This is a genomic window from Rhizobium sp. 2MFCol3.1 (assembly GCF_000377565.1).
In the GTDB taxonomy this organism is placed as follows: domain Bacteria; phylum Pseudomonadota; class Alphaproteobacteria; order Rhizobiales; family Rhizobiaceae; genus Rhizobium.
Genome location: NZ_KB898370.1, coordinates 1 through 112,855, shown reverse-complemented (window position 1 = coordinate 112,855; position 112,855 = coordinate 1). Strand labels below are relative to the sequence as shown.

The following is a 112,855-nucleotide window of genomic DNA, read 5'->3' as shown; positions in this document are numbered from 1 at the left end:
CGGATCGTGCATGTCATCGGGCGTGTCGGCATGGGCGACAGCAACGTCGTCGAAATACCAGACGATCTGGTCCTGATCCCAGAGCACCCCATAAGTGTGGAAGCCCTCGGTGCTTGCGACGCTGACGGCCGTGTGGTCCTTCGTATGGCTGCCGCTCGCCGCCGAATGCGCCGTCACGTGAACGGTGTTGGGATCCTGCCCGCGCATTTCCACCACGTCGAGTTCCGGCGGCCAGGAGCCGTCCTCAGGCAACAACCAGAAGGCCGGCCAGACGCCCTGGTCCGTCGGCATGTCGGCGCGGATCTCGAAGTACCCGTAGGTCTGGGCGAAGGTCGAGTGTGTGTTGAGCATCCCCGACGTATAGTCGAAGCCTTCGAGCTGGCCTGCCAGCGCCGCCGGCGTTTGCGCCGCCGTGATCGTCAGCACCCCGTCATGCACGGAGAACGGATTGACCGACGCCGTACCGGCATAAGACGGGTTGATGTACCACTGCTCCTCGGCATTGTCGGGCAGCGTGCTCCCCTTCTCGGCCGCCCACCAGAACTTGGCATCCCATGTTCCCTGGCCACCGCTATGGAGCGACAGGCTGTCGAACTCGTCGGCGAAGGTCATCGTCAGCGCCGAGCGATCGAGCGTCAGCTGGAACTGGTCGGCGTGCAGCGCCGAGGCCGTGGTGTTGGCGAGCACGAGGCTTTCGCCACCGCCGAGATCGATCCTGAGATTGGCGCCCTCCTGTGTCGAATGGCTGACGACCTGATCGAAACTCGTCAGCGAGTAGCCGTTGAAGCGGATCGTGTCGTCGCTGCTGAAATCGACGATGAGGTCGCTGCCGTTGCCGCGCGTGATGAGGAAGGTATCGGCCCCACCGCCGCCGATCAGCACATCGTTGCCCGCGCCGCCATCGATCGTCTGGCTGCCCGCGGCACCGGAGATGATGTTGTCGGCGCTGTTGCCGAAGGCATAACGCCCGGCGCCCGTCACCGTCAGGTTCTCGAAGTTTTCAGGCAGCGTATAGCTCATCCAGGTGTTGATCGTATCGATCCCGCCACCCGGCTCTTCGACCGCGCGGTTGATGGCGGAGTAGAGATAATAGATATCGTCACCCGTACCGCCATGCATGGTCACGTTGACCGAGCTGTCACCCCATATGCTGTCATTGCCGGCGGTGCCGTTGAGCACCGGTCCGGATCCTGTCGCCGACAGCCAGGCGGTTGAAGCGCCGCTGTAGAACAGGCTTGTGCCGACTGCGTTCTGAATCGACTGTGGCATGGTTCATCTCCTAGGGTTTTCGTGATTGAAACATTGCCAAGGGCATCCACACGATGCCCTGATGGCCGAACGCTCCTCCCTTGCCCGACGCGCCTCCTCCCAGGCGCCATCAGGCACAGGCCCCTTATTCCTCCCTGAAGGCCCTTATTCCTCCCTAAAAGCACGGGCCGCCTGATCGGTGAACGGCTTGGCGAGATAGGCCAGCGCCGTTCGTTCCGCCGTTTCGATGAAAGCCTCCACCGGCATGCCGGCCACCGGCGTCAGCTTTCCAAGCCTGTGCCATTCGCCGTCCTCGATATGAACGCGCACGCCGTAGTAGCTCTGGCCGGTTTTCTGATCGGTGGTGAGATCGGCCGCGATGCGCTCCACCCGGCCATTGAGCTCCATGGTGGTGCGCTGGTTGAAGGCGGACAGCCGCAACACCACCGCCTGCCCCACCGCGACCTGATCGATATCCTGCGGCGACAGCCGGAGATCGGGCGTCAGCGCATCGCCATCCGGCACGATCTCCATGATCGCCGCTCCCACCTGCACCACGGCACCGGATGCATGCACCGACAACTGATGAACGATGCCCGCCTGCGGCGCGCGGATGTCGATATGCTTGAGATCGTCCTCGACCGCGACCAGCCGCTCGGCATACTCGCCGGTATCGCTTTGAGCCTGCCGCAACTGATCGGAGACTTCGCTTCGCCTGTCGTCGCCAAGCTGGATGATCTGCAATTCGGTCTCCGCGATCTTGCCCTTCACCTCGGCTGCCGATGCCACGAGATTGCCGAGCTCGCCGGTCAGATCGGCCGCGTCGCGCTGAAGCGCATAGACCCGCGTTGCCGGAATGATGCCCTGTTTCAACAGCGGCTCGAGGCTCGCCAGCTCCTGGCCGATGATCTCGATCGCCTGCCGCTTCCCGTCCTGTTGTGCCACCAGCCCACTCGCCTGCTGGCCGAGCTGGCGGATGCGCTCGCGCAGCTGCGCCACCTGTCCGCTGAGCGAAGCCCGCCGGTCCTCGAACAGCCGCTGCTCGCCCTTCATCAGCGTCTCCCGCTCCTCCGGTGGGGCCTGTTTCACCAAATCCGGAAACGTAAACGCCTCCCGCCCATCCCGCTCAGCCGAAAGCCGTGCCGTTCGTGCCGCAAGCTGCCGCAAGCGCCGCGAGACGATCGAAACCGTCGCTTGCGCCTGCGTATCGTCGAGCCGCAGCAGCACCTGCCCCGCCTCCACCTTGTCGCCATTGCGAACGAGAATCTCGCCGACCGTCCCGCCCTTCAGATGCTGGATCGGTTTCACATAGCTGTCGACGACGAGCGTGCCCGAGGCGATCACCGCGCCGTTGAGATGGATGGTCGCCGCGAGACTGCCGAGCACGCCGACAAGAACGAGAACAGCCGCCAGCGCCACAAGCGCCAGCCGCCGGATGGCCCGTTCGGCGATCGGTGCGCCCGCACCATTTGCAAGAGGCTTCATCGCGCCGCCCTCCCCTCGCTCACCCGCCCGAAGCGCACCGGCGAGAATGCAGCCGACACGGCCGCCACCGGTCTCCCGAGCACCTCTTCCTTCGGCCCGAAGCCACGCACCTGGCCGTCCGCCAGCACCAGCACCTTGTCGATACCGGCAAGCGCGCTCGGCCGGTGCGCGATGACGATCGCGATCCCGCCGCGCTCACGCACGCCCTCGATCGCGCGGGTCAGCGCCGCATCGCCCTCGGCATCGAGATTGGCATTCGGCTCGTCGAGCACGACCAGGAAGGGATCGCCGTAAAGCGCGCGCGCCAATGCCAGCCGCTGCCGCTGGCCGGCGGAAAGCACTGCCCCCTCATCGCCGATCTCGGTATCGAAGCCATCGGGCATCCGCACGATCATCTCATAGATGCCGGCCGCCCTCGCCGCCGCGATCACCGCATCCGACGACGCCGTCGGATCGAAGCGGGCGATGTTGTCGGCAATCGTTCCATCGAAGAGCCCGATCTCCTGCGGCAGGTAGCCGATATGTCGCCCCAGCGCTTCCGGCTCCCATTGCGACAACGACGCATCGTCGAGCCGCACGGCCCCCATGCGCGCCGCCCATATCCCGACCAGCCCGCGCGCCAGCGACGACTTGCCGGATGCACTCGGCCCGACGATCCCGATCGCCTCACCCGCCTTGGCTTCGAACGAGATGCCGCGCAGCAGCGGCACGGCCGAACCGGGTGCCGAAAGATGCAGGTTCTCCACCTTCAGACCCTTGACCGGCGCAGGCAGCCGCACATCCGGATCGCTCACCTCATCCGCCTCGCTCAACCGAAGCAACCGCGCCCAGCTCTGGCGCGCTGCGGCAAAGCCCCGCCACTGCCCGATCGCCAGCTCGACCGGCGCCAGCGCCCGGCTGATCAGGATCGAGCTCGCGATCATGATCCCGCCCGTCGCCTCCTGGCGAATGACGAGAACGGCCCCGACAGCCAGCACACCCGACTGCAGCACCAGCCGCACGACGCGCGACAGTGTCGACAGCGACACGGTGATACCGGTCGCCTTGAACTGCGTGTCGCGATAGCGCAGATTGATCGCCGACCAGCGCTCCTCCAGCCGCCGCGCGAAACCCATCGACGCCACCGTCTCGGCATTGCGGCGGGTGGCTTCGGCAAGCGCCGTCCGCTCCAGCCCGATCCTGGCCGCGGCCTGCGTCGGCGCCCGCGTGCGGATTTCGGCAATGATGGTCAGGCCAACGAGAACAAGCGCGCCCGCCAGCGCCACCGCCCCGATCCAGACATGAAACAGGAAGCAGAGGCCGAGATAGAACGGCATCCACGGAAGATCGAACAGCGCCGTCGGCCCCGGCCCGGAGAGAAAGCCGCGCACCATGTCGATATCGCGCATCGGCTGCAGCCCGTTTTCCTCGACGCTGCGCCGCGACGGCGCGGTGGCGAAGGAGCGGAAGACGATCGGCCCGAAACGCTCGTCCACCGACTGCCCCAGCCGCGCCAGCACCAGCGAGCGCAAAAGTTCGAGCAGCCCCAGGAAGGCGAAGAGCGTCAGCGTGATGATGCCGAGCCCGACCAGCGTCGGAAGGCTGCGGGCGGGAATGACGCGGTCATAGACCTGCAGCATGAAGAACGAGCCTGTCAGCGCCAGGATATTGATGAAGCAGCTCGTCATTCCGATCCCGATCAGCGTGCCCCGCACGGACGAGACGGCGGAAATCAGGAACGGCGCGGATGTTTTCGCCTCGAATTGGGACACATGGCCTCGCGATCGCATGAAACTGGGGCAGTGATGTCCCGAACATGGATCACAACAGCGACGAGAGCTTGCTCTTTCTATGGTTGTGCAAAACTAATAAATCTCACTGTTAACGCGAGTTTTGCATCGCAACATGACCCTGTGCCGCCATGACGCAACACCGTGCCCCTATGAGACAGCTGCCCAAAATTTGCGTTTGCCTGACATCGCTCGTGTCCATGACACCGAACGGACCGGCGCGGGATTGAACAGGTGGGTCATGGCGAAGAGGAGAATGTCGTCAAAAGCTTATTGATCGACACGGGCAGTCAAGCTATGCAGGGGACGTTGTCCACGTAGCTCAGCAGGATAGAGCACAGGATTCCTAATCCTGGGGTCGGAGGTTCGAATCCTCTCGTGGACACCATTTTCCTGCACATTCGATCGTTTGCCACGGCCCTGGCCGGGTTCCATCGCGTCACGCGCGATGCGGGAGAAGACCCGGGTAGCCCGGGTCTCCGATATCAGCCGATCACTCGCCCAGCCGTTGCTCGGCGAGCCGCACCCAGTAGGAGATGCCGTGGCTGATGACGTCGTCGTTGAAGTCGTAGGCCGGATTGTGCAGGCCGGCGGTATCGCCATTGCCGATGAAGATGAAGGCGCCGGGCCGCGCGTTCAGCATGTAGGAGAAATCCTCGCCGCCCATCATGGGATCGATATCGGGGTTGACGTTGCCGGCACCCGCGATATCGGTCGCCACCGCCGTCGCATGCTCCGTCTCACTCGCATGATTGGATGTGACGGGATAGTTGCGGTTGAACTGGATCTCCGCCTCCGCGTCATGCGCCTCGGCTACGCCGGCAACGATCTGCCGGAAACGCTTCTCCGCGAGATCGCGCACCGCCTCGTCGAGCGTGCGCACGGTTCCGGCAAACGTCGCCTCGTTGGGGATGACGTTATGCGCGAAACCGGCATTGAACTTGGTGACCGACACCACGACCGAGCGCAGCGGGTCGACATTGCGGGATGCGATCATCTGCAAGTTGGTGATGATCTGGGTGCCGATCGCGATCGGATCGATCGTGCGGTTCGGCTGCGCCGCGTGCCCGCCGCGCCCCTTGACCGTGACGGTGAACTCGTCGGTCGCGGCCATGATCGGCCCCTTGCGGATGGCGAAATGGCCGACGGGAAGGCCGGGCATGTTGTGCATGCCATAGACCTCCTGGATGCCGAAGCGCTCCATCATGCCGTCCTTGACCATCAGGTCGCCCCCGGCGCCACCTTCTTCCGCAGGCTGGAAGATGACCGCGACATTGCCGTTGAAATTGCGGGTTTCGGCAAGATACTTCGCGGCACCCAGCAGCATCGCCGTGTGCCCGTCATGGCCGCAGGCGTGCATCTTGCCCTCTATCTTCGATGCCCATGGCTTGCCCGAGATTTCGGTGAGCGGCAGTGCGTCCATGTCGGCGCGCAGGCCGATCGTGCGCGATCCCGCGCCATTGCCCTTGATCAGGCCGACCACGCCGGTACGGCCGATGCCGGTAACGATCTCGTCGACGCCGAATTCCTTGAGCTTCTCGGCCACGAAGGCGGCCGTCTCTTCCACCGCATAGAGCAGGCCCGGCCGCTCATGGATGTGCCGGCGCCACTCGGTCACTTCGTCCTGAAGTTCGGCGGCTCTGTTCAAAATCGGCATGCTTGCTTCCCTGCTGAAAATCGAAAACGGCGGCAATAACGGGATTGATACCACGGCTCGCAAATAAGTTAGACAATGACCTTTGCCATGTCATGGCCATATACGTTAAATAGGGGAAACTTTCGAGACATCAGGACATCTTTAAGGACAAACCGTGTCGACGCGCCAGAAACGCCTGCTTGCCGCCTTGCGGCCGATCACCATCGCCGCTTCCGCAGCCGCCATCGCCTTCTCCGCGACGTCGCAGGCCTATGCCAATCCGCATATCCTGGTCGATGTGCAGAGCGGCCGCGTGCTCGAGCATGAGGATGCCTTCCGCAAGTGGTATCCGGCCTCGCTCACCAAGCTGATGACCATCTACACCACCTTCGACGCGATCCGCTCCGGCCAGATCAGCGTCGATACGCCGATCGTCATGAGCAAGACCGCCGCCGCCCAGCCGCCGGCCAAGATGTATTTCAAGCCGGGCCAGAAGCTGACGCTCGACAGCGCGCTGAAGATCCTGATCGTCAAATCCGCCAATGATATCGCGGTCGCCGTCGCCGAAGCAGTCGGCGGCACGCAGGATGCCTTCGTTCTCAGGATGAACGCCGAAGCCGCCAAGCTCGGCATGAACGACACGCACTTCGTCAATCCGAACGGCCTGCCCGGCAAGGGCCAGTACACGACGGCGCGCGATCTCGCGATCCTGTCGGTCGCGCTGCGCCGCGATTTCCCGCAATATGCCAGCTACTTCTCGCTGGAGGGGATCACCACGGGCAAGCAGAACATTCCCGCCATCAACATGCTGATCGGCCGCTTCGCCGGCGCCGATGGCATGAAGACCGGCTTCATCTGCGCATCGGGCTTCAACCAGATCAGCTCGGCGACGCGCAACGGCCGCACGCTGGTTTCCGTCGTGCTAGGCACCGATAGCCTCGCCGCCCGCGCGGACGCCTCGGCCGACATGCTGCAGCGCGGTTTCACCACGCAGCCGACAGGCACCGACACGCTGGGCTCGCTGAAGCCCTATGGCGAAACGCAGGAAGTCGCCGACCTCACCGCCGAAATCTGCAGCGCCAAGGGCGCCAAGATCCGCAGCGAAACGCGCGACGAGGTGGGCCGCATGAAGATCCATTCTCCCTATATCCAGGAAATGGATCACGAGCCGAACTTCGTCTATGCCGGCCTGATCCCCGGCCAGAACGACCCGCAGCCCGACAAGCTGGCGACGGCTGATGGCGTCGGCGATATCGCCAACGTGCCGATCCCGACCCCGCGACCCACTTCCGGCTTCTAAGGCTTACAGACCTCTACGGCATAAATACATCCAAGGCATACAGGCATGAGCGCAGTTGTGGATCGCATTCCGGTCACCATCCTCACCGGCTTTCTCGGCGCAGGCAAATCGACCCTTCTGAACCGCATCCTCAAGGATCCGGCCATGAAGGACGCCGCCGTGATCATCAACGAGTTCGGCGATGTCGGCATCGACCATTTGCTCGTCGAAAGCTCCGGCGACGCGATCATCGAGCTGTCGGATGGCTGCCTGTGCTGCACCGTACGCGGTGAACTGGTGGATACGCTCGCCAACCTGATGGACGCCATCCAGACCGGCCGCGTCAAGCCGGTGAAGCGCGTCGTCGTCGAGACCACGGGCCTTGCCGATCCGGCGCCGGTCATGCAGGCGATCATGGGCAATCCGATCATTGCCGAAAGCTTTTCGCTCGATGGCGTCGTCACCGTCGTCGATGCCGCCAACGGGCTGCAGACGCTCGACAACCACGTGGAAGCCGTCAAGCAGGCCGCCGTTGCCGATCGCCTGATCATATCGAAGAAGACGCTTGCTTCCCCCGCCATACTGGAAAAGCTTGAAGCCCGCCTGCGCGCGCTCAACCCGCGCGCCGCCCTGATGGACGCCGACGACGCCGCCACCGGCACCGCCGCCACCCTCGTGAACGGCATTTACGATCCCGCCACCAAGAGCGCCGATGTCGGCCGCTGGCTGCGTGACGAAGACGCCCACGATCATGATCATGACCACCATGGGCACAATCACGAGCATCATCATCACGGCCATGACGGTCACGGCCACCACGATCATGAGCATCATAACCATGATCATGATGACCATCACCACGACCACCAGCACGCGCACGACGTGAACCGTCACGACGCCTCGATCCGTTCCTTCTCGATCGTCGAGGAGAAGCCGATCGACCCGATGGCGCTCGACATGTTCGTCGATCTCCTGCGCTCGGCGCACGGCGAAAAGCTGCTGCGGATGAAGGCCATCGTCGCGATGTCCGATCGTCCCGACCGGCCGCTGGTGCTGCATGGTGTGCAGAGCATCTTCCACCCGCCGATCCGCCTGCCGGCATGGCCGGATCCTCAGGACCGGCGCACCCGCATGATGCTGATCACCAAGGATCTGCCGGAAGCCTTCGTCAAGGACCTGTTCGACGCCTTCCTCGGCAAGCCGCGCATTGACACTGCCGACCGCACGGCCCTCAACGACAACCCGCTAGCGATACCGGGAATGCGCTTTTAGGGATAAGCCGACGCTCGCTATCGCTTGCGGATCAGAAAGCGGTGACCGCTCTCGGTCTTCTCGGTCTCGATCAGCTCGTGACCATCCTCATGGCAGAAATGCGGAATATCGATCCCCGCCAGGGGATCGGTCGTCTCGACACGGATCGTCGCGCCTGATGGCAGCGACGACATCTTCTTGCGTGTCTTGATGACGGGCAGCGGGCATTTCAGCCCGCGCAGATCATAGGAGATAGCGCTCACGCGCGATTAATCCCGGCCCCAGAACTTCCAGAACGGCTTCTTGGAGGCCACCTCGACAGATTCAGGCTGCTCGACAGGCGCGAAAGCCGTCGCGGTGGTCGGAGCCGATTCCATCGGGTTCGGCGTCGGCACCGGCACGGATGCCGGGTTGACGATCGCCGCATCGGCCGTCTTCACGCCAGCGGTGGCGTCGGCAGGTGTCGAGCCGGTCACCGTGTTGGCCGCAACCGTGGTCGCGGTCTTGGCGGCCGCCATGCCTTCGAGATCGGCGACCTTCATCATCTTGCCGGCTTCGAGCGACGTGCCGGTCGGCGCATAGGCGAGCTCGCGGCCCTTGCGCTGCTTGGCAACGACGGCCTTGCGCTCGGCTTCCGAAGGATCGTACCACGCCATGCCGTCGAATTCCTTCGACGCCTTGGTGTAGGCCAGCTCATAGGTCTTGTCGTAGGAGGCGAGCGCTGCGGTCAGCGCCGGCGGCGTCGACATCTCGGGGCACTTGCCGCCGGGATTGAACGCGCCCGAAGACTGTTGGTTGAAGACGTATCTCTTCTCGCAGAAGTTCACTTCCGGCGGACGCTTGGTGACTTCGAAATTGTCGTAGCCGACCTTCAGCATCTTCCAGAAATCGAAGTTCTCGTTCATCCGGTGCTTGAACATGTTCTCGGCCGTCATCCGGAACGGAAAGGCCTGCAGCTGCACACCGGTCTGGCCGCCCTTGAAGGCGTCGCGCGCGAAAGCATAAATCTCGAGCACCTGCTCGTCCGTCATCGAATAGCAGCCCGACGACGAGCAAGCGCCGTGGATCATCAGATCCGTGCCGGTGCGGCCGTTGACGGCATCGTAGCGGTTCGGAAAGCCGGTATTGATGGCGAGATAATATTTCGAGTTCGGGTTCAGGTTCGCCTTGGTCAGGTTGTAGAAACCTTCCGGCGCCTGCCGATCACCCTGTTTCACCTTGGGACCGAGACGGCCCGACCACGCGCAGATCTTGTAGCTGGCGATCTTGTCGTAGCGGTTGTCCGTCTTCGCCTTCCAGATCTCGAGCTGGCCTTCTTCCTTGAAGATGCGGATCAGGATCGGCGAATTGCGATCCATGCTCTTCGCGGCCATTTCGTTGAGGATGCGCGGCGGAAGCGGCTGTTCGACCTTGTTCTTGACCTTGGACAGGTCGATCTGCGTGGTTTCCAACGCGTCGTTGCAGCCGGCCAAGGCCAGCGCCATCAGGGAAACATAGGCAAAATGACGAAAGCGCATTCAATCTAGCCCAATTACGAGATGCGACCCAATCCGTTGAACGGGTTCGAAGTGAAGCGAATCATTGGCCCAATCTGGTTTATAAAACCTTAATGACCATGCCGCGCACCCACGACCCCCGCAAGCACAAAAGCTATTGATAACACTAATGTGGCCAAGGTTTGGCCGCAATCCGCGGCCTCCCCCAAGCCTGCTTCGCAACCCCCTTAGAGGTTGCGGCCCATGTTCAGGAACTTCTGGCGGCGATCGTTGCGGATCTGCTCGCCGGTGCGGCTCGCCATTTCGCCGAGCGCATTGGCGATGACATCGCCGGTCGACGCGATCACGCTATCAGGATCGCGATGCGCGCCGCCGAGCGGTTCACCAATGATGCCGTCGATGATGCCGAGCGCCTTCAGGTCGTCCGAGGTGATCTTCATGTTGGTGGCCGCTTCCTTGGCGCGCGCGGAATCGCGCCACAGGATGGAGGCCGCACCTTCAGGTGAGATCACGCTGTAGATCGCATGCTCGAGCATGTAGACCCGGTTGCCGGTGGCGATCGCGATCGCGCCGCCCGAACCGCCTTCGCCAATGACGACGGAGATGATCGGAACCTTGAGGCCGAGGCACATTTCCGTCGAACGGGCGATGGCTTCCGCCTGCCCGCGCTCTTCGGCGCCGACGCCGGGATAGGCACCAGCCGTATCGACCAGCGTGATCACGGGCAGACCGAAGCGGTCGGCCATCTCAAGCACACGGATCGCCTTGCGGTAGCCCTCGGGGCGCGCGCTGCCGAAATTGTGCTTCAGGCGGCTCTTCGTGTCGTTGCCCTTTTCCTGGCCGATGACGGCAACAGGCTGGCCGCGGAAGCGCGCCAGACCCGCCTGGATGGCGGCATCCTCGGAAAACTTGCGGTCGCCGGCGAGCGGCGTGAATTCCTGGAACAGCGTCTTGGCGTAGTCGACGAAGTGCGGCCGCTGCGGATGACGCGCGACCTGGGTCTTCTGCCAGGCGTTGAGCTTCGAATAGATTTCGACCGTCGCTTCGCGAACACGAACTTCGAGCCTGCCGATTTCATCGGATGTGTCGATGCTCTCGTCTTCCGAGGCAATCTTCTTCAGTTCGATGATCTTGCCTTCGAGGTCGGAGATCGGCTTTTCGAAGTCGAGATAATTGTGCATGAGGTGCGTTTCCGTTCCTTGTGCCCGGGGCATTTGTCTTTTGGCTGCCCTTGTCGCCGGTCCTAATCCTGCTTTTTCGCCTGTTTGGCAAGGGGGTGATGCGTTTGGACCAGTTGCTGGAGCCTTTCTTCCAGCACATGCGTGTAGATTTGCGTGGTGGAAATGTCCGAATGGCCAAGCAGTTCCTGCACCACGCGCAGATCGGCGCCGTTGGCCAGCAGATGGCTGGCAAAGGCGTGCCGCATCACGTGCGGCGAGATCATCGATGGGGTAAGCCCCGCCCGGATCGCCAGGTTCTTGAGGTCGCGGGCAAAGACCTGTCGGGCGAGATACCCCTCTTTCGAGGCCGCCGGAAACAGCCAAGGGCTTTCCTGTGGATTTTCGGCTTTTGCCGCCTCGGCGGCCAGCATCCGGCCATAAAGCTTCAGCGCTGCGATCGCCGATTGCGACAGCGGCACCAGCCGCTCCTTGTTGCCCTTGCCGCGGATGATCAGGAAACGCCCTTCCTGGTCGAGCACGCGGGCGGGAAGCGACACCAGCTCACTGACGCGCATGCCGGTGGCGTAAAGCAGCTCCAGCAGCGCCAGCATGCGCAGCCGCTGCAATTGCCCGGGCGCCTCGTCCTGCGCCTCCTCCTCGGCCTTCTCCAAAAGCCGGCCGACTTCGTCGACGCCCATCGTCTTAGGCAGCGCCCGCCCCTTCTTCGGCGCGTCGAGAATGCCGGTCGGATCGTCGGTGCGCAGCCCCTCGGCATAGAGGAACTTGTAGAACTGCCGCATCGCCGCCAGCCGCCTCGCCTGCGACGAAGGCTTGAAGCCCTGCGCGGCAAGTGAAGCCAGATAGGCCGAGAGATCGGCGGACGCGGCCTCGGTCAGCCGCACGCTTCTGCCGTTCAGGAAGGAATGCAGGTCGTCGAGATCGCGCTCGTAGGAGGAAAGCGTATTGGCAGCGGCACCCCGCTCGGCGCTCATCATTTCGAGAAAGGACTCGACCTGAACGCGGCTGAGATCCCTCATCGCGTCACTTCTTCGCCGGGCTGATCGCGCCGGTGGCGGGCGGATTGATCCGCTCGGATGGAATGCGGATCGTCACGTCGCGCTCCTTCGGCTCGACGAAAGTCACGAGCGCCCACATCGTTCCGTATATCGCTCCGGCGATGACCGCCAATATGGCGAGAAATCGGAACAGGCTCGGCATTCAACAACTCCATGGCTTTGCTTCTTTATGAAGAAGCGCGTTTGCAAGTGCAAGAAGCAGCTTTTGAACCATGATTCCCTTACCTCTGACTTGACGCTACACCTGCATTTGTTGATACCGTTCGCAAACAAAGTGTGAATGGACCAATGAACGACCCAGTTCTGATCGTTGCCGATAGCCTGAGGGACAGAGCTCGTGCTGCGCTCGGTTCGCGCAATCTGATCCTCGTTGGTCTGATGGGCGCCGGCAAGTCGTCGGTGGGCCGTATCGTCGCCACCCAGCTGGGCATCCCCTTCATCGATAGCGATGCCGAAATCGAGCGCGTGTCGCGCATGTCGATCAGCGAGCTTTTCGCAGCCTACGGCGAAGACGAATTCCGCGCGCTTGAGGGACGGGTGATGAAGCGGCTGCTGAAGGGCGGCCCGCGCCTCGTCTCCACGGGCGGCGGCGCCTTCATCAACGACCGCACCCGCAAGCATATCAAGCGAGGCGGCCTGTCGGTTTGGCTGAAGGCCGATCTCGACGTGCTCTGGGAACGCGTAAACAAACGCGACACCCGCCCGCTGCTGAAGACCGAAAATCCCAAGCAGACGCTCGAAAACCTGATGAACGCAAGATACCCGATCTACGAGCAGGCCGACCTCACCGTTCTCTCGCGCGATGTGCGCAAGGAAGTAATGGCCGACGAAGTGCTGAAAGCCGTGATCGACAGCAGAACCGAAAGTGCAGCCTGATGAATGCGATTGCCGCCTCTGCCGAATGCAAGGTTCACGTGCCGCTGGGCGACCGCGCCTACGACATCCTGATCGGTCCCGGCCTGATCGCGCGTGCCGGCGCCGAGATCGCCGCCCGCCTCAAGGGCCGCAAGGCCGCCATCATCACCGACGAGAACGTCGCGCCGCTCTATCTCAACGCCCTCGTCGAGAGCCTGACGGCCTCCGGCATCGCCTCGTCTTCGCTGATCTTGCCGGCCGGCGAAAAGACCAAGAGCTTCGAGCATCTGATCACCGCCTGCGACAAGGTTCTGGAAGCCCGCGTCGAGCGTAACGATTACGTGATCGCGCTCGGCGGCGGCGTCATCGGCGACCTCTCCGGCTTCGTTGCCGGCATTATCAGACGCGGCGTGCGCTTCGTGCAGATCCCGACATCGCTGCTGTCGCAGGTTGATTCCTCCGTCGGCGGCAAGACCGGCATCAACAGCCGCCACGGCAAGAACCTGATCGGCGTCTTCCACCAGCCGGACCTCGTACTGGCCGATAGCGATGTTCTGAACACGCTCTCCGAACGCGAATTCCGCGCCGGCTACGCCGAAGTCGCCAAATACGGGCTGATCGACAAGCCCGATTTCTTCACCTGGCTGGAAAACAACTGGCAGTCCGTCTTCTCCGGCGGCGCCGCCCGCATCGAGGCGATCGCCGCAAGCTGTCAGGCGAAATCGGACGTGGTCGTCGCCGACGAGCATGAAAACGGTCAGCGCGCCCTGCTCAATCTCGGCCACACCTTCGGCCACGCGCTGGAAGCCGCAACCGCTTACGACAGCAGCCGTCTCGTCCATGGCGAAGGCGTTGCGATCGGCATGGTGCTCGCCCACGAATTCTCGGCCCGCATGAACCTTGCAAGCCCTGACGACGCAAAGCGCGTCGAGCACCACCTGAAGGAAGTCGGCCTTCCGACCCGCATGTCGCAAATCCCGGGCACGCTGCCGCCGGCCGAAGTGCTGATGGACGCGATCGCGCAGGACAAGAAGGTCAAGAGCGGCAAGCTCACCTTCATCCTCACCCGCGGCATCGGCCAGTCCTTCGTCGCAAACGACGTCCCGGCATCCGAAGTGTTGAGCTTCCTCAAGGAAAAACACCCGCAATGACCCTCGAAGGCACGCTGGCATTTCTTTCCGCATATTGGCCGGAAATCGTTTCCATCGTGGCCCTCGTCCTCATGTCCGCCTTCTTCTCCGGCTCCGAGACGGCGCTGACCGCCGTATCGCGCAGCCGCATCCATACGCTTGAGGCCAACGGCGAAGAGCGCGCCGGCATCGTGCGCGAACTGATCGAGCGCCGCGACCGGCTGATCGGCGCGCTCCTGATCGGCAACAACCTCGCCAACATCCTCTCGTCCTCGATCGCCACCAGCGTCTTCCTCGGCCTGTTTGGCAACTCGGGCGTGGCGCTGGCGACACTCGCCATGACGGTCATCCTCGTCATCTTCGCCGAAGTGCTGCCGAAGAGCTGGGCGATCTCGATCCCCGAACGTTTCGCGCTCGCAGTCGCCAAGGCCGTCAAGGCCTTCGTCTTCATCGTCGGCCCGGTCTCCTCCTTCGTAAACCTCATCGTCCGCTGGATTCTCGCCCGCTTCGGCATCAACCTGTCGCGCGAAGTCTCCATGCTGTCGGCGCACGAAGAGCTGCGCGGCGCCGTCGATCTCTTGCATCGCGAGGGATCGGTGGTGAAGGCCGATCGCGACCGCCTCGGCGGCGTGCTCGATCTCGGCGAACTCGAACTGTCCGATATCATGGTCCACCGCATGGCCATGCGCTGCATCAACGCCGACGATCCGCCGGAGGTTGTCGTGCGCACCATTCTCGACAGCCCGTTTACCCGCATGCCGCTCTGGCGCGGCACGACCGACAACATCATCGGCGTCGTGCACTCCAAGGACCTGCTGAGGGCGCTCGCCGAGCGCAACGCCGAGCCCGAACAGCTCGACATCATCAAGATCGCCCAAAAGCCCTGGTTCGTGCCCGACAGCACCAATCTCGAGGCGCAGCTCAACGCCTTCCTGCGCCGCAAGCAGCATTTCGCCGTCGTGGTCGACGAATATGGCGAGGTGCAGGGCATCGTCACGCTGGAAGACATCCTCGAGGAGATCGTCGGCGACATCTCCGACGAGCACGACATCGAAATGCAGGGCGTGCGCCAGGAGGCGGACGGCTCGGTGGTGGTCGATGGCAACGTGCCGATCCGCGATCTCAACCGCGCGCTCGACTGGCAACTCCCCGACGAGGAGGCGACGACGATCGCCGGTCTCGTCATCCACGAATCCATGACCATTCCCGAGGAGCGCCAGGCCTTCACATTCTACGGCAAGCGCTTCATCGTCATGAAACGCGACAAGAACCGCATCACCAGACTGCGTATCCGCCCGGCGGAGGAGAACGAAAACAACCCCGCCTGATCTCCCGTCATCCCCTTGTCACCCATTGCGCGCTGCGGGAGGAGCCCGGCGAGCAGCATCATTATGGATTTGATATGTTTGATCTTCTCTGGCGCTCGATCGCCATCGGCATCGGCGCCACCATCCTCATGGACATCTGGTCTATCGCTCTTGCCAAGGGCGCGATACCCAATTGGGGACCGCCCGGCCGCTGGCTCTGGCATCTCTTCGCCAAGGGCACCGTCTTCCACGACGATATCGGCAAGGCCGAACCCTATAAGCATGAAGTGGCGCTCGGCTGGGTCTTCCATTACGCCGTCGGCATCATCTACGGCATCATGCTGGTGATCCTGACCGGCCCTTACTGGCTGATCGCGCCGACCTTCCTGCCCGCCTGGATCTGGGGCATCGTCACCATCGCCGGCGGCTGGTTCCTGCTGCAGCCGGGCCTCGGCATCGGCTGGGCGGCATCGAAGACGCCGAACCCCAACAAGGTTCGCTTCCTCGGCCTCGTCGCCCACACCGTCTTCGGCTTCGGCCTCTACGCGACGGCACTTCTGATTCGTTAGAGGCGCCCGCCATCCTTGCGAAACCGCCGCACCGCGCCCATATGACGCGGTGTCGGCTTACCAGCGCACCGGCTCTCCGGGCGCCGCCGGCTCCACTGCCAGCGCATGCAACCCCGTATCCAGTTCAGGTTTCAGAAGCTCCGTGATCGCCCGGTGACGCGCCAGCCGTGTCATGCCGGCAAACGATGCGGAGATGATCCTGACCCGCATATGGGTCTCGCCTTCCCCTGTAACGTCAGGGTGATGGCCCGCATGCAGGTGGCTTTCGTTGATGACATCAAGCCGCTCCGGCGCGAATGCCGCGGTGAGCTTCTCTTCGATGGAGGATTGAACTGTCATGAGCCGATCTTGCTGCCTTGAGAAAAAGGTTCCCACCAAGCCAGCAACATTCCCGTTTGTCAATTCTTGTCCTCACCCATTCTGAGCCCCATAATTAGCGCCGTCATGAGACTTGATTCCAAATATTTCGATCGCATCCGCACCCGCCGCAAACGCGAGCAGGAACCCGAACAGGCTCCCCCGTCCTGTCAGTGGGACGGCTGCGACAAGAAAGGCGTGCATCGCGCTCCCGTCGGACGCAATGCCGAGGGGCAGTTCTTTCTCTTCTGCTTCGAGCACGTCAAAGAGTACAACAAGGGCTACAACTATTTCTCCGGCCTCTCGGACGGCGAGATCGCGCGCTACCAGAAGGAAGCGATCACGGGCCATCGCCCGACCTGGACCGTCGGCGTCAACAAGTCGGCCAAGGATAGCCCGATCCAGTCGGATATCCGCTCCGGCGCCTATACGCGGGTTCGCGATCCCTTCGGCTTCGTCAAGGAAAACAAGAGCAGCGGCCCGCGCTTTCCCGAGCAGCGCAAGCTGAAGAGCCTGGAAGCCAAGGCCTTCGACACCATGAACCTTGCGGCCAACGCCACATCGTCAGAGATCAAGAGCCGCTACAAGGAACTGGTGAAGAAGCACCATCCCGACGCGAACGGCGGCGACCGTGGTTCCGAGGAGCGCTTCCGCGCCGTGATCCAGGCCTATCAATTATTGAAGCAGAACGGTTTTTGTTAATTCCCGTCCTTGCTCTTGGTCTTCAATCGGGTATGGTCCAAATCGGCTGAGGCCGCAGGCAACCGCGGCACCTTTTCCGCGTTTGTCTCACAGGCGCCTCGGCCACTTCCGGACGCGGCGTTTCTTGTCCGGGACTATCGTCAAGAATGCTCGCAGGCGGTGATTTGATCGTCCCCGAGGTTTCGTTTCAGTCCCGGAGAAGCATCGCCGACGTTCAGACATGAGCGCGTGGGATACCACAACGCCATGATCGCGAAACGAGCTGAGACAGTATGGCAGGGTGTCGGCCACCCGCCTTGGAGACATGATGAGCAAGATTGACCTTGATATCTCGGAACTTCCGGACACCACCGTTTCGGTCAGGGAGGTCTTCGGCATCGATTCTGACATCCGCGTTCCGGCCTACAGCCAGGGCAGCGCCTATGTTCCGGATCTCGATCCCGACTATCTCTTCGATCGCGAAACCACGCTCGCCATCATTGCCGGCTTCGCTCATAACCGACGCGTGATGATCTCCGGCTACCACGGCACCGGCAAGTCCTCGCATATCGAGCAGGTCGCCGCCCGCCTCAACTGGCCTTGCGTGCGCATCAACCTCGACAGCCATGTCAGCCGTATCGATCTCGTCGGCAAGGACGCCATCGTCGTCAAGGACGGCCTGCAGGTCACCGAATTCAAGGACGGCATCCTGCCCTGGGCCTACCAGCACAACGTCGCGCTCGTCTTCGACGAATACGATGCCGGCCGCCCCGACGTCATGTTCGTCATCCAGCGCGTTCTGGAATCCTCCGGCCGCCTGACGCTGCTCGACCAGAGCCGCGTTATCCGCCCGCACCCGGCCTTCCGCCTGTTCGCGACCGCCAACACCATCGGCCTCGGCGATACCACCGGCCTCTATCACGGCACGCAGCAGATCAACCAGGCGCAGATGGACCGCTGGTCGATCATCTCGACGCTGAACTACCTGCCGCACGAGCACGAAGTGAACATCGTCGCCGCCAAGGTGAAGAGCTTCGGCAAGGACAAGAACGGCCGCGATACCGTCTCCAAGATGGTCCGCGTCGCCGATCTCACTCGCGCCTCCTTCATGAACGGCGATCTCTCGACCGTCATGAGCCCGCGTACCGTCATCACCTGGGCCGAGAATGCCGAGATCTTCGGCGATCTCGCCTTCGCCTTCCGTGTCACCTTCCTCAACAAGTGCGACGAACTGGAGCGTCCGCTGGTTGCCGAGCACTATCAGCGCGCCTTCGGCGTCGAGCTGAAGGAAAGCGCCGCCAACATCGTCCTGGAGGCCTGAGGCTAACGGATCATGGCAGCGCGTGGTGACAATTCGAAAGCAAAGCCCGGTGCACCCGTCGACGTGGAGCCGCTGCGCCGGGCGATAACCGGCAGCGTGCGCGCGATCGCCGGCGACGGCGAGGTCGAGGTGACCTTCGCCAACGAGCGGCCGGGCATGACCGCCGAGCGCATCCGCCTGCCGGAACTGTCCAAGCGCCCGACGATGCACGAGCTTGCGGTGACCCGCGGGCTCGGCGATTCGATGGCGCTGCGACTTGCCTGCCATGACGAGAAGGTGCACGCGACGATGGCGCCGCAGGGCTCCGACGCCCGTGCCATCTTCGATGCCGTCGAGCAGGCGCGCGTGGAATCGATCGGCGCGCTGCGCATGGAAGGCGTCGCCAGCAATCTGCGCTCGATGACGACGGAAAAATACGCCAAGGCCAATTTCTCCGGCATCGAACGCCAGGAAGACGCGCCCGTCGGCGAAGCCGTGGCCATGATGGTGCGCGAAAAGCTGACCGGCGAGAAGCCGCCGGAATCGGCCGGCAAGGTGCTCGATCTCTGGCGCTCTTTCATCGAGGACAAGGCCGGCAAGGATCTTGAGAACCTGACCGGCGTCATCAACGATCAGCAGGCCTTCTCCAAGGTCATCCGCAACATGCTCACGGCCATGGAAATGGCCGAGGAATATGGCGACGACGACAGCGATCCTGACTCTGACGACCAGCAGGACGAGGAAGACAAGCCGAGCGGCGAAGACCAGAACGACGACGATGTCGAGGACGATGCCGGCTCGGATGCAGCCCCCGTCGAAGACAGCGAAGTCGCCGACGAGCAGATGGAGGACGGCGAGACCGAAGGCGCCGAGATCTCCGACGACGACATGCAGGAAGAGGGCGAGGACGACAGTGAGACGCCGGGCGAAACCCGCCGTCCGAACACGCCCTTCGACGATTTCAACGAAAAGGTCGACTACCACGTCTTCACCGAGGAGTTCGACGAGACGATCACCGCCGAAGAGCTGTGCGACGCCGCCGAGCTGGAGCGCCTGCGCGCCTTCCTCGACAAGCAGCTCGCCCATCTCCAGGGCGCCGTCGGCCGTCTTGCCAACCGCCTGCAGCGCCGCCTGATGGCGCAGCAGAACCGCTCCTGGGATTTCGACCTGGAAGAAGGCTATCTCGATCCGGCCCGCCTGACGCGCCTGATCATCGATCCCACCCAGGCGCTCTCCTTCAAGAAGGAGCGCGACACGCAGTTCCGCGATACGGTCGTGACGCTGCTGATCGACAATTCCGGCTCCATGCGCGGCCGCCCGATCACCGTTGCCGCGACCTGCGCCGACATTCTCGCCCGCACGCTGGAGCGCTGCGGCGTAAAGGTCGAAATCTTGGGCTTCACTACCAAGGCCTGGAAGGGCGGACAGGCGCGCGAACAGTGGCTCGCCAATGGCAAGCCGCAGACGCCGGGCCGCCTCAACGACCTGCGCCACATCATCTACAAGTCAGCCGACGCGCCATGGCGCCGCTCGCGCACCAATCTCGGCCTGATGATGCGCGAAGGCCTGCTCAAGGAAAACATCGACGGCGAAGCGCTGATGTGGGCGCATAACCGCCTGATCGCGCGGCGCGAGCAGCGCAAGATCCTGATGATGATCTCCGACGGCGCGCCGGTCGACGATTCGACACTCTCGGTCAATCCGGGCAACTACCTAGAGCGCCACCTGCGCGCGGTCATCGAACGCATCGAGACCCGCTCTCCGGTCGAGCTCCTCGCCATCGGCATCGGCCACGACGTCACGCGATACTATCGCCGCGCCGTCACCATCGTCGATGCCGACGAGCTCGCAGGCGCCATGACCGAACAGCTGGCCTCGCTCTTCGAGGATCAGGCGGCGCAACCGCGCGGCGGACGCGCCCGCCGCGCCGGCTGATCGCTTATGAAGCAATCGGCTCCGGCGTTCCGAACCCGTTTCGCTGGAGCCCTCTTGCTGGCCGCCTCACTTGCGGCCGGCACATCCGCCCTGGCCGAAACGCCGGCGGCGGAGGTGAGAAGCAGCATCATCTCGAACTTCAAGATCGGCTCCGACGAGAAGCGCTTCGGGCCTTTCGAATTCGTCGGCGGCCTGGAAATGGTCTCCCCGAACCGCCTCTTCGGCTCGCTGTCCTCAATCCGTTTCCGCGATGACCAGAAGCATTTCGTCGGCGTCCTCGATACCGGCCACTGGATGACCGGCCGCATCGAGCGCGGCGCGGACGGCAGCCTGAGCGGGCTTGCCGATGTCGAGATCACCCCGATGCGCGACCGCGTCGGTAAAATCCTCGAAGGCAAGGCATTGATGGACGCCGAGGGTGTGGCGCTGAAGGACGGCAAGGTTATGGTCTCATATGAGCAATTCCACCGCGTCGACCTCTATCCCGATCCCGGTTTCGAGACCTCGCGCGCGCTCGACACGCTCCCCATCCCCTTCGAGAAGAAGCAGCTTCGCGCCAATCGCGGCTTCGAGACGATCGCCGTCTCGCCGTCATCGAGCCCGCTCAAAGGCGGCACGCTGATCGTCGCCGAGCGCAGCCTTGACGACGACGGAAATGCTTATGCCGCGATCCTGGACGGGCCGCTGAAAGGTAAGCTGGCGCTTGCCCATTACGGCGACTTCGACGCCACCGACGGCGCCTTCCTGCCGAATGGCGATCTCCTGCTGCTGGAGCGCCGCTTCAACATGGCCGAAGGCATTGGCATGCGCATCCGCCGCATCAAGTCGACCGATATCAAGCCCGGCAGTGTCATGGACGGCGAGATCCTCATCCAGGGCGATTTCGGCTACCAGATCGACAACATGGAAGGTCTCGACACCTTTACCGCCGCCGACGGCAGCACCCATGTCATTCTCGTCTCCGACGACAACCACTCGATCCTCCAGCGCAACCTGATGCTGGAGTTCAAGCTGGACGAGCGGCGGCCCGACCCATCGGCCGACACCGCCGCCTCGCATTGACAGGGCACGTCAGCCCTCGAAGTAAGCATGTCGGTCGAGATCGGCGATCAGCCCCTGATGCCTGGGCTCCCAGCCGAGCGTTTCCCGCGTCCAGGCGCTGGACGCCCGGTTGTTGATCGACGCGAAATGCGTGAACCAGCCGAAATGCTCCGCCGCCTCTTCAGTCGACTTTGAGACGACAGGCAGACCAAGCCGCTTGCCGATGACGCCGGCGATCTCGCGAAACGGGATCCCCTCCTCCGCCACGCCATGGTAGCGCGCACCCGCCTGCGCCTTCTCCAGTGCCAGCCGGTAGAGACTGCCGGTATCGAGACGATGCACCGCCGGCCAATGGTTCATGCCCTCGCCGATATGGGCCGAGGCGCCTTTCTCGCGCGCGAGGCCGATGACGATGGGCACGAAGCCATGGTCGCCATCGCCATGCACGGAAGGCGGAAGACGCACCACCGAGGCGCTGAGGCCATGCGGCACCATGGAAAGCGCGGCCTTCTCCGAGACCCGCGGAATGGCCGACGACGAGGGTGCCGCCATCTCCTCCGTGGCGACCGCGCCCGGCGCCAGCAGACCCGTGCCCGAGGTCACGACCATGTGCCGGCCGGTGCCCGAGAGCACCTTGCCCATCGCCTCGATGGCGCGCCCGTCGATCTCGCAATTCTCCTTGAACTTGGAGAAGTCGTGGATGAAGCCCGTGTGGATCACGCCGTCGCAGGCATCAGCCCCTCGGCGCAGACTGTCGAGATCCTCTAGATCGCCGCGATGAACCTTTGCCCCCGCAGCCTCCAGCGACGCGGCCGAAGCATCCGAGCGGGCGAGACCGAGCACCTGATGGCCGGCCTGAATGAGATCCTGAACGACGGCCGAACCGACAAAGCCGGTGGCACCGGTAACGAAAACGCGCATGGTCATCTCCTTGCTTGCTGCGACGCGCCCGCCGATGCGGACGTGTCGAGGAGAAGCTAGGGCCTTGAGGCGATACGGTCCATGTTATATTGTCCGGAATATCTTCGCGATCGTCCGGAGTTTCCAATGGACCCTCTGTCAAATGTGCTCTCGCTTCTGAAGCCGCAAAACTACCTCTCCGCCGGCATGGAGGCAGGCGGAGATTGGGCGATCCAGTTTCCAGACCAGCAAGGCGGCATCAAGTGCGGCGCCATCGTATCAGGCACCTGCTGGCTCAGCGTCGAGGGTATTGAGGATCCGGTACATCTGCGCGCCGGAGACAGCTTTCTGCTCCCACGCGGCCGGCCGTTCAGGCTGGCGACCGATCTCGCGCTCGAACCGACCCCGGCCGCCACGATCTTCCTCGGCCCGCGCAAGGATGGCATCGTCTCGCTGAACGATGGCCGCGACTTCTCGATCGTTAGCTGCCGCTTCGGCCTTGCCGGCAGTCACGCCGATATCCTGCTCAAGATGCTGCCGCCGATCGTGCTCCTGCGCGACGAGCAAAGCCAGGCGGCGCTGCGCTTTGCTGTCGAGCAGATGATGCAGGAACTGCGCGCACCGCAGCCGGGCGGCTTCCTGATCGTCGAGCACCTCGCTCACATGATCCTCGTACAGGCCTTGCGGCTGCATCTGGCCGATCGCTCGAACACCGGCGTCGGCTGGCTCTTCGCGCTGGCCGACAGGCAGATGAGTGCTGCGATATCCGCGATCCACGACAGCCCTGCCGAACGCTGGACGCTGCAGGCGCTTGCCTCGCGCGCCGGCATGTCGCGCTCCACTTTCGCGCAGAAATTCAGGGAAACGGTCGGCACCTCGCCGATGGAGTATCTGGCGCAATGGCGCATGCTGCTGGCAGGCAACCGGCTGGAGAACTCCCGCGACCCGATCTCGGTCATCGCGCCCTCGCTCGGCTACGAGTCCGAGGCAGCCTTCAGCACGGCTTTCAAGCGGATCATGGGCTGCTCGCCCCGGCAATATGTTCGCGACCGCCCCAAAATGGCGACGGCGCTTTCATGATGAAGCGCCGCCGTTGGATTGTATCGAGGATCAGCTGGCCGCGCGTGCGCCCTGCATCGGCCTGAGCACGCTCATCAGCGCGCCGTAGGGCAGAAGCATCACGAGGCCGACCAGCAGCTTCACCCAGAAATCGCCGATCGCCCAGGAAATCCAGCGCGGCGCCTCGGCGGCGAAAACGCCAAGAATGGGCGACGCCTCGAGCGCGAACGGCTCGTTCGGACCGAGGAAGACGAAGAAGGCAGCAAAGGACAGCGAGAAGAAGATCACCGTGTCGAGCATGGAGCCGAGCACCGAGCCGACCAGCGGCGCGCGCCACCAGGCCTGCCGGCGCAGCCGGTTGAACAGCGCGATATCGAGCAACTGGCCAGCCAGATACGCCGTACCGGAAGCGATCGCGATGCGCGGCACCGATGTGAAGAAGGACAGCGCTACGCCGACGAGGAAGCCGGCGAACACCACCTTGCGCGCCGCCTGCGGCCCGAACTGACGGTTGGTGAGATCGGTGATCAGGAAGGCGACCGGATAGGTGAAGGCACCCCAGGTGAGCAGATCGGCGAGATTGACGCCTGCGAACGTGACGTTCAGCGGGAACTGCACGAGGAAGTTCGACGAGACGACGACAAGCGTCATCAAGGCGACGTAGATAAGGGTATAGCGCGTCTGAAGCATTTTTTTATCCTGGGGTATGCCACCAGTTGGAGGAACAGTCCGGCAAAGCAAAAGGCTTGAACGGGATTACCGTGCAAGCCTTTTGAAGCCGTATAGCTAAATGTCGGTTATTGCTTAGGCAGCAACAGCCGTTTCAGCGGTCTTCTTGACGATCTGGCGGCGCAGCAGACGAGCGCGCATCGACAGTTCGTTTTCGCTTGCCTTGATCAGGAAAGCATCGAGACCACCGCGATGCTCGACGGTACGCAGAGCAGCAGCCGAAACGCGAAGACGGTAACGCTGGCCGAGCGCGTCGGAGATCAGCGTAACCTGGCACAGGTTCGGGAGGAACCGGCGCTTGGTCTTGTTGTTGGCATGGCTGACATTGTTGCCAACGAGGACTGCCTTGCCGGTCAATTCGCACATGCGGGACATGGGACACCTATTCTTGTTTTTCTCGGCCATCGATTGCCGACCCGCGCAAAGTCGAGCTTGCAATCCATCAGGCCATGATTGGAAAGTTGCGGTTCTATAATCAGACAGACCGTGCACGTCAAGCCAAACCTTGGCCTTTCCGGCGATTCAGTCCAAAAGCCTCGCAATTCCGTCAAAAAGCTTTTGTTCTCTAAAGGCCACGACAGGCGTATAGACCGTATCTCGCGACCTGACCAGCGCACCGAACAAGGTTCAATTCATGGCTCATTGGGGCAAACGCATTTTCATTTCCGCCTTGGCGGGCCTGATGGCCATTCCGGCAGGCGCGGCTGAAGTCGTGCATCATACCGAATACAAGGTCGCGCTCGGCATCATCACCATCGCCCGCGCCGCCTTCATGACCCGCATCGAGGACGACAAGACCTATCGCGTCTCCGGCGATATCAGTTCGGCCGGCCTCGCCGACCTCGTCACCACCATCTCGGCCAAGACCAGCGTCGATGGCCGGCTGCGCGGCAACCGCATGCAGGCGGACCACTATCTGCTCTACTACAAGAGCGGCAAGCGCGCCCGCACCTATGATGTCCGCTACTCCAACGGCAACATCACCTCGACGACGGTGAAGCCCCCGCGCAAGCCGCCGCAGAATTGGGTCGATGTTCCCGCCTCGGACATGCGCGCCGTGCTCGACCCCATTTCCGGCCTGATCTTCCCCGCCGACACCAATGTCTGCGCGCAGAAACTGCCGATCTACGACGGCGAGATGCGCATGGACCTCGTGCTGTCGCCGAGCGGATCGAAGGACTTTTCCACGCAGGGCTTCAACGGCAAGGCCACAGTCTGCAACGTGCGCTTCGTACCGCGCTCGGGCTACAAGAAGGGCCGCAGCGACATCGAGTATCTGAGCAAGAGCAGCCGCATGGAAATCTGGTTTGCCAAGGCCGATGCGGCCAACGTCATAGCCCCTGTCTTCGTTCGCATCCCGACCCAATACGGGCCGGTGACCATCACGGCGGTGAAGTACAGCGCAAGCTGACGGAGCGGCTTGGACCTTATCACGAGGCCGCGCCCCACAAATGAAAAGTGCGGCAATCATGCCGCACCTCTGTTTCTGACCTTGATCCCGACGATCCCGGGCTTCAAGAGCCCAGCAGGCGTATCGCGCACGCCTGCCTGTTGGTGATAAGGCGGCGCGATACTCGCTGCTTGGGAGACATCTCGCAACCGGATCGCTGGGCGAGCGCCGCTCAGCGCATCGCGATGACCATCTTGCAGAGCTTGACGAGGCTGCCGTCGAAGCCGCCGCCGCCGCCAGCCAGGATATCCTTGCAGCGAACCTTCATCTTCGCCCGGTCACCTGATGACATGTCGTTGAAGGCCTGGAGCTGCCTGTTGTTGAGGCCGTTGCGTCCGTTGCTGCCGTTGTTGCCCGTGTTCGTGCCGTTCGGGTTGGACGGGTTATTCGGATTGGTCGGGTTGGTCGGGTTCCGCGGATCATCGGGATCGATACCGGGGACGCCGAGGCCGAGATTGAGCAACGTGCGGCCGCCGAGGCCAACATTGGCCTTGGCCGTCGCCAGACCGCCGGAGCCGCCAACCGTGGCGCCGACATTGCTGTTGAGACCTCTGGATCCACCGACGCTCGCGGTATTTCCAACGCTCAGCCCGCCGCCGGAACCACTACCGACAGATGTGTTCGTATTGACGCCGCCGGAGCCGCCGACCGAGGCAGAGACACCGAGACTACCACTTGAACTGGTACCGACGTTCGCATTGACGCCGCTGGCGCCGCCGACCGATGCGGTTGCAACATTGCCGTTTCCGCCGACATTCGCATTGACGCCATTGGCGCCGCCGAGCGATACGCTGAGCCCGTTGCTGGTCCCGATGCTGAGACCGTTGCTGCCGCCGACGTCAAAGGCGCTCGCGGGCAGCGGAGCCAGCAAAGCGGCGCAACTTACGGCCAGAACAGCGTATTTCGATGCATTAAAGTTCATTCCAACCTCCACGAGATGCTGCCGGGCCCAATGCCCAGGCAGTCGAAACCAATGAAGGGAAGCGCGCATTCCCGAAGCGGCGGGCTGTAACCAAGGGTGGAAGACTACCCGCCTCTACATGAAAACAAGAATATGCGTAAATTCTAACATTTCAATGTGTTTCGCGCATAGGTTTTGTAAGCCTCGCAAGACGGATAACATATTATGAACAGCTAATGGAGAATGTTGGCACAACCGCAGACATATGAAGCCACAAATGGGACGGATTGCAGCAGGATGAGACGGCGAGGTGGAATGAGGCGAAACAGGGGCGTGCGATGTGTACCCGTTCTGGAATATAAGCGTCGATTTATACAATCAATGATACACATTCCATCATTTACCTCGCGCGCCAAAATGAAACGGCCGGCACCGCTTTTTAAGCGATGCCGGCCGTCTCGTTTATTCTGATATGACGATCAGAATTCTTCCCAGCTGTCCGCTACTGGCGCCGCCATGCCATGGGCTCTGGCCACGCGCGAAACCAGATGCAGTGCCGGCGAGCTCTGCGCCGCCCTGGACGGCGGCCTGATGGCGTAGGCCTCGCTCAGCTTGAACTGTGCGATCAGCCCGCGCAGCGCCTCGGCCTCGGCCGCCAGCTTGTGGCTTGCCGCCGTGCTCTCTTCGACCATCGCCGCGTTCTGCTGCGTGGATTGGTCGAGCTGGTTGACCGCCTGATTGATCTCCTTCAGCCCCGTCGCCTGCTCCTTCGAACCTTCGACGATCGCCACGACATTGACATTGATGTCGTTGACCTGGCTGACGATGGTCTCCAGCGCCTTGCCAGTCTGCCCGACCAGATCGACCCCGTTGCGCACCAGCTCGCTGGACTTGGTGATCAGAGACTTGATCTCCTTTGCCGCACTTGCGGAGCGCTGCGCCAGTTCGCGCACCTCCTGCGCCACGACCGCGAAGCCCTTGCCCGCCTCGCCCGCCCGCGCCGCCTCGACACCGGCGTTGAGAGCAAGGAGATTGGTCTGGAACGCGATGTCGTCGATCACGCCGATGATATTGGTGATCTCGCGCGACGACTGCTCGATCTGGTCCATCGCCGCCACGGCGCTGCGAACGACTTGGCCGGATTGCTCGGCCCCCTTCTTGGTCTGGGAAACCAGCTTGCCGGCCTCGTCGGCGCGGTGGCTGGAATCGTTGACCGTCGTGGTGATCTCCTCCAGCGCCGCCGCCGTCTCCTCGACGGAAGCCGCCTGCTGCTCCGTGCGCTTCGAGAAGGAATCGGCCGTCGAGCCGATCTCGCGGGAACCGGCGGCGATCGCATGCGCGTTCTCGCCGACGGTCTTCATCGTCTCCGAGAGCCGGGCGATCGTCGCGTTGAAGTCATGCCGCAGCTGCTCCATCGAGGGTACGAAGGCGGTCTCCACCGTCTTGGTCAGATCGCCCTCGGAAAGCCCACGCAGCGCCTGCCCAAGCAGGCTGATGGCGCTCATGCGCTGCGTTACGTCGGTGGCGAACTTCACCACCTTGTAGACCCGGCCATTGGCATCCGTGATCGGGTTATAGGCTGCCTGGATCCAGATCTCCTTGCCGCCCTTGCCGTAGCGAACGAACTCGTTGGCAATGAACTCGCCCGCCGCCAGCCGACGCCAGAAGTTGGCATATTCCTCGGTGCGCGCGTAGGACGGCTCGCAGAACATGCTGTGATGCTTGCCGACGATCTCATTCAGCGAATAGCCGAGGCCGTTGCAGAAGTTCTCGTTGGCCGTGATGATCTCGCCTGTCGGCTTGAACTCGATAACCGCCTGCGAACGCGAGATCGCGTCCAGCTTGCCGGCATCCTCGACCGCCTTGTTCTTGGCATCCGTGATGTCGGACGCGAGCTTCACCACCTTGAACGGCTTGCCGTGCTTGAAAACCGGATTGTAGGAGGCCTGGATCCAGATCTCACGACCACCCTTCGCCAGCCGCTTGTAGGCGCCGGCATCATATTCGCCGCGGCCAAGCCGGGCCCAGAAATCGCGATACTCCTGAGATGCCGCCAGCGCCGGCTCGCAGAACATGCTGTGGTGCTTGCCGACAATGTCGGAAAGGCTGTAGCCGAGAGCATTGCAGAAATTCTCGTTCGCCTTCAGCACATTGCCTTTCAGATCGAACTCGATGATTGCTTGCGATTTTGCAATCGCACCGAGGATATATCCCGCATCAGATGCCAGACCGAACATTCCCATCCCCTTGCCTGCGACGCCATCCATTGGCGTTGCGCGTTGTTAGGAGAGGCATCGGGAACGCGTTCCTTCGAAGATCTATGGGGCAAATCCTGACAGCGAATAACAACTATCTCAGATCGCATCCACCGAAGCTCTCACAACCGATGATCATGCCGCGAGAGTTAACGCCCGGTATACAACCAATATCTAATTTAATGTCGCAACCCTGCAAAAACTCATAGTGTATTTCTTATATTTCAGGGACCGCGCGACCGCCCAATGAAAAAGGGCGCCCCGAGGGACGCCCTTTTACACATGTCTTCTTTCAAGCCGTAACGGCTTATTCCGAAGCCGCATCAGCCATGGCAGGCGCTTCGCCCGCGCCGGCATCGCCTTCAGCTGCCGCTTCGCCTTCGGCGCGGCGCGGACGGCGCGGACGCGGGGTGGCTGCACGACGGCGCGGCTGGCGGGTCGTTGCCGCACCGCTTTCCTCGTCCATCGACACCTCGGCCGGAATGCCTTCGATCTCCGGCTGCGGGCCGGTACCGTCGATCACTTCGGGCTGGGCTGCGGCGGCAACCGGTGCCGGACGCTCTTCGCGACGGCGCGGCTGGCGAGCCGGGCGCTCTTCGCGAGGCTGCTCCTCGGCGCGCGGCTGCGGCTGGGGCTGTTCTTCGCTGCGCGGCTGCTCGTCGTTCTGACGGCGCGGCTGCTCTTCGTCGCGGCGCTGGCGCTGCTCGTTGTTGAAGCGGCGCTCGTCCGAACGGCGGCCCTGCTGCTCGTCATTCTGACGGCGCGGCTGCTCATCGTTGTTGCGGCGCTGCTGGTGTTCCTGCTGCTGGCGCGGAGGCTGAACGACCACGACGTCGTCATTGTCGCCGCCATCCATATCATCGCCGTCGCGCTCACTGCCGTCGCGGTCGAATTCGCCGCGGTCGTCGCGCTGGAAGCGTTCCTGCATCTGCGCCTGTGCGGCGGCAATGATGCGGTAGTAGTGTTCGGCGTGCTGCAGGTAGTTTTCAGCCATGACACGGTCGCCGGAGCTCTGCGCGTCGCGACCGAGCTGCGAGTATTTTTCAGCGATGTGCTGCGCGGTGCCGCGGATCTTCACGTCTGGGCCGGAGCTGTCGTAGGTCCGCGTCAGCGGATTGCCACCCTTGCGGTTGAAATTGTTGTTATTGTTATTGTTATTTCCGCCGCCGCCGCCGTTATTGTTGGTACGCCCGCGACCGCGTTTGTTCTGCTGTCCTGGCCTCATCGATCGTTCACCTGAATTCTCTGTTTGTGTGGAGTGATGGCACCGTCAACCGTGGTCGTTCGTCCGACTCAGGGTATTCGTGCCGCAAGCATAATGCGCCTTTGCGCCAACCTGCCGCTTGTTCTCAAGTCAGTTTGACTGATTCACGCATTGGGTCGTCTTCAACCTTTGAAACTCTCGTTTAAGAGAGTGGACCCCCGAGGCCGAGCTAGCTTCGAACGAACAATCGTTCTGACCTATCTCTCCAATACGTGGGGGCAACCTATATTGCTTCCCGTTTAAATCCAAGCCTTTTCTTCGCAATGACACCAATGGACTAGTCTATTCAGCCGCTTGTTGCCGATCAGCTACGGGCGAACACGAGCACACGGTCGTTGTGGCCGTAATCCTTCACCGATTCCAAGCATTTGAAGCCTTCAGCCTCAAAAACTTCGGTTACTTCCGTTCGCTGATCGTAGCCTATCTCGAGCCCTATAACACCGTCTGGATGCATGAACCTTGCGGCATCCTTGGCAATGGAACGGTAGGCGTCAAGCCCATCCATGCCGCCATCCAGTGCGGCGGCCGGATCAAATTTTGTCACTTCGGGAGCAAGAGTGTCAACGACACTGGACGCTATATAGGGCGGATTTGAGACAATAGCGTGAAACTTCCCGTCTATGGCCTGAAACCAGCTGGATCGCACCGCCTTGAAGCGCTGCTGCAGCCCGTTTCTTTCCGCGTTGGATTGCGCCGTCTTCAGCGCGTCGAGCGAGATATCGCTGCCGATGCCCGATGCCTCGGGACATTCCTTGAGCAGCGCGAGGCATATCGCCCCGGTTCCCGTTCCCATATCCAGTATATGGAGATTACCATGCTTACCCGCAAGGTCTCTCATATAAGGAAGCATGGTATCGACGAGGATTTCCGTATCCGGCCTCGGCTCCAGCGTCTCCGCCGAAAGCGACAAAGGCAGGCCGTAGAACTCCCGCTCGCCCAGAATGCGATGCACCGGCTCATGCGCCAGTCTGCGGGTGATCGCGTCCTCTATCCGTGCGGCGGCCGCATCCTCGACCACATCACCACCCCGCGTCAGCATCTCGGTCGTCGTAAGCCTGAGCAGCCCCGAGATCAAAACGCGTGCGTCGGCGGCCGGATCGGCCACGCCGGCCTCGGTGAAGCGTCGCCGCGCCTCGGCCAGAAGCTGGGAAACCGTCGCGCCGACCTGTTTCCCTTGATCGCTCATGGCTGCTGCTCGCCGAGCTGCGACAGCTGGCTCGCCTGGTAGTCGGCCATCAGCGCATCGACGATCTCGTCGATTTCGCCCACCATCATCCGGTCGAGCTTGTAGAGCGTCAGGTTGATGCGGTGGTCGGTCACGCGGCCCTGTGGGAAATTATAGGTGCGGATGCGCTCGGAGCGGTCGCCGGAGCCGACCTGGCTCTTGCGATCGGCGGAGCGCTCGCTGTCGGCGCGCTGGCGCTCGGCGTCGTAGAGACGCGACCGCAGAACCTGCATCGCCTTGGCGCGGTTCTGGTGCTGCGACTTCTCGGAGCTGGTGACGACGATACCCGTCGGCAAGTGGGTGATACGCACCGCCGAGTCCGTTGTATTGACGTGCTGGCCGCCGGCGCCCGACGAACGCATCGTGTCGATGCGGATGTCTTCGGCGCGGATCTCGATGTCGATCTCCTCGGCCTCGGGCAGCACGGCAACCGTCGCCGCCGACGTATGGATACGCCCGCCCGCTTCCGTCTCCGGCACGCGCTGAACGCGGTGCACGCCGGATTCGAACTTCAGTTTGGCGAACACACCCTTGCCGGTGATCGTCGCGATGATTTCCTTGAAACCGCCGGCTTCACCCTCGCTCGAAGAGAGAACCTCGACCTTCCAGCCATGCGCCGCCGCATAGCGCTCGTACATGCGAAACAGATCGCCCGCGAATAGCGCAGCCTCCGAGCCGCCGGTGCCGGCGCGGATTTCGAGGATGGCGCTCTTCTCGTCGGCCGCGTCCTTGGGCAGAAGCAGGATCTGAATTTCCTGCTCCAGCGCCTCGATCCGCTCCTTGACCTCGGGAAGCTCCATCTCGGCCATATCGCGCATTTCGCGGTCGGTGGATTTGTCGTCGAGCAGCGTCTCGAGATCGGCAAGCTCGGACAACGCCTTTTCATAGGCGCGGATCTTGGTCACGACGGGCTGCAGCTCGGCATATTCGGAGGCAAGCTTGACGTAGACGTCGGCCGAAGGGCCGGCCGACATGCGCGCTTCGATCTCGCCGAAGCGGCGTTCCAGCTCGCGCATCTTTTCAACGGGAAGCTTCGCCACCCTCACTCCAATTCTGTTTGTCTCTGGCTACAGAGGGATGTTGTGTGTTTCGGCGAAATGGGCAAGCAGTTCGCGCATCGATGTCGGCGTCGTCGTATCGTCGAGCGCCTCGTGCATCGCCTTGGACAGTGCGCCTACGTCGAGGCCGAGCAGCATTGCCTTGACCGGACCGATGGAGGCCGGCGACATCGACACCGAGCGGAAGCCGATGCCTAAGAGCGCCATCGCCGAAATCGGCTTGCCCGCCAGTTCGCCGCAGAGCGTCACCGGCGTGTTGTTGCGCTCGCCGGCGCGCACGATATCGCGCAGGATACGCAGGAACGGCTTGTCCAGCGTGTCGAAACGATCGGAGACCCGCGCATTGCCACGGTCGACGGCCATCGAGAACTGGAACAGGTCGTTGGAACCGACCGACACGAAGTCGACCGCCGCCATCAGCTCATCCAGCTGCCACAGCAGAGCCGGCACTTCCAGCATGGCGCCGAACTGCAGCTTGCGCGGCAGCCCGTGGCCGAAGCGCGACAAGCGCTGCACTTCCTTCTGCAGCAGTTCGCGCACCGCGGTGATCTCAGACACCTCGGTCACCATCGGCACCATCAGCTTCAGCTCCATGCCGGCGGCTGCCTTCAGCATGGCGCGTAGCTGCGTGCGCAGAAGACCAGGGCGGTCGAGCGACAGACGGATCGCCCGCCAGCCAAGCGCGGGGTTCTCTTCCTCGTGACCGCGGAAGTAGGGCACGACCTTGTCGCCGCCGATATCGAGCGTGCGGAAGGTCACCGACCGGCCGGCGGCCTGCTTCAAGACGTTGCGGTAAAACTGCTCCTGCTCTTCCGCCTTCGGAAGCGTGGAGGCGATCATGAACTGCAGCTCGGTGCGGAAGAGCCCGATGCCCTCGGCGCCCGATTCCGACAGTTGCGGCAGGTCGACGAGCAGGCCGGCATTCATCTGCAGCGACACGCGCTGTCCGTCCTTGGAGAGCGGCTCGACCGCGCGCAAGGCCCGGAACTGCTCCTGCCGGCGGGCGCGGAACCGCACCTTTTCCTCGTAGGAACGCTGATGCTCCGGCAGCGGCCGCAGATGCACATGGCCGCCATCGCTGTCGATGATGACGGCGTCGCCATTATCGGCCAGCGCCACGATCCCGGCCGCCTGGCCGATGACGGGAATGCCCATGGCGCGTGCCACGATGACGACATGGCTGGTGACGGCGCCCTCTTCGAGCACCAGGCCGCGCACATTGGCGCGCGGATAATCGAGCAGTTCGGCGGCACCCATGGCGCGCGCAAGAATGATCGCGTCTGCAGGGAAGCCATCGCCCGAGGTACGGCCGGTATAGCCGGTCAGCTGGCGCAGCAGTCGGTTCGCCAGATCCTCGAAATCATGCATCCGCTCGCGCAGATAAGGATCCGTCAGGCGCATCATCCGCGCCTTGGTGTCGCTCTGCACCTTCTCGACCGCGGCTTCCGCCGTCAGGCCGTTGCGGATCGCCTCTTCGAGCTTGCGCACCCATCCCTGGTCGTGCGCGAACATGCGGTAGGTCTCGAGCACCTCGCGATGCTCGCCCTCCATCGAGACGTCGCGCTGCGACAAGAGATCATCGATCGAGATGCGCAGCGAACCCAGCGCTTCGGCAAGCCGGCGGATTTCCTTGTCGGCATCGTCGTTGAGAAGATTGGTGACGACGATGCGCGGCTCGTGCAGCACGACATAGCCGAGGCCGATGCCTTCATTATAGGTGTCGCCGTCGATGGTGACGGAGCGGGTGAGATCGAGCTCGAGCCCCGGCTTGGTGAGCTTCTTCAGCTCGCCGGTGGCGATCATCTCGGCCAGCACCATCGCCGTCGTTTCGAGCGCTTCCAGCTCTTCATCGCGATAGTTGCGGCTGGCCTTGTTCTGCACGACGAGAACGCCGAGCGAGCGGCCGGCGCGCAGGATCGGCACACCGAGGAAGGAATGATAGATCTCTTCGCCCGTCTCCGGCAGGTAGCGGAAGGCGGGGTGCGATTGCGCGTCGGAGAGATTGAGAGGGGCGGCCGATGCGGCGATCGTGCCGACGAGGCCTTGCCCCATTTTCAGCTGCGCCAAGTGGACAGCTTCGCGGTTCAGACCTTCGGTTGCATAGAGTTCGAGCACGCCGTCGGAACGCAGCACGTAGACGGAGCAAACCTCCGCCACCATGTTGCTGGCGATCTGGCGAACGATCCGGTCAAGACGCTCTTGTGGCTCCAGCGGCTCCGCCATCAACTCGCGCAGCCGCTTGAGCAGCACGCGCGGACCGCCGGAAAGGTCTCTCATTGCGTCTCAAGCTCCAAAAACAGAAGGCAAAGTGGCCCGGCAGATCGCCGCGCCACTAATCAACTTGTACGCGCGGCGGCCCTGCTGGGAATCAATTCTTATCCAGACCGTAGCAGGAATGCAAAGTCCTGACAGCGAGTTCCGCATAAGGACCATCAATCAGGATGGAAATCTTGATTTCCGAGGTGGTGATCGCCTTGATGTTGATGCCTTTATCGGCAAGTGCCTTGAAAGCGGTCGCCGCGACGCCGGCGTGGCTGCGCATGCCGATGCCGATGACCGACACCTTCACCAGGCCCGATTCGTTCTGCACGACGTCGTAACCGATCGTATCCTTGTGCTCGCCGAGCACCTTGATGGCCTTGTCCACGTCGCCCGACGGCACGGTGAAGGTCATGTCGGTCTTCGAGCCATCTTCCGAGATGTTCTGGACGATCATGTCGACATTGATGTGGTTCTCGGCCAGCGGTCCGAAGATCGCGGCGGAGACGCCCGGACGGTCGGCGAGACGACGAAGCGAGATCTGCGCTTCATCCTTGGCATAGGCGATGCCGGTGACTACTTCCTGTTCCACGATTTCTTCCTCGTCACAAATCAGCGTTCCGGGCGGATTCAAGAAATCACCCATGCCCGGAGCATCGGGATCTTCAAAAGACGAACGCACGAAGGTGCGCACCTTGTGCACCATGGCAAGCTCGACCGAGCGAACCTGCAGCACCTTGGCGCCGAGCGATGCCATTTCGAGCATTTCCTCGAACGCGATCTTCTTCAGGCGGCGCGCCTGCGGCACGATGCGCGGATCGGTCGTGTAGACGCCGTCGACGTCGGTATAGATGTCGCAGCGATCAGCCTTGACGGCGGCGGCGATTGCGACCGCCGACGTATCCGAACCGCCACGGCCGAGCGTCGCGATGCGGTTGTCGGGGCCGAGACCCTGGAAGCCGGCGACGACGGCCACCTGGCCCTCGCCCATGCGCTTGATCATTTCCGAGCCGTCGATCTCGAGGATACGGGCGGCGCCATGCGCGTTGTCGGTGCGGATCGGGATCTGCCAGCCCTGCCAGGAGCGGGCGTTGACGTCCATGGCCTGCAGCGCGATCGCCAGAAGACCGGATGTGACCTGCTCGCCGGAAGCGACGATGGCGTCATATTCGCGGGCATCATAGAAAGGCGAGCTTGCGCCGACGACCTTCGGCGTGTTCTGCACCCAACCGACCAGCTCGTTTGTCTTGCCCGACATGGCGGAAACGACGACGGCCACTTCATGGCCGGCATCGACCTCGCGTTTGACGTGGCGGGCAACGTTCTTGATACGGTCCAGGTCAGCGACGGATGTTCCGCCGAACTTCATTACGATGCGTGCCATAAGCCTCTACCACAGCAAACCGCCGGGAGAGACGAACGCCAGACCCGGCACGACGAAGCCTTGGAAGCCACGGGCCGAAGAGCCGGAATTGGGAGGTTCTGGAACCCTTCTAAAGCCCTGCGCCCAAGGGCCCAAGTTGCGGCGTCTCTTAACGAGTTTGTGAGGGGGTGGCAAGGTGGGGAAAGGAGAATGACAGCCTCAATTGCGCGTGTAATTTGCAGGCCGCGCGGGCCAGCGCCGAACCGCATGTGACATGACTATGACAATCCCGCGAGGCGCTGGGCCACCAAAGCGCGCTGCCCCGTCCCCGCACATTTTTCGGCGTAAAGATTAGATTCAGCTTTTTTTGGTAATTTCCCGTTAGCAATACCCTTTGATGTTCCTGGCGCCACCTGAGTTCGGCGTCCGGCCTGTAATGAGTAACGGGTTCCCAATGCGTTTTTCGGCTGTGCCAGCAATCTTCCTTGCCTGTCTGACCCTTGCGGGTTGCACGTCGACGTCTGGCCCCGACGTGCTGGCATCAGCCGCTCCCTCACGGGAAACGACAAGCTCGGTGGCCCCGCCCGCGGCCGTTCCATCAGCACCCGTTCCGGCGTCGAATGTCGGCATGTCAGCCGGGCAGGCCGCACCGCACCAGGAAGTGCTGGCATGGGCCGGCCCGATCCCGGAATCGAAGGCCTTCGAGTCCGCCGACCGCGCTGTCGGCGCACCGCTTCCCGCCGAGCGCCCGATGGCAGCTACGGAGGTCGCGATGATGACGCCGCCGGCGCGTCCGCCCGTTGTCACGCCGGTCGTCGCCCCGATCATGCAGCGCCCCGATCTTCCCGATATGGAAGAGACGGCGCAGCCGCGCACCCGCAGCAAACTCTACAGCCGCCAGTTCCGCGACGCCAAGCCGATCAACTTCGGCCGCTCCTCGCCGCACAAGCTCGCCGTTCACGGCGTCGACGTCTCGCGCTGGCAGGGCGATATCGACTGGCCAAGACTGCGCACCCAGGGCGCCAACTTCGCCTACATCAAGGCGACAGACGGCGGCGACCATCTCGATCCGATGTTCCGCACCAACTGGCGCAAGGCCAAGGAAGCCGGCCTGAAGCGCGGCGCCTATCACTTCTTCTACTGGTGCCGCACCGCCGGCGAGCAGGCGGACTGGTTCATCCGCAACGTGCCGCGCGATCCCGATGCGCTTCCGCCCGTCATCGACGTCGAGTGGAACGGCGAATCCGCCTGCAAGCGTCGCCCCTCGACCGAAAACGTGCTCGAGAAAATGCAGGTCTTCATGGACAAGCTCGAGCGCTACTACGGCAAGCGTCCGGTGATCTACACGGCGCCAGACTTCTACGCCGACAACCTGCAGGGCGCCTTCCAGAACTATCCCTTCTGGCTGCGCTCCGTCGCCGCCCATCCGTCCAAGCGCTATCCTGGTCGCAAGTGGCTCTTCTGGCAGTATTCCGGCTCGGGCCTGTCGCACGGCGTCGAAGGCAGGATCGACCTCAACGTCTTCAACGGCAGCCCGGATCAATGGATGCGCTGGTCCTCGGGACGCCCCAGCGACCGGATGATGGCCGCCAACGACTGACGATCCGACAGCGATCAACCTGCACTGATATCGATTGGGCATAGGCACAACCGTGGCGCGGCACACCCGCTGCCACGGCGAAACAATTTTGTCACACCACTAGAATTCGGGTGTCGCGTATATTTCCAAGCATAGGTAACTGTGATTCTTCTTCAATCGTAAGTATGCGGCGTAGATTGATTCGCGAATGTCTTTGATGCTGAATGATTTGGCGGAGATTCCGAATGGGAAATCTTGATATCGAAACCTGGGCACTGGCCCGCGCCCATCACATTGTGTTGAACGAGGGACTTAACCTTGCGAAGGCGGCGCAGGACCTGGATCGCAAGCGCTCCAGATCGCTGGTCTACGAACTGCGCAAGGTGATCGCGGCGGCAATACTCGAAGCCCATGCGGCCTCAAGCAAGAACGACGCGATGCCGCAGGGCTGAGCATCGCGCAATGATGGCGAGCTGAACGCCATCACAATTATTTGTTGCAACACTGTAAAATGCAACTAATCTTCCCGCTTGCGGCTGCGCATCGTGGGGAGATGTCATCATGCCATTCACAATAACGAAATCCATACCGGCCAGAGAACGCTGGACGCGCGTCTGCGATGTCAAGCAGGGCGCGACCTACGCCTTCACGGCATCGGGCCGATGGCAAGATTGGAAGATCAATGAGGACGCGAACGGCTACGACCGGACGTGGCTGCGACCGTTTGCCGGATTGAGAACCATGCCCAAGGCGCAGTGGTTTGCCCTCATCGGATCAATCGATCAGGACACGGATACGGCGTTTCTGATCGGCGCGTCCTATCCGTCCTGGACTGCGCCGAAAACCGGCGTCCTCTACTGCTGCGCCAATGACATTCCCATCATGTACTGGAACAACTCCGGCGCGGTCGAGCTGACATGCACTGAACTCTAGCAACGCCGAACGCCCGAAAGACGCAGTTGCGTCACGCCCAGGAAACGGGCAGCCTAGAGCATGTCGCGCGAAAGTGTGAAGCGGTTGCAGGCTCGGGGGCCGGCCGATCATGACACGCATGCAGAAAATCGGCGTGGTTCTCGGCCTTGCGCTCGTCGCGAGCTTCACGCTGCTGCGCGCCACCGATCCGCCGCTCTTGCGCCAGATCCGCGACATCACCTTCGACGAATACCAGCGCATCACCCCGCGCAAGTTCGAAAACACACCGGTCCGCGTCATCGATATCGACGAGGCGTCGCTCAGGGAATTCGGCCAGTGGCCATGGCCGCGCGACCGGCTGGCGCTTCTGGTGCAGCGCCTGTCCGACATGGGAGCGGCGGCCATCGCCTTCGACGTGCTCTTCGCCGAGGCCGACCGCCTGTCGCCGCGCTCCATCATGCGCGATGTCGCCGGCATTGATCCGACGCTTCTTAGCCGCCTACCAGATAACGACCAGCTGTTCGCGCAAGCCATCGCCGACAAGCCCGTGGTCCTCGGCTTCGGCCTCTCCATGGACGGCAGCTACAAGCCGCCCGTCAAAGCGGGCTTCGCCTTTACCGGCGAGAGCCCGTTCAACGCTCCACCGCGCATGACGGCGGCAACGCCGGTGCGCCCGCAATTGCAGATCAACGCCACCGGCCTCGGCCATATCAGCCTCAACCCCGGCACCTATTCCGCAACAGTCCGCCGCGTGCCGCTGCTGCTCAGCGATGGTCAGCAGCTCTATCCCAACCTCGCGCTGGAAGCGCTTCGCGTCGCCCAGGGCGCCTCGACCTATATCGTCGCGGCCGCCCCCGATATCCCCGACACGCTGACCTCGATCAAGGTCGGCGACTTCGTCGTGCCCGTCACCTCGTCCGGCGAGCTCTGGCTCTACACCAGCCCCGATATCGCCGATCGCTACATCTCCGCCGGCAAGGTGCTGGCGCCCGACGGGCCCGCGCCCGAAGTCGCCGCAGCCGTGCAGGGCAGCATCCTCTTCGTCGGCACCTCGTCTGCCGGCCTGCAGGATATCCGCACCACCGCGCTCGGCGAAAACGTGCCCGGCGTCTCCATCCATGCGCAGACCGTCGAGCAGATACTCTCTGGCCACTTCCTCTCGCGGCCGGATTGGGCCGATGGCATGGAGATCCTGCTGATCGCGGTGTTTGGCACCTGCCTCGTCATCGTCACCACCTTCGTCAGCCCCGCCGTCGGCCTCGCCTGGGGCCTGATCGTCACCGCGCTCGCCTTCGCGAGCTCGTGGTTCGCCTTTTCCCGATGGGGTCTGCTGTTCGATCCGCTCGCCCCGATCGTCGCCGCGTCGATCATCCATTTCGCCGCCACCTCCTTCCGCATCCTGGTCATCGACCGCGAGCGGCGCGAGGTGCGCAAGGCATTCGGCCAATATCTATCGCCCTCGCTGCTCCACCGCATCGAGCACAATCCGGATGCGCTGCGCCTCGGTGGCGACGATCGCGAGCTGACGGTCATGTTCGTCGACGTCAGGGGGTTCACGACGCTGAGCGAGCGCCTGCAGCCGGCCGAGGTCGTCCGCTTCCTCAACACGCTGCTCGATGCGCTGAGCCGCCATGTGGTGGCCAATGAGGGCACGCTCGACAAGTTCATCGGCGACAGCATCATGGCCTTCTGGAACGCGCCCGTCGATGTCGCCGACCATCCCGTCAAGGCCGTGCGCGCCGCCATTGCCATGCGCGAGACGCTGGCGACGCTGAACGCGACCGACGCCTTCGGCTTCGGCGACGAATACCAGGTGGGGATCGGCATCGGCATCCACACGGGGCTCGCCTGCGTCGGCAACATGGGCGCCGAAAGCCGCTTCAATTATTCCGCCGTCGGCGACGCGGTGAATGTCTCGGCCCGCATCGAGGGCTGCTGCAAGGAAGTCGGCTTCGATATCCTGGTGTCCGAGACGACAGCCGCAGCCCTGCCGCACTTCGCCTTGCTCGATGCCGGCTCGCTCGGCCTCAAGGGCAAGAGCACCCGCACCCGGCTCTACGCCACGCTGGGCGACGAGACCGTCGGCCTGTCCGCGACCTTCGCGCTGCTTGAGACCGCGCATCAGGCCTTGGTCGAAGCCTTCGCCACCCGCTCAACGGACAGCCGCAAGCTGCTCGCCCGTGTCCGGCAGCGGGCGCAGCCCTACCCGGCAACACTGCCGGAATTCTACCGCCGCCTCGCCCGCCGCGGCGATCATTTCAGGGAAACACCGACCGAAGACCCCGCCCCGCTATCGGAGCAGGCGTCGTGAAGATCGCAATTGTCAGGAAGAACTCGGCCTAGTCGCCGCTATCACCGTTGTCGTGATTACCGCCGCCGCTGCGGTCGCGCATATGGCGCCCACCTCCGCCCTGCCAGCCACCACCTTGGTCGCCGTTGCGGCCATGCCAGCCGCCACGATGCCCGCCCGAGCCGGCCCCATCGCCGCTCCCGGCGCCATTGCCAGCCCCGGTCCCTGCACCGCCCTGGCCACCATCACCGGCAGCGGGCTCTGCCCCGCCGGCCTGCGTCTGACCACCATTCGCCGACGAAGCACCACCCTGTGGCCCGTCGTGATGCCCGCCATGCCCGTTGCGCTCGCCATTGCCGCCATCGGAACGGCCCCCACGATCCCGACCTCCATGATCCCGGCCGCCATTGTCCCGACTTCCGCGATCTCGATCGGCATGATCGCGACCTCCATCACGAGTGGCACTGCCGCGATCGGCGTGATCCCGCGCACCGTGATTGTCGCCACCACGATCGCGCGACCCTTCATGCCGGTTACTCCAACCGTCGCGCGGTCCATGCCCATTTTGGCCGTCGTGATTCCCGCTGCGCTGACCCCAGCCACCGCCGTCGTTGCCCCGGTCGTGATGCCCATCGCGATCCCCTCCGCGTCCGCCCCAATGGCCGTAATCCCTGTCGCGGTCATTGTCGCGGTCATGGTGGTGATGATTGTCGTCCCTGTCATGGTGATGCTTGTCGGGGCGATGATGCGGCTTGTCCGGTTTATCCGGTTTTCCCGGCTTTTGCGGTTTGTCCGGCTTCTGTGGCCGGTCCGGTGTCTTTGGCGGCGCCTGCTGCGGCACGGGCTCCCGGGGCGGAAACAGCGTCGGCACCGGCGTGCTTTCTTGCGGCCGATCCTGCCGGTCGGCGCGGATGCTGCGCAGGCCGCAAGTAGTGCGAATATTGCCGAGCGGGCCCGACAGTTGCTGGTTTCCCGAAAGGAACGGCAGCGCTTTGTTGTTCCTCAGCGTCCGCAATGTCGTCTCGTCGACCTTGCGCGGATCCGACACGCCGCCGCCGCGCGAGGCGATCACGCAGTCGCACTGCTCGCGCAGCTGCTTGCATCCACCGGCGCCGCAAAACTGCGCCGAGCCGTTGAGAAGCACCATCGCCGTCGTGCCGTTCGGCGCGACATAGACGTCGAACGCCGTACCGCGCACGCCGATCGTTCCGGCTGGCGTCACGATCGAATAGGCCGACGAGGAGGAATTGCCGCTGATCCAGCGAAACGTGCCCTTCGCCGCCTTGATCGTCAGCTTCTTGACCGAGTTGGCATCGTCATAGACGTAGCTGTCGATCACCACCGACGACCCGGCGCCGACGGCAAGCTTGGTCCCATCCCTAAAGACGAATTGACCAAGCCCGCCGATCGAGGTGCGGATGCGTTCGTCGCGATGAACAGGGTCCTTGACCACCAGAGGCCCGTTTCCCCCAGCCACCTCTGTCTTGATGAGAGTCGCCTCGCCGACCGCAACCTCCGCGTACGCCGGAAACGGGAAACACAACGGAAAACACATGGACAGGCCGAGCATGGCGGCCAATGCATTACGCGCACGCAACATCGCCCTTACCCTCAACAATACATTAACTATATCACAATGTGTTGATGTATGTCGCCTTATCCACTTGTAGTAGCCAAGCGCGAAAGCCGGGCACTACCGCGACCACGCGACACCGCCTCTGGCTCTTGACTTCCCGCACCGTTCGTCCGACTTCACTCTTGATCAATCAAGGAGCATGACCATGACGGAAGCGGCGAAGAGCACCATCGACCAGAGCGAAGTGGACCGCTTTTCGGCCATGGCCGCCGAGTGGTGGAGCCCGACCGGCAAGTTCAAGCCGCTGCACAAGTTCAACCCCGTTCGCCTCGCCTATATCAGGGACAAGGCAGCCGAGAACTTCGGCCGCGATCCGCGCTCGGCCCGCCCGCTGGAAGGCCTGCGGGTGCTCGATATCGGCTGCGGCGGCGGCCTGTTGTCGGAGCCGGTCGCCCGCATGGGCGCGACCGTTATCGGCGCCGACCCGTCCGAAAAGAACATCGGCATCGCCTCGACCCATGCAAAGGCGTCGGGCGTGCCGGTCGATTACCGCGCGGTGACGGCCGAACAGCTGGCCGAGGCCGGCGAGACCTTCGATATCGTGCTGAACATGGAAGTGGTGGAACACGTCGCCGACGTCGATTTCTTCATGACCACCTGCGCGAAAATGGTCCGCCCAGGCGGCCTGATGTTCGTCGCCACCATCAACCGCACCATGAAGGCCGCGGCGCTGGCCATCTTCGCCGCCGAAAACGTCCTGCGCTGGCTGCCGCGCGGCACCCACCAGTATGAGAAGCTGGTGCGTCCGGAAGAGATCGAAAAGCCTGTCACATCGGATGGCCTGACGATCATCGACCGCACCGGCGTGTTCTTCAATCCGCTGTCCAACCAGTGGAACCTGTCGCGGGATATGGACGTGAACTACATGCTGCTCGCCAAGCGCGAGGCATAAGCGCACCCGCCAGCATTTCGCCTAGACTTTCAAGGTCCTGACATGCGCAAGCAGATCGGCTTGCGTCTCGGCGTTGCGCGCCGCTAGTTCCTTGACGCGGCCGCGGTCGATCTCCACAGCCGCCCCATCAGGCCCAAAGGGTATCTTGAATGTGAAGGCCCGCGCGCTCGGCCCGTGATCGGCCAGATGCTCGAAGCGCTCGACGGCCTCGGCCCAATCAGGCCGATGATGCGGCCCCACCCACCAGAGAACGAGCGGCGGCCATGATGGTTTGACGTTCCAGTTGCGCGCGTGCTTCAGCGCATCGGCATGCACGCCGTCATAGCTGAACGCCATCAGCGATTCGATATCGGCCCAGAGCGACAGGGACGATGGCGCGCTATCGAAACCGCTACCCTCGATGAAACGCGGAAAGACCTGCGGCCCCCAGCTTCGTGCGCCCGGCTCGCCGGCATAGCCGGAACGGCCGACAAAGCCGCAGGCGCGCCGCGCGGCCTCGAAATTGGCGGGTTCGCGCAGGCGAAAACCCTCGACGGCGTCGCTCTCGAAGGGCGCCACGTGCAAACCGAAGTTATACATCGCAAGGCGCGCTTCAGAACTCATTCTAGAGCCTTTCCTGGTTAGATTGCAGCATTCTGTTGCCTCAAACGGAGTCGGATGGTCGTCCGGCCGGCGCGCGTCGTAGCCCACGCATACGGCCAAGCCGGCCGGTCGATCAGGCGGCCCGTTTCAGGCAACCCGCAGGGCCGGGCATCTTTCCGCCAGGATCAAAGGCGATCGGCTCGACCGTACCTAGGGGTATGCCCTTCGCCAATCGCCTTTGCCCTTACGAAAATCTGCTCCGGCAGAATGCTACAATCTAACCAGGAAAGGCTCTAGTGCACGTCGTCGGGAAGCACGGGAAGCGCTGCGATCTCGATGCCTTCGTCGAGAAGCGCCTGCGCCTCATCCGGCGTCGTCTGGCCGATGATCCCGCGCGCATCGGCTTCGCCGTAATGTATCTTGCGCGCCTCCTCGGGGAAGCGTTCGCCCACATCCTCGGAGTTGGCCTTGATCGCGGTCACCGCCTCCTTCAGCTTCTGGAACGCCTCGCGACGCACGGCATCCATGGCAACCGTCTGCATCTGGTCCTTCTTGCGCGCGGTCGAGACCGACGGCGCCATCAGCACCTTGGAGACGGCGGCAGAATTGCAGGTGGGACAGGTGAGAAAGCCGGACGCGACCTGGCGGTCGAAATCGGCGCTTTCGGAAAACCAGCCTTCGAACTCATGGGCATTGTCACAACGCAGCGAATAACGGATCAAGCGGCCACGCCTCCGGACACATCGCCGCCAACCGTCTCGATCGAGAACTCGCGGGCATTCTTCAAATTCGGGATCTTGTCGCGCGCGGCCTTCACGGCGGCTGGATCGATCTCGGCGATCACGATCGCCTCACCGGTGCCGCCAGCGGATGCCAGGATCTTGCCCCAGGGATCAATGATCATCGAGTGCCCGAAGGTCTCGCGCCCATCCTCATGCACGCCGGCCTGGGCGGCGGCGATCACGAACATGCCGTTTTCGATCGCACGGGCGCGCAGCAGGATTTCCCAATGCGCCTCGCCGGTCTGACGCGTGAAGGCGGCGGGCACCGTCATCACCTGCGCTCCGGCAACCGCCTGGGCGCGAAACAGCGCCGGGAAGCGAACGTCGTAGCAGATCGCAAAGCCCATCTCGGCAAACGGCAGCGACACCACGCGCGCCTCCTGCCCCGGCCGATAGGCAGCGCTCTCGCGCCAGCTCTCGCCATTGTCGAGATCGACATCGAACATGTGGATCTTGTCGTAGCGGTTGAGAATCTCACCGTCGGGACCGAAGAGATAGCCGCGATTGGCAAGCTTGCCGTCCTCGAGCGCGATCGCGGTGGAGCCGACATGCACGTAAATCTGCAGTTCGCCGGCGAGCTCGCGCGCGGTGCGAACGATGATGTCGTTGGCCTCGTCGCGCAGGTGCAGCTTGCCGGCGGCGCGGTCGCGCTGCAGCATCCCGGTCATTTCGGGCGTCTGCACGTAGGTGGCGCCCGAGGCGGCAGCCTCGCGCACCAGCCGCGCCATGGCGGCCGCGTTGCGCTGCGGATCGATACCCGAACACATCTGAATGGCGGCGGCCTTGAAGGTCATCGGCTTGTCCTAAGCGGCCAGCAGCAGGTCGAGCTTGCCCGCACGCTCCAGCGCATAGAGATCATCGCACCCGCCGACATGCTTGTCGCCTATGAAAATCTGCGGGAAAGTCGAGCCGCCATTGGCGCGCGCGATCATCTCGGCGCGGAAGGCCGGGGTGGACGTCGCATTGTGCTCGACGAAATCGACACCCTTCTCGGAAAGAAGAGACTTGGCGCGAACGCAAAAACCGCAGCCATCGCGCGTATAGATCGTAACCGGTACCATCGTAACTCCAGACAAGGCAGTAATCTCCCTGTCATATAGTTTCGGATAGCGCCCTTGCAAAGGTCAAAACCGTGATATCGGCCGCACCCGCGCGGCGGAGCACCTTGGCAGCCGCCGCCACCGTCGCGCCGGTCGTATAGACATCGTCGACCAGCACCAGCCGTTTTCCGAACACATCGCCCTCGCGTCCCTTGGCGATCGCAAAGGCCCCGCGCACATTCTCCTGCCGCGCTTTAGCACCGAGGCCGACCTGCTGGCGCGTGCGGCGAACGCGCAGCAGCGTCGCGGACAGCAGCGGGCGCCCGGCCTGCTTCGCCATGTGGCGCGCCAGCTCCGCCGCCTGATTGAACCGGCGCGACAGGATGCGTGTGCGATGCAGCGGCACCGGCAGGATCGCGTCGCAGCGCTCGACGGCGCCATCGGATGCCCTGAGCATCCACGCCGCCATCATCGGCGCCAGATCGGTACGGTCTCGGTATTTCAGCCCATGCACGAGATTGCGCACCGCCTCGTCGTGAAAGGCCGCCGTGCGCAGGCGGTCGAAAGGCGGCGGGTCGGCGATGGCGGCCGCACTCAAAATGCCCGGGCCGAGATCATGCGAGAACGGAATGCCGAGAACCTCGCAATAGGGCCGCTCGATGAAGCGCAACGCCGACCAGCATTTTGGGCAGACGCCGCGATGCTGTCCCGTCGATACCCCACAGACGGCGCAGGCGGGCGGATAGATCAGGTCGACCATAGCCGAGAGCGGACGCCTCAGCGCCCGGTCGATCCCCGCCAAACCTTGCCACCCGCGCAACCCCATGGCGAAACGATAGCGCATTTCGCGCAACAGGAAAATCGCCTTGCCGCCCCGGCCTGGCAGGATTATTGACGTCGGCATGGACATCATCTTCGACACGACAAGGATCGCGGCGAACCGGCATCGCGCGCTTCGCAACAACGATCCGAAGGCAAGCTTCCTGCTCGATATCGCAGCCGACGAACTGGGCGAACGCCTTGCCGTCGTCGAGCGCACCTTCGAGCATGCCGTCGAACTGCACGGCGCAACCGGCTCGGCCGCCCGCGCCGCCAAGGCCACCGGCAAGGTCGGCAGCCTCACCCGCGTCGAAAGCGAACAGGCCTATGCCACGTCCGACGATGCCTTTATCGAGGCGCCGCTGGAGATGGTGCCGCTGGAGCCGCAATCGGCCAATCTGGTGATCGCGCCCTTAAGCCTGCACCTGACCAACGACACGCCCGGCGTCTTCATCCAGATCCGCCGCGCGCTGCGCCCCGACGGGCTGTTCCTCGCCGCCATTCCAGGCTCCGGCACGCTGCAGGAACTGCGCGAGGTCCTGCTCGCCACCGAGATCGAGATGACCGGCGGTGCCAGCCCGCGTGTCATTCCCTTTGCCGATGTCCGCGATGTCGGCGGCCTGATGCAGCGCGCCGGTTTCGCGCTGCCGGTCATCGACGCCGAGACCTATACGGTGCGCTACGATTCCATCTTTCCGTTGATGCGCGATCTGCGCGCCATGGGCATGACCAACCCGCTTGCCGAGCGCAGCAGCAAGCCTTTGACGCGCGCCTTCTTCATGCGCGCCGCCGAGCTATACGCGGAGCGCTATTCCGATCCGGATGGCCGCATCCGCGCGACCTTCTCGATCATCTATGTCTCGGGATGGGCGCCGCATGAGAGCCAGCAGAAACCGCTGCGGCCGGGCTCGGCGAAGGTCAGGCTCGCCGACGCATTGAAGGTCGAGGAGCACAAGCTCAAGCAGTAGGGCTGCTCGCCAGCCCTAGCGCAGCTCAGGTCAGCGACGGGATCTTGCTTGCGATGTAGGTAAAGACGTTGTTCAGCGATCCGCTAAGCGCGCCGACGCCGGTGATGATCGCGGTGGCGATCAGGGCGGCGATCAGGCCGTATTCGATGGCGGTGGCGCCATTGCGGTCAGTGACAAATGCTTTCAGAAGTCTCGTCATTCGTCCCTCGTCGCTCGACATCACAGTCGATTTCTTTGCTTCGCCTCAGGCCCCAGGCCCTCAGCAGCCAACACCGCTTCCATAGCCCTGCACCACGCAGACGGAGCCCGGCGTATCCTGCAGCACGCTGCGACGGATCGTGTAGCGCTTGCCGTTTTCGCTCTTCGGGATAGAACCCGTCGTGATGGAATCGAATTCAGACGGCGCGCTGGCGAAGACGCTCGACTTCGACTTGTCGGCGAGCATTGGTGTCAGGATCAGCGTCAGGGCCACGACGGCCGTGCCGAACAGCAAGGCGATGTTCAGCGCCCCCGTCTTGCGCGAGGAAACCGAAGCCTGCTCTTTCTCCCGAACTGCTTTCCAGAAATCGTCGTCCATGCGTCAAGCCTTCTACACACACGCCAGTTGCTTGATTGAGGCCGATCTTTGCCAGAATCTGTTAAACGATCGATTAATATCCACAGCCAGATTGGCACAGAAAAAGTTATAAAATAGAAATTTCTAAAGTAAGTCTTGCAGGATGGGGATCAGCGGCTCATCGGCCGGCGGCATGGGGTAATCGCGCAGCGCTTGCGGCTTCACCCACTTGATCGCCTGCCCTTCGCGGCCAACAGGAATGCCCTCGAAACGACGGCAGACGTAAAGCGGCATCAGCAGGTGGAATTTCTCGTAGGTGTGGCTGGCGAAGGTGAGCGGTGCCAGGCACGCGAGCTTAGTCGTGATCCCGAGCTCTTCGTGGAGCTCGCGCACCAGCGTCTCTTCCGGCGTCTCGCCCGGCTCCATCTTGCCACCGGGAAACTCCCAGAGGCCGGCGAGCGACTTGCCTTCAGGCCGCTGCGCCAGAAGGATCCGGCCATCCGTGTCGATCAACGCGCAGGCGACGACGAGGAGAATGCTGTGGCCAGTACCGCTCATCGGCAAATATCCCGCCGCCAGTAGGAATAGCGATAGGCTTCGACGAAACCGAGCCGTTCGTAGAGCGTGATCGCAGGCACATTGCCGGTCTTGACCTGCAGCCAGGCCGAGCGGGCGCTGCGCATCCGCGCCCAGCGCAGAGCGGAAGTCAAAATCTCAAGCCCGAGCCCCTCGCGGCGACGCGACGGCGTGACGGAGAGCGACATGATGCCGGCCAGATCGTTGTCCTGCACGCAGAGCACGGTCGCCAGCGGCCCCGTTTCCGGATCTTCCACCATGAACAGGCCGGATGGCGGCTTGATCGCGTTGATGACTTCGGCGAGTGCCGGCTTCAGCTTCGTCGACACCTGGTCGGTCGCCAGATTGGCGTCCACGAAGCGGCTGATGTCATGCGTCGGCAAATGATCGAGCGTATCCGGCAGGTCGGCATTGGCGAGATCGCAGGTCATGACGATGGTTTCGTCGAACGGCGTCCAGCCCTCGGCCTTCACCAGATCGACCAGCACAGGCGAGGCCAGCGGCGTCTGCCTGAGCACGGCCGGGCGGCCATAGGCCTCGAACTTGCGGCTCGCTTTGGCCAGCCTGATCTCGACGTCGCGATGGTCGGACGGATCGAGCGGCACGATCGAGTTCAGCCGGTTCGACGGATGCCCCGCCGTCAGCCGCACCTGCCAGCTGCCGTCGTAGACAACCGACGAGGCAGGCCAGGCCCGGAAACCGACGGCTTCCAGCCTGCGCACGAGCGGCAGATTTGCCTTCTTGGGGAATGCTTCAGTCAATGAAAAATCAGCTCCGGTAGTCACCGTTGATGGCGACATACTCCTTTGTGAGGTCGCACGTCCAGACCGTTGCCGTACCGTTTCCGAGGCCGATTTCGACCTTCACCGGAATGTCCTGCTTTTTCATGACGTTGGAGGCGGCCTCCTCCGAGTAGCCGGCATCACGTTCACCGTTGACGGCAACGCGCACGTCGCCGAACCAGATGGCGAGGCGATCGCGATCGGCCATTTCGCCTGATTTGCCGACGGCCATGACGATACGGCCCCAGTTGGCGTCCTCGCCGGCGGCGGCGGTCTTGACCAGCGGCGAATTGGCGATGGAGAGCGCGATCACCTTCGCGGCGGCATCGCTTTCGGCGCCCGTCACGGTGATCTCGAGCATCTTGGTGGCGCCTTCGCCGTCGCGCACGACCTGCAGTGCCAGATCCTTGAGGAGATCGTTGAGCGCGGCGCGGAACGACGAGAGGCGCGGATCGTCAGCCGTCTCGACGCGAACCTGGCCGTCTTCGGCGGCCGCACCCGTTGCAAACAGCATCAGCGTGTCCGAGGTCGAGGTGTCGCTGTCGACGGTCATCGAGTTGAAGGTCGGATCGACACCGGCGGACAGCATGGATTGGAGCGCTGCCGGCGCGATGTCGGCGTCGGTGACGACGAAGGAGAGCATCGTCGCCATATCAGGCGCGATCATGCCGGCGCCCTTGGCGATGCCGTTGATCGAGACCGAAACGCCGCCGATCTCGGCCGTGCGGGTCGCGACCTTCGGATAGGTGTCGGTGGTCATGATCGCCTTGGCGGCCTCGAACCAGAAATCGCCGGTAGCGTCGGAATAGAGCGTGTCGAGCACGCCGGAAAACTTGGTGGCGTCGAGCGGCTCGCCGATGACGCCGGTGGAGGCGAGGAAGATCTCGCTCTCGCTGCAGCCGACGGCAGCGGCCGCAGACTTGGCGGTGAGCGCGGTCGCTTCACGACCCTTGACGCCGGTAAAGGCGTTGGCATTGCCGGAATTGACGACCACGGCGCGCGCAATGCCGCCGCTCAGGTTGGCGCGGCAGAAATCGACAGGGGCCGACGGGCACTTGGAACGGGTGAAGACACCGGCGACGGCCGCCGGCTTGTCAAACACCATCATCAGGACGTCGGTGCGGTTCTTGTACTTGATCCCCGCCGAGGCGGTCGCCATGCGAACACCGCGTAGTGCTGGCATGGACACGAAGGTTTTGGGAGCGAGCGGGGAAACGGAACCGGACATGATCATCGACCTGGCATGAAAGGGGATACGGAAGGGCCCGGAAAAACCGGGCCCTCGATGGATATTGTTACTGCTGAGCCGGCGCTGCTGCGGGCGCGTCACCCGGCTGCGGCTGCTTGTTGGCGTCGTCATAGCCCTTGCGCAGCGCCTCGTCCGTGATGTCGATCTTGGACTTTTCCTTGGCGGAGGCGAGAAGCGCAAGATACTTGTCGCGCATGACGAGCTGACGAACCTGATCCTTGACCTGGTCGTAAGCCGGAGGAGCGGCGTCGCGCTTATCCTCGACGAGGATGACGTGGTAGCCGAAATCGGTCTTCACCGGGGTCTTGGTGTAGGCACCCTTGTCGAGCGCGAAAGCCGCGTCTTCGAATTCCTTGACCATGCGGCCCTTGGTGAAATAGCCGAGATCGCCGCCGTCAGCCTTGTTCGGGTCGGTGGACTTTTCCTTGGCGAGGTCGGCGAAGTTCTTGCCGGCGTCGAGCTGCTTGATGACGTCCTTGGCTTCGTCTTCCGTCTTCACCAGGATGTGGCGGGCGTGAACTTCTTCCTGCTTCGGAAGAGCCGCTACTTCCTTGTCGTAGCGTGCCTTGACTTCAGCGTCGGTCACGGTGTCGACAACGTGCTTCTTGAAGTAGGCGTTGTGCAGTTCGCGATCGGCGAGGTACTGCATGCGCTTTTTGAACTCAGCCGACTGGTCGAGCTTCTCAGCGGCCGCGTCCTTGGCGAGCAGCTTCACGTCGATGGCAGCGGAAAGAGCTGCGACCTTCTTCTGGTCGTCAGGCAGCTGCGCCAGCTGCGGATCGAGGTTGGCGATCGCCAGGTCGAGTTCCGACTGGTGGATCTCGACATCGCCGACCTTGGCAACGACGGCGTCAGCGCCATCCTGTGCCCGCGCCGGCGCCTGGAAGGCGACGAACGTGGCGAGTGCCATCACGGCGATTCTGTTGTAGTTCAACATCAAACATTCCTTCACAGTTAACCCACCGGCTTCAACTTCTTGAATCCTGCCCTGAACAGGCATCAACACTGGAATGTGGCCTTTCTATATCAGCCAAATCCGTTGACATCATTCGACCCCCCTCTTATCTGTCACGCAACCTCGCGTCCAGAAAAGTTTCCTGGCGTTTCGATACGTGCGCCCGAAATTCGGCCGGGCCGCCCTTACGAGAAGCCCGGGATGAATATTCAGAAAGGACCAGTCGTATGGTCAGCTTTGGCGGCATCGCCCGCAAACTATTTGGCTCCGCCAATGATCGCCGCGTGCGGTCCTTCCAGCCGAACGTCGCCGCAATCAATGCGATTGAGGAAAAGACCAAGGCGCTGTCCGACGAACAGCTCGCCGCACAGACGGTGGAGTTCCGCAAGCTGCTCGCCGAAGGCAAGACGCTCGACGACATCCTCGTCCCGGCCTTCGCCGTCGTGCGCGAAGCATCGCGCCGCGTGCTCGGCATGCGCCCCTTCGACGTCCAGCTGATCGGCGGCATGATCCTTCATTCCAACGCCATCGCGGAAATGAAGACGGGTGAAGGCAAGACGCTGGTCGGAACGCTTCCCGTCTATCTGAACGCGCTGTCGGGCAAGGGCGTCCACGTCGTTACCGTCAACGACTACCTCGCCCAGCGCGACGCGGCCACCATGTCGCGCCTTTACAGCTTCCTCGGCCTGACCACGGGCGTCATCGTCCACGGCCTGTCGGACGAGGAACGCGCGGCGGCCTATGGCTGCGACATCACCTACGCGACCAACAACGAACTCGGCTTCGATTATCTGCGCGATAACATGAAGTACGAGAAGGGCCAGATGGTTCAGCGCGGCCACAACTACGCCATCGTCGACGAAGTGGACTCGATCCTCGTCGACGAAGCGCGCACGCCGCTGATCATCTCGGGTCCGCTCGACGACCGCTCCGATCTCTACAACACGATCGACACCTTCATCCCGCTGCTCGTCGAGAGCGACTACGAAATCGACGAAAAGCAGCGCTCGGCCAACTTCTCCGAAGAAGGCACCGAGAAGCTCGAAAATCTTCTGCGTGAAGCCGGCCTCTTGAAGGGCGCCAGCCTCTACGACATCGAGAACGTCGCGATCGTCCACCACGTCAACAACGCGCTGAAGGCCCACAAGCTCTTCACCCGCGACAAGGACTACATCGTCCGCAACGACGAGATCGTCATCATCGACGAATTCACCGGCCGCATGATGCCGGGCCGCCGTTATTCGGAAGGCCAGCACCAGGCGCTGGAAGCCAAGGAACATGTGAAGATCCAGCCTGAGAACCAGACGCTGGCGCAGATCACCTTCCAGAACTACTTCCGCATGTACGACAAGCTCGGCGGCATGACCGGTACCGCGCAGACGGAAGCGGAAGAATTCGGCAACATCTACGGTCTCGACGTCGTCGAAGTACCGACCAACCTGCCGATCCAGCGTATCGACGAAGACGACGAGGTCTACCGGACCTTCGAGGAGAAGTACAAGGCGATCATCGCCGAGATCGCGGATGCGCAGAAGCGCGGCCAGCCGGTTCTCGTTGGCACGACCTCGATCGAAAAGTCCGAACTGCTCGCCGAACTCATGCGCAAGCAGGGCTTCAACAACTTCCAGGTTCTGAACGCCCGCTACCACGAGCAGGAAGCCTATATCGTCGCCCAGGCCGGCGTGCCCGGCGCCGTCACCATCGCCACCAACATGGCGGGTCGCGGTACCGACATCCAGCTCGGCGGCAACCTCGACATGCGTGTCGAGCGTGAGCTCGGCGAAGTCGAGGAAGGTCCGGAGCGCGACGCCAAGATTGAGGCGATCCGCGAAGAGATCAAGCAGCTCAAGGAAAAGGCGCTGGCCGCCGGCGGCCTCTACGTTATCGCCACCGAACGCCACGAAAGCCGCCGTATCGACAACCAGCTCCGCGGCCGTTCCGGCCGTCAGGGCGACCCGGGCCGCTCGAAGTTCTACCTCTCGCTTCAGGACGACCTGATGCGCATCTTCGGCTCGGACCGCATGGATTCGATGCTGACCAAGCTCGGCCTCAAGGAAGGCGAAGCGATCGTCCATCCCTGGATCAACAAGGCTCTGGAACGCGCGCAGAAGAAGGTCGAAGCCCGCAACTTCGACATTCGTAAGAATCTGCTCAAGTACGACGACGTTCTGAACGACCAGCGCAAGGTGGTCTTCGAACAGCGCCTCGAGCTGATGGAAGCAACCAACATCTCCGAGACCGTTTCCGACATGCGTCGCGAAGTGATCGAGGACCTGGTTCAGAAGCACATTCCCGAGCGCGCCTATGCCGAACAGTGGGATGCCGTCGGCCTCAAGGAGCAGGCCAACGCGCTGCTTAACCTCGATCTGCCGATCGAGGACTGGGTCAAGGAAGAAGGCATCGGCGAAGACGATATCCGCGAACGCCTGACGGAAGCGGCCAACGCCGTCTTCACCGAAAAGGCCGAGCGCTTCGGCGACGACATCATGCACTACGTCGAGCGTTCGATCGTCATGCAGACGCTGGACGCGCTGTGGCGCGAGCACATCGTCAATCTCGACCACCTGCGTTCCGTCGTCGGTTTCCGTGGCTACGCCCAGCGTGACCCGCTGCAGGAATACAAGTCGGAAGCTTTCGAGCTCTTCAACACGTTGCTCAACAGCCTCCGCCAGGCCGTCACCGCCCAGCTGATGCGTGTCGAACTGGTGCAGCAGGAGCAGCCGGAACCGCCGGCCATGCAGGCGCACCACATCGACCCCAATACCGGCGAAGACGAGTTCGGCTCGGTCTACCAGGCATCGGAAGTCATCGTTGCGCCCGAAAACCGCAACCCCGACGACCCCGCAACCTGGGGCAAGGTCGGCCGCAACGAGGTTTGCCCCTGCGGTTCGGGCAAGAAGTACAAGCACTGCCACGGTGCCTTCGAACAGGCCTGAGACCTGATCGAGACCTGAGATCGAAGCCCTCGCGACCTGGACGTCGCGAGGGCTTTTTCATGCGTGCCGCTCACAACTTCCAATTTCATGATCCGCTCGAAATTCAGCCGCAAAACAGTCGCTTTGTTCGCCGAGCTTGCGCCGATATCAGAATTGATTTCAGGGACACGCGATGAACCGCACCGCTAATAAGGCCCCCTATTTCAGCCAGTGGGAAACGGCGTCGATGACGCTCTCCGTGCTGGAGCGCGGCGCTTCCGCCTTGCTCGATGATCCGCTCTGGCAGCGATCCGGCGCCGACAGCGTCGAGGAATATGCGCGCTGGTCCGTCAACATCTGCGGCATGGCCTGCCTGAAGATGATCCTCGCCGCCAGGGGTGAACACCACCGCATCATCGATCTCGCGCGCGGCTGCACCCGCTTTGGCGGCTATGTCGTCAACGCGGAAGACCAGTCGATCAAGGGGCTGATCTACGCGCCCTTCGTCACCTATGTCGGCGAAACCTTCGGCCTCGACGCGAAAACCATCACCGGCCTGCCGACGGCAGACATCGCCGATGTCCTCAAGGACAACGCCTTCTTCATCGCCTCGGTCAACAGCCAGATCCGCTGGCCGGACCGCCAGCCGCCCTCGAAGGGCGGCCACCTCGTGCTGGTGACGGCCGCAGGCGCCGATACCATCCGCTTCCACAACCCATCCGGCCACGACGAAGCCAGCCAGGCCGACGTCGAGCTGCCGATCGAGATCTTCGACCGCTTCTTCGCCAATCGCGGCGTCGCGATCCGGCTCGACCAATAACAACGATCCAAGGGGACCCATCCGCCATGCCGACACAGCCCGCCCGCCCAACATCGTCGCGCCCGCGCATCGCCATCCTCTTCGGCGGCCGCTCGCCGGAGCACGACGTCTCCATCCTCTCGGCGACCAATGTCGTCGCAGCACTCGCCGCCGAGCGCTACGACGTCCTGCCGATCTTCGTGACCAGGGAAGGACAATGGCAGCTTCTGCCCAAGGGCACCGCGCTGTCGGCTGCCGCCAAGGTCGAGGAAGCCGTCGAGGTCAGCCTTCTGCCCGGCGGCCAGGGCCGCATGCTCGCCATCCCGCAAGGCGCGCAGCCCTATGAAGTCCCCGCGATCGACGTCCTCTTTCCCGTTCTGCATGGGATGCACGGCGAGGACGGCTCGATCCAGGGTCTGGCATCCGTTGCCCGCGTGCCGCTCGCCGGCTGCGGCCTGCTCGGATCGGTGACCGCGATCGACAAGGACATCGCCAAGCGCCTGCTCCGGGAAGCCAGCCTGCCCGTCGCGAAAGCGCTCTGCATCGAGGAAGACAGCGTACCGTCCTTCGATATGGCCGCACGCCAACTCGGCCTCCCTCTCTTCATCAAGCCCGCCCGCCAGGGCTCCTCGGTCGGTGTCAGCAAGGTCAGGACACCAGAAGATTTCGCCGCCGCGCTTGCCGAGGGCTTCCGGCACGACAGCAAGCTTCTCGCCGAGGAATTCATCGCCGGCCGCGAGATCGAGTTCAGCGTGCTCGAGCACGCGAATGGCGAAATCACCGTCTCGCTGCCAGGCGAGATCGCGCCGGCCGAAAGCCACGGTTTTTACAGCTACGAAGCGAAATATATCGACGAAGCAGGTGCAGCGCTCCGCGTGCCCGCGCAGCTGCCGAAGGAGACCGAGGACGAACTGCGCAAGACCGCGCGCCAGGCCTTCAAGGCGCTCGGCTGCGACGGCATGGCCCGCGTCGATTTCTTCCTGATGCAGGACATGTCCTTCGTGGTCAACGAGCTCAACACCATCCCCGGCTTCACCAATATCAGCATGTACGCCAAGGCGATGGCGGCATCGGGCGTCAGCTACGCCGAGGTGCTGGATGTCCTGATAGACAGGGCGTTCACGCGCGGCGGCGGCTGACGCTCTGAGTTGGGGACAGGTTAAGCCGAAGAACCCGGTCACAACCGTTTCTTAACCGTGTCATGCCACTACTCTAGGCACGATTTGCCAGAGAGTTTTGCGTGTCCATTATGGCGGTCATCGAGACGGCGGAGAAGATGCTACCGGCGAGCCTGCGTCCTGCGGGCGGTCGCCTTCTTCGCATGCTCAGCGATATCATGACGAAGCGCGGCGAAAAGGCCGCCGCACAGCGCATGGCGCTGACTGCCTTCGCCATCCGCGTCATCAGCGCCGCCCTCGCCTTTCTCTCGCAGATCATCCTGGCCCGCCTGATGGGCGAGTACGAATACGGCATCTTCGTCTTCGTCTGGGTGCTGATCGTCCTCTTCGGCGATCTCTCCTGCCTCGGCTTCCACACAGCAATCGTCCGCTTCCTGCCACAGTACAAGGCATCGGGCGCCTTCGAGGAAATCCGCGGCCTGACCGGCACTGCCAGGATCTTCGGCCTGCTGTCGGGCACCGCGGTGCTCGCCATCGGCATGATCGGCCTGCATCTCTTCGGCGATCGCATCCAGAGCTATTACGTCGTACCGATCTTCCTCGGCCTGCTCGCCATGCCGATGATCGCGCTGGGCGACATATTGGAAGGCACCTCGCGCGCCAACCACTGGCCCGTCATGGCGCTGAGCCCCGTCTATATCATTCGCCCGATCCTGATCATCACCTGCATGCTGGTCGCGATCGGCCTCGGCGCGCCGCATACGGCGGTCACCGCCATGCAGGCTGCGCTGGTCGCAACCTACCTCACCGCGCTCGGCCAGTATGTCGCGACCCTCATCCGCCTGCGCCGGCACTATCACCAGGGTCCGAGCAAGATCGATTTCCTGAGCTGGCTAAGCGTTGCCTTCCCGATCTTCCTGATCGAGGGCGTCAGCTTCCTGCTCACCAATTCCGATGTCGTCGTCGTCGGCATTTTCCTGGAACCGCACGAGGTCGCCATCTACTTCGCCGCCGCAAAAACCATGGCGCTGGTCCACTTCATCAACTTCTCGGTCAAGGCCGCCTCCGGCCCGCGCTTTTCCAGCATCATCGCCGAAGGCACCCGCGCCGAACTCGCCGCTGCCGCCTTCGATGCCGCCAGATGGACCTTCTGGCCAGCGCTGGCGGTCGGCCTCGTCGTGCTCGCGGCCGGGCACCTGCTGCTGTCGCTCTTCGGCGGCGCCTTCACGGCAGGCTATGTGCTGATGGCGATCTTGCTCGCCGGCATTCTCGCCAAGGCGCTGGTCGGTCCCGCCGAAACGCTGCTGATGATGGCCGGAAAGCAGAATATCTGCGTCGCGCTCTATGCCAGCGCGCTGACGGCAAACGTCGCCCTCAACATTCTCCTCATCCCCCATTTCGGCATCGAGGGCGCGGCGATCGCCACGGCCTCCGCCATGGGCGTCGAGGCGGTGCTCTTGCATCTCGCAGTCCGCCGCACGCTCGGCATCGCCCTCTTCGCCTTCGCCAGACCGGCCAGCGCCGGCAACGATATGGAAGCCTGACAGTATGGTGCGCAATCCTCCCGGAACCCAGACCACAGACTCGACCGCCAACCGCATGGTCCACGAGCTGGCATCGCTGGAATTCGATGCACCGCAGGCCGAAGCCCGCGTCGAGATCGGCCGGCCCGGCCGCGAACTCTGCGTCTATTCCGGCAAGCTCGGCTACGATCTTCAAGACGAACTGGATTTCCTCTCCAACCGCGCGCTGGAGCCCAATGTCTTCTTCACCGGCCGCTTCCTGGCGCCCGCCATGCCGCGCCTCGATGACCGCGAGGTCAACTTCGCGCTGCTGCGCGACCAGAACGAGACCCGAAGCCGCCTGCGCGTGCTGATGCCGTTTTCGGTCGAAAAGCCGGGCTTCGCCGTCGGCCCCTCGATCATCCGCGTCTGGGCCAACAGCTTCGCGCCGCTCGGCACGCCGCTGCTCGACGGCGAGGATGCCGCCGAAACCCTCGACAATTTCCTCGAAGGTCTCACCGCCCGCGACCTGCGCATGCCCGGCATCCTGGTGCTGCCGGATCTGCGCCTGAACGGCATCTTCGCCCGCATGATCCGCGCCGTCGCCATCGGCCGCAACCTGCCGATCACGACCACCAACCCCTATCTGCGCCCGATGCTGCAGAGCGACGAGGACGCCGTCGCCTATCTGCGCCAGTCGGTCTCCTCCTCCCACATGCGCGAGATGCGCCGGCAATGGCGACTGCTGGAGGAGAAGGGCACCGTCGTCTACAACGTCGCCCGCCAGCCGCGCGACATCCATATGCGCTTCGAGGAGTTCCTGGCGCTCGAGGCCGGCGGCTGGAAGGGCAAGAAGCGCAGCGCGCTGGTCACCGACCGCCTGCACATGGCCTTTGCCCGCGAGGCGATCTCCAACCTTGCCGCCGTCGACGCCGTGCGTATCCACTCGATCGACTTCAACGGCAAATCGATCGCCTCCACCGTCGTCCTGATGATGGGCGGCGAGGCCTATACGTGGAAGACCGCCTATGACGAGACCTACGCCCGCTACTCGCCGGGCAAGCTCTTGATGGGCGAACTCACCGAATGGCACCTCGACGACGCCAACATCGTCCGCTCTGACTCTTGCGCCGTCCCCGACCATCCGATCATGAGCCGCTTCTGGCAGGAACGCGAAGAGATGGGCACCGTCGTCATCGGCCTCAACCAGAACGCCGACCGCGACGTCCGCCAGGTCGCCACACAGTTGCATCTCTACAGCAGCACCCGCAACGTGGCGAAGATGCTGCGGCAGAAGATCATGTCGCTGGCTGGGCGGGGGTGAAGTGTGTGGGCCTCGAGAGCGGCCCCATTTGATGCCGACGGTAAGCCGTCGTTGAAGTCGTGCCGTGTGATACCCCCCTCTGCCCTGCCGGGCATCTCCCCCACAGGTGGGGAGATTGGCTGGCCGCGCCCGCTCGCTCCTGCCTCAACGTTTGGCGACGACCTCACCACGAGTCGATCTCCCCCCTTGTGGGGGAGATGCCCGGCAGGGCAGAGGGGGGTATCACGCGGTAAAAGCTGAATGAAAGGCAGCGGCAACACGGAGTGCCAACCACACACCACAAATCCCCGCGCCGGAGACCTCTCCGCGACGGCATGACAGACTGGGAATGGGCAGGCAACGTTTGGTATAGAGTATGATTGTCAGGCAATACCGCCTGCCCAGATCATATCAAGGCTTCCGGATATCCAGGCCGACAGGAGCGTCTCTCGGCCTTTCGCTTCCGGATGGATGCGAGGTCCTGACGACCCGATCATCCACCTTTCAACAACCATCACCGGACGCCGGGCTTGCGCCCTGATGTGTCAGATCCGGTTCGCGGCCCGGCTCCCTGTCCAATGACGCCATCAGTATCGGCCGGACAGATTCAGCGGGGATGAATGGGGAAAACCAAATAAGCAAGTGGCTGATATCGCGCCGTTTTCTTACACCTCGCAAGATTATTATCCCCGCCCTACCCCTCACCCACCGCCCGCTCCCGCAGCATCCGCCGGATCACCTTGCCCGATGTCGTCAGCGGCAGCGCGTCGACGAACGCCACCTCGCGCGGATATTCGTGCATCGACAGCCGCATCTTCACCCAGTCGCGGATATCCGCCGCCAGCGCGTCGCTTGCCTTAAACCCCGGCGCCAAGACCACATAGGCCTTGACGATCTCGGTGCGCAGCGCGTCGGGCTTGCCGACCGCCGCTGCCATCTGCACGGCCGGATGGCCGGTCAGGCAGTCCTCGATCTCGGCCGGGCCGATGCGGTAGCCGGATGAGGTGATGACGTCGTCGTCGCGGCCGAGAAAGGTGACGTAACCGTCTTCGTCCTGCCGGCCGAGATCGCCGGTCAGCAGCCAGTCTCCGGCGAATTTGCGCGCGGTCGCATCCGCGTCGTTCCAATAGCCTAGAAACATTACCGGATCAGGCCGCGCGATGGCGATCTGGCCGACCGCGCCCGGCGCCAGCACCGCGCCGGCCTCATCGACGATCGCCACCTTATGGCCCGGCACAGCCTTGCCGATCGCCCCCGGCTTGCTCACGCCAAGCGCGGCATTCGAGGAGAGCACGAAATTGCACTCCGTCTGCCCGTAGAATTCGTTGACATTGATGCCAAGCGTGCGGCTCGCCCAATCATGCGTCTCCGCCCCCAGCGCCTCGCCGGCAGCACCGATGGTGCGGAGCGTGAGATCGTATCGCTCACGCGGATCGGGTACCGATTTCATCAGTCGCAAGGCCGTCGGCGGAATGAAGCCGTTGCGCACCCTCATCTCGGCCATGATCCTGTAGGCCATGTCGGCATCGAATTTCTGCGCCGGCGACGAGACCACGGGCACGCCGAGCATCAGGCTGGGCAGCAGCGCGTTCAGCAGCCCACCCGCCCAGGCCCAGTCGGATGGCGTCCACATCCGGTCACCCGGTTGCGGAAAATTCTCATGCGCGAACTGGATGCCCGGAATATGGCCGGCCAGCACCCTGTGCCCATGCAGCGCCCCCTTCGGCGCGCCTGTTGTGCCCGAGGTGAAGATCATCAGCGCCGGCTCGTCCGGCCCGGTCGGCGGCACGTCGAAACGGGGCGCATGGCGCTCGACAAGGCTGGTGAAGGAGACGACATCATCGCCATCTTCTGCGGCATCGACGCTGATCACCGTCTTGAGCTCCGGCAGCCGGTCGCGGATCTCGTGGATCCGCTCAAGCCCGAAGCCGTTGGTCACCACGGCTGCCGCGCCCGATGTCTTCAGCCGATATTCCAGCGCTTCGACGCCGAAGAGCAGCGCCAGCGGCACCGCGATCGCGCCCATCTTGTAGATCGCCATATGGGCGATCACGGTCTCGAAGGATTGCGGCAGAAGCAGCGCCACCCGATCGCCTTTTGTCAGACCGAGCGCGACGAGCCCATTGGCAAGCGAGGCGGAACGTGCCGCAACCGCGCCATAGCTCATCGACAGGTGATTGCCATCCGGGCTGAAATGCTGAAGACAGATCCGCTCCGGCTCGCGCGCCGCCCAATCGTCCGAGCACACCCGGCCGATGTTGAAATCCTCGGGGATCGTCCAGGCGAAATCGCGGTAGAGATCGTCATAGCGAGCGCGCGGCGGCAGCTTCATGGGCGCAGGATCATCGATGGGGTCTCGGTCTCGGGGCAAAAGTCCGTTTATGCTGCAGCAGCTAACACCGTGGGCGCGGCTCACGCAAGCGTGAAGCCCGGATCACCCTTCCCACCCCGGGGAACGCATGGTTGTTTGCTGCAGCCGCTGCCAATCTGGCGGGTACCGCCCTAGATAGGGGTAGCGCCAGGGTTTCTTTTCTCATCACGGAGCGATTTCATGGAATACGTCAAATTCGGCGGCACCGGCCTCGAAGTCTCGAAGATCTGCCTGGGCTGCATGACCTTCGGCGAGCCCGGCCGCGGTAATCACAGCTGGACGCAGGCCGAGGAGCCGAGCCGCGCGCTGATAAGGCAGGCGCTCGAAGCCGGCATCAATTTCCTCGACACCGCCAACACCTATTCCGACGGTTCGTCCGAGGAAATCGTCGGCCGAGCGATCAGGGATTTTTCGCGCCGCGACGAGATCGTGCTCGCCACCAAGGTGTTCAACCGCATGCGCCCCGGACCGAACGGCGCCGGCCTGTCGCGCAAGGCGATCTTCGACGAGATCGACAACAGCCTGAAGCGCCTCGGCACCGACTATGTCGACCTCTATCAGATCCACCGCTTCGACCCGACGACGCCGATCGAGGAGACGCTGGAAGCGCTGCATGATGTCGTGAAGGCGGGCAAGGCGCGCTATATCGGCGCGTCGTCCATGCATGCCTGGCAGTTCGCCAAGATGATCTACACCTCAAGAGCCAATGGCTGGACGCCCTTCGTCAGCATGCAGGACCACCTGAACCTGCTCTACCGCGAGGAAGAGCGCGAGATGCTGCCCTTCTGCCAGGATCAGAAGATCGCCGTCATCCCTTGGAGCCCGCTGGCGCGCGGCCGCCTGACCCGCGACTACGACGAGAAGACCGCCCGCAGCGAGACCGACGAATTCGGCAAGACGCTCTACCAGCAGGCCGAGGATGCGGACCGCACGATCATCGGCAAGGTCGGCGATCTCGCCAAGAAACACGGCGTCTCCCGCGCCCAGATCGCCACCGCCTGGATCCTGCAAAAGAGCGCCGTCACCGCCCCGATCATCGGCGCCTCAAAATCCGGTCATATCGACGACGCCGTCGGCGCTCTCTCGGTCAAGCTCTCGGCCGAGGATATCGCGGCGCTGGAAGAGCCCTACGTGCCGCACCGCGTCGAGGGCTTCAAGTAAGGCTGCCGGACACCGGCCTGCCTCACTCAGGCAGGCCGACGACCCTTCCCAAGATATCGCCCCTTGAGGATATCACCATGACCGTCATCCCCTTCGAGGCCCGCCGCTTCCGCTCGACGGCCGCCTATTACACCCGCTACCGCGTGCCCTATCCGGACGAGCTGATTGCCCGCGTCGCCGAGCGCGCCGGCCTGCAAGCTGGCGAGCGCCTGCTCGACCTCGGCTGCGGCCCCGGCCAGCTTGGCATCGCCTTCGCCCGCATGGCAGGCGCAAAGGTCACGGGCATCGATCCCGAACCGGAGATGCTGGAGACGGCACGCGCCGATGCCGATTTGGCCGGCGTCGCCGTCGATTTCATCCACGGCTCGTCCTACGATCTCGACCCATCGCTCGCACCGCTGAAGATGACGGTCATGGGCCGCTCCTTCCACTGGATGGACCGTCCGGCGACGCTCAAGGCACTCGACGCCATCACCGTCGACGACGGTTGCGTCGTGCTCTTCGGCGATCGCCACATAGCCTCCACGCCGGATTGGCGCGCCGCCGTCAACGCGCTGTCGGAAACCTTCGCGCCGGAGCGCAACGCCGACCGCGAGCGCCGCAAGGGCCCGGACTGGGTCGCGCATGAAACGGTCCTGCTGCAATCGCCCTTCAACCATCTCGAGCGGATCGGCATTATCAGCGAACGCCAGCTGACCGCGGACGACATCATCGGCCGCGCCTTCTCGACCTCGGTCACCTCGCCGGAAACGCTGGGAGACAAGGCTGAAGCCTTCGAAGCCGAACTGCGAGCAGCGCTTGCAAGGTTATCGCCGGATGGCCGCTTTGCCGAGACCGTCGAGATCAGCGGCCTGATCGCCCGTCGCGGCTAACTCTTAGCCGGCGAAAGAGCGTCACGCGTCGTGAACAGGAAATTGTCGGACAGCTCCCGGCTCTCAACCGCACGCGCCAGAATGACGGCACCCATCATCGCCGATAGCGTCGTGAAACCCTTGGCGCGGCGCTCTTGCGCGCTGTCGCCGGGCACGATCTCTGAGAGGATATCGACTAGCGCCGAGAGCCCGTCATTGAAGGTCGAGCGCACGGCACCCTGGCTGCGACTGACCTCCTGAACCAGCGAGGCGAAGACACAGCTGCCGCCGGGATCGTCGACGCTGCAACGCGAGAGATAATGATTGAGGAGCGCATCGAGCGGCGCGTCTGGCGCACTTGTTATAATCTCGTTCCAGCGGATCTTCACCCGATCGATCAGCGCCCGGCTGACTTCGAGCGCCAGATCTTCCTTCGACTGGAAATGGCCATAGAAGCCGCCATGGGTCAGACCCGCGGCCTTCATGATCTCGGCCACGCCCGTGGATTCGAACCCCTTCTCGCGAAACAGCACGCCCGCGACACCGAGGATCTTCTCCCGGTTCTCCGCGAATTTCTCCCGGCTGACGCGCATAACAAGGCTCCTAAAAAACACCGCTTGACAATTTATATGACGCGCATCATCAATAATCAACAATGATGATGACCATCATCTAAATATTTGCATTAGCCTTCCGGCAACCCCCGAACGGAACAGCCCCATGGTCTCCACTGCACTTGCCTCCACGCTGGCGCGGCGCAACATCCACTACGGATGGGTCGTCGTCGCCACCACCTTTCTCACCATGCTGGTCACCGCAGGCGCCATGGGCGCACCGGGCGTGCTGATCAAGCCGCTGCAGGACGAGTTCGGCTGGGAGACATCGCAGATCTCGTCGGCGCTTGCCGTCCGCCTGCTGCTCTTCGGTCTGATGGGACCCTTCTCCGCCGCCTTCATGAATTACTTCGGCGTCCGCAAGGTCATCGTCTTCGCCATGATCCTGATCTCCAGCGGCTTCGTCGGCTCGCTATTCATGACCGAAATCTGGCAGTTGCTGCTGCTCTGGGGCATCGTCGTCGGCCTCGGCACCGGGCTGACCGCCATGGTGCTCGCCGCCACCGTCTCGGCCCGCTGGTTCACCAAGCATCGCGGCCTCGTCGTCGGCATGCTGTCGGCGAGCTCCGCCACTGGCCAGCTGGTCTTCCTGCCCCTGATGGCGCAGCTGACCGAGAGCTACGGCTGGCGCGCCACCGTCTTCTTCGTCTGCGGCATGATCCTTTTCGCCGCTCTCGTCGTGCTCGCCTTCATGCGCGACCGCCCCTCCGATCTCAACCTCCCCTCCTTCGGCGAGGACCGCATCACCCCGCCGCCCGTACAGACCGGCGGCCTGCTCACCATGCTCGCAGCCCCGATCGTCGTTCTCAAGGAAGTCTCGAAGACCTCGACCTTCTGGATCCTGTTCGCCACCTTCTTCATCTGCGGCCTGAGCACCAACGGCCTGATCCAGACGCATTTCGTCACGCTCTGCGGCGATTTCGGCATCCTGCCGGTAGCAGCCGCCAGCGTGCTCGCCGTCATGGGCATCTTCGATTTCTTCGGCACGATCGGCTCCGGCTGGCTGTCGGACCGTTTCGACAATCGCTGGCTGCTCTTCTGGTATTACGGCCTGCGCGGCCTCTCCCTGCTCTTCCTGCCGTTCAGCGATTTCTCCTTCTACGGCCTGTCGATCTTCGCCGTCTTCTACGGGCTGGACTGGATCGCCACCGTGCCGCCGACGGTGAAGCTCGCCGCCGAACGTTTCGGCAAGGAAAAGGTCGGCATCGTCTTCGGCTGGGTCTTCACCGGCCACCAGCTGGGCGCGGCCACAGCCGCTTATGGCGCCGGCCTGTCGCGCACCGAGCTGCAAAGCTATCTCCCCGCCTTCTTCATCGCCGGCGCCTTCTGCCTGCTCGCCTCCATCCTGGCGATCACGATCAAGAAATCCGGCCTAGCAACCCCGGCCGTCTCCGCCGCTCACTGACAAACCCTTCCGGCCGAAGCCATTCGGCCGGAAGCCCCACGAAATCAGCCCGATACCCGCATCCCCGTCTTGCGCCATCAGTCAAACGCATGCTAGACACCCGCCTCGTCGGTATCCGTTGCCCCATTGGCGGAATTGGTAGACGCGCTCGACTCAAAATCGAGTTTCGAAAGAAGTGCTGGTTCGACTCCGGCATGGGGCACCACTGGACTGCTGCAGACCCGACGTCTGCATCAACCGCCATCTTCTCTTTTGTGTTTTCAAGCCGCGCGCTTGAACGTTTCGATCGCGGCATCCAGCTGGATGATCTTCGCCGTCCGTCCAAGCAGCGGCAGATGCGGCGTGTTCTCGCTGTCGGTGATAACAGCAACACGTACCGGCGATTGTTCGCCGAGATCCTTGATGTCGAGGAATTTCGACACTGCGGCATGCACGGACGACGCATGAGGCACGACCAGATCGAACAACGACGCGTGTCCGCCGATCTCAATCATCGCATCGAAATTCCAGGGCGAACTCGCACCTTGAACCACAACCTCGCGTTCGACATGCGCCTGAGGAAAGGCCACAGTCAACCGCGACCAAAGCTCATATCGCTGGTCCATCGCACGCTTCTCGGATATCCGCGCCGCTGTGTGATCGACGGCTTCCTTTGACGCGTTGGCAACCGCGATTGCCGCGGAAACCAGCGCTTCGCGGGGAACCTCGATATCGAAGACCATATCGCTGTCGAATCTGACACCAAAGCGCTCTGCGGCGGCCTTGGCTATTCTCGTGAAAACAGTGCTTCCGTCCATAAGGTCGGCTTCGCGCCGTCCCGCCCCCAGGTCCGAGACGAAGTATCCATCTTCACTTTCCTGGAAACGCAGCACGACGCGCGCGCCGCCTGGATATAGCAGCGGCGTGACCACCATTGCCCCCTCGTTTCCGCCACGGGAATAGGAGAGCGCGCGGGACACCTCTTCGGCAATCGCGTTTATCGAGATTCTATCGATCATATCGCAGGCTCCCATTCCATTCAGGTGCAGGCAAATCATCAAGGCCGGAAATGTTGAAATGCGCCCCGATCACTGCCCAGATTTCCCGGAAAGACTGTGGTTCCTTATCCAGCGCCCGAGCATTTGGCAAATTGCTTACCGGAACGAATGCATCGGCTCCGATCCTGGCATTATCCTCGCACGTGTGGATATGAGAACCGTTAATTTCCGGCGATAGATGAAATCGTCGCCAGTGTCTGTTCGTATGCGGCGCGGTCGGTGCAAAGTCGATCCGGCTGACGCACACCCACCGAACTGCGTCATATATCTCAAAAGTTGCCGTGACATCTTCCATAGGTCGATTACGCCACACGCCGATCCGAATGCGAATGTCTTCCAGCGCAATATCGTTGCTATCGGAAACCGTGATGATCATCTCGGATCGCGACGCCATATCGGAGATCAAAGGAAGCCTTCCGGCGTCAGTCGCTTGTTTCCGGCTTTCACGATACATGGCCCCATCGGACCATGCAGGCCAACCGAATATGTTCTTTGGTTCGGCGACGATTGCCTGCCAAGCTTCCAATTTGGGCGGACGAGAAGAACTCACCAAACCTCCCGGACAGCAACGATTTACACGCCTTCGTTTAGAACCAAATCTCCGTTACTCGCGATATTGGTGTCAAGAGTGCCGCTTCACGATATTTGGACCTTGGCATGGTGGTGGTAGCCATCACCGCCGATATTGCCGTCTCAATTTAAATCAGCAGTTTAATTTCCCCCGCACATCGGTCAAAGTGCCGGCTCCCAAAAGGAGAACACATAAGCGTGCATCACGACGTCCCCCTCATTGCCACCATTGCCGTCAGTTTCGGGTTCGCGGCGATCCTTGGCTATCTTGCCGATCGCCTGCAGCTGCCGCCGCTGGTGGGCTATCTGCTGGCCGGGATTTTGATGGGGCCGATCACGCCGGGGTTCGTGGCCGATACCGGGCTTGCGAGCCAGCTGGCCGAGATCGGGGTTATCCTCCTGATGTTCGGCGTCGGGTTGCATTTCTCGGCGCGTGACCTGCTTGCCGTGCGCGGCGTCGCCATTCCGGGCGCGATCGTGCAGATCCTGGTCGCGACGCTGCTCGGCGTCGGGCTGGCGGAATGGTGGGGGTGGAGCCTCGGCGCCGGCATCGTCTTCGGGCTGAGCCTGTCGGTCGCGAGCACCGTGGTGCTCCTGAAGGCGCTGGAGGAGCGAAATCTGGTGAATGCCGCGAGCGGCCGCGTCGCCGTCGGCTGGCTGATCGTCGAGGATCTGGCCATGGTGCTGGCGCTGGTGCTGCTGCCTGCTTTGGCCGAGCTGCTCGGCGGCCACGCGCCATCAGGCGCACATGGCGCCGCCATGCCGCTGCCGCTGACCATCGCGCTGACGCTGCTGCAGGTCGGCGCCTTCGCCGCCATGGCGATCTTCCTCGGCCCGAAAGTCGTGCCGTGGCTTTTGATCCGCGCCGCCCGCACCGGCTCGCGCGAACTCTTCACTCTAACGGTTCTGGCATTGGCGCTCGGCATCGCCTTCGGCTCGGCGCAGATCTTCGGCGTGTCCTTCGCGCTCGGCGCCTTCTTCGCCGGCGTGGTCATGAGTGAATCCAGCCTCAGCCACCGCGCCGCTGCCGATTCCCTGCCGTTGCAGAACGCATTCTCGGTGCTGTTCTTCGTGTCTGTCGGCATGCTGTTTGATCCGTCGATCCTCCTGCGCCAGCCGCTCGGCGTTCTCTCCGCCTTGCTCCTGATCATCGTCGGCAAGGGGGTGATTTCCTTCGTCGTCGTCACGCTGCTGCGCTATCCGATCGGCATGGGCCTGACGGTGGCCGGCGGCCTGGCGCAGATCGGCGAATTCTCGTTTATCCTCGCCGGCCTCGGCGTGACGCTCGGCCTGCTGCCGACCGACGGGCAGGACATCATTCTTGCCAGCGCCATCATCTCGATCACGCTCAACCCCATCGTCTGCGCCGGCGCAGAAGCGCTGCATGGCTATATCCAGCGCCGCTGGCCGCAAAGCGCCCGCCACGGCCACGCCAATTTCGACCTGCTGAACGACGAGCTCGACAAGATCCGCGCCATCACCGAAGCGCGCGAACACCAGCACCAGCTGGAAATGCGCGAGCTCAGCGAGACCTTCCCGCTCTTCGCCAATGTCGACGAGAACTCGCAGGAAGAGCTGCTCCTGCTGTTCCGCCCGAAATCCGCGCTTCCCGGCGAGCGCGTCATGCGCAAGGGCGATCGCGGCGGCGGCATGTATTTCCTGTCGGCCGGCGCCGTCGAAGTGCAGCTGCCGGATGATGCGATAAGGCTCGAGCCCGGCGCCTTCTTTGGCGAGATGGCACTTTTGAGCGGCGGGCGCCGCAACGCCGACGTGGTCGCTGTCGATTTCTGCCATTTCTTCGTGCTGGAACGGCGTGATTTCAACATGTTCACGGCGAAACATCCGGCGCTCCGCCAGATGGTCAGCGAGATGGCGCGCGAACGCACCGAGATGAATGTCATGCGCCAGAAGCGCGTCCCTTCATCAGGTATCGCCTCCTGATCCCGCGCCATCACGGCACAATCCCCTTGTACGATCACGAAGAGTTTTTTACCGCACTGCCGCATGACTGACACAGCAGCCATTTACAGGCCGATATCAGGCCCATAAAGCTCATGCACGCAACCTGAAAGGACCGGAATGCTTCGCAGATTGTACGACTGGACCATGTCGCTGGCATCTCGCAAATCGGCCGAAGTCTGGCTTGCCGTTATCGCCTTCGTCGAAAGCTCCGTCTTTCTCGTTCCGGCCGATGTCCTTTATTTGCCCATGGCGCTTGCCAAGCCCGAGCGCGCCTATCGCTATGCGCTGGTGGCAACCGTCGCCTCCGTTCTCGGCGGCATCGCCGGCTGGGCGCTCGGCTATTACGCCTATGATACGATCGCCCGCCCTGTCCTTGAATTCTACGGCAAGCTCGATGCCTTCGAGCAGATGCGAACCTATATCCACGACGAATGGGAAATCCTGCTGCTGTTGCTGGTGACCTCGGGTCTCGCGCATCTGCCGCCGATCAAGATCGTCACCATTCTCGCCGGCGTCATTCACATGAACCTCGGCTTCTTCATCATCTCGGCGATCATCGCCCGTGGCGCGCGCTTCCTGTTTCTCGCCTGGCTGCTGCGCCGCTATGGCGAACCGATCCGCCACTTCATCGAAAAGCGCCTCGGCCAGATCACCGCGATCGTTGCCGGCGTGCTGATCGTGGCAGGCGTCGGCTACAAGCTGCTTGCCCACTGATGATCCGCTAATCCCCATGCGCCATTTGCCCGGAGCCCCCGCATGACCTTCTCTGTCCGCCGTCCCACTTTCATCTATTCCATCGTGCTGGCGATCGGCATGGCCGTGGTCATCGGCTCCGCGCTCGGTTTCCAGTATATCGGCGGCTATATTCCCTGCGAGCTCTGCCTGATGCAGCGCCAGCCCTATTATTACGGCATCCCGCTGGTCATCATAGGCGCCATAACATCGGCGCTCGGCCTGCCCAACTGGATCGGCCGCACCTTCCTGCTGGCCGGTGGCCTGCTGATGATCGTCGGAGCCGGCATGGGCGTCTATCACGCCGGTGTCGAATGGCACTTCTGGGCAGGCCCCACCGCCTGCTCGACCAGCGCCAGCAGCATGACGCAGAATGCTGGCGATCTCCTGACCGAACTCAACACCATCAAGGGCCCCTCCTGCACCGAAGCCGCACTGCGCGTCGCTGGCCTCTCCATGGCTGGCTGGAACGTGATCGCAAGCCTGATCCTCGCCGCCTTCGCCTTTATCGGCGTGCGCAAGTCTGCCTGACCAAGTCTGCCTGATCCATCGAAGCGTGAAGCAGTCCTGCCCGGAAACGGGCCGGACTGGGGATCAGGGCTGCAGTTCGCTATCCCAGTAGAGATAGTCGAGCCAGCTATCGTGCAGATAGTTCGGCGGGAAGAGCCGGCCATTGTTGTGCAGGTCCTGCACGGTCGGCTGGTAGGGCTTCTGGTGCGGGAACATGCCTGCCTGCTTCGGGAGCTTGCTGCCCTTCCTGAGATTGCAGGGAGAGCAGGCCGCCACGACATTCTGCCACGTCGTCTCGCCGCCATGGGCGCGCGGAATGACGTGATCGAAGGTCAGGTCGTTATGATCGCCGCAATACTGGCACTCGAACTTGTCGCGAAGGAACACGTTGAAGCGCGTGAAAGCCGGATTGCGCGAAGGCTGCACATAGGTTTTCAGGCACACGACGCTCGGAAGCCGCATCGAATAGCTCGGCGAGGAGACCGAATGTTCGTATTCCGCGATGATATTCACACGGTCAAGAAAGACCGCCTTGATCGCGTCCTGCCAGGACCAGAGCGACAAGGGATAATAACTCAGCGGCCGATAGTCAGCGTTCAGAACGAGCGCTGGCAGGGCCTGAGGTGAAACAGCAATCGTCAAGGCACTCTCCTGATCGATTCGGCATCTGCACTCTTATATTAGGCCGGTTGTGACGGCATTGTGAAGTCCAATAAATTCAAGCCACACAATGGCATTTGTATGTGTTGCCGTTCAGCCGACCGGAACCAGGCCGCGGCCCAGTTTCGCTGCATAATACGCCCAGAAAAGCCGCGCCGCCACCGATCTCCACGGTGCCCAGTCCGCCGCCATTGTGGCCAGCTGTCGCGCGCCGGGCCGCGCATCCAGGCCGAAGGCCGCCGCCACCGCGTTCTGCAGCGCCACGTCGCCGGATGGAAAGACGTCGGCATGGCCGCCGCAAAACATCAGATAGACCTCCGCCGTCCATGGCCCGACGCCCTTCAGCGCCGTCAGCGCCGCCAACGCCTCCTCCGGCGGCAGGCCTGACAGAGCCTGCAGGTCGAGCCCGCCGGAGGCGACAGCCTCGGCGATCCGTGTCAGCGTCTCCGCCTTGGCGCGCGACAGACCGACCTCGCGCCACGCCTCGGGGTGCAGGCCGGCATAAGCCTCGGCCGTCAACACGGCATCCTCAGGCCGCATCCGCCGCCAGATCGCCTCGGCACTCGCCCGCGACACCATCTGCGACACGATGATATGCGCCAGTCCCTCGAAGCCGGGTTCCCGCAATCGCAGCGGCAGCGGACCGGCATCGGCCGCGATGGGAACCAGACGCGGGTCGATGATGATGAGTTCGGCCAATCCCTGGGCCACATCCCCGTCGTTGCGAATGATATGCACGCTTCCTCGCGATATTCCAAAATCCGTGGCAGAAGAAAGCATGATCGCGATTCCCCGTCAAAAGCCCGTCTTCCGTTTTGCCCCGAGCCCCAACGGCCCGCTGCATCTCGGCCACGCGCTCTCGGCCTTCCTGAACCGCGACATGGCCGACGCCGCCGATGGCCGCTTCCTGCTGCGCATCGAAGACATAGATCTCACCCGCTGCACACCCGAATTCGAAGCGGGCATTTACACCGATCTCGAATGGCTCGGTATCGACTGGGAAGAGCCGGCGCGCCGACAGTCGGAGCATTTCGACGCCTATCAATCGGCATTGGCCGACCTGATCGACCGCGGCCTCGCCTACCCCGCCTTCCTCACCCGCGGCGAGGTCAAGGCCAAGGTCGCGGCATCCGAGGCACAAGGCGGCGCATGGCCGCGCGATCCCGATGGCTCGCCGCTCTACCCCACTGACGATCGCGACCGCCCCTTAGGCGAGCGGCAGGCGATGCTGTCCTCCGGCCTGAAACACGCCTGGCGGCTGGACATGGCAAAGGCGCTCGAACTCATCGGCGAACCGCTCACATGGCAGGAGACCGGCGACGCCGAACAAGGCTTGATCCCTGCCGACCCATCATCCTGGGGCGATGTCGTGCTGTCGCGCTCGGATGCACCGTCGAGCTATCATCTTTCCGTGGTGGTCGACGACGCGCGGCAAGCGGTCACCCATGCCGTGCGCGGTCTCGATCTCTTCCACGCGACTTCGGTGCACCGCGTCCTGCAGACGCTGCTTGATCTTCCGGCACCCACCTATCACCACCATCGCCTCGTCACCGACGTTGCCGGCCGAAAGCTCTCGAAAAGCAGCGGCGATACCGGTCTCTCGGACCTACGAGCCCGAGGCGTCCCGTCGCACGATATTCGCCACCTCGTCGGGCTTTGACGGCTTCTGGCCCTGGCCGCTCAGGAAGTTGTGCGAGAAGATCGCCCGCACCCGGAACTTCAGCAGTGCCGCGTTGAGCTCGGCGCCGATGATGAAGATCACCCCGATCATGTAGAGAAAGATCAGAACGATCATCACCGAAGCCAGACCGGCATAGGTGGCGGCGTAATTGGCGAAGGTCGCGAGATAATAGGCGAAGATCAGCGCGCCGATGAACCACAGGATCAGCGTCAGAAGCACGCCCGGCACGACATCGAACACGCGCCGCCGGCCGGCCGGAAGCCACAGATGCACGACCAGCAGGCCAACCGTCAGCACGAACAGCGTGCCGTAGATACGCCAGTTGAAGACGATGTCGAGCGTATCGGCAAACAGCGGAAACCATTGCCGGGCATAATCGAGCGCCAGCGGCACGGCCACGAGCAGGATGCTGATCGCCGCGAAGATCGTCACCGCGATCATCACGAAGCCGAGGCTGGCGAGACGGGTGAAATACCACGGCCGCGTTTCCTGCACGCGATACGCGCGGTTGAGCGAGATGCGCAGCGCCTCGACACCGTTGGAGGCGAAGTATGCGGCCGCCAGCACCGAGATCGTCAACAGCCCGCCGCGCGGCACGGTCAGGACCAGAAGAACCTGGTCGGCGAGCGGCTTGGCGATCGCCTCCGGCCACGTATCGAAGACGAGGTGAACGGCGGTCATCGAGAACTGGTCGGCGCCGAGGAAATTGGCAAGCGCGGTGCCGAAAATCAGGAAGGGGAAGACGGCGAGAAGCGTGGAAAGCGCGACATGGCTTGCCATGGCGAAGCCGTCATCTTCAAGGAAATGCCAGATCGCATCGTAAAGCACATCATACAAGATGCGAAAAAGTTTCAGCATTCCGGCTCCCGGCATTCCTCATTGTGTCGCCCGATCGAATATGGGAAACGAGTCCTAGTTTGTACAGGAATCATTCCATGTCGGATCAACGCACTATCATCATTACCGGATGTTCGTCCGGGATCGGTGCTTATTGTGCCCGTGCGTTGAAGGCCGACGGCTGGCGCGTCCTTGCGACCGTCAGAAAGTTCGACGATCTGGCGCCGCTTCAGGCCGACGGCATCGAAACCTTCCGCATGGATTACACCAGCACCGATTCGATCGCCGACTTCGTCCGCGAGGTCACGGAGCTCAGCGGCGGACGCATCGACGCCCTCTTCAACAACGGCGCCTATGGCCAGCCGGGCGCCGTCGAAGACCTGCCGACGGACGTGCTGCGCGAGCAGTTCGAGACCAACTTCTTCGGCTGGCACGAGCTGACGCGGCAGATCATTCCGCTGATGCGCAAGCGCGGCCGCGGCCGCATCGTCCAGTGCTCTTCGATCCTGGGCGTCGTGCCCTACCGCTATCGCGGCGCCTACACCGCCTCGAAATTTGCGCTCGAAGGCTTGAGCATCACGCTCCGCATGGAGCTCGAAGGCAGTGGCATTCATGTCAGCCTGATCGAGCCCGGCCCGATCGCCTCACGTTTCGTTACCAATTCGCTTGCGAAGATCAACGAGCATATCGATGTCAGGGGCTCAGCGCATGCCGTGGATTATCGCCGCCAGCTGGCAAGGCTCGATGGCTCCGGCCCGGCCAACCGCCACAAGCTCGGCCCCGAGGCCGTCTACGATGTCCTGAAGCACGCATTGAACGCCCCGCGCCCGCGACCACATTACCCAGTGACGCGGCCGGCCAAGCAGGGCATGTTCTTGAAAAAGCTCTTGCCCGCGGACCTCTTCTACCGGCTGCTGCGCAGGTTCGATTGAGGAGGAGGAAAACCAATGTCTACTGTCGTCTACGTTCTCGCCATCATCGTGATGGGCCTTGTCGCCATCGTTCTGATCCGTGGCCTGTTCAACATGATGAAAGGCGGCGATGCCAACCTGTCCAACAAGCTGATGCAGCTGCGCGTGCTGCTGCAGGCCGTCGCCGTGCTCCTGATCATGCTGACGCTGTGGCTGACCGGCGGCGGTCGCCCCAGCTGATAGACGCGGAGGAGATAAAGCATGGTCAAGCTCAACAAGATCTACACCAAGACCGGCGACGACGGCACGACCGGGCTGGTCGCCGGCCCGCGCCGGCTGAAGGACAATCTGCGCGTCGAGGCCTTCGGCACCATCGACGAAGCCAATTCGGCGATCGGCATCGCGAGATTGCACATGCAGGGCATGCCCGAACTCGATGCGATGCTGATGTCGATCCAGAACGATCTCTTCGATCTCGGCGCCGATCTCGCCACGCCCGACACCGGCACGCCGCCGGAATACGAGCCGCTGCGCATCGTTGAAAGCCAGGTGACGCGGATCGAAAACGACATCGACAAGCTGAACGCCGATCTGCAGCCGCTGAAATCCTTCGTGCTGCCGGGCGGCCACTCCGCCGCAGCCCACCTGCATCTGGCGCGCACGATCACCCGCAGGGCCGAACGGCTGATGGTGACGTTATCGCGCAGCGAGGGAGAGATCGTCAGCGAAGCGGCGCTGAAATACGTCAATCGCCTGTCCGATTTCCTCTTCGTCGCCGCCCGCCATGCCAATGATCGCGGCCACGCGGATGTGCTTTGGGTTCCCGGAAAAAACCGCTAGACTTGACTGATATCAAGCAACTGGACCGCCGGCCCATATGTTCATACCGCTGCACGATGCCAACACGCTGAAGCATATCAAGCTGCAATGGGTGACGATGGGGCTGATCGCGGTCAACATCGTCGTCTGGCTGTTTACCGGCGTCATCGCCACGGAATCGGTCGCGCAGGCGGCCTTCGTCGGCCTCGGCTATATCCCGGCCGTCGCCTTCCACTACGCTCACCTCGAACCGGCGCTCGCAATCACGCCCGAGCCGCTGACCTATGTCAGCTACTCCTTCGTTCATTCCGGCTTCTGGCATCTCGCCTCCAACATGCTCTTTCTCTGGGTCTTCGGCGACAATGTCGAGGATGCGATGGGCCATCTGCGCTTCCTCGTCTTCTATCTCCTTTGCGCCATATCGGGCGCGCTGGTGCACGGCCTGATCGGCATGACCTCGCAGGCGCCGCTGATCGGCGCGTCCGGCGCCATATCGGGCGTCGTCGCCGCCTATCTGATGCTGCATCCGCGCGTGAAGGTCTGGGTGCTGGTGTTCATGCGCGTGCCGCTGCCGCTTCCCGCCTTCGTGCCGCTGATCCTCTGGACCGGCCAGCAATTCGTCATGCTGGCGCTTGAGCCTGACGGTAACGTCTCCTGGGGCGCCCATGTCGGCGGCATTATCGCTGGCGCTCTTCTGGTACTCGTCATGCGCCGGCGCGGGGTGCCGCTCTTCGACAGCGAGGTGGTGACGCCCAAGGCCGTGCGCGACCGCCCGACCCCCAATCCCGCCATGATCACCGTCCCCGGCCAGCCACCGCGCCCGCGCTTGCCCTGGGACAAATGAAGCCGAAAATATTGACGTGAACGTAAAGGTAATATAATCCCCATGGAATTTGCCTGTCTGCGTCATGGAAGCGTTGTCTTTGGAGGAAAAACGCGTATCCATGTCGCCATTCGACAATCGGAGCAGCGCGGAAACGCGCATTTTCTTGGCGAAAGAGTTGAAGGAAGGACCACATGAAGATTCTCGTCCCAGTAAAGCGGGTGGTTGATTACAACGTGAAGATCCGCGTGAAGCCGGATGGCACGGGCGTCGAACTGGCCAACATCAAGATGTCGATGAACCCCTTCGACGAAATCTCGGTGGAAGAGGCGCTTCGCCTGAAGGAAGCCGGCAAGGCCGAGGAAGTGATCGTGGTCTCGATCGGTCCAGCCAAGGCTGAAGAGACGCTGCGCACCGCGCTCGCCATGGGCGCCGACCGCGCCATTCTCGTCGAGACCGACGACCAGGTAGAGCCGCTCGCCGTCGCCAAGATCCTGAAGGGCGTCGCCGACGCCGAACAGCCGGGCCTTGTTATCGTCGGCAAGCAGGCGATCGATGACGACTCGAACCAGACCGGCCAGATGCTGGCTGCCCTCTTGGGCACCGCGCAGGCAACCTTCGCCTCGAAGATCGAGATCGGTGACAACAAGGCAACCGTGACCCGCGAAGTCGACGGCGGCCTGCAGACGATCGAGGTCAAGTTGCCTGCAGTCGTCACCACCGACCTGCGTCTCAACGAGCCGCGCTACGCTTCGCTGCCCAACATCATGAAGGCGAAGAAGAAGCCGCTCGACAAGAAGGCGCCGGCCGATTTCGGCGTTTCCACCGCGCCGAAGCTCAAGGTGCTGAAGACCGAAGAACCCTCCGGCCGCAAGGCAGGCGTCAAGGTCGCATCGGTTTCTGAGCTCGTCGAAAAGCTCAAGTCCGCTGGCGTCCTCTAAGGTTCGAGAAAGGAGATATCATCATGGCCATTCTTCTTCTGGCTGATCACGACAACGCAACCCTTTCCGACCAGACCGCCAAGACGCTTGCGGCAGCCGCGAAAATCGGCGGCGATGTGCATGTGCTGGTCGCCGGCAAGGGCGCCAAGCCCGCAGCCGATGCCGCCGCCAAGCTGTCGGGCGTCTCCAAGGTCCTGCTCGCCGAAAGCGACGAGCTCGCCAACAATCTGGCCGAGCCGCTGGCCGACCTGATCGTTTCGCTGGCCGCAAGCTACGACACCATCATCTCGGCCGCCACCTCGGTCGGCAAGAACGTCCTGCCGCGCGTCGCCGCCCTGCTCGACGTCGCCCAGGTCTCCGAGATCATCGAAGTTGTCTCGGCCGACACCTTCAAGCGCCCGATCTACGCCGGCAACGCCATCCAGACGGTGCAGTCGACCGACGCCAAGAAGGTCATCACCGTGCGTACCGCGTCCTTCGCCGCTGCCCCTGAGGGCGGCTCGGCTTCGGTCGAGGCGATCCCCGCCGTATCCGATCCGGGTCTCTCGACCTTCGTCAAGGACGCACTGTCGACCTCCGACCGTCCGGAACTGACATCGGCCAAGATCATCATCTCCGGCGGTCGTGCACTGGGTTCCTCGGAGAAGTTCCAGGAGGTCATCCTGCCGGTTGCCGACAAGCTCGGTGCCGCCGTCGGTGCCTCGCGCGCCGCCGTCGATGCCGGCTACGCGCCGAACGACTGGCAGGTTGGCCAGACCGGCAAGGTCGTTGCTCCTGATCTCTACATCGCCTGCGGCATCTCCGGCGCCATCCAGCATCTGGCCGGCATGAAGGATTCGAAGGTCATCGTCGCGATCAACAAGGACGAGGAAGCACCGATCTTCCAGGTCGCCGATTTCGGTCTCGTCGCCGATCTCTTCGACGCCCTGCCCGAGCTGCAGAAGGCTCTCTAAGTCGGTGGATGCCCGGTTTCGCATGCGGCGCCGGGCTTCCATGATCGCGCGTCATCTTTCGCACATGCGAGCGACTGGAAAATTATCTTTTTAGGGGCTACTACTGCTGCCGGGCGATCATTCGTCCGGCAGTTTTGTTGAATAGGTACGGCAATCGCGGGGGCGAAGGCCGAGCAGGGGTGTGGAGATGACTGCGGTGTTCAAGACAATCGGAATTATCGGCGCGGGCCAGATGGGTTGCGGCATCGCGCAGGTTTCGGCTAGCGCAGGCTACAAGGTCCACATCTACGATCTCACCCAGGATCGCATCGAGCGCGGCCTCGCCACCATCAACGGCAACCTCGCCCGCCACGTCACCAGCGGCAAGATGACCGACGAGGAGCGCTCAAGCACGCTCTCCTTGATATCGGGCTCCGCCGACATCAACGACCTCGCCTCCTCCGATCTCGTCATCGAGGCCGCGACCGAGGACGAGAGCGTCAAGCGCAAGATCTACGCTACGGTCTGTCCTGTCCTGAAGCCGGAAGCGATCATCGCCACCAACACATCGTCTCTTTCTATCACCCGCCTGGCCTCCGCCACCGATCGCCCCGAGCGCTTCATGGGCATCCACTTCATGAACCCGGTGCCTGTCATGAAGCTGGTCGAACTGGTGCGCGGGATCGCCACCGAAGAGACCACCTTCAAGAAGGCCCGCGAATTCGTCGCCTCGCTGGAAAAGACCGTCACCGTCGCCGAGGACTTCCCGGCCTTCATCGTCAACCGCATCCTGCTGCCGATGATCAACGAGGCGATCTACACGCTCTACGAAGGCGTCGGCACCGTCGATGCCATCGACACCGCCATGAAACTCGGCGCCAACCACCCCATGGGCCCGCTGCAACTCGCCGACTTCATCGGCCTCGACACCTGCCTGTCGATCATGCAGGTGCTGCATGACGGCCTGGCGGACAGCAAGTACCGCCCGTGCCCGTTGCTGGTGAAATATGTTGAGGCCGGCTGGCTTGGACGGAAGTCCGGCCGTGGGTTCTATGATTATCGTGGTGAGGTTCCGGTTCCGACGCGGTAGCGTTTGCTCCGAGCCAGCAGCCCCCTCATCCGCCTGCCGGCACCTTCTCCCCGTTGGGGAGAAGAGACTTTGGGGCGGGCCGCTCGCCTCGCAACTTAGCTAAAGAAATTTCTTATCCAAGGCTTCAGCAGGGCAGAACGCCCACCACCTGCCCTTCTCCCCAACGGGGAGAAGTGCCGGAGCGCAGCGAGGCGATGAGGGGGCCACGGGCGCAGACGTTGCGGCTACCAAACCCAACCGCCCACCACCCCCAAAACACTAAATCCCCACAGCCCCCTTGATCAGCGCCTTGGCATCCGCGCTATCCCAGGCCGCCGGCCCGTTCATCGCCGAGATCAGGCACCCCTTGTCGTCGATCAGCAACGTCACCGGCAGACCGAACGCCAGCCCCTGCTTCTTCAGCCCGTTAAACACCGCGATCGTATCGTCGCGGTAGAGCTTCAGCGCATCGACGCCCGTCTCCGACAGAAACGTCTTCGGCTTCTCGTCGTCGCCGGTGTCGATATTGACGGGCACCACCTGGAACTTGTCGCTGCCGAGTTCCTTCTCCAGCGCGTTCAAGGCCGGCATTTCCTCGCGGCAGGGGACGCACCATGTCGCCCAGAGATTGAAGAGCACCGTCTTGCCGGCGAAGTGGTCGAGCGTCATCGGCTTGCCCTCGGCATCCTTGAAGGCAATCGATGTCATCAGGACCGGCTGTTCGGGCGCGACCATGGCGGCCACCTCGCCCTTCAGGAAGGGCTTGATGCGGGTCGCGATGTCCTTCGTGGCCTTGCATTCGCCCGCCGCCATATCGGCGCCGCCATTGCCAGACCCCGTCTCCTTAATGTAAACCGCTGCCGCACCGGCAATGATGCCTGCGACGACCGCGATCCCGATCAGTTTCAGGGATGGCAGGCGCAAGGGCGTTCTTGTTGTCATTTCATTCTCCCGGACACGCGTTCTTCAAGGCAGGCATCTTTCATGGCCGACAGCACGGACACCAAATCCTCCAACCAGATGTGGGGCGGACGTTTCGCTTCCGGCCCAGATGCGATCATGGAGGAGATAAATGCCTCGATCGGTTTCGACAAGAAGCTGTTTGCGCAGGATATTCGCGGATCGATCGCCCACGCCACCATGCTCGCCCACCAGGCTATCATTTCGGCCGATGATAAGGACAAGATCGTCGAAGGGCTAAACACGATCCTGTCAGAGATCGAGAGCGGCAACTTCGAATTCTCCCGCAAGCTCGAGGACATTCACATGAATGTCGAGGCGCGCCTTGCGACCCTGATCGGCCCGGCCGCCGGCCGCTTGCACACCGCCCGCTCGCGCAACGACCAGGTGGCGCTCGATTTCCGCCTCTGGGTGAAGGAAGAGCTGCAGAAGACCGAACAGCTGCTGACCAGCCTGATCGCAGCCTTCCTCGACCGCGCCGAAGAGCATGCCGATACCGTCATGCCCGGCTTCACGCACCTGCAGACCGCCCAGCCCGTCACCTTCGGCCATCATTGCATGGCCTATGTCGAGATGTTCGGCCGCGACCGCTCGCGCGTGCGCCACGCCATCGAGCATCTGGACGAGAGCCCGATCGGCTCGGCGGCGCTCGCCGGCACCGGCTATCCGATCGACCGCCACATGACGGCCAAGGCGCTCGGCTTCCGCGAGCCGACCCGCAATTCGATCGACACCGTCTCCGACCGCGATTTCGCCATCGAGTTCCTGGCGCTGGCCGCCATCTGCGCCATGCACCTGTCGCGTCTGGCCGAAGAGATCGTCATCTGGTCGACGCCGCAGTTCGGCTTCGTTCGCCTGTCGGATGCGTTTTCCACCGGCTCCTCGATCATGCCGCAGAAGAAGAACCCGGATGCCGCCGAACTCGTGCGCGCCAAGACCGGCCGCATCAACGGCTCGCTGATCGCGCTTTTGACCATCATGAAGGGCCTGCCGCTCGCCTATTCCAAGGACATGCAGGAAGACAAGGAACAGGTCTTCGACGCCGCCGAAAGCCTGGAGCTCGCGATCGCCGCGATGACCGGCATGGTCCGCGACCTGACCATCAACACTGAGCGCATGAAGGCTGCCGCCGGCACCGGTTATTCGACCGCGACCGACCTCGCCGACTGGCTGGTGCGCGAGGCGGGCCTCCCCTTCCGCGACGCCCACCATGTGACCGGCCGCGCCGTCGCGCTTGCCGAAAGCAAGGGCTGCGATCTCTCCGACCTGCCGCTCGCCGATCTGCAGGCGATCAACGCCGCCATTACGGACAAGGTCTATGACGTCTTGACCGTCGAGGCCTCGGTCGCCAGCCGCAAGAGCTTCGGCGGCACGGCGCCGTCGGAAGTGAGAAAGCAGATCGCCTACTGGCGCGCCCGCAACTGATCCCGAAAAGGGCGGAGCGTAACCCGCTTCGCCCCTTCGATTTCGCAAAGCGCGAGACCGCAACAATCAGGGTGCACAAGGCGGATAAACTTCGCTATGAAGGTGTCCATCCGTGACGCTTCCCAAGAGGAATTCCATGCAGACCAGCTTCCCGCAGATCATCCGCCTGACGGTCGTTTTCGCCGTGATCGGCCTTGCCGTCGCCGGATGCGGGCGCAAGGGCGACCTCGATCCGCCGAGCGTGCAGGCAACGAAGGAGGGCGACTCGTCCAAACCGACGCAGCAGCCCGGTGTCAAGGACCGCCACTTCTTCCTCGATCCTCTTCTGTAACAGGCGACTAAAGTGAACCATTTCGAGTATCGCGACGGCATCCTCTACGCCGAGAACGTTCCCGTTCCCGAGATTGCCAAGGCCGTCGGCACGCCCTTCTACGTCTATTCCACGGCAACGCTCGAGCGCCACTACAAGGTTTTCTCGCAGGCCTTCAGCGATGTCGACTCCATGGTCTGCTACGCCATGAAGGCCAATTCGAACCAGGCCGTCCTGAAGACGCTCGGCAATCTCGGCGCCGGCATCGACGTCGTCTCCGAGGGAGAGCTGCGCCGCGCGCTGGCAGCCGGCATCCCGGCCAACCGCATCATGTTCTCCGGCGTCGGCAAGACCGCGCATGAGATGGACTATGCGCTCGAAGCCGGCATCTACTGCTTCAACGTCGAATCCGAGCCTGAGCTCGAGATCCTCAACCAGCGCGCCGTCAAGGCCGGCAAGAAGGCGCCCGTCTCCTTCCGCATCAATCCCGATGTCGACGCCCGCACGCACGCCAAGATCTCGACCGGCAAGAAGGAAAACAAGTTCGGCATCTCCTGGGAACGCGCCCGCGCCGTCTACGCCCGCGCCGCCACCTTGCCCGGCATCGAAGCCACCGGCATCGACATGCATATCGGCAGCCAGATCACCGAGCTGCAGCCCTTCGACGACGCCTTCAAGCTGCTGCGCGAGCTGGTCAGCACACTGCGCGCCGATGGCCACGACATCCACCATGTCGATATCGGCGGCGGCCTCGGCATTCCCTACAAGGACGACAACAACCCGCCACCGCTGCCCGACGCCTATGCCGCGATCGTCAAGAACCAGCTGCGCGAGCTCGGCTGCAAGATCGTCATGGAGCCCGGCCGCCTGATCGTCGGCAATGCCGGCATTCTGGTCACCGAAGTGCTCTACGTGAAGGACGGCGGCGAGAAGACCTTCGTCATCGTCGACGGCGCCATGAATGACCTCATCCGCCCGACGCTTTACGAGGCCTATCACGAGATCCGCCCCGTGGTGATCTCGGCCGCCAACGCGCCGCGCATCAAGGCCGATGTCGTCGGCCCCGTTTGCGAGACCGGCGACTACCTGGCGCTCGACCGCGAAATGGCGATGCCGAAATCGGGCGACCTCTTCGCCGTCAGCTCCGCCGGAGCCTATGGCGCGGTACAGGCCGGCACCTATAACAGCCGCCTTCTGGTGCCCGAAGTGCTGGTCAAGGGCAGCGATTTCCACGTCATCCGCCCGCGCCGGACCTATGAAGAGCTGATCGCGCTCGATAGCGTCCCCGCCTGGCTCGACTGATCAACGGCAATCACTTTTTGGCGAAGACGCGGGAAAAACCGGCATTGACCGGCCCCTGCCCTCGTCTTCGCCACAAAGAGTGTTATCCTTTCCGCACATCAACTTGCCCGGTCGCCGCCGCGCAAGCCCTCTCTGCCCCCTAAACGCCAGATCGCGGAGACCGGATTGAAGAACAGCACCAAGAGCGAAAAGAAAGGTGCCTTTGCCCTGAAGCCGTCGCTCGCACGGCTGGTGACGGCAAAGCGTCTGACCGCCCAATGCGTGTTGCTGTTCGAGCAGGTGCTGCCTCTCACCCTGCCCATCCTGTCGCTCGCGGCACTTTATCTGGCCGCATCCTGGTTCGGCGTCTTCCGCATCGTTCCCGATTGGCTGCGCATCGTACTGCTGATCGCCTTCGGCCTCGGGCTGCTGGCAACGCTCTATCCCTTCCGCAAGCTGCACTGGCCGGGCTCGGCCGCCGCCGACCGGCTGCTGGAAGAACGCAACGGCCTGCCGCATCAGCCGGTCGCCGTGCAAGAAGACGAGCCGGCCTTCGACACGCCCTTCGCCCGCGCGCTGTGGCGCGAGCACCAGACCCGCATGGCCGAGAAGATCGCCTCGCTCGACGCCGGCTTCCCGCAGCCCGATATCGCCTCGCACGACCGCTGGGCGCTGCGCGCCATCCCGGCCCTCCTGATCGTCGTCGCCTTCGGCTATTCGCTGTCGACGAACGGCGGCTCGATCAGCGACGCGCTGCAGCCACGCCCGCAGGCGCAGGCAACCGACCCGGCAGTCCGCATCGACGCCTGGATCACCCCGCCCGCCTATACCGGCCGCGCCCCCGTCTATCTCACCGCGACCGGCAGCGAGCAGGGCGCGATCAAGATCCCGCAATCGTCGAACCTCACCGTGCGCGTCTCCGGCGGCAAGGCCGACGAGAAGGTAGTCTTCGCCCGGGAGGACGGCCAGCGCATCGAGATCGCCGCAGCCGAGAACCCCGCCGCCACGCCGAACGCCCCCGCTTCGGGGACGCCCGCGACACCCCCGCCAGCAACGGCCGAGGGTCAGCAGCCGGCAACGGCAACGCCACAGCAGCAGACCGCCTCCACGCATCTGATGAAGCTCGAGGAAAACGGCACGCTTGAGGTCAACGGCCGCAAATGGGCCTTCGACGTCATCCCCGACAAGGCCCCCGAGATCGCCTTCAACGGCCTGCCGAAACCGACGGTCAACGGCGCGCTGGAGATCGGCTATACCATCAAGGACGACTACGGCGTCCAGGAAGCAACGGCCGAAATCGTGCCTGTCGAGACGGACACGAGCGCCACGCCGCTCTATCCGCTGCCCGAATACAAGCTCGACATTCCGCGCCGCAATGCCCGCGACGCCAAGGGTGTGGCCAGCAAGAACCTCACCGAGCATCCGCTCGCGGGCAAGCGCGTGCGCATCACGCTGATCGCCAAGGACGCCGCCGGCCAGACGGGCCGCAGCCCGCCGCACGAGATGACGCTGCCCGCCCGCCCCTTCAGCGAGCCGCTCGCCGCAGCCGTCGCCGAGCAGCGCCAGACCTTCGCGCTCGACACCCGCAAGATGCCCGAGGCGATCGCACTCAACGAGGCGCTGACGCTGCGCCCGGAAGAGACGATCCCCAATCTCACCAATTACCTGCTGATCGAATCCGCCCGCCAGCGCATGAAGCTCGCCAAGGGCGACGAGGCGCTGAAGGACACGGCCGACTATCTCTGGGACATCGCCATCGGCATGGAGGACGGCAATCTCTCTGAGGCCGAGCGCAACCTGCGCAACGCCCAGCAGAACCTCGCCGACGCCCTGCAGCGCAACGCGCCCGACGCCGAGGTCAAGAAGCTCATGGACGAGCTGCGCAAGGCGATGCAGGACTACATGAAGGAGCTGGCGCAGCGCATGCAGAATGCGCCGATGCAGCCCAACCAGAACGCCCAGAACGTCATTCGCCAGCAGGATCTGGAGCGAATGATGGACCAGATCGAAAACCTGGCCCGCTCCGGCAACCGCGACGCCGCCCAGCAGATGCTGTCGGAGCTGCAGCGGATGATGAACAACATGCAGGCCGGACGGCCGCAGCGTGGCCAGCAGCAGCAGGGCCAGGACAACAGCCAGATGCGCCAGCAGATGGACAAGCTCGGCCAGATCCTGCGCGACCAGCAGAAGCTGATGGAAGAGACCTTCAAGCTCGACCAGCAGCTGAAGGACCGCATGCAGCGCGGCGACCCCAACAACATGAACCCCGACCTCGGGATGAACGACCCGCTTCTGAACGACATGCCGATGGACAATGACGGCATGCCGCAGGATCAGCAGCAACAACAGGGCCAGCAAGGCCAGGGCCAGCAGCAACAGGGTCAACAAGGCCAGCAGGGACAGAACCCGTCGGACGAGATGACGGCCGAACAGCTGCGCGAGGCGCTGAAGCAGCTGCGCGAGCGCCAGGACCAGCTCGGCAAGCAGCTCGGCGAAATGCAGAAGAGCCTCGGCGACATGGGCATGAAGCCCGGCCAGGGCTTCGGTCAGGCGCAGCGCGAAATGGAAGGCGCCGGCCGCGAGCTCGGCCAGGGCCGCGGCGAGCCGGCCATCCAGGGCCAGGGCCGCGCGCTGGAGGCACTACGCCAGGGCGCCCGCGACATGATGAACCAGATGATGCAGGCGCAGCAGGGTCAGCAAGGCCAGGGCCAGGGACCGCAGGGCCAGGTCGGCCAGGGCAACCAGAACGGCCGCGATCCGCTCGGCCGTCCGCGCCGCGCCGACGGACCCGACTTCGGCGACCAGGTGAAGGTGCCCGACGAGATCGACGTGCAGCGCGCCCGCGAAATCCTCGATGCCATCAGAGAAAAGCTGGGCAACAACCCTTCACAGGAGATGGAACGGCGCTATCTTGAACGCCTGCTCGATATTCAATAAGACGCAGGATATATTCTTGATTTCAAACCTGCCCCGAACAGCGGCTTTTCACCCGTATGGGGCTATTCCAAAACCGCGGAAGCTTCGTAATGTCGCGGCGGCAGGCGACGAACGATAGCGATTCGATGGCAATTCTCTTCAAGACGGTAATCGACGAAAACACGGCATTCGAGATGATCGGCAGTGCCCTGTCCGAGCACGGCAACGACTATGACGGCTATCTGAACGTCGTCGCCGACGAAGGTGAGCAGACGCTCACCTGGGGCCCGAACATGCATGCCGAGCAGTTCCAGGCCGAAATGACGGAGATCTTCCGCGCCACCTGGGACATCTGCCCTTTCTGGGTGGTCTACGAACGCCGCGACGATCGCAAGGATCCCGACGCCAACGATATCCGCAACGCCGCCTTCAGGCTGACCCGCGCCTATGACGGCGTGCTCGTCGTGACCCTCAGCCTGCTCGACAAGCGCGACCATGCCGAAGATATCGAACTGATCTTCGTCTGCTTCAAGGAAGACCCGCAGCGCCGGAATTTTCGCGTGCGCTTCGAGGGCAAGTTCATTCAGCCCCAAAACTGAAAAAGCCGGCGAAGACGCCGGCCTTGGTACGATAAATTTGCCTTAGCCAGCCCTCAGGCCGCCAGAGCGCGCGCGACCGCCTTGCGGATATCGGGAAGCGCAAACGGCTTCGACACAACATCGACGATCTTCTCAGCGAGGTCGTCAGCGCGTTCGCGCTGTTCGGCATAGCCGGTCATCAAAAGGATCTTCAGCGCCGGAAAGGCCGACTTCGCCTGGTGTGCGAGTTCGATGCCGTCCATCACGGGCATGCGGATATCCGACAGCAGCAGATCGTAACCGCCGATGTTGAGCTTCTCCAGCCCTTCCGCACCGTCAGCCGCTTCTTCGGTCTCATGACCGTCGAGGCGCAAAGCGCGGGCTACGAAAGAACGCAGGGAATCTTCGTCTTCCGTAATCAGAATTCTTGCCATGGTGTGCATTGCTCCGTTTCATGCCCTACCCGCAAATCACACGACTTTCCTTTGCGAGTGGTAAACGGCCGAAGGCAATGATCCGGGCGATCGACGGGATGGTTAACAACCCGTCTTGAAATGACACGTTTAGAGCATGTCGCGCAAAAGTGTGCAGCGGTTTTGCGGCAACGACATGCGACAAGAAAAAGAGGTGACTACGCGTCGCCGGTGACGACGCCGACGAAGGGAAGCTCGCGGAAGGCATAGGCCACGTCCATGCCGTATCCGACGACGAAATAGTCGGGGCATTCGAAGCCGACATAATCCGCTTCCAGCTTTTCCTTGCGCTTGACGCTCTTGTCGAGCAGCACGGCGATGGTGACGTTGCGGGCGCCGCGCTCGTAGAGCAGCTCCTTGGCGAACTTCAGCGTACGGCCGGATTCGAGAATGTCGTCGATCAGGAGAACGTCGCGGTCCTTCACCTCGCTGTCGATATCCTTGACGATCCGCACACCCTGCGAAACCGTGCCGGTGCCGTAGCTCGACAGCGTGATGAACTCGACCTCGGGCGCAAGCCCGCTGTCATGCAGCGCGCGGATGAGGTCGGCCGCGAAGATGAACGAGCCCTTGAGGACGGCGATGACGAGCAGGTCCTTGGTCGGTCCCTTGGCGATCTCCCGGGCGATGGCATGATTGCGCTCGGCAATCATCTCGGCCGTAAAAAGAGGATCGATATTCTTACCGCGCACCACAGGCATGAAGGCTTGCTCCCTGAAAACAAGCACAAGCCGTTAGCACAAACCGCGCGGCGAAACACCCCATAAAGCATGTCGCGCAAAAGTGTGACGCGGTTTTGCGCTGCTGACATGCGCTAGAACAGAGATCTAAAGCGTGAAGAGCGAATCCGTAGGATTCGCGACACGCTTTAGGGCATGAAAGCGAGCCGAACCTCGGGCGTTTTTCCACCGGGATACTGTATCCTGGAGGAGAAGCCGCGGCTCTGGCCGCCATAGATCACGTCGGCGGGCGCGTTGATCACAACGCTGGCGACCAGCTTTTCGTCGGCGTAGAGGTTGGCGCGGATCGGCCGCACCATCTGCGTCGTGCCGCTGACATTGTCGATGATGCCGTTGATCAGAAGCACCCGCATCCCGTTGGCATCGCGCGGCGTCGCCGTCACATGGGTGAAGTGCAGCGGATCGGTATCGACCGCCGCATTGGAAGCAGACAGACCGGAGAAGCCACCGGAGAGACCGAAGACGAGGACACAGAGCGCGACGACAAGCACGGAGAAATGCTTGAGCGAGGCCTGCTGCAGCCACGCCTCGGCGGCTTGTACGAAGGATGGCGCCTGAACCGGCGCTGCTCGCTCTGTACGCGGCGACGGACGAGCGCCGGCACTGCGGCTGTTGTCGTTGAAGCTGCGGCCCTTGAAGCTGCGATCGTTGAAATCAGGCGCGCGCTGCTTGCCGATGACGACGAACTCGGCGTCGGCGATATCGGCGGGACGGCTTTGCCGGTGCTCGCGCTTCACGGTATCAGGCGGCAGGAAATCATAGGCCCGCCCGGGTGCCTGGCGCTTGAACGAGGAGGATGTCATGACGACCGCCTTTCCGGTATCCACTGCTTTCACGCCCAACCTCGGAGGCGGGCATTGAAACGAATCCTCTCTACTCGTAAATTTTATTGGTTAATGCTTCGCAAAGACCGCCATCAAACAGGCGTCTTTCCGGCGAAATTTACCCGTTGTTAACGGATCTGGTTAACAAGTCATGCGGTGAAACAACAAGAAACTGAGCGGCCCGTTGATCCACTTCGAGAATGTCGGTTTGCGCTATGGAATGGGACCGGAAATCCTCCGGGACCTGACCTTCGACATCCCGAAGAAATCCTTCCAGTTCCTGACCGGCCCTTCCGGCGCCGGCAAGACCACGCTGCTTCGGCTTCTGTTTCTTTCGTTGCAGCCGACACGCGGCCTGATCCGCATGTTCGGTCGCGACATCACCGATATACCCCGCACCGAACTGCCGCTGCTGCGCCGCCGCGTCGGCATCATCTTCCAGGAATTCCGCCTGCTCGATCATCTCACCACCTATGAGAACGTGGCGCTGCCGTTGCGCGTGCGCGGCAAGGATGAGAGCTCCTACAAGACCGACGTGCTGGAACTGCTGAAATGGGTCGGCCTCGGCGAGCGCATCAACGTGCTGCCGCCAGTGCTTTCGGGCGGCGAGAAGCAGCGCGCCGCGATCGCCCGCGCCCTCATCGACCGCCCCGAAATCCTGCTCGCCGACGAGCCGACCGCCAACGTCGATCCGCCGATGGCGCGCCGCCTGCTCAACCTCTTCCTCGAACTCAACCGCCTGGGAACCGCCGTCGTGATCGCCACCCACGATCTGACGCTGATGGACCAGGTGGACGCCCGCCGGATGATCCTCTCGGAAGGGCACCTCGACATCCATGACTGAGCCAACCGCCCGCCCCGCAGCGCCTGCAGCCTCCAAGGGTCAGAAACGCCCGGAGATGAAGGTGCGCCCGACCGCACCGATCCTGCCGTCCGCCAACATCCAGGGCAACGCGCTGATGGTCGTGATCGCGATCATGGCCTTTCTCGCCTGCCTGACGCTTGGCGGCGTCTCGATGGTGCGCTCGACGGCCGCAAGCTGGGAAAGCCAGATCTCCCGCGAGATCACCATCCAGATCAAGCCCGACGACGGGCTCGACATCGACAAGGCGCTGAATGACGCCCGCCGCATCGCGCTCACCTTCGTCGGCACCAAGGATGGCCAGATCGTCGACGAGGCCGCCACCGCGCGCCTGCTCGAACCCTGGCTCGGCACCGGCCTCGACATCAAGGAACTGCCCGTTCCCCGCCTCGTCATCATCACCATCGACGAGAGCAACCCGCCCGATTTCGATGCGATGCGCGCCATGCTGAAGGAGAGCATTCCGCAATCCTCGCTCGACGATCACCGCACCTGGGTCGACCGCCTGGTCTCGATGGCGCACACGACTGTCATGATCGGCACCGGCGTGCTGCTGCTGGTCTTCTCCGCCATGGTGCTGACAGTCGTCTTCGCCACCCGTGGCGCATTGTCCGGCAACCGTCACATCGTCGAAGTCCTGCACTTCGTCGGCGCAGAGAGCTCATTCGTTGCCAACGAGTTCCAGAAGCATTTCCTGAAGATCAGCCTCAAGGGCTCGGCGGTCGGCTCAGCACTTGCCGCCCTCTTCTTCATGAGCGCCGGCTTTTTGCAGAGCCGCACGCTGGCGACGCCGCAGACCGACCAGGCGACAGCATTGTTCGGCACCTTCTCGGTCGGCGCGCTCGGCTATGCCGGCATCTTCGCGACGATGATCGTCATCGCCCTCCTGACCACCTTCACTGCCCGGCTAACGGTCATGCGCACCATCTACGAAATCGACACGCTGCGCTCCGATCCCACCCGCGCCGACGGCCTTCCGAATTAAGATTACGGGCTGCATTTTGCCATGAAAGCGTCTGTTCGCCGCCCTAATCTGCGTATATTTTTTGATTCATGAGCATGAGCCGCATGTCGCACGACCCGATTCGCCCGAAAACGGAGCTTTCCCGCTCCGAGAGCGAGCCCGCGCGCCGTGGCCCCGTGCGCCGCATGCTGCGCTGGGGCGGCGTTGCCTTCGTGCTCGCTATCGCCTTGGTTTTCGGTGGCTTTCTGCTCTTCGCGGATTCAGTCACGACGCTCAAGCCGCCGCTCGATCCGCATGCGGACGCCATCGTCGTGCTGACCGGCGGCTACCAGCGCATCGACCAGGCAGTGGAACTCCTGCAGAAGGGCGCCGGCAAGCGCCTGTTGATCTCTGGCGTCCACCCGACCACCACCCGTAACCAGATCCGCAAGATGACACAGGCAGCGCCCGATCTCTTCGATTGCTGCGTCGACATCGGCTACGACGCGCTCGACACGATCGGCAATGCCGAGGAAGCGACCAACTGGATCCACGCCAAGGGCTACAAGAGCGTGTTGATCGTCACCAACAACTACCACATGCCGCGCAGCCTCGCCGAACTCGCCTATGTCGATCCCGAAACCCAGTTCGTGCCCTATCCTGTCGTCAACACCGATCTGAAGAACAGCAACTGGTTCACTGATCCCAACGCCATGCGCGTCATGCTGGCCGAATACGGCAAGCTGCTGTTTGCCGGCGCCCGCAACCTGACCGGCCTCTTCCGCCACCCGGGCCTGCGCTCGGCCGAAGGCGATACCTGAGCCGATCAGCGCTTTTTCTGCCGTAAAATATCGTGTAGGACGGCTGTGCCGCCCGTCTGGCGGATCTAGGCCTCGGGAAACTTCATGATCGCCCTGCGTTCCTTTCTCTTCAACACGATCTTCTACGCCAATCTCATCCTCAGGATGATCGTGTTCTCGCCCTATTACTTCCTGGCGCCGCGCCGGAGCGCCTATCGCATCCCGAAGAACTGGGCGCTCTCCAATCACTGGCTGATGGAAAAGATCGTCGGCACCACCTTCGAGATCGAGGGCCTGGAGAACCTGCCCGAGGGCGGCTACATCCTTGCCCCCAAGCACCAGTCCTTCTGGGACACCTATGCGCTGCTCCCGTGGCTGAAGGATCCGGTCTATATCCTCAAGCGCGAGCTCATGTGGATCCCGCTCTTCGGCTGGTACGCCAAGAAGCAGCGGATGATCCCGATCAATCGCGGCGCTCGCGGCAAGGTCATGGTCGAGGCGCTGCGCCGCACCAAGGAAGAACTCGCCACCGGCCGCCAGCTGATCATCTATCCCGAGGGCACCCGCCGCCCACCGGGCGCCGAACCGGTCTACAAATATGGCATCGCCCGCATGTATCGCGACCTGCAGTTGCCGGTGGTGCCTGTCGCCATGCAGCCCGGCCTCTTCTGGCCGCGCCGCTCGACCATGCGCTATCCCGGCCACTACAAGGTCCGCATCCTGAAGCCGATCGAACCCGGCATGGACCCGGACGCCTTCTTCGCGCATCTGATCGAGGTCACCGAGCGCGCCAGCGACGAAATCCTGATTGAAGATGCCGCGCGCAACCCCAACCTGCCCCTGCCGCCCATGGCACTCCAGCGCTTGGAAGAACTGCGCAAAGAGAACGCCGCAACGGCCAGCTAAGGCGTGCAGCGCCTTGGCCCGGCTAAGGCGTGCAGCGCCTTCGCCTACACCACTCAAGCCGCCCGCAGCCGCTCCACCTCGTCGACCACGTCTTCCAGCCAGTGGTCGCGAATGCCCATCTCTTTCAGATGCGCCAGCGTGTTGAAGACATAGGCGTCGTTCGGCCCGGATTTCCCCTGCGCCTGATGCACGATGCGGGCCGCAGCCAACGTGTCCAGCGAGCCGGCATATTGGGTGTGGTCGCGGTCGACGACATAGGCGACGCCCCTGACCCCGCGCCCGCCTGCAAGCTGCAGCGGAACCTGACGCTCCAGATAAACGTTGGTCACCAGTTCGCGTTCTCTGAGATAAGTAATGACCTCGTCCCAATCCTCCCCCGCGACGCGAAACGCCATGCCGCGGCACGATCCTCCGCGATCGAGCCCCAGCACCAACCCCGGATTTTGCTCGGTGCCCCGATGCACCCACGAGCGAACGCAGAGAGATCGCCGATAACCATGAATAAGCGCTTGTGACCGCTCGACAAACGCGAAGCCCGGATTCCACATCAGCGATCCGTAGCCAAACACCCAAAATTCGTCCATATCCCAAGCCAGACCGAGATTCTAATTTTGCGGACAACCATTGGAGAACATCATGGCAGCGTCAAGCCAATCTCGTAGCGGCAGGAAATTCTGGTTGCTGGGGGCAGGCATCGTTCTCGTGGTCGCACTCTATACCGGCGGCTGGTTCTATGCCGCCTCGACGCTGAAGAGCACGGTTCTGGCGGCGATCGGCCCCGGCAACAAGGCCGGCGTATCAGGCGAATGCACCGATATCGACTTCCGCGGCTTCCCTTTCCGCATCGGCCTCTTCTGCTCGAAGGTGGATGTCGACGACAACGTCAACGGCGTATCGGCAAGTTTCGGCGCCCTGCGTTCGGCAGCCCAGGTCTACGCCCCCGGCCATATCGTCTGGGAACTTGATTCGCCCGCCGAGATCCGCACGGCGCACGGCCTGTCCGTCAACGCCGAGTGGACGAACCTGCAGTCGAGCCTCGTCACCAAGCTCAAGGGCATCGACCACTCCTCGACCATCATCGATGGCCTCAAGGCCACCGCCGTCTCCTCCGCCACCGGCCAGACCATCAACTTCGACGCCGCCCATACAGAGCTGCACCTGCGCCAGAACGGCGCCGATCTCGACGGCGCGATCTCGCTGACCGACGCGCAGACGGTGATCAAGGATTGGCCGCAGGTCTTGCCCAAACTCTCGACCAGCGCGGATGTCACACTGGCGGGCAAGGCCGGCATGATCGACGGCAGCGACGAGAAGGGCCTCTATGGCGCCAGCGGCGAGCTCCGCAAGGCGGTGGCCGATATGGGCAACGGCAAGGTGATGACGTTGTCAGGCCCCTTCTCCTTCGACGAGGAGGGCTATCTGACTGCCCAGTTCAAGCTGCAGATCGAGGATGTGAACGCCTGGCGCGACAGCATCAAGCAGGGCTTCCCCGATATCGCCAAGACCGTCGACACCGCCGCCAAGCTCCTGAAGGCGATGGCCGGTGGCGGCGGCACCGTCTCCGTCGACCTTGTCGTCCAGCGCGGCAACGCCACCGTCAGCGGCTTCATCCCGCTCGGCCAGATCCCGCCGATCTGAGGTTTATGCTGGGGCGCGCGTGGCGCGGTGCTGCGTACGCAGCGCAATGCGGCATGAAGGTACGCGGCGCCCTCCTCACACTCCCTCATTCCTGTGCTTGTCACAGGAATCCAGCCGACGCGCGTCCGCGCGTCGAAGAGAGTCTATTGCGATCAATGACTTGATCGCGCTGGATCTCGACACAAGGCCGGGATGAGGGGGGAGATGGCGGTCCGCCTCGGACCTCACCCCTTCTTATCAAGCGTATGCGGCCGCCCGAAGTCCGGCGCATCGACATCCTGGCCGGCCTCGATGATCGAGCGGCGGATGGCGCGGGTGCGGGTGAAGAGGTCGAAAATCTTGTCGCCCTCGCCCCAGCGGATCGCCCGCTGCAGATAGGCAAGGTCTTCCGAAAACCGCGCCAGCATCTCCAGGATCGCATCCTTGTTGTGCAGGCACACATCCCGCCACATGGTGGGATCGGAGGAGGCCAGACGCGTGAAATCGCGGAAGCCGGAGGCGGAATACTTGATCACTTCCGATTCCGTCACCGTGCCCAGATCATCGGCCGTGCCGACGATGTTGAAGGCGATCAGGTGCGGCAGGTGCGAGACGATGGCGAGCACCTTGTCGTGATGTTCAGGGTCCATCACGTCGATCTTCGAGCCCAGCGTCTCCCAGAAGCGGCTGAGCGCCTTGAGCGCCGTCTCATCCGTCCCCGCGAGCGGCGTGAAGATGCACCAGCGGCCGGCAAACAGGCCGGGGAAGCCGGCGTCGGGGCCGGACTTTTCCGTGCCCGCCAGCGGGTGGCCGGGAATGAAGTGGACGTTGCCAGGCATATGCGGCTGCATCTGCGCGATGACGGATGCCTTGGTCGAGCCGACATCGGTGACGATGGCGCCCGGCTTCAGGCTACCGGCGATCTCCTTGGCGACCGCCTCCGACGCGCCGACAGGCACCGAGACGATGACGAGGTCCGCATCCTTGACCGCTTCGGCCGACGACGTCGTGTAGCGATCGCCGAGCTCAAGCTCTTCCGCCCGCTTCAGCGTCTCGGCGCTGCGGGTGGCGATGACCACCTCTTTCGCCAGCCCCAGCCGCTTGATGTCATGCGCCAGCGACGAGCCGATCAGGCCGATGCCGATAAGCGCGATGCGATCGAACTGGACCGTCATGCCTTCCGTCCCATAAACTCGCCGAGCGCCTCGATGACGCCGCGGTTGGCCTCTTCGGGGCCGACGCTCATGCGCAGTGAATTCTTGAAGCCGTAGCCCTTCACGGCACGCAGGATATAGCCGCGGCTGGTGAGGAACTCATCGGCCTCGTCGGCGCGCTTGCCGTCCAGATCGGGGAAGTGGATCAGCACGAAATTGGTGACTGATGGCGTGACCTTCAGGCCGATCGCCTCGAAGGCGCCGGTCAGCTTGTCGATCCACATCTGGTTGAAGGCGACGGCTTCCTGCATGAAGGACTGGTCGCGGATGGCAGCAGCACCGGCCGAGATCGCCGCCATGTTCATGTTGAACGGCCCACGCACGCGGTTCAGCGCATCGACGATATCGGCGGGCGCATACATCCAGCCGACGCGCAGCGCCGCCAGACCGTAAACCTTGGAGAAGGTGCGGGTCATGACCACGTTCGGGTTCGACGACACGATCTCGATACCGGATTCATAATCGTTGCGGCGCACATATTCGGCATAGGCCGCATCGAGCACCAGCACGACATTCTTCGGCAGGGCGGCATGCAGGCGGCGGATTTCGCTGACGGGAACATAGGTGCCCGTCGGATTGCCGGGGTTGGCGATGAACACCATCTTGGTCTTCTCGGTCACGGCGGCGATGATCGCGTCGACATCGACGGTCGCTTCCTTCTCCTTGACCGTGACGACGGTGGCGCCGGCGCCCATGATCTGGATCTTGTAGACCAGGAAGCCGTGCTCGGTGATGATCGCCTCGTCGCCGGGCGCCAGATAGACATGGCAGAGCAGGCCGAGCAGCTCGTCCGAGCCGTTGCCGCAGAGAATGTTAGCCGGGTTAAGCCCATGCACCGCCGCGATCGCCTCCCGCAGCTCGACGGCCTGTCCGTCCGGATAGCGCTCGAGATTGTCGGCCGCGGCCCGATAGGCGGCAATCGCCTTCGGGCTGGCGCCGAGCGGCGTTTCGTTCGACGAGAGCTTGTAGACGCGCGAGACACCCGGCGCATGTTCCTTGCCGGGCACATAGGCCGCGATATCAAGAATACCGGCACGGGGAACAGGCTTGCTCGTCTCTACGCTCATGGGATCAACCTTGGAAAAGGCCGGGGTGTCCGGCTGGAAATTGCCTTGAGGCAATAGAACGGAAATGGGGCGTTGTCGAGTGGTGGGGGGAGATAGGGCGAGCGCCCACCACGAGTCTCTTCCCCCCAACGGGGGGAAGGTGCCGGCAGGCGGATGAGGGGGCCAAGCAGCACAACCTTCACTAATTGCCGGCAACAAAACGACGAGGTAGCCTCCGAGCCCGGAGCCCCCTCAACCGACCCTTCGGGCCACCTTCTCCCCGAGGGGAGAAGGGAAGAACTACCGCGTCCGCGTCGTCGGCACGCCATGCGGCGACAGCACCGGCACGAAGACGCGCCTGGAAGCCCGCACCGCCACCGGCAGCCCCTGATAGAGCCGCTTCTGCGCCTCGACGATGATGACGCCCGAAAAGGCCGGCCAGAGCGCCCGCCCGACATATTCGAACGCACCACGCAGCCGCATCATCGTCCGTAGCTTCGACGGCGGAAACAGCAGCGCCTCGGCAGACGCCCCCGGCGTAAAATTCGTCTCGCGCAGCAGATGCGTCAGCTGCCCCCGCGAATACGGCCGCCCGGAGCCGAAAGGCGTGTGCTCCAACCGCGCCCAGACGCCGCGCCGGTTGGGCACCACGATCACCAGCCGCCCGCCCGGCGCCAGCACCCGCCAGAGTTCCTTCAGCGTCTCGCGCGGGTTCTCCGCGAACTCCAGCGAGTGCACCATCAGCACCCGGTCGATGGAGGAATCCGGCAGCGGCAGTTCCTCGTCGAAGATCAGCGCCGTCGACGACAACGATCCCATCGGCCAGTTCACGGCGCCCTGCCCCGCCGGCATGAAGGCAAAGGTGCGTTCGGTATCGGCCTGGAAACGATCGAGGAACGGCACGGCATAGCCGATGCCCACCAGCCGCTCCTGCGGCAGCCGCACCCAGAGAGAGGAGAGCGCCATGGCGATCGACTGCTCGGCGATGCGGCCGAGGTCGGAATGATAGAACTGGCGTAGGTCGACGATATCTGCGTGCATTGCGATAAATGTTATCAGTGAGCGGTTGGACTTCAAGGCCGCAGCCTCTACATTCGGGGTCAGTCCGAGATAAAGAGGCACTTTAGATTATGAAACCTTTGGATTTAGACGTTTTTCTCTGCCGCACCGATAATTTCGGCGTGCTTGTTCATGATCCCGAGACCGGCCACACCGCCTCCATCGACGCCCCCGATGCCGACGCCGTCATTGCCGCCGCGAACCGTCGCGGCTGGACGATCAGCCACATCTTCACCACCCACCACCACACCGACCACGTCGAGGGCAACCTGGCGCTGAAGGAGAAGTATGGCTGCGAGATCATCGGCCCGATCAACGAGGCGGTGGCGATCCCCGGCCTCGACATGACGATGTCCGACGACGATACCTTCCTGTTCGGAGAACACCCCGTCCGCGTCATCGAGACCCCCGGCCACACCGCCGGCCATATCTGCTACCACTTCACCGACGACAAGCTGCTCTTTGCCGCCGACACGCTGTTCGCGCTCGGCTGTGGCCGGCTGTTCGAACGCCCGCCGGCTGATATGTGGCACTCGCTGCAGAAGCTTGCCGTGCTTCCCGATGAGACCGCGATCTATTTCGGCCACGAATACACGCTCTCCAACGCCCGCTTCGCGCTGACCATCGACCCGGATAACGAACGGCTCAAGGCGCGCGCCGCCGAGATCGAGGCCTTGCGCGCCGAGGGCAAATTCACCATCCCGACGACGCTCGCGCTCGAGAAGGAAACCAACCCGTTCCTCCGCGCCGGCGACCCCGCCATCCGCCGCAATCTGTTGATGGAAACCAAGACCAACGAAGAGGTCTTCGCCGAGATCCGCAAGCGCAAGGATAATTTCTGATGGCGCCGGCGCCGATCTCCGCCGACGACATCATCCGCGAACTCGACCTGCAGCCGCACCCCGAGGGCGGCTTCTACATCCAGACCTTCCGCGACAGCGAAGGTCAGGAGCGCGGCCATTCGACGGCGATCTATTATTTGCTGAAATCCGGCCAGCGCTCGCATTGGCACCGGGTCCACGACGCAGCCGAGGTCTGGCACTATTATGCCGGCGCACCGCTGGCGCTGCACCGCGCTGAAGACGGCGGCCGGAGCGAGACGCTGATGCTCGGCCCCAATATCCTCGACGGTCATCGCCCGCAGGCAATCATCCCCGCCAACTGGTGGCAATCGGCCGAGACGCTTGGCGACTATACGCTGGTGGGATGCACGGTTTCGCCCGGCTTCGAATTCTCGAGCTTCGAGATGGCGCCACCGGGCTGGTCGCCGGACGCCTGAAAGGCTCAGCTAAAAGCCCTTACCCCTGCTGCTCGACCACCTCTGGCAGCATCACGAACAGCGATTTGAGCAGCGACACCGTGCCGGAGTGGCCGACGCTGTAGTAGATCATGCGTCCCTCGCGGCGGGTATTGACCAGGCCCTCGAGACGCAGGCGGGCCAGCTGTTGCGAGACCATGGCCTGCTGCATGCCGAGAATGTCCTCGATCTGGCCGACGGTCTTCTCCTCTTCCGCGAGAATGCACAGGATGAGCAACCGCGTATGATGAGCCAGCGCTTTCAGAAGTTCACTTGCTGCCCGAGCTTTGGTCGAAAACCCCTGCAATTCGTGATCGGCCATACCCGATCGAGGTGTCGGCAAGTGCATGTTATGTCTCTGCTTGCATATATATCAAAAATGACAAGTGCTCATAACACGTACGCAACGCCGGATAATTTGGATCTCCTAAAGTGCCAAAAAAAGTCACTTAATCAGCAGATAAGCTGGCCGCCGTTAACCTCCAGCACCTGACCGGTCACATAACCAGACAACGACGGCGCCGCCATGAAGAGATAGGCCGGCGCGCAATCCTCGGCAGTCCCCAGCCGCTGCAGCGGTATGCCCTTACGGGTCTGCTCGAGCTTTTCGGCGGAGGAATAGCGCTGGTGGAAATCGGTTTCGATGGTGCCCGGCGAGATGCAGTTGACGCGAATGCCATCCGGCGCGAGCTCGCGCGCAAGCGCTTTCGAATAAGTCGAGACGAACGCTTTCGAGGCCGAGTAGATCGCAGAACCCGGGCTGCCGCCCGTCAACGCCGAGATCGAAACCGTGTTGACGATCGCAGCCTCGCCGGCAGCCCTCAGCGCCGGCAGCAGCGCGCGTGTGACCTCGACGACCGACGTCTGGTTCAGCTGCACCACCTGGCCATACTGCTCGTCGGTGAGCGTACCCGCCGGAAACCGGCCGAACATTGTTCCCGCATTGTTGACGAGCGCGTGGATCGTCTTGAAATGGCCGAGCACCTTGTTCGCGAAAACCTGGCACCCCTCGCCCGTCGAAAAATCGCCGGCGATCAGGATGGCGCGGCGATCTTCTTCCGCTGTCAGCAGGAAATCCGGCAAGCTCCGCTCGCCGTCGCGGCCGGTGTGAACCAGCACCCGCGCGCCGCAATCGAGAAATTGTCTGGCGACCTCAAGCCCGATCCCGCGACCGGCACCCGTGACCACCACATTGCGGTTTTCGAACAACTTCGGATGAAACATCAAACCCTCCCCATCAGCGGCCGAACCGATCCGGATCCGACATGGCGAGAAGATAGCCTCTGCATCCGCCAATGATCAACCGCTACCGGTCTCAGATGGCGGAGAAGAGCCTCGACCGGGCAACAAAAAAGCGGCCTTGCGGCCGCTTCGATGACAGTCAGAGCTTAAAGGCTCAGTCCTTGTTGACGACACCCTGCAGGTGCGTCATTTCCATGATGAAGTGTTCCAGCTTGGACTTGTGCTCGTGATGCTGGGCATCCTCGAGCTCAGACTTGGCGGCGTCGATGCGACGGTCGAGTTCGTCCTTGGAGACGTCTTCGACGGGGATCGCGGATTCCGCGAGCAGCGTGCAGCCGGTCGGCAGGATGTCGGCGAAGCCGCCGAACACTACGAAGTCCTTCTTGACACCGCTGGCGGAGCGAACGCTCACGACGCCCGGCTTGATTGTTGTCATCGTCGGCGCGTGGTTCGCCATGACGGTCATCTCGCCCTCGGTTGCCGGAATGACAACTTCGGTCACCATCTCGGACAAGAGCAGGCGCTCCGGAGATACGAGTTCAAAATTGAAATTGTCAGCCATGACGTTTCACTTCTTGATTGTCTTTGAAACGAGAGACGGCGCGCGGGGACGGTCCCTGCGCGCCGTAAGTGAATGCATCAAGCGGCTGCGGAGAGCTTCTTGGCCTTTTCGATGGCTTCTTCCATCGAGCCGACCATGTAGAAGGCTGCTTCCGGCAGGTGATCGTATTCGCCGTTGACGAGGCCCTTGAAGCCCTTGATCGTGTCTTCGAGCGCAACGAGCTTGCCCGGCGAACCGGTGAAGACTTCGGCGACGAAGAACGGCTGCGACAGGAAGCGCTCGATCTTGCGGGCGCGGGCAACAGCCAGACGGTCTTCTTCCGACAGTTCGTCCATGCCCAGGATGGCGATGATGTCCTGCAGAGCCTTGTAGCGCTGCAGCGTCGTCTGAACCTTACGAGCCACTTCGTAGTGCTCTTCGCCGACAACCATCGGGTCGAGCATGCGCGAGGTGGAGTCGAGCGGGTCAACGGCCGGGTAGATACCCTTTTCGGCGATCGAGCGCGACAGAACCGTCGTTGCGTCCAAGTGGGCGAACGAGGTTGCCGGAGCCGGGTCGGTCAAGTCGTCGGCGGGAACGTAAATGGCCTGAACCGAGGTGATCGAGCCCTTCGTCGTGGTGGTGATGCGTTCCTGCATCGCGCCCATGTCCGTGGCGAGCGTCGGCTGATAGCCAACGGCCGAAGGAATACGGCCGAGCAGAGCCGACACTTCGGAACCTGCCTGCGTGAAGCGGAAGATGTTGTCGACGAAGAACAGAACGTCCTGGCCCTTGTCGCGGAAGTCTTCAGCGATCGTCAGACCGGTGAGAGCAACGCGAGCGCGTGCGCCCGGCGGTTCGTTCATCTGGCCGTAAACCAGCGCAGCCTTGGAGCCTTCGCCGCCGCCGTGCTTGTTGACGCCCGATTCGATCATTTCGTGGTAAAGGTCGTTGCCTTCGCGGGTACGTTCACCCACGCCTGCGAATACCGAGTAACCACCGTGCGCCTTGGCGACGTTGTTGATCAGTTCCATGATCAGAACGGTCTTGCCGACGCCGGCGCCGCCGAACAGGCCGATCTTGCCGCCCTTTGCGTAAGGAGCGAGCAGGTCGACGACCTTGATGCCGGTGACGAGGATCTGGCCTTCGGTCGACTGGTCGACGTAGGAAGGAGCGTCCTGGTGGATGGCGCGCTTGCCCGAAGTGACCAGCGGGCCGGCTTCGTCAACCGGTTCGCCGATGACGTTCATGATACGGCCGAGCGTTTCCGGGCCGACCGGAACCGTGATCGGCTCACCCGTGTCGGAGACCGGCTGACCGCGAACCAGACCTTCGGTCGAGTCCATGGCGATCGTGCGAACTTCGTTTTCACCCAGGTGCTGAGCGACTTCGAGCACGAGTCGGTTGCCGCCGTTCGTGGTTTCGAGTGCGTTCAGGATCGCCGGCAGTTCGCCTTCGAAGGCAACGTCCACGACGGCGCCGATAACCTGCGTAACCTTGCCGGCGGAGCCTGCCGCGGCCTTCTTGGGGGTAGCTGCCTTAGCCATCTTCTTACCCTCTTTCCCTTACCTCAGAGCGCTTCCGCGCCCGAAATGATTTCAATGAGTTCCTTGGTGATCTGAGCCTGGCGCTGACGGTTGTAGGAAAGCGTCAGCTTGTTGATCATTTCACCAGCGTTACGCGTCGCATTGTCCATCGCGCTCATCTTGGCGCCCATTTCGCCGGCGACGTTCTCGAGGAGCGCGCGGAAAATCTGGACCGAGATGTTGCGTGGAATCAGATCCTCGAGGATCGATGCCGGATCTGGCTCGTATTCGTAGACCGCGCCCGCATGTGCCGCGTCCTCGGCAACCGCCTCGCCAGCCGAAGCCGGGATGAGCTGCTGTGCCGTCGGAACCTGCGAGATCACCGACTTGAACTCGGAATAGAAGAGCGTGCAGACGTCGAATTCACCGGCTTCGTACATCTCGATGATGCGCTTGCCGATGCTGTCGGCGTTTTCGAAGGCGACACGCTTGACGTCGCGGAGTTCCTTGCGCTCGACGATGAGCGGCAGGAATTCGCGGCGCAGGCTGTCGTAGCCCTTCTTGCCGACAGTGAAGATCTTTACCGTCTTGCCTTCTGCGGTCAGCTTGCGGGCATGATCGCGGGCAAAACGGGAAATCTGCGAGTTGAAACCGCCGCAGAGGCCGCGATCAGCCGTGCAGACAACGAGCAGGTGAACCTGATCCTTGCCTGTACCGGTCATGAGAGCCGGCGCACCATCCGCATCGGTGACGGCATTGGCGATGTTCGCCAAAACCGCACTCATCCGCTGCGAATAGGGCCGGGCGGCCTCGGCCGCCTCCTGCGCACGCCGAAGCTTCGCCGCGGCGACCATTTTCATCGCCTTGGTGATCTTCTGCGTCGCCTTGACGGAGGCGATCCGGTTTTTCAGATCCTTAAGTGAAGGCATCCGTGATCCGTCCTAACTGGGTCCGATTACGAGAAAGACTTCGCGAAGCTGTCGATGGCAGCGGTGAGCTTGCCCTTCGTATCGTCGCTGATGGCCTTTTCGCTACGGATCGTGTCGAGGATCGCCGAACCTTCGGAACGGAGGTACGACAGCAGGCCCTGCTCGAACTTGCCGACCTGGTTGACCGCGACCTTGTCGAGGTAACCGTTGACGCCGGCGAAGATCACCGCGACCTGTTCTTCCGTCTTCAGCGGCGAGAACTGCGGCTGCTTCAGGAGTTCGGTCAGGCGTGCGCCGCGGTTCAGCAGGCGCTGCGTCGAGGCATCGAGGTCGGAGCCGAACTGGGCGAAGGCGGCCATTTCGCGATACTGGGCGAGTTCGCCCTTGATCGAGCCGGCAACCTGCTTCATGGCCTTGATCTGAGCGGCGGAACCAACGCGCGAAACCGACAGACCGACGTTAACGGCCGGACGAATGCCCTGGTAGAACAGGTCGGTTTCGAGGAAGATCTGGCCGTCGGTGATCGAGATCACGTTGGTCGGAATGAACGCCGAAACGTCGTTACCCTGGGTTTCGATGACTGGCAGAGCCGTCAGCGAGCCAGCGCCCATTTCGTCGGAGAGCTTAGCAGCGCGCTCGAGGAGACGCGAATGCAGGTAGAAAACGTCGCCCGGGTAAGCTTCGCGGCCCGGCGGGCGGCGCAGCAGAAGCGACATCTGGCGATAGGCGACAGCCTGCTTCGAAAGGTCGTCGTAACCGATCAGGGCGTGCTGGCCGTTGTCGCGGAAGTATTCGCCCATGGCGCAACCGGCGAACGGTGCCAGGTACTGCATCGGAGCAGCGTCCGAAGCGGTCGCGGCAACGACGATCGAGTACTTCATTGCGCCGCGTTCTTCGAGAACCTTGACGAACTGGGCAACGGTAGAACGCTTCTGGCCGATAGCGACGTAGACGCAGTACAGCTTTTCGCTGTCCGGGCCGTTATCGTGGATGGCCTTCTGGTTCAGGATCGCGTCGAGAATGATCGCGGTCTTGCCGGTCTGGCGGTCGCCGATGACGAGCTCGCGCTGGCCACGGCCAACCGGGATGAGCGCGTCGATGGCCTTGAGGCCGGTCGACATCGGCTCATGAACCGACTTGCGCGGAATGATGCCAGGAGCCTTGACGTCGACGCGCGCACGGCGGGTCGCGTTGATCGGGCCCTTGCCGTCGATCGGGTTGCCGAGAGCGTCGACAACGCGGCCGAGCAGTTCCGGACCAACCGGAACGTCAACGATGGCGCCCGTACGCTTGACGGTATCGCCTTCCTTGATGGCGCGGTCGGAACCGAAAATAACGACACCAACGTTGTCGGCTTCAAGGTTCAGCGCCATGCCGCGGATGCCGCCCGGGAACTCGACCATCTCGCCGGCCTGGACGTTGTCCAGACCGTATACGCGAGCGATACCGTCACCGACGGAGAGCACCTGACCGACTTCCGAGACCTGTGCCTCTTTGCCGAAGTTTTTAATCTGATCTTTGAGAATTGCGGAAATTTCCGCGGCGCGGATATCCATCAGCCAACCTCTTTCAATGCAAGCTTAAGGGTAGAGAGTTTGGTACGAAGAGACGTATCAATCTGACGGGACCCGACCTTCACGATCAGACCACCAAGAATTGACGGATCAACCGTGACGTTGACCGCCACGTCTTTGCCGGTGACGCCCTTCAGCGCCGCCTTCAATTCAGTTTCCTGCGCTGCGTCGAGCGCATGGGCCGAGGTAACCTCGGCGGTAATTTCGCCACGCTGCTTGGCAGCGATGACACGGAAGGCCTTGATCATGCCCGGGAGAGCAAACAGGCGGCGATTGCGCGCCACGACCTTCAGGAAGTTTGCAACGAACCCGCTGATGCCAGCCTTTTCGCTGATCGCGATGATCGTCTTCAGCTGATCTTCAGCCGAGAAAACCGGGCTGGAGATGAAGCGCTTCAGATCGTCGCTCTCGTCCAACATCGCCTGAAAACGGTCGAGATCGGCGGTCACGTTCGCGACTGCACCCTCCTCGAGCGCCAGTTCGAACAGCGACGAGGCATATCGCTCTGCAACACCAGATGTAAGCTGGGACGTGTCTGCCACGGGCACAAATTTCCCTGATTTCAACCCAAGAATCCGGCCTCCGGCGGGCGCCTGATTTAAATTCTTGAATTCGTTATGATTTCCCCCAGAAATCGCAAGAGAAGCCTCTTGCTTCTTCCGAAATTCGGGGTCCGTCTAACATAGGATATCGGGACTCGCAACACGCGTAACGCCGTAATCCTATTTTAGCATCGATTTCTGCCGCAAAAATGCCGAAACCGTTCACGGTCCAGAGACCGTCACTCCAAAATCGACGTGTTTCAGGCGGAAAAGAAACCGAAGACATAGCCGAGCGGAAGCGCCGCCAAAACCACCTGCACAACCAGAAGTACATAATTCATGATGGTGCCTCCCCGGTCGGAAAGCAGCGAGATGATGCGCGCGAATGCGGCCATCGCAAACGCCGCGCCGAGCGCCAGGTATGTGAAGTTCTGCGCCAGCATGATCGCCGAAAGCCCGGTGCCGAGATAGAAGCCGCCCATCGAGCGCAGCTCGGCATAACCGTCGCGGCGCCCCTCGCGCACCTGCATCCCGAAGAGCCGCATCGCATAGCCCGGCGCAAACATGATGATGAAGCCCGCAAGCGCGGTAAACGCGGCGGCACCGAAGGCAAGCTGCTCGCCCAGCTCCGTCGGAAAGTAGAATTCCATGATGTGACCCCAAATCACTGTGATTTGCAGCCCTTATGCCATGATATCGGCAGGCCGCAAACGCCCGAGATGAGCGGGCTCTAAAGGAAGCTCTGCGGATCGATATCGAGCTGCACATGGATGGAGCCGCGCTCTTTCGGCGATTGCGCCAGCATGGTGCGCAGGTAGGCCTGCATGTCGGAGTTCCGGCGACCATGCACGAGGAGCCGGAAGCGATGGCGTCCGCGCACCAGCGCCAGCGGCGCCTCGGCCGGCCCAAGCACGGAAATGCCGGTCACCTGCGGCGCTGCGTTGCGCATGCTGCGCGCATGCCCCTCCGCATCCTGCCTTGTTTCGGCCGAAACGATGATCGACGCCAGCCGGCCGAACGGCGGCAGGATCGCCCGCTCGCGCTCTGCGATCTCTCGCTCGTAGAACGCCCCCGCGTCCCCCGAGACGATCGCCTGCATCACGGGGTGCTGCGGCTGGTAGGTCTGCAGCAGGCCGTGGCTCTTCAGACCCGTACGCCCAGCGCGACCCGTCACCTGCGACAGCAACTGGAATGTGCGCTCGGCAGCGCGCGGATCGCCGTTCGCCAAGCCGAGATCGGCGTCGATGATGCCAACAAGCGTCATCAGCGGGAAGTTATGCCCCTTGGCCACCAGCTGCGTTCCGATGACGATATCCGCCTCGCCCTTGGCGATGGCGTCGAGCTCCAGCCGCAGTCGCTTCACCCCGCCCATGATGTCGGAGGAGAGCACGATCGTCCGCGCCTCGGGAAAATGCCGCTCCACCTCTTCCGCGATCCGCTCGACCCCAGGCCCGCAGGCAACGAGATGGTCGAACGTGCCGCATTCCGGGCAGGCCTCGGGCGTGTGCTGGTGGTAGCCGCACTGGTGGCATTGCAGCTGCCGCTTGAACCGGTGCTCGACCAGCCAGCTGGAGCATTGCGGGCACTGGAAGCGATGGCCGCAGACCCTGCAAAGCGTCAGCGGCGCATAGCCGCGCCGGTTCAGGAACAACAGCGCCTGCTGCTTCTTCTCCACCGTCTTGCCGATCGCCCGCAAAAGCACCGGCGACAGGAACCCCCCGCGCTCCGGCGCATGTCTTCTCATGTCGACCAGATGCAGATCGGGCAGGGCCGCGTCGCCGAAGCGTGTCGGCAGATGAATGGTGGTGTAGCGCCCGCTCTGGCCGTTGACCTGGCTCTCCACCGATGGCGTGGCCGAGACCAGCACGAGCGGAAAATCGCCGATCCGGGCGCGCACCACAGCCATGTCGCGCGCATTGTAGTAGACGCGGTCTTCCTGCTTGTAGGCAGGATCGTGCTCTTCATCGACGATGATCAGCCCGAGATCCTCGAACGGCAGGAACAGCGCCGAACGCGCCCCCGCCACGACCCGGACCTCCCCCGTCACCGCCTGCCGCCAGACCTTCTCGCGCGTCTTCGGCGCCAGATCGGAATGCCACTCGGCGGGCTTGGCCCCGAAGCGATCCTGGAAGCGCTCGAGGAAACTTGCCGTCAGCGCGATCTCCGGCAACAGGATCAGCACCTGCTTGCCGCGCTTCAGCGTCTCGGCGATCGCCTCGAAATAGACTTCCGTCTTGCCGGAACCGGTGACGCCATCGATCAGCGACACCGCGAACTGGCCGTTGCGGACCTCTTCGAGGATTTCGTCTGCCGCCTCCTTCTGCGGACCGGCGAGCCGCGATGGTGCGAAATCCGGGTCCGGCTTCGCCACGATCGGCGGCGGCGGCAAAAAGATCGTCTCGAAAATCCCCTGTGCGATCAACCCGTCGACGACGCTGGTCGAAACGCCGGCCGCATGCGCGAGGCCAATGCGCGTCCACGACAGCCCGTCGCCGGCGGCATCGAGCACGCGGGCGCGCGCCGGCGTCATCCGCTCTGGCTCGCCGCCCAAGAAGCGCAACCCCTCGACCATCGGTTCCGGATCGAAGGCGTTCGGAACTCGCAGCGCCATCCGCGCCACCAGTCCCGGCGGCGAGAGCGTGTAGCTCGCCACCCAATCGACGAAATCGCGCATGTCCTTGGAGAGCGGCGGGCAATCGAACACCTTGGTGATCGGCCGAAGCTTCTTCGGATCGACGCCCTCGTCACCCCCCTCCCAGACCGCGCCCATCACCTGGCGTGGCCCAAGCGGCACCTGCACCACGGAGCCGGGCTCCACCGCCATGCCCTCGGGCACCGAGTAGGAATAGGGCCTGGGCGCCGGCATGGGTACGAGCACCGACACCGTGCGCACGGCGGGCGGCGGCTCGATCGGGCCAAAGAGGTCGGACGAATCTATGCTCATCGGGCGCGACCATGCCCGCAACGAGACCAAAATGAAACCCGCGACATCGCGCTATCAATCGTCATCATCGTCCTCGCCGGCAATCGTGCCGGTAAGCCGCATGCCTTCGATCCAGGTGGCGCCGTTCTCGCGGATCACCTTGCGCGGCCGGACGCCACAACGCTCGCGCACGGCTTCCGCCAGCTGCGCCGAATGGGTGACGATCCACACCTGACTGCTCTTCGAAGCGGTCGCGATCATGTCCGCCAGCGGCTCCAGCATGTCAGGATGCAGGCTTGCTTCCGGCTCGTTAAGCGCGATCAGCGGCGGCAGGCGATAAGACAGCAGCGCCGCCGCCAGCCCGAGAAAGCGGATCTGCCCATCGGAAAGCTCACGCGGCTGGAAAACCCGATGCGGAAAGTCGGGAAAGGCGAGCCCGAAAGACGCTGTCTCCTCCGGCTCCGGCACCACGAGCCGCGCGCCGGCGAAAGCCGAGGCGACCACACGGTCGAGATCGACCGTATCCTGTCGCGTATGCCTCAGCGTCGCGAACACCGCCGCCAGATTGGCGCCATCCTCATCCAGCATCGGCCCGGTCACGGCAAGGCAGGGCTGGCGCAGAGGCGAGGCGCGATCGGTGCGGAAGCCGTGAAAGAAGCGCCAGTTGGCCACCACTCGGCGAAAGGCGGCAATCTCGGGAAAATGCCCGGCATCGCCAAGCAGCGCCATCGCCGTCTCCGACGTCAGCGCCTGATCCGGATAATCCTGCATCCGCCCGGAGCCATCGCGCACCTGGATCGAAGGCCCCGCCCGCTTCATCATGACAACCGGCCGCCCGTGATCGACGATCAACTCCTCGGCCTTCACCTGCGGCTCCAGCGGAAAGCCGGCAGCCGCCTCTGGCGGACGCAGTCCGACCTCGACCCTGTAGCGAAAAGTAACCGCGCGCTCCTCGTCCAGAAGCTCGACCTCGAGCCGCACCCGCGCCGGCCCTTCATTCTGCTTGCGCGTGCCCGACCACAGCACCGAGAACATGCCGCCCTCGGCCGCAAGCTCGCGCACCAGCCGCCCGGTAACGGCCGCCTGCACCAGCTGCAGCGCACGATAGAGATTGGATTTGCCGACACCGTTCTCGCCGAGAAACAGCGAGGTCTCCGACAGATCCATGCGGATCGAGCGGAGCGACCGGTAATTCTGGGCGAACATGGAGCGGAGTTGCATGCCCCGCTTTACCCCATCCGCTCAGCGAAATGAATGGGCATCGGCCATCTCGGGCAGGCTCGGCTCGACGAGCGGCTGGAACCGCGCGTCGCCATCGCGCTTCAGCGCCTCGACGGTGTGCGTCTCAAGCGCCCTTGTGACGTCGTTGATATCGCCATCAAGATGCTCGACCGGGATCATGTCGCCGATGATGAAATCGAAGCGGTCGCCGCGCTTGTTGAGGAGCTCGTGGAACACCGTCATGTCGCGCAGCTCCGTCGACCACTTGGCGAACCAGTAGAACAGCCCGGAATTGCGCGCCGTCATGTGGACGGGCAGGATCGGCAGATTGTACTTGCGCGCCAGCCCGACGGCCGACGTCTTCCACGGCCGCTCGTTGAGCCGGCCGTTCGCCCAGTAGGCGATGCGCCCGGAGGGAAACAGCACCGTCGCCTTGCCCTCGCGCACCGCGTGATTAGTCAGCTGCAGCGTCTCGCGCGCCTTCAGCTTGCTCTTGTGCTCGTCGCGCCATTCGACCGGAATGATCATCTCGGCAAAGCGCGGATTGACGCGCACCGCATCGCGGTTGGCAAACACCATCATGTCGGGCCGCCGCGTCTTCAGGAGGTCGAACACCGCGACGCCATCGGCGATCCCGGTCGGATGGTTGCTGACCAGAATGAAGCCGCCCTTGTCAGGAATCCGCTCGGCATTGGTCACGCCGATATCAAGATCGAGCAAATTGCTCATGTATTCGAAGCACTGGAAGCCCGGCATGTTGGCGATGTCGTTGGCGAAGGTCATCGCCTTGTTGTAGCGCAGCAGCGTATAGAGAAACGGCCGCATGACGGGCCACAGCGGGTGGCCGACGATGCGTTGTCCGCGTTCGGCGATCAGCGTGTCGACGATATGTCCGGGTCTGCCTTGGGAAACGAGCGCGATCGTTTCTGCGAATTGTCCGAATGCCGTCGTGGGTTGGCGCCGTGCCATGCAAGATCCTGCCTCGTTGGGAAACCAGTTATCGCGATTATTATGATCGAAGCATGACAGGCACTTGGCCGATGTTAGCGATTCCATAACCGTCCCTCAGGCAAAATTGGCGGTCTGGCTGGCAAATTCAAGAGGCGGAAACGTGAATGAACTCCTGATCATGGCCGACGCGCGGCTGATGGCGGAACGCGCCACATGGCTGCAAAGCCTAGCCGGCGAACGACGCCTCTCGCAGCACACGCTCGACGCATACGAGCGCGACACCCGCCAGTTCCTGACCTTCATGACCGGCCATCTCGCCGGCCCGACGACGTTGAAGGATATCGAGGCGCTGCGGCCCGCCGATTTCCGTGCCTTCCTGGCCGCCCGCCGCCGCGACGGCACCGGCGCCCGCTCGCTCGGCCGCAATCTCGCCGGCCTGCGCTCGCTGCTGCGCCATCTGGAAAAGAAGGGTCTGGTGAACGCCGCCGGCGCCGGCGCCATCCGCTCGCCGAAGCAGCCGAAATCGCTCCCCAAGCCGCTCTCCGACACCCAGGCCGTCACCGTCGTCAGCAACGAGGCGCAGCTGCACGAGGAACCCTGGATCGCCGCCCGCGACGCCGCCGTCATGACCCTGCTCTACGGCTGCGGCCTGCGCATCTCCGAGGCGCTCGATCTGCTGCCCGGTGACATAACCCCAGGCGCCACGACGCTGCGCATAACAGGCAAGGGCAACAAGACCCGCCTGGTGCCGCTGCTTCCGGTCGTCTTCGAGGCGGTCGACAAATACCGAAAGCTCTGCCCCTATCATCTCACTGCTGATCAGCCGCTGTTTCGCGGCGCCCGTGGCGGCAAGCTGCAGCAGGCGATCATCCAGCGCACCATGCGCACGATGCGAAGTGCCTTCGGCCTGCCGGAGACCGCCACGCCACACGCGCTGCGCCACTCCTTCGCCACCCATCTTCTCGCCGGCGGCGGCGATCTCCGCACCATTCAGGAACTGCTCGGCCATGCCAGCCTGTCGACCACCCAGGTCTACACGGGTGTGGACGCCTCGCGCCTTCTCGACGTTTACTATCGCGCCCACCCCCGGGCGTAATCCTTTGTTAACCTGTTCCCTTAAAGGAATATGGAAGGCCCAGCGCGTAAAGCTTGTGGCAAATCCTTTGTGACCGGAACACCATCATGACGATCTCCCTCGGCCACCGCAGCCTCTCCATCGCCTTGCCGGCTCGTTTCGGCAACATCGTGCTCTGGCTGATCGCTGCCGTCCATGTGCTGGCCGCAGCACTCCTGATCGCCACCCTCGTCTCCATCTCGCCGGCGTCAGCCGCGGATGACGCAAGCTGCACCGGCCGCAACATTCTCGATGACCTGAAGGTGAGCGATCCCGCGCGTTACGAGCAGGCGGTGAAGGAAGCCGACGCCGTGCCGAACGGCAAGGGCATCTTCTGGAAGATCGAAAAACCTGGGATCAAACCGTCCTGGCTGCTCGGCAGCATGCACGTCACCGATCCGCGCGTCCTCGACCTGCCGCCGCGCACGAAGGCCGCCCACGATGCCGCCGATACCATCGTCATTGAATCCGACGAGATCCTCGACGAGAAGAAGGCCTCGGCGGCTCTGATGATGAAGCCCGACCTGATGATGTTCACCGACGGCACGACCATCGACAAGCTTTTGTCGCCCGAGGATTACACACGCCTCGAGGCCGGCCTGAAGACGCGCGGCATTCCGCTCTCCGCCGTCTCGCGCATGCGCCCTTGGATGATCTCGAGCGTTGTCGCACTACCCGCCTGCGAAATGGCACGCAAGGCAAAGGGCGTTCAGTTCCTCGACCAGAAGATCGCCACCGACGCGGCCGCCCAAGGCAAGCAGGTCAAGGGCCTCGAGACGCTCGCCGAGCAGCTGCAGGCCATGGCCGAACTCCCTACCGAATTCCACATGAAGTCGCTGATCGAGACGCTGGAACTCGGGTCGAAGATGAACGACGTGGTCGAGACCATGACCGATCTCTACCTCTCCGGCGATATCGGCATGACCATGCCGATGCTGAAAACGGTAACGCCCGAGGGCGCCGACGACAGCAGCGACTACGCCGCCTTCGAACAGCGCATCATCCTCGACCGCAACAAGATCATGGCCGAACGCGCCGCCCCGATCCTGGCCACCGGTAACGTCTTCATGGCCGTCGGCGCGCTGCATCTTCCCGGCGAAGGTGGCGTGATCGAGCTACTGCGCAAGCAGGGCTTTACGGTGACGGCGGTGAATTGAGGGCGCTGAGGCGCCTGCCCATGTGGGTGATCATCGCCTTTACGATGAGATTGTGGAACGGCGTGATCACCGCGATATAGATCCGCCCGATCAGGATCTTGCGATGGACCAAAGTCGTCGCCTTCACCCGTTTCATCCCGCCATCGGCTAAATCCTCGACGTCGATGACGATGCGAAAGTCGAGATGCTTGTCATCGAAGCCGACGACGACCTGCCGCTCCGTCTTTGAAAGCACCGGAAATATCCCGATCTTTTCTGTTGCTTCCGGCAGATCATGCGCATCCGTCCGCAACCCGAAAAGCGAACCGACGATCAGGTTACGCAACCGCATCAGACCGCTGATCCAGAACGGCGCGTAGCCCAGCATCAGCCGGGCAGCCTCGATCGCATCGAATGACGCAGCCGGTACTGAAAGCTGATAGCAGTCGGCCCAGTCCGCCGAGGGCAGCGCCGGATGCGGCAGGCGTGGCGAAATCTTCGAAGGTTTGGCTGGCATCAACGACATTGATCACGCGTCTCCGGCAATATCCTCCGGCAACACATAGCACATCCCGCAACACTGAACCGCCCTCTGCATCGCCCTGCGGCAATACGCGCCGATGGTGGAGCGAGCGGCCCGCCACTGGTCTCTTCTCCCCTGCGGGGAGCAACCATGTCTCATCCATTCACATATTTCGGCGTCCATTCGGTCTGCCTGGTGAGGAT

General features: G+C 63.0%; 109 protein-coding genes, 2 tRNA genes and 1 pseudogene (1 of these 112 cut by a window edge). 53 read left to right on the top strand and 59 right to left on the bottom strand.

Features of this window, described 5'->3' with window-relative positions; translation table 11 throughout:
• The 3 genes from D460_RS0126195 to D460_RS33885 all read right to left on the bottom strand — a co-directional run.
• A protein-coding gene (locus D460_RS0126195) for a family 16 glycosylhydrolase (RefSeq protein WP_018901575.1) crosses the window boundary here: on the bottom strand, positions 1–1,269 show its 5' portion. The gene continues 165 nt to the left of window position 1, outside the view; 1,269 of the gene's 1,434 nt are visible here — the first part of the coding sequence; it begins with the start codon at positions 1,267–1,269; the stop codon falls past the left edge of the window.
• 144 nt (positions 1,270–1,413) lie between these two features.
• Complete coding sequence (locus D460_RS0126190; RefSeq protein ID WP_018901574.1) at positions 1,414–2,733, bottom strand: HlyD family type I secretion periplasmic adaptor subunit; 1,320 nt, start codon at positions 2,731–2,733, stop codon at positions 1,414–1,416.
• Entirely contained in the window at positions 2,730–4,484 is a 1,755-nt protein-coding gene (locus D460_RS33885) for a type I secretion system permease/ATPase (protein ID WP_018901573.1), read from the bottom strand. Before D460_RS33885 ends, D460_RS0126190 begins: the two co-directional genes overlap by 4 nt.
• Before the next feature lie 329 nt (positions 4,485–4,813).
• Here D460_RS33885 and D460_RS0126180 point away from each other — a divergent pair.
• Positions 4,814–4,890: transfer RNA gene (locus D460_RS0126180), tRNA-Arg, on the top strand.
• A 105-nt stretch (positions 4,891–4,995) separates the two neighbouring features.
• On the opposite strand, the gene D460_RS0126175 is transcribed toward D460_RS0126180, so the two are convergent.
• Positions 4,996–6,159: a M20 aminoacylase family protein gene (locus tag D460_RS0126175; protein ID WP_018901572.1), complete on the bottom strand. Its 1,164-nt coding sequence runs from the start codon at positions 6,157–6,159 to the stop codon at positions 4,996–4,998.
• Between the two features lie 154 nt (positions 6,160–6,313).
• Between D460_RS0126175 and D460_RS0126170 the strand changes: the two genes are divergently transcribed.
• Together D460_RS0126170 and D460_RS0126165 are read left to right on the top strand one after the other, a co-directional pair.
• The gene (locus D460_RS0126170) at positions 6,314–7,438 is read left to right on the top strand and encodes a D-alanyl-D-alanine carboxypeptidase family protein (protein ID WP_018901571.1); all 1,125 of its coding nucleotides are present in this window, start codon (positions 6,314–6,316) and stop codon (positions 7,436–7,438) included.
• 45 nt (positions 7,439–7,483) lie between these two features.
• Entirely contained in the window at positions 7,484–8,689 is a 1,206-nt protein-coding gene (locus D460_RS0126165) for a GTP-binding protein (protein ID WP_018901570.1), read from the top strand.
• Positions 8,690–8,706: 17 nt separating this feature from the next.
• Here D460_RS0126165 and D460_RS0126160 read toward each other — a convergent pair whose 3' ends face one another.
• The 5 genes from D460_RS0126160 to D460_RS36540 form a co-directional block, all read right to left on the bottom strand.
• A complete protein-coding gene (locus D460_RS0126160) occupies positions 8,707–8,931 on the bottom strand; it encodes a sulfurtransferase TusA family protein (RefSeq protein WP_018901569.1) in 225 nt (74 codons plus the stop codon).
• Between the two features lie 6 nt (positions 8,932–8,937).
• Positions 8,938–10,185: a murein L,D-transpeptidase family protein gene (locus D460_RS0126155; RefSeq protein WP_018901568.1), complete on the bottom strand. Its 1,248-nt coding sequence runs from the start codon at positions 10,183–10,185 to the stop codon at positions 8,938–8,940.
• A 206-nt stretch (positions 10,186–10,391) separates the two neighbouring features.
• Positions 10,392–11,345: an acetyl-CoA carboxylase carboxyltransferase subunit alpha gene (locus D460_RS0126150; protein WP_018901567.1), complete on the bottom strand. Its 954-nt coding sequence runs from the start codon at positions 11,343–11,345 to the stop codon at positions 10,392–10,394.
• A 62-nt stretch (positions 11,346–11,407) separates the two neighbouring features.
• Complete coding sequence (xerD, locus tag D460_RS0126145; RefSeq protein ID WP_018901566.1) at positions 11,408–12,361, bottom strand: site-specific tyrosine recombinase XerD; 954 nt, start codon at positions 12,359–12,361, stop codon at positions 11,408–11,410.
• A gap of 4 nt (positions 12,362–12,365) precedes the next feature.
• Entirely contained in the window at positions 12,366–12,542 is a 177-nt protein-coding gene (locus D460_RS36540; protein ID WP_018901565.1) for a hypothetical protein, read from the bottom strand.
• Positions 12,543–12,688: 146 nt separating this feature from the next.
• Here D460_RS36540 and D460_RS0126135 point away from each other — a divergent pair, with 146 nt between their 5' ends.
• The 4 genes from D460_RS0126135 to D460_RS0126120 all read left to right on the top strand — a co-directional run bounded on the left by D460_RS0126135 (position 12,689) and on the right by D460_RS0126120 (position 16,261).
• The gene (locus tag D460_RS0126135; RefSeq protein WP_018901564.1) at positions 12,689–13,276 is read left to right on the top strand and encodes a shikimate kinase; all 588 of its coding nucleotides are present in this window, start codon (positions 12,689–12,691) and stop codon (positions 13,274–13,276) included.
• Complete coding sequence (aroB, locus tag D460_RS0126130; protein ID WP_018901563.1) at positions 13,276–14,406, top strand: 3-dehydroquinate synthase; 1,131 nt, start codon at positions 13,276–13,278, stop codon at positions 14,404–14,406. The genes D460_RS0126135 and aroB overlap by 1 nt, the downstream gene beginning before the upstream one ends.
• Entirely contained in the window at positions 14,403–15,713 is a 1,311-nt protein-coding gene (locus tag D460_RS0126125) for an HlyC/CorC family transporter (RefSeq protein WP_018901562.1), read from the top strand. Before aroB ends, D460_RS0126125 begins: the two co-directional genes overlap by 4 nt.
• Before the next feature lie 74 nt (positions 15,714–15,787).
• Positions 15,788–16,261, top strand: coding sequence for a DUF2938 domain-containing protein (locus D460_RS0126120; RefSeq protein WP_018901561.1), 474 nt, complete (start codon positions 15,788–15,790; stop codon positions 16,259–16,261).
• Positions 16,262–16,318: 57 nt separating this feature from the next.
• On the opposite strand, the gene D460_RS0126115 is transcribed toward D460_RS0126120, so the two are convergent.
• Positions 16,319–16,600, bottom strand: coding sequence for a BolA family protein (locus tag D460_RS0126115; RefSeq protein ID WP_026283562.1), 282 nt, complete (start codon positions 16,598–16,600; stop codon positions 16,319–16,321).
• Positions 16,601–16,705: 105 nt separating this feature from the next.
• On the opposite strand from D460_RS0126115, the gene D460_RS0126110 reads away from it, so the two are divergent.
• From D460_RS0126110 to D460_RS0126095, 4 genes are all read left to right on the top strand, one after another.
• Positions 16,706–17,320 (top strand): J domain-containing protein, encoded by a 615-nt coding sequence (locus D460_RS0126110; protein ID WP_018901559.1) that lies wholly within the window; start codon positions 16,706–16,708, stop codon positions 17,318–17,320.
• 307 nt (positions 17,321–17,627) lie between these two features.
• Complete coding sequence (gene cobS, locus D460_RS0126105) at positions 17,628–18,620, top strand: cobaltochelatase subunit CobS (protein WP_018901558.1); 993 nt, start codon at positions 17,628–17,630, stop codon at positions 18,618–18,620.
• Positions 18,621–18,632: 12 nt separating this feature from the next.
• Positions 18,633–20,534, top strand: a complete 1,902-nt coding sequence (gene cobT, locus D460_RS0126100) for a cobaltochelatase subunit CobT (RefSeq protein WP_018901557.1) — start codon at positions 18,633–18,635, stop codon at positions 20,532–20,534.
• A 6-nt stretch (positions 20,535–20,540) separates the two neighbouring features.
• Positions 20,541–21,596: an esterase-like activity of phytase family protein gene (locus D460_RS0126095; protein ID WP_051110836.1), complete on the top strand. Its 1,056-nt coding sequence runs from the start codon at positions 20,541–20,543 to the stop codon at positions 21,594–21,596.
• 9 nt (positions 21,597–21,605) lie between these two features.
• Here the strand turns inward: D460_RS0126095 and D460_RS0126090 are convergent, their stop codons facing one another.
• The gene (locus tag D460_RS0126090) at positions 21,606–22,496 is read right to left on the bottom strand and encodes an SDR family oxidoreductase (protein WP_018901555.1); all 891 of its coding nucleotides are present in this window, start codon (positions 22,494–22,496) and stop codon (positions 21,606–21,608) included.
• A gap of 126 nt (positions 22,497–22,622) precedes the next feature.
• Between D460_RS0126090 and D460_RS0126085 the strand changes: the two genes are divergently transcribed.
• On the top strand, positions 22,623–23,555 hold the full coding sequence (locus D460_RS0126085; protein WP_018901554.1) for an AraC family transcriptional regulator: 933 nt from the start codon (positions 22,623–22,625) through the stop codon (positions 23,553–23,555).
• A gap of 30 nt (positions 23,556–23,585) precedes the next feature.
• Here the strand turns inward: D460_RS0126085 and D460_RS0126080 are convergent, their stop codons facing one another.
• Complete coding sequence (locus D460_RS0126080; RefSeq protein ID WP_018901553.1) at positions 23,586–24,224, bottom strand: queuosine precursor transporter; 639 nt, start codon at positions 24,222–24,224, stop codon at positions 23,586–23,588.
• A 114-nt stretch (positions 24,225–24,338) separates the two neighbouring features.
• Positions 24,339–24,638: a 50S ribosomal protein L28 gene (gene rpmB, locus D460_RS0126075; protein ID WP_026283561.1), complete on the bottom strand. Its 300-nt coding sequence runs from the start codon at positions 24,636–24,638 to the stop codon at positions 24,339–24,341.
• Between the two features lie 259 nt (positions 24,639–24,897).
• On the opposite strand from rpmB, the gene D460_RS0126070 reads away from it, so the two are divergent.
• Positions 24,898–25,674 (top strand): DUF3108 domain-containing protein, encoded by a 777-nt coding sequence (locus tag D460_RS0126070; protein WP_018901551.1) that lies wholly within the window; start codon positions 24,898–24,900, stop codon positions 25,672–25,674.
• Positions 25,675–25,885: 211 nt separating this feature from the next.
• Here the strand turns inward: D460_RS0126070 and D460_RS0126065 are convergent, their stop codons facing one another.
• The 7 genes from D460_RS0126065 to D460_RS0126035 all read right to left on the bottom strand — a co-directional run bounded on the left by D460_RS0126065 (position 25,886) and on the right by D460_RS0126035 (position 36,059).
• Positions 25,886–26,635, bottom strand: coding sequence for a hypothetical protein (locus tag D460_RS0126065; RefSeq protein ID WP_018901550.1), 750 nt, complete (start codon positions 26,633–26,635; stop codon positions 25,886–25,888).
• 458 nt (positions 26,636–27,093) lie between these two features.
• Positions 27,094–28,851, bottom strand: a complete 1,758-nt coding sequence (locus D460_RS0126060) for a PAS domain-containing methyl-accepting chemotaxis protein (protein WP_018901549.1) — start codon at positions 28,849–28,851, stop codon at positions 27,094–27,096.
• 325 nt (positions 28,852–29,176) lie between these two features.
• Positions 29,177–30,094, bottom strand: coding sequence for a DUF4167 domain-containing protein (locus D460_RS0126055; protein WP_018901548.1), 918 nt, complete (start codon positions 30,092–30,094; stop codon positions 29,177–29,179).
• Between the two features lie 343 nt (positions 30,095–30,437).
• On the bottom strand, positions 30,438–31,319 hold the full coding sequence (prmC, locus tag D460_RS0126050; protein ID WP_018901547.1) for a peptide chain release factor N(5)-glutamine methyltransferase: 882 nt from the start codon (positions 31,317–31,319) through the stop codon (positions 30,438–30,440).
• Positions 31,316–32,398, bottom strand: coding sequence for a peptide chain release factor 1 (prfA, locus tag D460_RS0126045; RefSeq protein ID WP_018901546.1), 1,083 nt, complete (start codon positions 32,396–32,398; stop codon positions 31,316–31,318). Before prfA ends, prmC begins: the two co-directional genes overlap by 4 nt.
• Before the next feature lie 27 nt (positions 32,399–32,425).
• Positions 32,426–34,693, bottom strand: coding sequence for a phosphoenolpyruvate--protein phosphotransferase (ptsP, locus tag D460_RS0126040; RefSeq protein ID WP_018901545.1), 2,268 nt, complete (start codon positions 34,691–34,693; stop codon positions 32,426–32,428).
• Positions 34,694–34,784: 91 nt separating this feature from the next.
• Entirely contained in the window at positions 34,785–36,059 is a 1,275-nt protein-coding gene (locus D460_RS0126035) for an aspartate kinase (RefSeq protein ID WP_026283559.1), read from the bottom strand.
• Between the two features lie 433 nt (positions 36,060–36,492).
• Between D460_RS0126035 and D460_RS0126030 the strand changes: the two genes are divergently transcribed.
• The 4 genes from D460_RS0126030 (at position 36,493) to D460_RS0126015 (ending at position 40,840) form a co-directional block, all read left to right on the top strand.
• Positions 36,493–37,638, top strand: a complete 1,146-nt coding sequence (locus tag D460_RS0126030; protein ID WP_026283558.1) for a GH25 family lysozyme — start codon at positions 36,493–36,495, stop codon at positions 37,636–37,638.
• 203 nt (positions 37,639–37,841) lie between these two features.
• The gene (locus tag D460_RS0126025) at positions 37,842–38,069 is read left to right on the top strand and encodes a hypothetical protein (RefSeq protein ID WP_081619983.1); all 228 of its coding nucleotides are present in this window, start codon (positions 37,842–37,844) and stop codon (positions 38,067–38,069) included.
• Positions 38,070–38,178: 109 nt separating this feature from the next.
• Positions 38,179–38,550, top strand: coding sequence for a hypothetical protein (locus tag D460_RS0126020; protein WP_018901541.1), 372 nt, complete (start codon positions 38,179–38,181; stop codon positions 38,548–38,550).
• 109 nt (positions 38,551–38,659) lie between these two features.
• A complete protein-coding gene (locus D460_RS0126015; RefSeq protein ID WP_018901540.1) occupies positions 38,660–40,840 on the top strand; it encodes an adenylate/guanylate cyclase domain-containing protein in 2,181 nt (726 codons plus the stop codon).
• 592 nt (positions 40,841–41,432) lie between these two features.
• On the opposite strand, the pseudogene D460_RS36920 reads toward D460_RS0126015, so the two are convergent.
• Positions 41,433–42,374 (bottom strand): annotated as a pseudogene (locus tag D460_RS36920) (FecR domain-containing protein); the annotation flags it as partial.
• Between the two features lie 226 nt (positions 42,375–42,600).
• Here D460_RS36920 and ubiG point away from each other — a divergent pair.
• A complete protein-coding gene (gene ubiG, locus D460_RS0126005; protein ID WP_018901538.1) occupies positions 42,601–43,347 on the top strand; it encodes a bifunctional 2-polyprenyl-6-hydroxyphenol methylase/3-demethylubiquinol 3-O-methyltransferase UbiG in 747 nt (248 codons plus the stop codon).
• 21 nt (positions 43,348–43,368) lie between these two features.
• On the opposite strand, the gene D460_RS0126000 is transcribed toward ubiG, so the two are convergent.
• The 5 genes from D460_RS0126000 to D460_RS0125980 form a co-directional block, all read right to left on the bottom strand.
• Entirely contained in the window at positions 43,369–43,950 is a 582-nt protein-coding gene (locus D460_RS0126000; RefSeq protein ID WP_026283557.1) for a DUF3291 domain-containing protein, read from the bottom strand.
• A 272-nt stretch (positions 43,951–44,222) separates the two neighbouring features.
• On the bottom strand, positions 44,223–44,651 hold the full coding sequence (locus tag D460_RS0125995; RefSeq protein WP_018901536.1) for a DUF1178 family protein: 429 nt from the start codon (positions 44,649–44,651) through the stop codon (positions 44,223–44,225).
• Positions 44,648–45,505 carry a carbon-nitrogen hydrolase family protein gene (locus tag D460_RS0125990; protein ID WP_018901535.1) on the bottom strand — a complete coding sequence of 286 codons (858 nt, stop codon included), beginning with the start codon at positions 45,503–45,505 and terminating at the stop codon, positions 44,648–44,650. Before D460_RS0125990 ends, D460_RS0125995 begins: the two co-directional genes overlap by 4 nt.
• A gap of 9 nt (positions 45,506–45,514) precedes the next feature.
• On the bottom strand, positions 45,515–45,772 hold the full coding sequence (grxC, locus tag D460_RS0125985) for a glutaredoxin 3 (protein WP_018901534.1): 258 nt from the start codon (positions 45,770–45,772) through the stop codon (positions 45,515–45,517).
• 31 nt (positions 45,773–45,803) lie between these two features.
• Positions 45,804–46,577, bottom strand: coding sequence for a ComF family protein (locus D460_RS0125980; protein ID WP_026283556.1), 774 nt, complete (start codon positions 46,575–46,577; stop codon positions 45,804–45,806).
• A gap of 76 nt (positions 46,578–46,653) precedes the next feature.
• Between D460_RS0125980 and D460_RS0125975 the strand changes: the two genes are divergently transcribed.
• The gene (locus tag D460_RS0125975) at positions 46,654–47,538 is read left to right on the top strand and encodes a methyltransferase domain-containing protein (RefSeq protein WP_018901532.1); all 885 of its coding nucleotides are present in this window, start codon (positions 46,654–46,656) and stop codon (positions 47,536–47,538) included.
• A gap of 25 nt (positions 47,539–47,563) precedes the next feature.
• Here D460_RS0125975 and D460_RS0125970 read toward each other — a convergent pair whose 3' ends face one another.
• From D460_RS0125970 to D460_RS0125945, 6 genes are all read right to left on the bottom strand, one after another.
• Positions 47,564–47,737 (bottom strand): Flp family type IVb pilin, encoded by a 174-nt coding sequence (locus D460_RS0125970; protein ID WP_018901531.1) that lies wholly within the window; start codon positions 47,735–47,737, stop codon positions 47,564–47,566.
• 60 nt (positions 47,738–47,797) lie between these two features.
• Complete coding sequence (locus D460_RS0125965; RefSeq protein ID WP_018901530.1) at positions 47,798–48,115, bottom strand: hypothetical protein; 318 nt, start codon at positions 48,113–48,115, stop codon at positions 47,798–47,800.
• Between the two features lie 123 nt (positions 48,116–48,238).
• A complete protein-coding gene (gene mutT, locus D460_RS0125960; protein ID WP_018901529.1) occupies positions 48,239–48,652 on the bottom strand; it encodes an 8-oxo-dGTP diphosphatase MutT in 414 nt (137 codons plus the stop codon).
• A complete protein-coding gene (locus tag D460_RS0125955) occupies positions 48,649–49,431 on the bottom strand; it encodes a GNAT family N-acetyltransferase (protein ID WP_018901528.1) in 783 nt (260 codons plus the stop codon). Before D460_RS0125955 ends, mutT begins: the two co-directional genes overlap by 4 nt.
• Positions 49,432–49,438: 7 nt before the next feature.
• Positions 49,439–50,680, bottom strand: coding sequence for a bifunctional glutamate N-acetyltransferase/amino-acid acetyltransferase ArgJ (gene argJ, locus D460_RS0125950; protein WP_026283555.1), 1,242 nt, complete (start codon positions 50,678–50,680; stop codon positions 49,439–49,441).
• A gap of 67 nt (positions 50,681–50,747) precedes the next feature.
• Complete coding sequence (locus tag D460_RS0125945) at positions 50,748–51,638, bottom strand: peptidylprolyl isomerase (RefSeq protein ID WP_018901526.1); 891 nt, start codon at positions 51,636–51,638, stop codon at positions 50,748–50,750.
• 245 nt (positions 51,639–51,883) lie between these two features.
• Between D460_RS0125945 and secA the strand changes: the two genes are divergently transcribed.
• The 5 genes from secA (at position 51,884) to D460_RS0125920 (ending at position 59,314) form a co-directional block, all read left to right on the top strand.
• Complete coding sequence (gene secA, locus D460_RS0125940; protein ID WP_018901525.1) at positions 51,884–54,592, top strand: preprotein translocase subunit SecA; 2,709 nt, start codon at positions 51,884–51,886, stop codon at positions 54,590–54,592.
• Positions 54,593–54,764: 172 nt separating this feature from the next.
• Complete coding sequence (locus D460_RS0125935; RefSeq protein ID WP_026283554.1) at positions 54,765–55,391, top strand: C39 family peptidase; 627 nt, start codon at positions 54,765–54,767, stop codon at positions 55,389–55,391.
• Positions 55,392–55,417: 26 nt separating this feature from the next.
• A complete protein-coding gene (locus D460_RS0125930) occupies positions 55,418–56,509 on the top strand; it encodes a D-alanine--D-alanine ligase family protein (protein ID WP_018901523.1) in 1,092 nt (363 codons plus the stop codon).
• A 110-nt stretch (positions 56,510–56,619) separates the two neighbouring features.
• On the top strand, positions 56,620–58,032 hold the full coding sequence (locus D460_RS0125925; RefSeq protein ID WP_018901522.1) for an oligosaccharide flippase family protein: 1,413 nt from the start codon (positions 56,620–56,622) through the stop codon (positions 58,030–58,032).
• Between the two features lie 4 nt (positions 58,033–58,036).
• A complete protein-coding gene (locus tag D460_RS0125920) occupies positions 58,037–59,314 on the top strand; it encodes a GNAT family N-acetyltransferase (protein ID WP_018901521.1) in 1,278 nt (425 codons plus the stop codon).
• Between the two features lie 673 nt (positions 59,315–59,987).
• Here the strand turns inward: D460_RS0125920 and D460_RS0125915 are convergent.
• The gene (locus tag D460_RS0125915) at positions 59,988–61,625 is read right to left on the bottom strand and encodes an AMP-binding protein (RefSeq protein ID WP_018901520.1); all 1,638 of its coding nucleotides are present in this window, start codon (positions 61,623–61,625) and stop codon (positions 59,988–59,990) included.
• A gap of 219 nt (positions 61,626–61,844) precedes the next feature.
• Between D460_RS0125915 and D460_RS0125910 the strand changes: the two genes are divergently transcribed.
• Positions 61,845–62,825, top strand: a complete 981-nt coding sequence (locus tag D460_RS0125910) for an aldo/keto reductase (protein ID WP_018901519.1) — start codon at positions 61,845–61,847, stop codon at positions 62,823–62,825.
• Between the two features lie 77 nt (positions 62,826–62,902).
• Positions 62,903–63,697: a class I SAM-dependent methyltransferase gene (locus tag D460_RS0125905; protein ID WP_018901518.1), complete on the top strand. Its 795-nt coding sequence runs from the start codon at positions 62,903–62,905 to the stop codon at positions 63,695–63,697.
• On the opposite strand, the gene D460_RS0125900 is transcribed toward D460_RS0125905, so the two are convergent.
• The gene (locus tag D460_RS0125900; RefSeq protein WP_018901517.1) at positions 63,694–64,269 is read right to left on the bottom strand and encodes a TetR/AcrR family transcriptional regulator; all 576 of its coding nucleotides are present in this window, start codon (positions 64,267–64,269) and stop codon (positions 63,694–63,696) included. The genes D460_RS0125905 and D460_RS0125900 overlap by 4 nt on opposite strands.
• Positions 64,270–64,396: 127 nt before the next feature.
• Between D460_RS0125900 and D460_RS0125895 the strand changes: the two genes are divergently transcribed.
• Positions 64,397–65,695: an MFS transporter gene (locus tag D460_RS0125895; protein ID WP_018901516.1), complete on the top strand. Its 1,299-nt coding sequence runs from the start codon at positions 64,397–64,399 to the stop codon at positions 65,693–65,695.
• Between the two features lie 120 nt (positions 65,696–65,815).
• Positions 65,816–65,900: transfer RNA gene (locus D460_RS0125890), tRNA-Leu, on the top strand.
• A gap of 55 nt (positions 65,901–65,955) precedes the next feature.
• Here D460_RS0125890 and D460_RS0125885 read toward each other — a convergent pair.
• Positions 65,956–66,693, bottom strand: coding sequence for a hypothetical protein (locus D460_RS0125885; protein ID WP_018901515.1), 738 nt, complete (start codon positions 66,691–66,693; stop codon positions 65,956–65,958).
• Positions 66,683–67,282, bottom strand: a complete 600-nt coding sequence (locus tag D460_RS36175; RefSeq protein WP_155947858.1) for a hypothetical protein — start codon at positions 67,280–67,282, stop codon at positions 66,683–66,685. Before D460_RS36175 ends, D460_RS0125885 begins: the two co-directional genes overlap by 11 nt.
• A gap of 218 nt (positions 67,283–67,500) precedes the next feature.
• Here D460_RS36175 and D460_RS0125880 point away from each other — a divergent pair, with 218 nt between their 5' ends.
• The 3 genes from D460_RS0125880 to D460_RS0125870 all read left to right on the top strand — a co-directional run bounded on the left by D460_RS0125880 (position 67,501) and on the right by D460_RS0125870 (position 70,527).
• Positions 67,501–69,243 (top strand): cation:proton antiporter, encoded by a 1,743-nt coding sequence (locus D460_RS0125880; protein WP_018901514.1) that lies wholly within the window; start codon positions 67,501–67,503, stop codon positions 69,241–69,243.
• Between the two features lie 138 nt (positions 69,244–69,381).
• The gene (locus D460_RS0125875) at positions 69,382–69,978 is read left to right on the top strand and encodes a YqaA family protein (RefSeq protein WP_018901513.1); all 597 of its coding nucleotides are present in this window, start codon (positions 69,382–69,384) and stop codon (positions 69,976–69,978) included.
• Positions 69,979–70,020: 42 nt separating this feature from the next.
• Entirely contained in the window at positions 70,021–70,527 is a 507-nt protein-coding gene (locus D460_RS0125870) for a disulfide bond formation protein B (protein WP_018901512.1), read from the top strand.
• A 63-nt stretch (positions 70,528–70,590) separates the two neighbouring features.
• On the opposite strand, the gene D460_RS0125865 is transcribed toward D460_RS0125870, so the two are convergent.
• Together D460_RS0125865 and D460_RS0125860 are read right to left on the bottom strand one after the other, a co-directional pair.
• Entirely contained in the window at positions 70,591–71,148 is a 558-nt protein-coding gene (locus D460_RS0125865) for an HNH endonuclease (RefSeq protein ID WP_018901511.1), read from the bottom strand.
• Between the two features lie 111 nt (positions 71,149–71,259).
• Positions 71,260–71,946: a DNA-3-methyladenine glycosylase gene (locus D460_RS0125860; RefSeq protein ID WP_051110835.1), complete on the bottom strand. Its 687-nt coding sequence runs from the start codon at positions 71,944–71,946 to the stop codon at positions 71,260–71,262.
• On the opposite strand from D460_RS0125860, the gene gluQRS reads away from it, so the two are divergent.
• Positions 71,945–72,826 (top strand): tRNA glutamyl-Q(34) synthetase GluQRS, encoded by an 882-nt coding sequence (gene gluQRS / locus D460_RS0125855; RefSeq protein WP_018901509.1) that lies wholly within the window; start codon positions 71,945–71,947, stop codon positions 72,824–72,826. The two genes, D460_RS0125860 and gluQRS, sit on opposite strands and share 2 nt — an antisense overlap.
• Here the strand turns inward: gluQRS and D460_RS0125850 are convergent.
• On the bottom strand, positions 72,773–73,705 hold the full coding sequence (locus D460_RS0125850) for a YihY/virulence factor BrkB family protein (protein ID WP_018901508.1): 933 nt from the start codon (positions 73,703–73,705) through the stop codon (positions 72,773–72,775). The genes gluQRS and D460_RS0125850 overlap by 54 nt on opposite strands.
• 77 nt (positions 73,706–73,782) lie before the next feature.
• On the opposite strand from D460_RS0125850, the gene D460_RS0125845 reads away from it, so the two are divergent.
• The 7 genes from D460_RS0125845 (at position 73,783) to D460_RS0125815 (ending at position 79,200) form a co-directional block, all read left to right on the top strand.
• Complete coding sequence (locus tag D460_RS0125845) at positions 73,783–74,616, top strand: SDR family oxidoreductase (RefSeq protein WP_026283551.1); 834 nt, start codon at positions 73,783–73,785, stop codon at positions 74,614–74,616.
• 15 nt (positions 74,617–74,631) lie between these two features.
• On the top strand, positions 74,632–74,835 hold the full coding sequence (locus D460_RS0125840; RefSeq protein WP_018901506.1) for a twin transmembrane helix small protein: 204 nt from the start codon (positions 74,632–74,634) through the stop codon (positions 74,833–74,835).
• 21 nt (positions 74,836–74,856) lie between these two features.
• Entirely contained in the window at positions 74,857–75,435 is a 579-nt protein-coding gene (locus D460_RS0125835; protein ID WP_018901505.1) for a cob(I)yrinic acid a,c-diamide adenosyltransferase, read from the top strand.
• A 37-nt stretch (positions 75,436–75,472) separates the two neighbouring features.
• On the top strand, positions 75,473–76,258 hold the full coding sequence (locus tag D460_RS0125830) for a rhomboid family intramembrane serine protease (RefSeq protein WP_018901504.1): 786 nt from the start codon (positions 75,473–75,475) through the stop codon (positions 76,256–76,258).
• A gap of 173 nt (positions 76,259–76,431) precedes the next feature.
• On the top strand, positions 76,432–77,178 hold the full coding sequence (locus D460_RS0125825) for an electron transfer flavoprotein subunit beta/FixA family protein (protein ID WP_018901503.1): 747 nt from the start codon (positions 76,432–76,434) through the stop codon (positions 77,176–77,178).
• Positions 77,179–77,201: 23 nt separating this feature from the next.
• Positions 77,202–78,131, top strand: coding sequence for an electron transfer flavoprotein subunit alpha/FixB family protein (locus D460_RS0125820; RefSeq protein ID WP_018901502.1), 930 nt, complete (start codon positions 77,202–77,204; stop codon positions 78,129–78,131).
• A 187-nt stretch (positions 78,132–78,318) separates the two neighbouring features.
• Positions 78,319–79,200, top strand: coding sequence for a 3-hydroxybutyryl-CoA dehydrogenase (locus tag D460_RS0125815; protein WP_026283550.1), 882 nt, complete (start codon positions 78,319–78,321; stop codon positions 79,198–79,200).
• Between the two features lie 258 nt (positions 79,201–79,458).
• Here the strand turns inward: D460_RS0125815 and D460_RS0125810 are convergent, their stop codons facing one another.
• Positions 79,459–80,121: a TlpA disulfide reductase family protein gene (locus D460_RS0125810; protein WP_018901500.1), complete on the bottom strand. Its 663-nt coding sequence runs from the start codon at positions 80,119–80,121 to the stop codon at positions 79,459–79,461.
• Between the two features lie 42 nt (positions 80,122–80,163).
• On the opposite strand from D460_RS0125810, the gene argH reads away from it, so the two are divergent.
• The 5 genes from argH to D460_RS0125785 all read left to right on the top strand — a co-directional run bounded on the left by argH (position 80,164) and on the right by D460_RS0125785 (position 86,670).
• Complete coding sequence (gene argH / locus D460_RS0125805; protein WP_018901499.1) at positions 80,164–81,564, top strand: argininosuccinate lyase; 1,401 nt, start codon at positions 80,164–80,166, stop codon at positions 81,562–81,564.
• A gap of 136 nt (positions 81,565–81,700) precedes the next feature.
• Complete coding sequence (locus tag D460_RS0125800; RefSeq protein ID WP_018901498.1) at positions 81,701–81,895, top strand: lipoprotein; 195 nt, start codon at positions 81,701–81,703, stop codon at positions 81,893–81,895.
• A gap of 12 nt (positions 81,896–81,907) precedes the next feature.
• Positions 81,908–83,176, top strand: a complete 1,269-nt coding sequence (lysA, locus tag D460_RS0125795; RefSeq protein WP_018901497.1) for a diaminopimelate decarboxylase — start codon at positions 81,908–81,910, stop codon at positions 83,174–83,176.
• 165 nt (positions 83,177–83,341) lie between these two features.
• Complete coding sequence (locus tag D460_RS0125790; RefSeq protein WP_018901496.1) at positions 83,342–86,092, top strand: TIGR02302 family protein; 2,751 nt, start codon at positions 83,342–83,344, stop codon at positions 86,090–86,092.
• Between the two features lie 125 nt (positions 86,093–86,217).
• Positions 86,218–86,670, top strand: coding sequence for a hypothetical protein (locus tag D460_RS0125785; protein ID WP_026283549.1), 453 nt, complete (start codon positions 86,218–86,220; stop codon positions 86,668–86,670).
• Positions 86,671–86,723: 53 nt separating this feature from the next.
• On the opposite strand, the gene D460_RS0125780 is transcribed toward D460_RS0125785, so the two are convergent.
• The 3 genes from D460_RS0125780 to D460_RS0125770 all read right to left on the bottom strand — a co-directional run bounded on the left by D460_RS0125780 (position 86,724) and on the right by D460_RS0125770 (position 88,665).
• The gene (locus D460_RS0125780; protein ID WP_026283548.1) at positions 86,724–87,083 is read right to left on the bottom strand and encodes a response regulator; all 360 of its coding nucleotides are present in this window, start codon (positions 87,081–87,083) and stop codon (positions 86,724–86,726) included.
• Between the two features lie 197 nt (positions 87,084–87,280).
• Positions 87,281–87,823 (bottom strand): hypoxanthine phosphoribosyltransferase, encoded by a 543-nt coding sequence (gene hpt, locus D460_RS0125775; RefSeq protein WP_018901493.1) that lies wholly within the window; start codon positions 87,821–87,823, stop codon positions 87,281–87,283.
• 167 nt (positions 87,824–87,990) lie between these two features.
• Positions 87,991–88,665: a hypothetical protein gene (locus D460_RS0125770; RefSeq protein WP_155947857.1), complete on the bottom strand. Its 675-nt coding sequence runs from the start codon at positions 88,663–88,665 to the stop codon at positions 87,991–87,993.
• A 205-nt stretch (positions 88,666–88,870) separates the two neighbouring features.
• Here D460_RS0125770 and ftsE point away from each other — a divergent pair, with 205 nt between their 5' ends.
• From ftsE to D460_RS0125750, 4 genes are all read left to right on the top strand, one after another.
• Complete coding sequence (gene ftsE / locus D460_RS0125765; protein WP_018901491.1) at positions 88,871–89,530, top strand: cell division ATP-binding protein FtsE; 660 nt, start codon at positions 88,871–88,873, stop codon at positions 89,528–89,530.
• Positions 89,523–90,533, top strand: a complete 1,011-nt coding sequence (locus tag D460_RS0125760; RefSeq protein WP_026283547.1) for an ABC transporter permease — start codon at positions 89,523–89,525, stop codon at positions 90,531–90,533. Before ftsE ends, D460_RS0125760 begins: the two co-directional genes overlap by 8 nt.
• Positions 90,534–90,616: 83 nt before the next feature.
• Positions 90,617–91,312: a YdcF family protein gene (locus tag D460_RS0125755; RefSeq protein ID WP_018901489.1), complete on the top strand. Its 696-nt coding sequence runs from the start codon at positions 90,617–90,619 to the stop codon at positions 91,310–91,312.
• Between the two features lie 84 nt (positions 91,313–91,396).
• Positions 91,397–92,197, top strand: coding sequence for a 1-acyl-sn-glycerol-3-phosphate acyltransferase (locus D460_RS0125750; RefSeq protein ID WP_018901488.1), 801 nt, complete (start codon positions 91,397–91,399; stop codon positions 92,195–92,197).
• A gap of 53 nt (positions 92,198–92,250) precedes the next feature.
• On the opposite strand, the gene D460_RS0125745 is transcribed toward D460_RS0125750, so the two are convergent.
• The gene (locus tag D460_RS0125745; RefSeq protein ID WP_026283546.1) at positions 92,251–92,781 is read right to left on the bottom strand and encodes a gamma-glutamylcyclotransferase; all 531 of its coding nucleotides are present in this window, start codon (positions 92,779–92,781) and stop codon (positions 92,251–92,253) included.
• Positions 92,782–92,833: 52 nt separating this feature from the next.
• On the opposite strand from D460_RS0125745, the gene D460_RS0125740 reads away from it, so the two are divergent.
• A complete protein-coding gene (locus tag D460_RS0125740; protein ID WP_026283545.1) occupies positions 92,834–93,835 on the top strand; it encodes a DUF2125 domain-containing protein in 1,002 nt (333 codons plus the stop codon).
• Positions 93,836–94,059: 224 nt separating this feature from the next.
• Here D460_RS0125740 and D460_RS0125735 read toward each other — a convergent pair whose 3' ends face one another.
• The 3 genes from D460_RS0125735 to D460_RS0125725 all read right to left on the bottom strand — a co-directional run bounded on the left by D460_RS0125735 (position 94,060) and on the right by D460_RS0125725 (position 97,151).
• Complete coding sequence (locus tag D460_RS0125735; RefSeq protein ID WP_018901485.1) at positions 94,060–94,989, bottom strand: prephenate/arogenate dehydrogenase family protein; 930 nt, start codon at positions 94,987–94,989, stop codon at positions 94,060–94,062.
• Entirely contained in the window at positions 94,986–96,095 is a 1,110-nt protein-coding gene (hisC, locus tag D460_RS0125730) for a histidinol-phosphate transaminase (RefSeq protein ID WP_018901484.1), read from the bottom strand. Before hisC ends, D460_RS0125735 begins: the two co-directional genes overlap by 4 nt.
• A gap of 279 nt (positions 96,096–96,374) precedes the next feature.
• A complete protein-coding gene (locus D460_RS0125725; protein WP_026283544.1) occupies positions 96,375–97,151 on the bottom strand; it encodes a class I SAM-dependent methyltransferase in 777 nt (258 codons plus the stop codon).
• 53 nt (positions 97,152–97,204) lie between these two features.
• On the opposite strand from D460_RS0125725, the gene gloB reads away from it, so the two are divergent.
• Together gloB and D460_RS0125715 are read left to right on the top strand one after the other, a co-directional pair.
• Positions 97,205–97,975 (top strand): hydroxyacylglutathione hydrolase, encoded by a 771-nt coding sequence (gene gloB, locus D460_RS0125720; RefSeq protein WP_026283543.1) that lies wholly within the window; start codon positions 97,205–97,207, stop codon positions 97,973–97,975.
• Positions 97,976–97,989: 14 nt separating this feature from the next.
• Positions 97,990–98,412 (top strand): cupin domain-containing protein, encoded by a 423-nt coding sequence (locus D460_RS0125715; RefSeq protein ID WP_026283542.1) that lies wholly within the window; start codon positions 97,990–97,992, stop codon positions 98,410–98,412.
• Between the two features lie 19 nt (positions 98,413–98,431).
• Here D460_RS0125715 and D460_RS0125710 read toward each other — a convergent pair whose 3' ends face one another.
• The 11 genes from D460_RS0125710 to D460_RS0125660 all read right to left on the bottom strand — a co-directional run bounded on the left by D460_RS0125710 (position 98,432) and on the right by D460_RS0125660 (position 109,897).
• Positions 98,432–98,779, bottom strand: coding sequence for a metalloregulator ArsR/SmtB family transcription factor (locus D460_RS0125710; protein ID WP_026283541.1), 348 nt, complete (start codon positions 98,777–98,779; stop codon positions 98,432–98,434).
• 104 nt (positions 98,780–98,883) lie between these two features.
• Complete coding sequence (locus D460_RS0125705) at positions 98,884–99,654, bottom strand: SDR family oxidoreductase (RefSeq protein ID WP_018901479.1); 771 nt, start codon at positions 99,652–99,654, stop codon at positions 98,884–98,886.
• A gap of 172 nt (positions 99,655–99,826) precedes the next feature.
• Positions 99,827–100,234: a F0F1 ATP synthase subunit epsilon gene (locus tag D460_RS0125700; protein WP_018901478.1), complete on the bottom strand. Its 408-nt coding sequence runs from the start codon at positions 100,232–100,234 to the stop codon at positions 99,827–99,829.
• Positions 100,235–100,311: 77 nt separating this feature from the next.
• A complete protein-coding gene (gene atpD / locus D460_RS0125695) occupies positions 100,312–101,760 on the bottom strand; it encodes a F0F1 ATP synthase subunit beta (RefSeq protein ID WP_018901477.1) in 1,449 nt (482 codons plus the stop codon).
• 23 nt (positions 101,761–101,783) lie between these two features.
• Positions 101,784–102,668, bottom strand: a complete 885-nt coding sequence (locus D460_RS0125690) for a F0F1 ATP synthase subunit gamma (protein WP_018901476.1) — start codon at positions 102,666–102,668, stop codon at positions 101,784–101,786.
• A gap of 26 nt (positions 102,669–102,694) precedes the next feature.
• Positions 102,695–104,224 (bottom strand): F0F1 ATP synthase subunit alpha, encoded by a 1,530-nt coding sequence (atpA, locus tag D460_RS0125685; RefSeq protein ID WP_018901475.1) that lies wholly within the window; start codon positions 104,222–104,224, stop codon positions 102,695–102,697.
• Positions 104,224–104,790 carry a F0F1 ATP synthase subunit delta gene (locus D460_RS0125680; RefSeq protein WP_026283540.1) on the bottom strand — a complete coding sequence of 189 codons (567 nt, stop codon included), beginning with the start codon at positions 104,788–104,790 and terminating at the stop codon, positions 104,224–104,226. The genes atpA and D460_RS0125680 overlap by 1 nt, the downstream gene beginning before the upstream one ends.
• Positions 104,791–105,044: 254 nt before the next feature.
• Entirely contained in the window at positions 105,045–105,434 is a 390-nt protein-coding gene (locus tag D460_RS0125675) for a DUF4345 family protein (RefSeq protein WP_018901473.1), read from the bottom strand.
• Between the two features lie 80 nt (positions 105,435–105,514).
• Entirely contained in the window at positions 105,515–107,728 is a 2,214-nt protein-coding gene (locus D460_RS0125670) for a primosomal protein N' (RefSeq protein WP_018901472.1), read from the bottom strand.
• Positions 107,729–107,782: 54 nt separating this feature from the next.
• The gene (locus D460_RS0125665; protein WP_026283539.1) at positions 107,783–108,928 is read right to left on the bottom strand and encodes an AAA family ATPase; all 1,146 of its coding nucleotides are present in this window, start codon (positions 108,926–108,928) and stop codon (positions 107,783–107,785) included.
• Positions 108,929–108,949: 21 nt separating this feature from the next.
• A complete protein-coding gene (locus D460_RS0125660; RefSeq protein WP_018901470.1) occupies positions 108,950–109,897 on the bottom strand; it encodes a 1-acyl-sn-glycerol-3-phosphate acyltransferase in 948 nt (315 codons plus the stop codon).
• A 142-nt stretch (positions 109,898–110,039) separates the two neighbouring features.
• Here D460_RS0125660 and D460_RS0125655 point away from each other — a divergent pair, with 142 nt between their 5' ends.
• Entirely contained in the window at positions 110,040–110,975 is a 936-nt protein-coding gene (locus D460_RS0125655) for a tyrosine recombinase XerC (protein WP_018901469.1), read from the top strand.
• A gap of 86 nt (positions 110,976–111,061) precedes the next feature.
• On the top strand, positions 111,062–112,150 hold the full coding sequence (locus D460_RS0125650) for a TraB/GumN family protein (RefSeq protein WP_018901468.1): 1,089 nt from the start codon (positions 111,062–111,064) through the stop codon (positions 112,148–112,150).
• On the opposite strand, the gene D460_RS0125645 is transcribed toward D460_RS0125650, so the two are convergent.
• Positions 112,128–112,655 carry a DUF2867 domain-containing protein gene (locus tag D460_RS0125645; protein WP_018901467.1) on the bottom strand — a complete coding sequence of 176 codons (528 nt, stop codon included), beginning with the start codon at positions 112,653–112,655 and terminating at the stop codon, positions 112,128–112,130. The two genes, D460_RS0125650 and D460_RS0125645, sit on opposite strands and share 23 nt — an antisense overlap.
• Positions 112,656–112,855: the final 200 nt, after the last annotated feature.

Excerpts from the sequence above, each read along its gene's own strand:
- D460_RS0126190 (WP_018901574.1), bottom strand. The coding sequence starts at position 2,733 with ATGAAGCCTCTTGCAAATGGTGCGGGCGCACCGATCGCCGAACGGGCC.
- D460_RS0126175 (WP_018901572.1), bottom strand. The coding sequence starts at position 6,159 with ATGCCGATTTTGAACAGAGCCGCCGAACTTCAGGACGAAGTGACCGAG.
- D460_RS0126165 (WP_018901570.1), top strand. The coding sequence starts at position 7,484 with ATGAGCGCAGTTGTGGATCGCATTCCGGTCACCATCCTCACCGGCTTT.
- D460_RS0126155 (WP_018901568.1), bottom strand. The coding sequence starts at position 10,185 with ATGCGCTTTCGTCATTTTGCCTATGTTTCCCTGATGGCGCTGGCCTTG.
- D460_RS0126150 (WP_018901567.1), bottom strand. The coding sequence starts at position 11,345 with ATGCACAATTATCTCGACTTCGAAAAGCCGATCTCCGACCTCGAAGGC.
- xerD (WP_018901566.1), bottom strand. The coding sequence starts at position 12,361 with ATGAGGGATCTCAGCCGCGTTCAGGTCGAGTCCTTTCTCGAAATGATG.
- D460_RS36540 (WP_018901565.1), bottom strand. The coding sequence starts at position 12,542 with ATGCCGAGCCTGTTCCGATTTCTCGCCATATTGGCGGTCATCGCCGGA.
- D460_RS0126135 (WP_018901564.1), top strand. The coding sequence starts at position 12,689 with ATGAACGACCCAGTTCTGATCGTTGCCGATAGCCTGAGGGACAGAGCT.
- aroB (WP_018901563.1), top strand. The coding sequence starts at position 13,276 with ATGAATGCGATTGCCGCCTCTGCCGAATGCAAGGTTCACGTGCCGCTG.
- D460_RS0126125 (WP_018901562.1), top strand. The coding sequence starts at position 14,403 with ATGACCCTCGAAGGCACGCTGGCATTTCTTTCCGCATATTGGCCGGAA.
- D460_RS0126120 (WP_018901561.1), top strand. The coding sequence starts at position 15,788 with ATGTTTGATCTTCTCTGGCGCTCGATCGCCATCGGCATCGGCGCCACC.
- D460_RS0126115 (WP_026283562.1), bottom strand. The coding sequence starts at position 16,600 with ATGACAGTTCAATCCTCCATCGAAGAGAAGCTCACCGCGGCATTCGCG.
- D460_RS0126110 (WP_018901559.1), top strand. The coding sequence starts at position 16,706 with ATGAGACTTGATTCCAAATATTTCGATCGCATCCGCACCCGCCGCAAA.
- cobS (WP_018901558.1), top strand. The coding sequence starts at position 17,628 with ATGAGCAAGATTGACCTTGATATCTCGGAACTTCCGGACACCACCGTT.
- cobT (WP_018901557.1), top strand. The coding sequence starts at position 18,633 with ATGGCAGCGCGTGGTGACAATTCGAAAGCAAAGCCCGGTGCACCCGTC.
- D460_RS0126095 (WP_051110836.1), top strand. The coding sequence starts at position 20,541 with ATGAAGCAATCGGCTCCGGCGTTCCGAACCCGTTTCGCTGGAGCCCTC.
- D460_RS0126090 (WP_018901555.1), bottom strand. The coding sequence starts at position 22,496 with ATGCGCGTTTTCGTTACCGGTGCCACCGGCTTTGTCGGTTCGGCCGTC.
- D460_RS0126085 (WP_018901554.1), top strand. The coding sequence starts at position 22,623 with ATGGACCCTCTGTCAAATGTGCTCTCGCTTCTGAAGCCGCAAAACTAC.
- D460_RS0126080 (WP_018901553.1), bottom strand. The coding sequence starts at position 24,224 with ATGCTTCAGACGCGCTATACCCTTATCTACGTCGCCTTGATGACGCTT.
- rpmB (WP_026283561.1), bottom strand. The coding sequence starts at position 24,638 with ATGTCCCGCATGTGCGAATTGACCGGCAAGGCAGTCCTCGTTGGCAAC.
- D460_RS0126070 (WP_018901551.1), top strand. The coding sequence starts at position 24,898 with ATGGCTCATTGGGGCAAACGCATTTTCATTTCCGCCTTGGCGGGCCTG.
- D460_RS0126065 (WP_018901550.1), bottom strand. The coding sequence starts at position 26,635 with ATGAACTTTAATGCATCGAAATACGCTGTTCTGGCCGTAAGTTGCGCC.
- D460_RS0126060 (WP_018901549.1), bottom strand. The coding sequence starts at position 28,851 with ATGTTCGGTCTGGCATCTGATGCGGGATATATCCTCGGTGCGATTGCA.
- D460_RS0126055 (WP_018901548.1), bottom strand. The coding sequence starts at position 30,094 with ATGAGGCCAGGACAGCAGAACAAACGCGGTCGCGGGCGTACCAACAAT.
- prmC (WP_018901547.1), bottom strand. The coding sequence starts at position 31,319 with ATGAGCGATCAAGGGAAACAGGTCGGCGCGACGGTTTCCCAGCTTCTG.
- ptsP (WP_018901545.1), bottom strand. The coding sequence starts at position 34,693 with ATGAGAGACCTTTCCGGCGGTCCGCGCGTGCTGCTCAAGCGGCTGCGC.
- D460_RS0126035 (WP_026283559.1), bottom strand. The coding sequence starts at position 36,059 with ATGGCACGCATCGTAATGAAGTTCGGCGGAACATCCGTCGCTGACCTG.
- D460_RS0126030 (WP_026283558.1), top strand. The coding sequence starts at position 36,493 with ATGCGTTTTTCGGCTGTGCCAGCAATCTTCCTTGCCTGTCTGACCCTT.
- D460_RS0126025 (WP_081619983.1), top strand. The coding sequence starts at position 37,842 with ATGATTTGGCGGAGATTCCGAATGGGAAATCTTGATATCGAAACCTGG.
- D460_RS0126020 (WP_018901541.1), top strand. The coding sequence starts at position 38,179 with ATGCCATTCACAATAACGAAATCCATACCGGCCAGAGAACGCTGGACG.
- D460_RS0126015 (WP_018901540.1), top strand. The coding sequence starts at position 38,660 with ATGACACGCATGCAGAAAATCGGCGTGGTTCTCGGCCTTGCGCTCGTC.
- ubiG (WP_018901538.1), top strand. The coding sequence starts at position 42,601 with ATGACGGAAGCGGCGAAGAGCACCATCGACCAGAGCGAAGTGGACCGC.
- D460_RS0126000 (WP_026283557.1), bottom strand. The coding sequence starts at position 43,950 with ATGAGTTCTGAAGCGCGCCTTGCGATGTATAACTTCGGTTTGCACGTG.
- D460_RS0125990 (WP_018901535.1), bottom strand. The coding sequence starts at position 45,505 with ATGACCTTCAAGGCCGCCGCCATTCAGATGTGTTCGGGTATCGATCCG.
- grxC (WP_018901534.1), bottom strand. The coding sequence starts at position 45,772 with ATGGTACCGGTTACGATCTATACGCGCGATGGCTGCGGTTTTTGCGTT.
- D460_RS0125980 (WP_026283556.1), bottom strand. The coding sequence starts at position 46,577 with ATGGGGTTGCGCGGGTGGCAAGGTTTGGCGGGGATCGACCGGGCGCTG.
- D460_RS0125975 (WP_018901532.1), top strand. The coding sequence starts at position 46,654 with ATGGACATCATCTTCGACACGACAAGGATCGCGGCGAACCGGCATCGC.
- D460_RS0125970 (WP_018901531.1), bottom strand. The coding sequence starts at position 47,737 with ATGACGAGACTTCTGAAAGCATTTGTCACTGACCGCAATGGCGCCACC.
- D460_RS0125965 (WP_018901530.1), bottom strand. The coding sequence starts at position 48,115 with ATGGACGACGATTTCTGGAAAGCAGTTCGGGAGAAAGAGCAGGCTTCG.
- mutT (WP_018901529.1), bottom strand. The coding sequence starts at position 48,652 with ATGAGCGGTACTGGCCACAGCATTCTCCTCGTCGTCGCCTGCGCGTTG.
- argJ (WP_026283555.1), bottom strand. The coding sequence starts at position 50,680 with ATGTCCGGTTCCGTTTCCCCGCTCGCTCCCAAAACCTTCGTGTCCATG.
- D460_RS0125945 (WP_018901526.1), bottom strand. The coding sequence starts at position 51,638 with ATGTTGAACTACAACAGAATCGCCGTGATGGCACTCGCCACGTTCGTC.
- secA (WP_018901525.1), top strand. The coding sequence starts at position 51,884 with ATGGTCAGCTTTGGCGGCATCGCCCGCAAACTATTTGGCTCCGCCAAT.
- D460_RS0125935 (WP_026283554.1), top strand. The coding sequence starts at position 54,765 with ATGAACCGCACCGCTAATAAGGCCCCCTATTTCAGCCAGTGGGAAACG.
- D460_RS0125930 (WP_018901523.1), top strand. The coding sequence starts at position 55,418 with ATGCCGACACAGCCCGCCCGCCCAACATCGTCGCGCCCGCGCATCGCC.
- D460_RS0125925 (WP_018901522.1), top strand. The coding sequence starts at position 56,620 with ATGGCGGTCATCGAGACGGCGGAGAAGATGCTACCGGCGAGCCTGCGT.
- D460_RS0125920 (WP_018901521.1), top strand. The coding sequence starts at position 58,037 with ATGGTGCGCAATCCTCCCGGAACCCAGACCACAGACTCGACCGCCAAC.
- D460_RS0125915 (WP_018901520.1), bottom strand. The coding sequence starts at position 61,625 with ATGAAGCTGCCGCCGCGCGCTCGCTATGACGATCTCTACCGCGATTTC.
- D460_RS0125910 (WP_018901519.1), top strand. The coding sequence starts at position 61,845 with ATGGAATACGTCAAATTCGGCGGCACCGGCCTCGAAGTCTCGAAGATC.
- D460_RS0125905 (WP_018901518.1), top strand. The coding sequence starts at position 62,903 with ATGACCGTCATCCCCTTCGAGGCCCGCCGCTTCCGCTCGACGGCCGCC.
- D460_RS0125900 (WP_018901517.1), bottom strand. The coding sequence starts at position 64,269 with ATGCGCGTCAGCCGGGAGAAATTCGCGGAGAACCGGGAGAAGATCCTC.
- D460_RS0125895 (WP_018901516.1), top strand. The coding sequence starts at position 64,397 with ATGGTCTCCACTGCACTTGCCTCCACGCTGGCGCGGCGCAACATCCAC.
- D460_RS0125885 (WP_018901515.1), bottom strand. The coding sequence starts at position 66,693 with ATGATCGATAGAATCTCGATAAACGCGATTGCCGAAGAGGTGTCCCGC.
- D460_RS0125875 (WP_018901513.1), top strand. The coding sequence starts at position 69,382 with ATGCTTCGCAGATTGTACGACTGGACCATGTCGCTGGCATCTCGCAAA.
- D460_RS0125870 (WP_018901512.1), top strand. The coding sequence starts at position 70,021 with ATGACCTTCTCTGTCCGCCGTCCCACTTTCATCTATTCCATCGTGCTG.
- gluQRS (WP_018901509.1), top strand. The coding sequence starts at position 71,945 with ATGATCGCGATTCCCCGTCAAAAGCCCGTCTTCCGTTTTGCCCCGAGC.
- D460_RS0125860 (WP_051110835.1), bottom strand. The coding sequence starts at position 71,946 with ATGCTTTCTTCTGCCACGGATTTTGGAATATCGCGAGGAAGCGTGCAT.
- D460_RS0125850 (WP_018901508.1), bottom strand. The coding sequence starts at position 73,705 with ATGCTGAAACTTTTTCGCATCTTGTATGATGTGCTTTACGATGCGATC.
- D460_RS0125845 (WP_026283551.1), top strand. The coding sequence starts at position 73,783 with ATGTCGGATCAACGCACTATCATCATTACCGGATGTTCGTCCGGGATC.
- D460_RS0125840 (WP_018901506.1), top strand. The coding sequence starts at position 74,632 with ATGTCTACTGTCGTCTACGTTCTCGCCATCATCGTGATGGGCCTTGTC.
- D460_RS0125835 (WP_018901505.1), top strand. The coding sequence starts at position 74,857 with ATGGTCAAGCTCAACAAGATCTACACCAAGACCGGCGACGACGGCACG.
- D460_RS0125830 (WP_018901504.1), top strand. The coding sequence starts at position 75,473 with ATGTTCATACCGCTGCACGATGCCAACACGCTGAAGCATATCAAGCTG.
- D460_RS0125825 (WP_018901503.1), top strand. The coding sequence starts at position 76,432 with ATGAAGATTCTCGTCCCAGTAAAGCGGGTGGTTGATTACAACGTGAAG.
- D460_RS0125820 (WP_018901502.1), top strand. The coding sequence starts at position 77,202 with ATGGCCATTCTTCTTCTGGCTGATCACGACAACGCAACCCTTTCCGAC.
- D460_RS0125815 (WP_026283550.1), top strand. The coding sequence starts at position 78,319 with ATGACTGCGGTGTTCAAGACAATCGGAATTATCGGCGCGGGCCAGATG.
- D460_RS0125810 (WP_018901500.1), bottom strand. The coding sequence starts at position 80,121 with ATGACAACAAGAACGCCCTTGCGCCTGCCATCCCTGAAACTGATCGGG.
- argH (WP_018901499.1), top strand. The coding sequence starts at position 80,164 with ATGGCCGACAGCACGGACACCAAATCCTCCAACCAGATGTGGGGCGGA.
- D460_RS0125800 (WP_018901498.1), top strand. The coding sequence starts at position 81,701 with ATGCAGACCAGCTTCCCGCAGATCATCCGCCTGACGGTCGTTTTCGCC.
- D460_RS0125785 (WP_026283549.1), top strand. The coding sequence starts at position 86,218 with ATGGCAATTCTCTTCAAGACGGTAATCGACGAAAACACGGCATTCGAG.
- D460_RS0125780 (WP_026283548.1), bottom strand. The coding sequence starts at position 87,083 with ATGGCAAGAATTCTGATTACGGAAGACGAAGATTCCCTGCGTTCTTTC.
- hpt (WP_018901493.1), bottom strand. The coding sequence starts at position 87,823 with ATGCCTGTGGTGCGCGGTAAGAATATCGATCCTCTTTTTACGGCCGAG.
- D460_RS0125770 (WP_155947857.1), bottom strand. The coding sequence starts at position 88,665 with ATGACATCCTCCTCGTTCAAGCGCCAGGCACCCGGGCGGGCCTATGAT.
- D460_RS0125760 (WP_026283547.1), top strand. The coding sequence starts at position 89,523 with ATGACTGAGCCAACCGCCCGCCCCGCAGCGCCTGCAGCCTCCAAGGGT.
- D460_RS0125755 (WP_018901489.1), top strand. The coding sequence starts at position 90,617 with ATGTCGCACGACCCGATTCGCCCGAAAACGGAGCTTTCCCGCTCCGAG.
- D460_RS0125750 (WP_018901488.1), top strand. The coding sequence starts at position 91,397 with ATGATCGCCCTGCGTTCCTTTCTCTTCAACACGATCTTCTACGCCAAT.
- D460_RS0125745 (WP_026283546.1), bottom strand. The coding sequence starts at position 92,781 with ATGGACGAATTTTGGGTGTTTGGCTACGGATCGCTGATGTGGAATCCG.
- D460_RS0125740 (WP_026283545.1), top strand. The coding sequence starts at position 92,834 with ATGGCAGCGTCAAGCCAATCTCGTAGCGGCAGGAAATTCTGGTTGCTG.
- D460_RS0125735 (WP_018901485.1), bottom strand. The coding sequence starts at position 94,989 with ATGACGGTCCAGTTCGATCGCATCGCGCTTATCGGCATCGGCCTGATC.
- hisC (WP_018901484.1), bottom strand. The coding sequence starts at position 96,095 with ATGAGCGTAGAGACGAGCAAGCCTGTTCCCCGTGCCGGTATTCTTGAT.
- gloB (WP_026283543.1), top strand. The coding sequence starts at position 97,205 with ATGAAACCTTTGGATTTAGACGTTTTTCTCTGCCGCACCGATAATTTC.
- D460_RS0125710 (WP_026283541.1), bottom strand. The coding sequence starts at position 98,779 with ATGCACTTGCCGACACCTCGATCGGGTATGGCCGATCACGAATTGCAG.
- D460_RS0125705 (WP_018901479.1), bottom strand. The coding sequence starts at position 99,654 with ATGTTTCATCCGAAGTTGTTCGAAAACCGCAATGTGGTGGTCACGGGT.
- D460_RS0125700 (WP_018901478.1), bottom strand. The coding sequence starts at position 100,234 with ATGGCTGACAATTTCAATTTTGAACTCGTATCTCCGGAGCGCCTGCTC.
- atpD (WP_018901477.1), bottom strand. The coding sequence starts at position 101,760 with ATGGCTAAGGCAGCTACCCCCAAGAAGGCCGCGGCAGGCTCCGCCGGC.
- D460_RS0125690 (WP_018901476.1), bottom strand. The coding sequence starts at position 102,668 with ATGCCTTCACTTAAGGATCTGAAAAACCGGATCGCCTCCGTCAAGGCG.
- atpA (WP_018901475.1), bottom strand. The coding sequence starts at position 104,224 with ATGGATATCCGCGCCGCGGAAATTTCCGCAATTCTCAAAGATCAGATT.
- D460_RS0125675 (WP_018901473.1), bottom strand. The coding sequence starts at position 105,434 with ATGGAATTCTACTTTCCGACGGAGCTGGGCGAGCAGCTTGCCTTCGGT.
- D460_RS0125670 (WP_018901472.1), bottom strand. The coding sequence starts at position 107,728 with ATGAGCATAGATTCGTCCGACCTCTTTGGCCCGATCGAGCCGCCGCCC.
- D460_RS0125665 (WP_026283539.1), bottom strand. The coding sequence starts at position 108,928 with ATGCAACTCCGCTCCATGTTCGCCCAGAATTACCGGTCGCTCCGCTCG.
- D460_RS0125660 (WP_018901470.1), bottom strand. The coding sequence starts at position 109,897 with ATGGCACGGCGCCAACCCACGACGGCATTCGGACAATTCGCAGAAACG.
- D460_RS0125650 (WP_018901468.1), top strand. The coding sequence starts at position 111,062 with ATGACGATCTCCCTCGGCCACCGCAGCCTCTCCATCGCCTTGCCGGCT.
- D460_RS0125645 (WP_018901467.1), bottom strand. The coding sequence starts at position 112,655 with ATGTCGTTGATGCCAGCCAAACCTTCGAAGATTTCGCCACGCCTGCCG.